Raw genomic sequence first — 115,343 nt, forward strand, 5'->3', positions numbered from 1 at the left:
ATGATTTTCTTATGTATTCTATGGTTATTTATTAGTGTGTTAAAAACTTAAGGAATTGGAAGTGTCGATTTTATTTTTAAGTAATGTAAATTATTTCTAATATAAATCATAAAATTAGTTGAATAAATGACTTGATAAAATAATAAAAAGATTATATAATAAAAGAAAACGATTACTATATTTTTGTAATTGGTTTCTTTTATTTTTATATTAACTAGCGTATGACATATATTTATATGTAATATAATGGAACAAAGTATATACAAAAGATGTATATTCTTATATTTTTTATATTTATAGTAAACGATTACTATAGTTGTTCCATATTAATATCAATTTGGTATACTACCCTTTTATACAAGGGGTTAAGGTTAATAAATTTTAAGGAGGAATATTTAATGACAGGTACAAATAGGTTACAAGGCAGAATGCCAAAGGTAGGAATTAGACCAACAATTGATGGTAGACGTAATGGGGTTAGAGAATCCCTTGAAGATCAAACAATGGATATGGCAAAAAGCGTTAAAGAGTTTTTAGAAACAAATCTTCGCCATCCTAACGGTTTACCAGTAGAGTGTGTTATCGCTGATACGACTATAGGTGGGGTAGCTGAGTCAGCAAAATGTGCTGATAAATTTGCAGCAGAAGGAGTTGGAGTATCTATCACTGTAACTCGTTGCTGGTGTTATGGAACTGAGACACTTGATATGGACCCATCAACACCAAAAGCTGTTTGGGGATTTAACGGAACTGAACGTCCAGGAGCAGTATATCTTGCAGCAGCATTAGCAGGATATGACCAAATCGGTATTCCAGCATTTGGAATCTATGGAAAAGACGTTCAAGATGCAGAAGATACAACAATACCAGAAGATGTAAAAGAAAAATTATTACAATTTACAAAAGCAGGATTAGCTGTTGCTAACATGAAAGGTAAATCATATTTATCTCTTGGAAGTGTTTCAATGGGAATCGCAGGTTCTGTAGTTAATCCAGCATTTTTCAAAGATTTTCTTGGTATGAGAAACGAATATGTTGATATGTCTGAATTCATTAGACGTATGGATAATAAGATATATGATCCAGTTGAATACGAAAAAGCTATCAAATGGGTAAAAGAAAATTGTGTTGAAGGTGAAGACCGCAACGACAAAGAATTGATACATACTAGAGAGCAAAAAGACGAAGAATGGGAAACTGTTGTTAAGATGACTCTTATCGCAAAAGACTTAATGGTTGGTAATCCTCGTCTAGCAGAGTTAGGTTATATAGAAGAATCATGTGGACATAATGCCATAGCTGGCGGATTCCAAGGTCAGAGACAATGGACAGATTTCATGCCTAATGGTGACTTCATGGAAACAATCCTTAATTCATCCTTTGATTGGAACGGTATCAGAGAAGCATTTGTATTCGCTACAGAAAATGACTGCTTGAACGCAGTACCAATGTTATTTGGACATCTCCTTACTGGAACAGCACAGATATTCTCAGATGTAAGAACTTATTGGAGTCCTGATTCTGTGAAACGTGTTACTGGAAAAGAATTATCAGGAAAAGGTGCTAATGGAATTATCCACTTAATCAATTCAGGTTCTACTACTCTTGATGCAACAGGACAACAATCAAGAGATGGAAAACCAGCAATGAAACCATTCTGGGAAATTACTGAAGAAGAAAATAAAAAATGCTTGGATGTTACTACTTGGGGACCAGCAAGCTTAGGATACTTCAGAGGCGGCGGATATTCTTCTACATTCAAAACAGATGGTGAAATGCCTGTAACAATGGCAAGAGTTAATATTATTAAAGGTCTTGGACCAGTTCTTCAAATAGCAGAAGGTTATACTGTTGACCTTGATAAAGATATCCACGATGTACTTAACATGAGAACTGACCCAACTTGGCCAACAACTTGGTTTGCACCAAACTTAACAGGCAAAGGTGCTTTCAAAGATGTATATTCTGTAATGAACAACTGGGGAGCTAACCACGGTGCTATAAGTTACGGACATATCGGTGGTGACCTTATCACACTGGCATCTATGTTGAGAATACCTGTAGCTATGCACAACGTACCAGAAGAAAGGATCTTCAGACCTAAAACTTGGGGTGCATTCGGACTTGACGATCTACAAGGTGCAGACTACAGAGCATGTAATAACTTTGGACCAGTTTATGGTAAATAATCAAGACCATATCTGTCTATATTTTAGAGGGGTTATCCCCTCTATTTTTTATGAAATACTTTATTATGAAATGGCTTAGTACATCTAATCGTAGGTAAAGTCTGTGATTTTTTTTGAAGGAGATATAACAATCAAATTCATCTTACTAGTAAAAATTGTATAGAATAATGTCTGCAATCAGTAAAATATATTAGTATTTCAGTAATCTATAGATTTACTAATTGTATTTTATAAAATATAATTGTGATTAAAGATATATGAATAAGATATGAAAAAGAGTGTTTAGTTTAGAATACGCAGAAGGGAGAATGAACTTGTCAGATATATTGCATATTGAGTCGGTTTCACAGATTAATGAGATGATAGGTAATGAAAAGCTAAAACATCCATTGATAGCATTACTTGAACCATCAAAAGTGAAAACTCTTCCAGAAATAAAACAAAAAATCGTTTTAGACTTATACAGCCTTAGCTTGAAAAGCGGTAGCGAATGTAAGATAAAGTACGGGAGACAGAATTATGATTTTCAAGAAGGAACGTTAGTTTTCTTAGCGCCAGGTCAAACAATTGAACCTATAAGTAAGTCAGAAGTGACCGATACAGAAGGTTGGACATTAGTGTTTCATCCCGATCTAATACGTAAAACTACACTTGGTAATAAGATCAATGAATATGCATTCTTTTATTATGACTCTAATGAAGCACTGCATGTGTCGAATCAAGAAAGAGTAATAATTACGGATATAGCAAAAGCAATTAAAAATGAATATAGTCAAAATATTGATGAATATAGCAAAGAACTCATTGTGTCTAATATTGAATTGCTACTTAACTATTGTAAAAGATTTTATAGTCGTCAAATGATTACAAGAACAAATGTTACTAAGGATATCGTAAACCAATTTGAAAAGTTATTAAAATCTTATTTTGACTCCCAACAACCTAAAAGTTATGGTTTGCCAAGTGTGAAGTTTTGCTCTCAAGAAATGGGATATTCTACAAACTATCTTAGTGATTTACTGAAAAAGGAAACGGGTAAGAATACTAAAGAACATATCCAATTTTACTTGATTGAGAAGGCAAAAGTCATGCTACTTGGAACTAGTACCCCGATCAATCAAATTGCTTATTCCCTAGGGTTTAAATACCCTCAGCATTTTTCTACATTATTTAAGAAGAAAACTGGAATGTCACCTGTTGAGTATAGGATATGAAAATTGTAATGAAAAGGAGAATTGAAAATGATGACAAATAAAAAAATAGCAAGAAGGGCTGGATTTTGGTACTTGCTAATGGCAATATTTTACTCTTTTAGTATGATATATGTTGATTCAGCTATTTATGTACAGGGAGATACATCTGCAACAATCGAAAATATGCTATCTTCTGAGATAATAGTTATTATGGGATTAGTATGTTGTCTTGCTGGTCATGTAAGTTTTCTGTTTTTAGCAAATGTGCTTTACAAGCTTTTTAAACCTGTGAAAGTTGAATTAGCGAGAATAATGGTTATTTTTATTGTAGCAGGAGTTTCTATAGCATTTCTCAATAGAGTACATCAAATGGCGGGTGTTTTGTTATTGAATAGTCCAGTTTATAGTATGGCTTTTGATACCGGTCAATTACATGGATTAGTCATGCTATTTCTTGATATTTTTAAACATGGTGAAATTTTGGCTACAGTATTTTGGGGGTTATGGCTTCTTCCACTTGGATTACTAATATTAAAATCTGATTTCATACCTAAGGTACTGGGAATGTTGTTGATGGGAGCAGGCATTAGTTATATTGTGAAATTCTCTTTGTTTTTCATTATTCACGACTATGCGAGTTCTATTGATATAGGATTATCAATTATTGAGACAGTTGCTGAAGTATCCTTTATCTTTTGGTTGCTTATTAAAGGTGTTAAGAATCAAAAAACTGTTTTGTCTGTTTAAAGGATTCAGTTGATTTTAGTTGTTTGTAATCAAGACCATATTTGTCTATATTTTAGAGGGGTTATCCCCTCTATTTTTTTGAAGTACTTTATGAAATGGCTAACACTCTCAAAACCTACTGATAAACTTATCTCGTGAATTCTCTTATCTGAATGAATCAATAAAACCTTTGCTTCAGATAATTTTTGAAGTAATATATACTCGTAAGGACTATAGTCTGTTACATTCTTGAATTTTCTTATCAAGTAAGATTTACTTACTCCAACATACTTGCATAAATCCTCCAACTGAATATTTTTACTAAGGTTCATCTTGATATAAGATATCACTTCATCAATAATATCCTCTTTGACAGTATCATATCCTTCTCGTATACCTGTCATTATAATACTACTCATTATATCAACTATATGTTTAGAAAACAGCATATCCATATTTCTATCTTGACTATCGAGGAGACCAAGAACAGCAAAAATCATATCTCTTATATTATGGTTTCTATCTTCAAAAACAGGTCCCATTCTATGCAATATCTCTTGCACATAAGATTTGCTTTGACACCCATTAAAATGAATCCAAACCATATTCCGGAGATTCTGTTCATCTGAATAATATATCTGATGTTCTGAACAATCTATTATAAATCCTGTATTCTCAGTCAACTTATAATGCTTGTTTCTATAATCCAGATATCCAATCCCTTTTATTGTCAACAATAATAACATTGTATTATGATTATTACGGTCTGTTCTATAATCCGGAGAACAATTGAACTGTCCACCAGATTGAAGTTCATAAAATATAGAAGAAGCTCTCCGACTAATATAATGATGCTTTGACCAAGAATTGTTTTTTAGACCATACAAACTTTCCATTCTTATGATTCACCTTCTATCTCATTCAGTATCTTATACATATATTATTATCTATCAGCTATCAACAGGTTCAACATTATTATATTTTTATACCATTTAATATCATGAAATACCCTTTGATATATATTATAATGCATATTATAGATGATTGTAAACTAGTTATTGTAGGAGGGAATATTATGCAATTAAAGACTATAAAGGATAAATGGAAAGGAACAATGACCGACAGGGAAAGATTCAATAATCAAATGCACTACAAACCAGTTGACAGATGTTTCAACATGGAATTCGGTTATTGGGATGAAAACTTTGAACAATGGGAATTATTTAGAGATAATGATATTAACAGTAATGAACAAGCCGATATTTTCTTCAACTTTGATAAATTAGCTTGTATTAATGGAAACACATGGATGAGCCCTACCTTTGAAAGTAAAATTATCGAAGAAAGGGAAGATACTAATATATTAATCAACGAAGATGGATTACTTGCAGAAACACCAAAAGATGCTCACGATACTATACCTCATTACATAAAAGCCACTATTATTACACCAGAAGACTGGAAGAAATGTAAAGCAGAAAGATTTCGTAGGGATGATCCGAATAGAATCATTGATGTAGAATCACTAAAAAAACAACACCCCAATGATAGAGACTATCCTCTAGGAGTTAATTGTGGTTCTATGATAGGTAAAATCAGAGATATGTTGACTTTTGAAGGATTAGCTTATGCCTGCTATGATTATCCAGAAATGGTTGAAGATATGGTTGAGACATGCTGCCTAATGGTCGAAGATTTCTTAGACCAAGTATTACCTCACTTCGATTTTGACTTCGCATCTGGATGGGAAGACATCTGTTTCAAAAACGGACCAATAGTATCAGTACCATTCTTTAGAGATATAGTAATGCCAAAATATAAGAGAATAAAGAAAAAATTAATGAAATATGGAATAGACCTCTGGTATACTGACTGCGACGGTGACGTTAGACCTATCCTCCCATATTTACTAGAAGGAGGCATTAATTGTTTATTCCCCTTTGAAGTCAACGGTTGTTCACACCCTGGAGAATTATTGGACCAATACGAAGGACAATTACGAATAATGGGCGGATTCGATAAAATGCAACTAGGTGCAGGAAAAGAAGCTATCAAAGCATATATGGAAACACTAGTTCCATATGTTGAAAAAGGTGGTTACATACCATTTTGCGACCACAGATGTCCACCCAACGTTAAAGAAGAAGATTACTTATATTATCTAGAACTAAAAGAGAAAATGTTCGGCTTATAAAACTCTATTAATAAAATCTAATTCACTTCAAAATAGCAGTAGATAGATGAATACCCATCTATCTACTGCTATTTAATATACTGATACCCTGAGAAAAATATAATGAACATAAAAATAATTTTTCACTATAATTACTAAAAACATATTTATACTAGCCTAGTTTTGCGTAGAGAAATGTTGAAAATGGGAAGGGAGTATGATAGCCTAAAATCAAGATAAATCATTTTAACAGAATAAATTTAAAAAAATATAAAATTCTTTCACACATTTTGATAGTCTGTTCCGTTATAAAGAGTAGGAGGTGATTATGTGCCCCAAAAAAAGCTGATGAAATTAGCCAAAGAGCAAGATGCAAATGCACTAACTCAAATTATTGAAGAACATTATGATATGATATATCGCTATTGCTATAAAAAAGTTGGAGATAGTTTCATTGCTCAGGATATTACTCAAGATACTTTTTTGCGATTTGTAAGTAATATTGATACCTATTTAAATTGTGGTAAGTTGAAAGCGTACTTATATACAATAGCTAGAAATTTATGTAATGACTGGTATAGGCAAAAAAAACCAGTTTTTTTTGATGAAAAAACTGAGATCTTAGACTTTTCAACTATGAATACTCTAAATACAGTGATAGACAACATCAGCTTAAAACAAATGATTAGTAAATTACCTTCGGCACAACAAGAGGTGATAATTCTGCGATATGGGGAGGATTTGAAGCTGCGTGAGATAGCAGAAATAACAGGAACCACAATTTTTGCTATTCAATATAGATTAAAAGCAGCATTATCAAAATTAAAAGAATTAGAAAAGGAGGGCTATTCGCTTGAAAAATAATATTGAAACCCGATTGAGGGAAATTTATAAAAATGTGCCATCGGCTCCAAGAGCTGATGGAATGGCAAATACAATAATTCAAGGGAATAAAATACTTCAAGCAACAGAAAGTCAAGTATCATTTAAGCAATTTTTCTTTAGACAATTTGGCTTTATAAGAAAAAAAGTATGGTTTTATCAAATTGGTATTTTATTAATATGTAGTATAGGTTTATTTTTCCTATATGACAGTATAGAAACTATTGCTATGTTATCTGCTGCTTCGCCTTTGATTGTATTATCTAGCATATCGGAAATATCCCGTTCATATGTATATGAAACAATGGAAATTGAGATATCCACTCGATTTTCTTTTAAGCAGTTGATGATTACAAGAATTTGCATAATAGGGCTAATGGATATATTATTCCTGACAATTCTTATGGTAGTGTCAGGATTGCAATTATCCATAGGAATATTCTCGGTGATAATTTATATTTGTGTACCGTTTTTATTAACATGTTTTGGCTGTTTATGGGTATTGAATCATTTTAAACAAAAGGATTGCAATTATTATTGCGTGGCACTTGGTTTATTTATTTCATTTGCCTTAGGAATGATCTCATATAGGTATCCGTCAATATATGAAGTATCTGCAATTTGGTGCTGGGTAATTTTGTTTATTATTGCTTTCATAGGTGTAATGTTAGAAGTTTATAAAATGATAAAAAACTGCAAAAATAAAATGAATGAGCATTATTTATGCGACATATAGGAGGAAATTCAATGGAATTAACACTTGATCGACTTACCAAACAATTTGGTAACAAGATAGCTATAGAACGATTATCTACAACATTAAAACCGGGTATATATGGACTTTTAGGAGCCAATGGCGCTGGGAAAACAACGCTAATGCGTATGATATGCGGTGTTTTAACTCCCACATCAGGTGAAGTTTTACTTGATGGCAACAGCATAGATGACATGGGTGAAAGCTATAGAAATTTGCTTGGGTATCTTCCCCAGGATTTTGGGTATTACCCAGATTTTACTGGGAAAGAATTTATGCATTATATTGCTGCATTAAAAGGAATTAATAAACGAAAAGCAATAATACGAACAAAAGAGTTATTAGAATTTGTTGGATTGACTGATGTGGCTAGTAAAAAAATACGTACCTTTTCTGGGGGGATGAAACAACGTTTAGGGATTGCTCAAGCAGTTCTGAATAATCCTAAAATATTGATATTGGATGAACCTACAGCCGGTCTTGATCCAAAAGAGCGTGTGCGTTTTCGTAACTTGATCTCTAATTTTTCCAAAGATAAGATTATTATTTTATCGACTCATATTGTATCTGATGTTGAGTACATAGCTGATAAAATATTAATGATAAAAAAAGGTACATTGCTTATGACTGGAGCCGTTGATGAGCTGATAGCCATTGCAAATGGAAATGTATGGAGTTGTATTGTTCCACAAAATCAAGTAGAACAATATGAAAGTCAATATTGTGTTGGTAATTTACATCATAATGGTGAAAATGTAGAGTTGCGCATCATTGCTGAAAATAAGCCCGTAAGTGGAGCAAAACCAGTAGAAGCAACGTTAGAAGATTTATACCTTTATTATTTTCAAGACCAACAAAGTGGTAAGAGCCCAGAAAAGAAAGTAGGTGGAAAATAATGATAATGCTGTTTAAGTTTGAACTGAAGAAAATATTTCGACGCAAATCATCTTTCGGTGCTTTAATCGGTGTGCTCCTATATGTTTTTCTATTAGCGATTGTGTTTGTATCTGAAAACTCTTATGTTGATCAAAATGGTAATGAGGTAAGTGGATTATCTGCTATTAACTTAAAAAAAGAGCAAATGCTAGTTTGGGAAGGCAGCTTGACAACGGATAAATTGGATTCAGTTCTTACTAACTATCAAACAATATGTAATAATAAAGAGAACTATGTTTCAGATGGTAATGGTGGCTCTTGCATCAGCGATGAAGCTTATGGGAAGTATCTTCAAAAGGACCAAGAAGTTGCTGATCTTATTCGAAGAGTATTTTCCGGTGCTAATAACTATGATTACTATATTTTATCCAGTCTATCCAGTGAGGATATGAGTAGATTTTATGAGCAAAGATATGACTTAGTCAATGATATCTTGAACATGAATTATTCCTATGGAAGATATTCAGATGCAGAAAAAGAATATTTTTTGCAATTGAACAAAAAAATAGATACTCCTTATCATTTTGCCTATACGGATGGTTGGTTTGACATACTTTCCAAAGGTCTAGGAATATTATTGTTGGTAATTGCTTTTGCAGTATGTGTATGTATTTCTCCGATATTTGCTTCCGAATATAAGAGCGGTGCTGCTTCTATTATTCTATCTTCACGATACGGAAAAGGAAAAGTTATTACATCAAAAATACTTGCATGCACCTTTTTTACCACAATTGTATATTTTGGTGGAACATTGATTTTTACATTGTTGATGCTATGTTGCTATGGAAGTACAGGATGGAATGCTAACCTGCAGATCATTTCACTGATTGCCCCTTATCCACTGACAATATTTCAAGTCTATCTATATGGATTAATTATTGGTTATGTGATAAACCTAGCTGTAATTGCATTAGTAATGTTACTGTCTTCACGTATGAAAACATCTTATGCTGTTATCATTGTTAGTGCATTGTGTCTTTTTGTTCCTCTATTCATACCAAACAGCAAGACCAACTTGTTAATAAGGCAAATCACATCCCTATTACCAGCAAATGCCATGAACACCTTCCTTGTTTTTAGCGTATATGATGTTTACAATTTTTTTGGAAAACTTGTTTCACTTCCTGTGGTTATTGTGATTACATCAATTCTCACGATAATAATTACCTTACCATTTACTTATAGAGGATTCAAGAAATATCAAGTTGCAAAATAAAGTTCCCTTATCAATCTTATTGACGGAATAATAATTAACCGATACAATAATAATAATAGTGATGAACGTATTAAAAGTTAGTTATATACTCAATTATTTTATAATAACTTGTATAGTAATTATTATTTTCAAGAAAGGATAATATTATGAGAACAGTTGTGCTTGCAGGTGGTTGTTTCTGGGGAGTTGAAGCGTATTTTAATCTACTGGATGGTGTGACATTTACAAAAGTAGGTTATGCCAATGGTAATGTAGTAAGTCCAACTTATGAACAAGTCTGTACTTCTACAACAGGACACTATGAAGTTGTATATGTTGAATACGATGATACGATAATAAGTCTTGATAAGTTGTTGGATGCGTACTGGCAAGTGGTTGAACCTACTGTTATGGATAGGCAAGGACCAGATATAGGTACACAATATAGTACTGGTATTTTTTATAATAATGAAGATGATAAAAAGATTATCGAAGTTTCCAGAAACAGAGAGCAGCAAAAATATGATTCACCTATAATGACTGTAATAGAACCATTAAAAAACTTCTTCAATGCAGAAGAATATCATCAAAAATATCTTGATAAAAATCCTAATGGATATTGTCACATACCTTTAAAAAAATATAAAGATTAATCCATAATAACAAAAGAGTATTAACTTTTATTCATTAAATTCTAATGTAACATAAAGAATAAAATTAAAATAAATAGGATAATATTTTTAAAGTTTATAATGAACCCTAAATGTCAATTATTTAGGGTTTTATTTTGTTTATCCTAATTCTATAATTTAGTTAATTAGTAAATACTAAAATAACATAATTAGAAACGAACTAATCAGAGGTGATTAAAAATGGTTGAAAATAGTAATATACAGGTAGGTTCTCTTGGTAATTGGATAAAATCTTGGGTACAAGAAAGTGGAGCGATTTATGGTTTTCATAATCATTCAGTATGGGGAAGTAATCCATACAGATTACAAGACTTTACATCAGGGCATAGTACCTTTGCATCTCCTTTCTTAGCAGGTTTATCTTACGCACTTTCAAAAAAGATGAATGATGAGGGAAAAGCTTTATTAGACAGACTTATCCAATATCAAGCTACATCGTTCCAAGAAAATAATCAATACAAACACGTTGGATTCCAAGTAGGAGAAACTCTACAAAGTGGATTAATACATAATGCTGTAGCCAATATATCCTTGGGCTTAACTGCTTTTAATGGAAAATCCTATCTAAGCGAAGAAAAATTAGAATTAATTAAAAAAGCAATCTTAAAAAATCTTCTTGGAACATACGGATGGGGAGGAGGAAGACCTTCACAAGATAGTTGTTGCAATCAAGATTATGCAAGGATTTGGAGTAAATTGATATTCCAAAAAACTTTTAATGACAAACGTTATGAAAAAGAGATACCAGAAGATATTGATTTTATGATAAAGAACTTTCATAGATCAGGATTCCCTGATGAAGAAAGTGTAGCTACATATAGAAATATTTGTTTTGAACAAAATGATGTTGTTGAACCAGCAGAATATTATGGATTAATGATATGTCCTCTAATAGAAGCGTATGAACAATATGGGGAAAAGAGATTTCTAGACCAAGCTATAGCCATATGTAATCAAATTACTAGATCATCTTGGGTAGATGATAATGGAATGAGAAGATTCCATAAAATGTGGTTCAAGGTAAATGGTGAGTGGGAAAAATTAGATGACCCGATGTTAATTGCTGGAATGGGTATGAACCTGTTAGGAATGAAAAAATGTCTACAGTATCATGACAGCAAGGATTTAAGAGATTTCATTAATGAATGTAAAGAGACTTATTCCTTCTATCAAACCAAGAGAGGGTATTTTGTATCAGCTACTGGATGGAAAGCAGAAGCAGATATTGCACCTTGTACAGCTTGGCACGCTCATGATTTCATGTATCTAGTAGAAGATTCAGATTCTATTGATGACGACTTCTGGGTGGAATTCAATCAAACATATAATAAAACCTCTGCACTATTAGGTGATAATTGTTTATGGATTGAAGATAACACTCATTGGGCAATTAAAGATTACTATTCTAACGGATTATATACGGTTTTAGGAAGAAAGGATAGCAATAAATTTGGAGTTGACATGGGGTGGATTCCGGGAAATAGAAGTTTAGATAATAAATATACATTTACAGATGTACCAGTGTTTGTAAAAACCAGTAAAGAAATATTAGTTATTAATGATTCTGACAGAGAATTAGATATAGATTCCATAATCAATTTACCCATAAGGGGAAAATAAGAAAAAGGAGTAGAGCCATGACACAAGAGAAATTAATCCAATTAAAAAAATTATGTATAGACAAAACAACAAACAATATGGACGTGATTAAAAATAATCTCAGAGAATATTCAGCAAGTGAAGACGGAAATTACTTTAAAGAGATGTCTCTGAATAATAAATCTTTAGATTTATCCCATATATTTGTATGGACACCTTCGTTTTATACTGGAATGGCTAGTTTAGCTTATCAAGTTACCAATAGCCCAGAGTATCTAAAATGGCTGAATAGTTTTTATGATGAATATCATGATAAAGTATTTAATACACCTATGGATACAATGCATGACCTTGGTTTTTTATATACTCCATATTCTGTTGCATTATATAAATTAACAGGGGATGTCAACCACAAAAAAGTAGCCATCAAAGCAGCTGAAGAACTAGCTAAGAGGTTCATGGTAAAAGGTAATTATATCAGAGCATGGGGAAGGGTTGATGATAAGATACCTGAATACGTATCAGAAGAGCTATCAAAGAACCATTTCTTCACAGAAAGTAAAGGATTATCCATAATTGATAGTATGATGAATATACCATTATTATATTGGGCTACAGAGGTAACAGGTAATATGTATTTTGCTAATATTGCTAATGCTCATGCTGATATGACACTTAAATATTTTATTAGAGATGATTATTCAGTGTATCATGCATTCAGGTTTGATGAAAAAACAGGAGAACCTATTGGTGGTACTAACTATTGCGGTTATTCAGATGAATCATATTGGGCAAGAGGTGCAACATGGGCAATATATGGTTTTGTCATAGCTTATGGTTATACACATGACAAAAAATATCTTGAAGTGTCTAAGAAATTAGCCTATAAATACATAGAAAACATAAAAGAAACAATTGTGCCTGTATGGGACTTTAGATTACCAGAAGGGGAAAAACAAGCGAAAGATACTTCAGCAGCGGCAGTTGCAGCTTGTGCTTTTATAGAATTAGCAAAATATGATGATAATAAAGAATTATTAGATTGGGCAGATAAAATAATTGATAAGCTCTCAGATGAAGAATACATGAACCAAGATACTGACTGCAGCGGTATCTTAAAACAATCAAACGGTAGAGAATTATATTGGATCTGTGGAGATTATTATTTCATGGAAGCAGTATGCAAAAGACTGAATAATGTAGAAATGTTTTGGTAAAAAGAGTTGGTAGTAGAGTATGATTATATAAAGATGTTTAGAGCTGTTTCATAAATAATTTATGAGACAGCCTAATTTTTATTCAAAAACAAAGGATTGGTTAGGTGATAATAGAATGATAACTAAAATTACATTAGCTAGAGAGATTCTTTCCAAGTTAGTTGTTGAGGTAATCCATGCAGAATATTATCATTGTACAAGTACTTGGGGATATACTAATCAAATTAATAATTGCGATAAATTATATTTAATTATGGATGGAGAAGGATATGGCAAAATTGATAATATTGAATTTCGTGTTTGTCCTGGTCAATTAATTTTAATACCAGCCAATAGTTTTCATTCGTTTCATAGTTCTCATGGTAACCATATAACAAAATATTTTTGCCACTTTAAAGCTAAAACCGGTGATCTAGAGCTATTTGAATTCTTGAAAAGTCCATATATAATAACAGTAGATGACAATAAAAGCCTTATTGAATTGTTTGAGCAGTTAATATCAAGTTTCACAAGCAGTGATTATATGGGAGTATTAAGAGAAAACTCAGTATTATTACAAATAATTTTATTCTATCTTGAACATATTCCAAATGATGAAATTAAAATTGTAGAGACAAAATCAACAGAAATATTATCCAATGTAATTAATTATATAACCAATAACCTATCCAAAAACATTAATATAAATGATTTAGCCGAATTAGTTTATTTACATCCCAATTATTTTATAAGGTACTTTAAAAAACATATGGGAAGTTCTCCGAAAAATTATATTAATAAGCTGAAATTGGAGAAAGCAAAAGAATTGCTATTAACTACAAAATTAAGTATTGTAGATATATCCAAAGAAATTGGATATTCTGATTCGTGTTATTTCTCTAAGTATTTTAAGAAGATTACAGGTTTTACACCAACTGAATTTCGGGATATCAAGAATAACTAAAGATATAAAAGAATTATAAAGATCATTATAATTCTTTTATATCTTTAGTTTGTGGAGCCTAATTTTACAGTAGTTGAAATAATATTTTATTTGTGAAAAATACTAAAAAACGGTAATGTACTTGCAAAAGTGACAACTTATGTGTATAATAAGAAATGTCAGTAGAAACAACTTGTAAAGGAAAACAAATTGTCACATAGGAGGATTATATGAAAAAGAAATTAATTATGATTATAATGAGTGTTTTATTAATCATATCACTTACAGCATGTGCAACAAAAGAGAAAAAAATAGTGATTGGAGAAGGAGATTGGGATAGTAATACATTTCATGATCAAATAGTGAAAATTATTATAGAAGAAGGTTATGGTGTTGAAGTTGATATCGTAACTGCAGATACATCGGTGATGGTGTCAGGATTAAAAACAAAAGATATTGATGCAGTTCTAGAATTATGGTCAGATAATGTGCTCACATATAAAGACGATATTGCAAATAAAGAGTATGTTGAGCTAGCAGTCAATTATGATGATAACATGCAAGGCTTATATGTACCAACATATTTGGTTGAAGGCGAAGACGCTTTAGCTCCTGATTTGAAATCAGTAAAAGATCTTAATAAATACGCTGATTTATTCCCGGATCCAGAAGAATCAGGAAAAGGTATTATCTACGGTGGACCAGAAGGATGGTCAGCAACGTTAATGCTTCATAATAAAATGGAAGTTTACGGATTAAGCGATAACTTTAATTTTAAAACAATTGATTCAAATGCTACCCTATCAGCGACCCTAGCTGGTGCATATGAAAAAGGGGAACCATGGGTAGGATATAATTGGGAACCAACTTGGATAATGGGTTTATATGATATGACTTTACTAGCAGATAGCAGCTATAACGCTGATGACTTTGAAAAAGGTATTGGAGCATTTCCAGCTGTTCGTGTAACGGTATGTGCTAATAATGAATTCCAAGAAAAATATCCAGAATTAGCTAAGTTCTTAAGTAAATATACAACATCATCTGAATTGACAAGTCAAGGTCTTGGATATATGCAAACCGAGGGTGTTGAAGCAGATGTTGCGGCTAAATGGTTTCTAAAAGAGAACGAAGAATTGTGGAAAAATATGATAAGTGAAGAAGCTTATAATAAAGTAAAAAAAGCGATAGAAGATTAAAAACAGATATCAATATATAAAAAATAAGATGAATATATAATGAATAAGACATAGAGTGTGGTACCATTTTCTATGTCTTATTATCTATAGTAGATAAGGAGTGGAAAAAATTGTGGAATTTTCCGGAAAATTTAAGCTTTGAAATCAGTAAACCAATTGATGCTGTGGTAAAATGGTTACTAGTCAATTGGGATGGTTTTTTTGATGGAATAAGTGCGTTTGTTTTAGGTGTATTTAATATCGTTGAAGGTGCTCTAGGAATAGTACCTTGGTGGCTCATGCTGATTGGATTATTTTATGCAGGATTTAAATTGTATAATGTTAAAACAGCAGTTGTATTAACTGGTATGTTGTTTACAATTGGTTTATTTGGGTTATGGGAATTGATGATTTATACTTTGGTCATTGTTATTATAGCGGTTCTAGTATCGGTAGTTATAGGATTACCTATGGGAATATTAATGGCTAAATCTGAGGCATTTAAAAGGATAATGATGCCTGTTTTGGATGCTATGCAAACCATGCCAAGTTTTGTATATTTATTACCAGCAGTTATGTTCTTTGGTCTTGGTAAAGTACCAGCTGTTATTGCAACAACAACATACGCGGTACCTCCTCTTATTAGATTAACATATTTAGGAATATCAACAGTGGATAAAGAGGTTATAGAAGCTGGTAAGTCTTTTGGATCAACTACAAAGCAGATGTTATTGAAGATTGAATTCCCACAAGCATTATCATCAATTATGACAGGCATTAATCAAACAACAATGATGGCAATGGCTATGGTTGTAATAGCTTCTATGATTGGAGCAGAAGGTATTGGAGCCCAAGTATTGATTTCTATTCGAAGAATGGAAGTTGGTAAAGGTTTTCAAGCTGGGTTAGCCATTGTATTTCTAGCGATAATTCTAGACAGAGTATTGCAAGGGGCTGCCAATAGACTTAAGGAAGCGGAGTGATAAAATTGGGAAAGAATAAAGTAGAAATTAAAAACTTAACTCTTGTTTTTGGGAATAAAAAAGAACGTGCATTGAAGATGTTGGATGAAGGAAAATCAATACAAGAGATACGTGAAAAGACAGGCTTAGCAGTTGGTGTTAATAATATAAGTCTTGATATAGAAGATGGAGAAATGTTTGTTATCGTAGGCTTATCAGGTAGTGGTAAGTCATCACTTATTCGTTGCATGAACATGCTGAATATACCTACGAAAGGTGAATTGTTAATTGATGGTGAGAATATATGTAACTATAACAAGGGTCAATTACAAAAATTAAGAAGGAATAAAGTAGCTATGGTATTTCAACATTTTGGTTTGCTAAGCCATAGAAGCGTTTTGAAAAATGTTGAATATGGACTAGAGGTACAAGATGTTCCGAAAGAAGAGAGAGCTAAAAAAGCAAAAGAAGCAATAAAACTTGTAGGTCTAGAAGGATGGGAAAATTATTTTCCTAGACAATTAAGTGGAGGTATGAAACAGAGAGTTGGTTTAGCTAGAGCATTAACCAATGAACCAGAAATTCTATTGATGGATGAACCATTCAGTGCTCTTGATCCGTTGATTAGAAGAGACATGCAAACTGAACTTCTAAGTATTGAAGATTATATGGATAAGACAATCATTTTTATCACTCATGATATGAACGAAGCCTTTCGGTTGGGTGATAGAGTTGCTTTATTAAAAGATGGTGAATTAGTACAGGTTGGAAAGCCTAGGGATTTTTTTGAAAATCCTGCTAATGATTATGTAAGTAGTTTTATTGAAGATGTTGATAAATCAAGAATTCTAAGAGTTAAGACGGTTATGAGAGAACCTATCGTCTTGGCGAAACTAGGGGATAAAACAGACAAAATAATGGAAGAGCTTAAAAATAAAGATAGAGATTTTTGTTATGTTATCGGAGACAAGCAAGAGCTGTTAGGTTATGTTGAAATCGATACTATCAGCAAGCATCTAGGTCATGAGATTGATTCTTTTGTCGTTGAAGAAGTGGAGAGCATTAATCGTAATGCATTTGTTTTTGAAACGTTTTCTAAATTAGATGAAAGTGATATTGATGTTGCAGTAACTGATAAAAGGAACCGTTTACGTGGTGTTATTGATCACCAAGATATTGTTTCAGCCTTGACTCACTAATTATTATTGAAAAAATAGAAATAATAGAGTATAATTAGTTGATAAAATTGTGAGGAGGTGTATATATGCCAAGGAAAAATTCAATACCAGTTTATATGAAAGTTGCTGTAGATGTTGCATCTAGAATTTCTAGAGAAGAAATCACTAAAGACAAGAAAATTAGTGGTAGATCTACGTTGGCAGGAGAGTATAATGTGTCTCCTGAAACCATTAGAAAAGCAATGCGTTTATTATCAGATATGAACATTGTTGAAGTAAAACATGGTAATGGTATATATGTATCATCTGTTTCTCGTGCTGAAGAATTCATTGAAAGATATAGAATTAGAGCTAGCGTCAACGAATTAAAAGAAGAACTTGTCGAGCTGATGAAAAAACGAGATGATATTGAAGATAAAATAAATAAAACGGTGAACGCAATTGTTGATTATACAAGTAGATTTAAAAATACTGAGCATGTAACAGTTTATGAGCATTATTTAAATTATGACTCAAGTATATTTGATATGACACTTGATGAACTGGATATGAGGAATAATACAGGGATTACTGTAGTTGGAATAAAAAGAGAGGGTAGAATTATTCTCTCACCGTCACCAGAAGAAAAGCTACGTGTTAACGATAAGCTATTATTCGTTGGTGATCCAAGTTCGACCATGCGTTTATCAGAATATATTATATCATTATAAGGATGATGTAATTTTATGATAGTTTAAAAAGGATTTAAAGTATTAGATGAAGTAATGACATGAGTATCTGATTTATGAGCTTCTCTACGCAGACTAATAGTAAGTGGAGGGAAGTAAGTTTATCGAACAGAGAGAAAATGATCATGAAAAATCATTTAAAGAACTGGGGTTTGGTTAGGACTTATTAGTCATGGCCTACACTACATATAGTGGTGTAATACGAGCATTAGCGAAGTTTAAACACTCTAACTCTTATTAATATAGGAGTTTAGAGTGTTTTTTTATAGAAAAAATTATATTTTAAATCTTATGTGACACAGTTACTGTAGTTTTTAGAAAAAAAGGAGATCAAAATATGTATTTAGAAAATGATAAAAGTTGGACAGATTGGAAATGGCAACTGAAAAACAGAATTACAACAATTGAAGAAGTTGAAAAGGTACTGGATTTCAATTTTGATGAAGATAAAAAAAAAGTATTAAAAAAGACAATACAAAAATTTCCACTATCAATTACCCCATACTATCTATCTCTAGTTGATGCATCAGATTATGATAATGATCCGGTATTTAAGCAAGCTTTCCCACAGGTGAAAGAATTGGAAGTTTGCCGTGCAGATATTGAAGATCCATTGGGAGAAGAAGATGATAGTCCAATAAAAGGGATAACTCATCGATATCCGGACCGTGTCTTATTTCACGTTAGCAATGTATGTGCTATGTATTGTAGACACTGTACGAGAAAAAGAAAAGTTGGTGACAAAGAGTATAATCCAATGAAGGAAGATTATGAAGCAGGTTTTGAATATATTGAAAACCATCATGAAGTTAGAGACGTATTATTATCCGGTGGAGATCCTTTCTTATTGTCAAATGATTTAATAGACTATTTGCTAGAACGATTAAGCAAAATTCCTCATGTGGAATTAATTAGAATAGGAACAAGAACACCGGTAGTATTACCTTATAGAATAACTGAAGAATTAGTAGACGTATTATCGAAATACAAAAACCTATGGATCAATACACATTTTAATCATCCTAAAGAGATAACAGAGGAAGCCATTGAAGCATTGGATAAGCTAGCTAGCTGTGGTATACCTCTTGGAAATCAATCGGTTTTATTGGCTAATGTGAATGATTGTCCTAGGATTATGAAAAAGCTCGTACATAAATTGACGGCAAATAGAGTGAGACCTTATTACCTATATCAATGTGATTTATCAGAAGGGTTAGAACATTTCAGAACAAGTATTGGTAGAGGAATAGAGATAATGGAAAGTCTTCGAGGGCATACAAGTGGATTGGCAGTACCTACTTATGTTATTGATGCCCCTGGAGGAGGGGGAAAGATTCCAGTTATGCCTAATTACCTTATGTCATGGTCCACCAATAAAGCTATACTAAGAAACTATGAAGGTGTTATAACCACTTATGAAGAACCCAATGATTATGCGCAAATTGCCTGTGACCTTGAATGTAGAACTTGCCACTTGCAACTTAAATTAGATAAAAAAGATAATATTAAATCAATTGGAATTGAAAAGCTATTATCAGATAATAGTGAAATTATTACACTAACACCAATAGAGGAGTGACTAAATGTTAATAAAAAAAGATAAGGAAGTATTGTTAGGGTATAGTAAGATTCAACATGGTTCATTCAATGATAGAATATATGTGATGGATTATAAGCATGCACTTGATCCTTATTTAATTAGTAAATTAGATGTGATGGTTAAAAACTATAGTTACGGAAAAATTATTGCTAAGGTACCAAAAGAAGCTAGATTGAATTTTTTACGCAATGGTTTTGATGAAGAAGCTATCATACCAGAATTTTATAATGGAAGAAAACCATGCTATTTTATGGCAAGATATCACAATAAAGAACGAAAAATAATTGTAAAAAAGAATTCAATAGATACAATCATTCATAAGGCTAAGAATAATAAAAAAAGCGACTTGATTTCTATGGACGACAAGTACTACTTAACACTATTAAATGAAGAAGATAGTGTAAGGATATCCAATATTTATAAGCAAGTGTTTAAGACATATCCATTTCCAATACATGATGAAAAGTATATAAAAAAAACGATGGATGAGGATGTATTATATTTTGGTGCGATGGATAATGAAAAGCTTATAGGTGTAAGTTCATGTGATATGAATGTCCATGAAGAGAATGTTGAAATGACTGATTTTGCCATACTACCAGAGTATAGAGGAAATAAGTTAGCTAGACATTTACTTAAAATGATGGAAGATACTATGGGAAAATCTGGTTTAAAAATAGCATATACAATAGCAAGAAGTGCTTCATACCCAATGAATGCTACTTTCTCAGCTGCAGGATACAAATATGGAGGAACCCTTTGGAATAATACTCAAATTGCAGGAAGTATTGAATCTATGAATATATGGTATAAGCCATTAAACAATAAAAAAGGTATTGAGAATGATGAAGAATCTAGTTACAGTGTAGTTGTTAGTGAGAAGTAAAGTCATTCTGTAATGTTGTGACTCTATTATCTATATAAGCCTACAAGTATATGGTTTATTATAGAATAATAGAGTCTATTTTATTGTAATACATTATGATAATCTATTTTGGTTTATAGGTTTCTTCAACTACTTTTCCGAATTGAGAATGAAGTTTAAAATGGACAAACTCATCTTTTGGCCAAGCAGGCAATATATCTAATTTATCTGTATAGTCTTGTATAAGCATCTCGTTAACAGCAGTAGTCATGACTCCAATAGTATCAAAGTAACCACATTCAGGTATATCAGGTCTATTAGGAACTATATTACCAGGTGAAAACATCATACCACTAGGGAATACAGAGGAACATTGAAATTGCTTCAATAATAATTCAGAAGCTTCATCAGCTAATCCTAGTCGTGCAGCCCAAACCGCAGTCTGTGACCATCCGTTAGAGGGTTCTTTATGTATACGATTATTGAATGTATTAAGGGCAGAAGAATAATCTGGTAAATTTTTACCAAAAAGACCAAAAGGCCAAACCGCATATAATTCAGGATCCTCATAGTTTTTCTTTTCAATCAAATGAACATTATCAGCAGGCATAAGAGCATTTCCTTTTTGGGGTTTTTGCCATGTGCCTTGATATCCTTGATAATTATGCTCTTTAGTATTTTTCTTAAACCAATTTGTTCCTCTAGGTAGTTCAGGTAATAATACAAGATAACTTTTCCATCTAGTTATTGAGGATTTATCATATCCGTGCTTCATCGCTATATTAATAAGTGGGGGAATAACTGCTTTTAATCCTGCTATCTGATCGCTTGGGTTATCTGCTTCCCACCATGTTTCTAATGAAGCACCTTTCTCTAAAAATAACTTGCCATTCTTGATAGGGAAATGAGTAAAGAAAAAAAGAATGACTTCATCGGCTATTGGTAAGATTTTTTCACGTGCAAAAATACTATCATTTGTATAGCGATAATATTCAAGCATCATCATTAATAACTCTAGGGAACCTGTAAAATAATTTTTTATATAATTATTTACAACTCCTTCACCAGATCTACTATCTCCAATTCGGCTTCCACCCCAAGAATGCATTGTTTCCAGATAAATTGCTCCATCATGTCCATAGACTGACTGTGTTCTTTCCTTGGCATACACTAAAGCATTTATATACATGTCAAAGAACGGCATAATATAATCTAAGTCACCACATTTGAATAAAGACCAGTATTGAAGCCTTGTATTTTGAAACCAATAAGCCCCTCCCCAGTGTCTGCGGTCATAATCAAATAGAAAAATTGAACCATTGAACTTAGGAGGCAACGTGCCTGCCATAGATGAAGCAGTAAAATATCTATTTAAGTACCAAACTGCTCTAATGGATTGAAGTCTTGAATTTGATTTTACATCAAACTCACTTTTTGACCAAAAATTTTTCCACCATTTAATATGTGAAATCCTAAAATCCTCTAATAAAATCTTTGAAGCTTTTTCAATTTTGCATTTTAACTTCTTTACAAGTGTATCTTTAGTGTATTTGCCTGAATCTGCGGCAATTAACATCCTAACTTTTCTAGACCTAACTTTTTTAATAGGAATATTAGTCTCTTCTGCATTATCTACCCATACGGCTGTACCATAAGATAGATTCTTTAATGGGTCAGAAAAATTGTTATTGGTTACACAAGATTGAAAATTAATTTCATTAAAAGCTGAACATGTATTGGTTTCTGTGAAAAACATCATTTCATCTAAAAGTGTTTGTGAAACTCCTTGGCGCCAATATAGAGGACATATATTAACTTGACCTATACTATTCCTCATATCTTCTATATAGATAGATATAACATCTAATTCTTGATGTGCTACGAATTCAACCTTGACTTTTCCGTTTGGTGTATCTGCACATATAGTTACAATACCTTTATCTAAGGATAATTCTTGTTCATAATTATTTGCATTAACGAATGGTTTTCCTTCTATCTCGATATTAACTCTTAATAGAGAAGGAAGATTACCATCACTATCAAAACTTCCACCGTGGTTTATCTGTAAACATATACCTTCATCTGGCACGAAAACAACTGCTCCTGTTTTACCTGTACCAATAGGCATACATTGCCAGCTTTCCTTTGGACGTTTATTATAGATAATTCTCTTATCTTCATGCCAATAACCTTTAAAATCCTCTGTTCCAAAATAATTTTTAGTTTCCAAAATATCACCTCATTAATTATTATTTACTTAAGTTTATTTTAGCAAAAATAAAAAAATAATAAATGTATATAAAAGCCTTTATCATGTAGATAATTAACTTTCTGCTTTCTATTTTCCATGAATCTTAATTTTAGACTAATAGAAGTTAGTTTAGTACATTTAGATAGTTTTATTCAAGTGTTAATATTAGATTATAAAATAATAAGGAGATGAGATGTGTGGTAAGAAAAACAAGATTTGTATCTATATGTTTGGGGATAATTTGTACAGTTTGTTTATTGGTTGGAACGGGATTTGATTCCAATGTGGTATATGCATCAAGTAACATCTATTATGTTTCTGAAACAGGTGATGATGCTGATTTTGGAACTTTAGCTTCACCTTTTAGGACTATACAAAAAGCAGCTGATATAATGACTTCAGGAGATAGATGTTATATCAGAGAAGGGGTGTATAGAGAAACAGTAATTCCTGCAAATTCTGGTTCGCCAGATAATCCAATTACTTTTGAGGCTTATAATAACGAAAAGGTTGTTGTCAGTGGCGGTGATATTATTACCAATTGGACAAGGCATTCAGGTTCCATCTATAAAGGTGATATGGACTGGAATCTTGGAGGAGAAAATATCGTAGCGGTAGATGGTAATCTATCTAATGAAGCTAGATGGCCTAATGCAGGAGCGGATTTACATACAAAATCAGTATTAGCTACTGTTGATTCTGCAACAAATGATCCATTAAATGAGTACACTATTACAGATTATGATCTTTCATCATTTCCAGCAGATTATTGGAATGGGGGATTAATCTGGTGTTTGAATGGTCCAGAATACTATGCCTCAGCTAGTACAATAACTGATTTCGGTTCTTCAACATTACGTTTCGAACCATGGGCAAGGACTAATTCTTGGTATAACAGCAAAAGAGGTAATAAATATTATATAACCAGGCATCTGAATGCTCTTGATACAGCTGATGAGTGGTATGTAGATGGACAAAATCAAAAATTGTACATATGGGTACCAGGTGGTGATAATCCAGCTAATCATGTAGTGGAAGCTAAGAAAAGAACCTATACATTTGACCTTAGAAATCGTTCATACATAAATGTCAAAGGAATAGATACAATACTAGGTTCCATTACAACTGTTGATGCTAATCATTGTACTATATCCAATGGAGTTTTTAAGTACATTGACCAGAATCTAGATACAGGAAAAGATGCAGATACTTTGACAAAAGGTTTAGAACTAGGTGGAAACAATAATGTTATTAGAGACTCTGAGATAGCTTATACTTTTGGTAGAGGAATAAAGGTTTCTGGAACAGATAATCAAGTAGTCAATTGTTATATACATGATGTTTCTTCAGAGGCTAGTAATGCTGGTGGTATTGATGTATATGGTAGAAGACATCTAATAAGCCATAATACTGTATATAGACTTGGTAGAGGTAGTATGAGAGGAAGTATTCAAGATAGTATCATAGAATACAATGATTTTTCTTATGCTAACATGCTTACTGAAGATTCAGGTGTTTTAGCACTCGGTAGTATGGATTATCAGAACACAGAGATTCATCATAATTATGTTCATGATAATGCAGCTAATTTTTCTGATGGGGGACTATATGCAGATTGTGATACTAGAAACTTAATTATGTATCGTAATGTGGTATGGAACAATTCAGCTGTAGGATTACTACTGAATACACCTAATAATTTTGTCTTGGCGTATAACAATTCATTCTATAACAGTGGAAGTGAATCTTCATGGGGACAAAGTACATTATATGGAAATGATATGTATGGGGATAAGTTATTTAACAATATTTTCAGAAATGGAATATCTCCAAGAAATGGCTGTATTGTAAAAAATAATATAGTTAATAGGGATCCTGATTTTATAAATCCATCAAATGGTAATCTTAAAATTGCTTCGGATTCAATTGCAATTGATGCTGGTATGGTACTTCCCAATATCACTGACAATTATATTGGCAGTGCTCCTGACGCAGGTGCATATGAGTATGGAGATAATTGGACAGCTGGTCATGATTTTGACAATCCACCATATCCAGTATACCAAAAAGTAGATGTTCCATATATGAACAAGGTACTCAATGGAGGATTTGAATATTATGATTTATCATCATGGACTAAGACAGGTTATCACGGTGCAAGATTAACTACAAGTTGTAATTGGGATTATCATTCATCTAATTCTATGTCAAGAGGTCAGATAACTTCTGCTGTGCTTGGAGGAGGAGATGGTATTGAACAAGTTGTAACAGGACTTAAGCCATCAACAACATATGTTTTTTCAGCATGGGCTAAGATAAATGGGTATCATAGAAAAGTAACAGATTTTGATAATTCTTCTAATTCAAATCATTGGAATTATGTAGACGGAGAACATGCATATTACAGGGATGTACAATATGTAGGACCTGTAAGAGATGGGGATTGGGTTGCATTTGATAATATTGATTTTGGTTCTAGCAAATATGATACATTTGCAATTGGCAGAAATAAGACAGTTGATACAGGTTCCATAGAAGTGAGACTTGATAGCTTAACAGGTACAGTAATAGGAACCCTTGATTTAGATACATTCAGTGCATCTTGGGCATTTAAAAGTACATCTATCAATTCAGTTACAGGTGTTCATGATCTTTATCTTGTATTCAAGAACAGTGGAACTGGTGATATAGGATTAATTGATAGCTTTAAGCTCTATAATTCTAATATGACAGATGATGTACAATTAGGTGTTAAAGATTATGGTGGCAGTGAGCTTAGTACAACAATAAATTCAACTACTTGGGGTACTGCTGAAAATAAATTCCAGTTTACTACAGGAGCTGAAAATACAACTGCTACAATCTATGCCTATAAACCAGATGGTGATTATTATGCATATGTAGACGATTTCGGAGTTATTGAGGAATTACCTGAAAATGTATATGATTCAGAACTCATATCCAATCTTAATGTTAATGATACAGACAATGCTATACATTGGTCAGAAAAAGGAAATCTGCAACCAGGTTCAACACAATTTGGTGATAGAGGATATACAGTCTCCACTGTACCTGACTGTGTACTAGATTCCGATAGGATAATGACAGCCATAGAATCCTCCACATACACAGGAGATACACTAGTAACATTTACAGTAGATTCAGATGTAGAAGTATACGTAGGATATCCTGATGAAGCACCAACACCTTCGTGGTTATCTACATGGACAGATACAGGAGAAGATATTACCAATGATTACTCAAAAGTATTTAGCTTGTATAAAAAAGTATACTCATCAGGTTCAACTGTAACATTAGGTGCTCATGAAAGTAACCTCTGGATGTATATGATTATGGTAAAAGACATAGCCGTACCAATACCTAAAATATCAAATCTAAGTGTGAACGATACTGAAAATGCAGCTGATTGGTCAATTATGTCTAACCTACAATCAGGAGATGAACAATTCGGTGATAGAACATATATAATCTCATCACTACCATCCACTATTGAAGGAAGTGATTGGATTAAAACAGCCATAGAATCCTACGCATACACAGGCAATCCACTAGTAACATTTACAGTAAATTCAGATGTAGAAGTATATATAGGGTATCCCGACGAAGCACCAACACCCACATGGCTATCTACATGGACAGATACCCAAGAAGACATAATCAATGATCATTCAAAAACATTTAGTTTACATAAAAAAACATATACATCAGGTTCAACAGTATCACTAAGCGCCCACGAGAGTAATCTCTGGATGTATATGATAATTATAAAGTAATCTAAGATTTCAAAAGGTAAATGCATTTTACATAAAATTAATCAGAAAAGATGATTTCTAACTATTGAAGTCATCTTTCTTGACGTATAAGAAACCCCTATGAAATACATACATAAGGTATATAATAGGAAAGGTTGATTAAAATACCGAGCTTAGATAGTATTGGGGAATATGGAGCAGTGAGCCATGGACGGCGAACTCAGCAATTTAAACACGGATGTTTAATTAGCTGACGTAATATTCCCCAATACTATATAAGCGACTGTTAGCTACATAATTTTAATAAATATAAAAAGCTATAAAGTTAAGATAATGAGTTCATGTTAATATTAGATACCTTAATAACAAAATAAAGTTAATTTATTGAACTTTATAAAAGATATTATCCTTGTGGGAATATTTTAATCCCTATAAAATTATTAGTATAAGTAAAATATGTAACCGTATTTATAAAAATCATTGTAAAAGGAGAAAATGTCAATGTATAAGAAAAGTACTGTTATGTTGAAAATTAGTATATTTGTCAATGTTGTTTTGGTAAATTCACTAATATATTACAAGTATCACTTTACTTAATACATTAGTAAAATTAGTACTGTTGAGTTTTGGTATTGTATTATTAAGCCTAAAAGTAATTTTACATTAAAATAATAAGATGATATAATAAAAAATCAGTAAACATAAATTACATATGGGATAAACTAAAGGAGTTGGTAAAGTGTACGATCTTATTATTGTCGATGATGAGGAAATAATAAGGAACGGGTTAAAAAGATTTATTGATTGGGATAGTTTGAACATAAAGGTAGTGGAGTTATTTGAAGATGGAAAAGAAGCCATAGATTATTTAATTAATAATGATGTTGATATTGTTTTAACTGATATTAAGATGGCCGATAAGACCGGACTAGATATTGCAAAATATTTATATGATTGTAAACCATATATCAAAACAGTATTAATTAGTGGATATAAAGAATTTGAATATGCTAAGAAAGCTATAGAATTAAATGTGGAAAATTATGTATTGAAACCAACTAATTTTCAACAAGTGAATGATGTATTTAAAGAGGTTGTACAGAAATTAGATAAAGAAAGAAAATTCGAGAAACAATTACCGTTGTTAAAAACACAATTCATAAATGATTTAATATACGGTGCTGTTAAGAAGAAACAAGATATTATTAATAGAGCGAAACTGGTGGATTTTGCAGACAAAATATATCATGAATGTGCATATCTTGAATTTAATATTATTAATAATCAAGCTTTTCTAGATAACAATTGGAATTATGGTAAAGAAAGATTAAATACTGCAATAAACAATTTTTTTGTATCAAAAAAAAATAAAATAAAATATTGTTCACTTTTTTCTGAAGATGATAATTTTATTATTTTTGCTTATTCTAAAAATCAAGATGAATCTAAATTCTTAGAAACACTTAATATTGAAGTAGAAAATATTTGTAAATCAATTAAAGGCTTTATGGATTTAAATCTTGAATTAAGCCATATTGACAGTTTTAAAAGTTTCTTTGAGCTGGCAAAATTCAATGAAAAGGTGCATATTAATGAAGAATTAGGTGATGGAAGCAATAACTTGAATATTAATGTAGTTGAGTATAAAAAGATAATTCAGAAATATAAATTGTTCTTTAGTAAAATAAATGAAGGCAATATTATTGAATTGGAGAGTCTGAATCAGACTCTGTTTGAACAACTATCTAATCAATCTACACAATTTTCTCAAAAAGTCATAATTGATTTATTTGCTAATCTTTCAAATAAATTTAGTCAATTAGATCTAGATATTATAACTATTACTAAGGGTAAAGTAAATTATAACTATATCTTAAAAATAAGCAATTTACAGGAGTTACAACAATATTGTCTAGAAATATTTGCTGACTTAGTTAGTTTTATTGCTAAAAATAAAGATCAATCGGCTGAAAAAGTAATTGAGAAAGCTATTGCTTATATCGATGAGAAATTCTACTTGGATATATCTTTGGAAGATGTTGCCAATCATGTATTTCTCAATTCGGTTTATTTTTGCAGATATTTCAAACAAAAAACTGGAGAAACGTTTACGGACTATCTAACTAAAGTGAGGATGGAAGAAGCAATAAAACTAATAAATAAAGGGAAATACAAGACCTATGAGATAAGTCATATGATAGGTTATAAAAGTAGTAAATATTTTTCAAGAGTGTTTAAGCAATATACAGGATTGTCACCAAGCGAATATGGGAAAATGTAGAAAGTAATGGTGGTATGATGAGAAAGAAAAATATGTGGAAATATATAAAATCCTATAAATTTCAATCGATACTTATTAAAAATTTTCTTTTGATTTTCTTGATTGTATTTATTCCAGTTATTGTAATTACCATAAATGTTCAATCTAAATATAATCATGCAGTAGAAGATGAAATTAAAACAGCAAATTATAATGCTGCTTTAAAAACACAAGAAACAATTGATCGAGCTATGAAAGATACAACTAGATTAGCTACTCATCTATCTATTTCTTCTGTTTATGATTTGTTCTTCATTTCTAATAAAACGTTTGCAGATTATTATAACATAATAGACATCATATATGATAGAACGAAAGAGTATGTTAGCTTAGATGATTATATTAGTAGTGTATACTTACAATCTGATAGTCTAGGCATATTATATGATTCCATTGATGGTGCAATTAATGATGTGGGAATCAATAATACAACTTTACAAGATAAAGATTGGTATAGAAAAGATAAAGATGATATAGATACTATTAACAGGTATTTTGCATGGAGAGAAATCAGAGAGGGTAAAGTTACTGGTAATTATGTTTCTGCTATACATTATGTTAGAAAAAGACGAACTAGAATATTAGGATCGGTTGCAATAAATTTGAAAGTTAGTTATTTAGCCAAAATGGCAGACATGCATTATTCTAATAATGATATAAAAACAATAGTAGTAGATAATGAGAGTGATAAAGTTATTATTAGTAAAAATTCTGATGATTTTCTAAAAGATGTTAGTGAGATTTATATATTTGATTCCATTGATTATTCTAGCATAGGAAAATCAGAAATACTTTCAGTGAATAATGAAAAATACATAATTACTAAAGTTAATTCACAATATGCTGATTGGACATATTTATCAGTTCTTCCATTAACAAGCTATAGTAACGATGTAGACAAAATATATAAATACGTTAAAAATATATTAATGGCATACATGATTATAAGTCTTATATTAAGTTATTTACTAACAATAAAAACATACGAACCTGTTAGCACTGTCATGAGAATAATTGATAATCCACAGATGTGGGATAGAGAGAAACATAAAAATAAAAATGAAGTCAAATATATTTCGGATAATATATTTAAAATTATTTTATCCAATACATCATTAGAAGACGAACTAAGGAACAAAATCATACTATTGGATAAAGCACAAAACAAAGCATTGCAATCACAGATGAATCCCCACTTTTTATTTAATACATTAGAAGCTATTAATTGGACGGCAATAGAACTCTTAGATGGGTATAATGAAGCTTCTGATATGATTTCTAGTTTATCTGAAGTATTAAGATATTCACTGGATGGAGAACAATTCAGTACGGTAAAAGATGAAGTGAAATACTGTAAGATATATATTAATATCATGAAAAAAAGATATAAAAACAAACTAGAAGTCAAATGGCACATACAAGAAGATGTATATGATAATAGGATAATGAAACTGACTTTACAACCAATTATTGAAAATGCAATATATCATGGAATTAAACCAAAGCGTGACAAAGGTATAATAGAGATCAGTTGTGAGAGCAAAAAAGATAATCTGGAAATAGTTGTATTTGATGATGGTGTAGGAATGAGTAAAGAAGAAGAAATAGAATTAAACATGAAAATCAATGATAAGTACCTATTAAGGAATCAAGGAATAGGTATGTATAATGTAAATCAACGAATAAAAATTCTATATGGAGAGGAATACGGTCTTAGGGTTATCAGTGACAAAGGTATTGGTACAAGCATAATAATAGTTCTTCCCCATGAAAAATAATTTATGAAACCTCTATATGATGATAATGATAAATCTATGATATAGAGGTTTTGCTTTATTTATTAAGATATTCTAATATTGTATACCCTAGTAAAAATAGTGAACCACAACTTTTTCCTATTGGTAAAAATGTATACCGCTTAATTAATTATTTAGAATTTAAAACACCTTTAGAAGATGATATTATTAATACATCGAAGCGACACAATTAATAATAGACAGAAAAGAAGGTGAGATTAATGAAGAAAACGAAGAAAACATCAAAGAATGCAAACAAGAAAAATCTAGAGTTATTAATATTAACATTACCTGCTGTCATAGCTTATTTTATCTTTTCATATATTCCAATGTTTGGAGTAATAATTGCTTTTAAGGATTATAAAGCACCAAAAGGTATTTTAGGGAGTGCGTGGAATGGAATAGAAAACTTTAAGTTCTTTTTTACTTCACAAGATGCGTGGAGAATTACAAGAAATACTGTTGGATATGCAATGATATTTATTGTAGTTAATCTTGTGGCAGGAGTTTTTGTAGCATTACTACTATACGAAGTAAGAAGCAGAAAAGCTCTCAAATTTTATCAAACTTCAATGATGTTACCAAGATTTTTGTCTTGGGTAATTGTAGGATATATAACATATACACTTCTAAGTCCTACTATGGGTATCTTAAATCAAGTAATTGAAATGTTCGGCGGAGAACCCGTTAACTGGTATTCAAAAGTGTCAGCTTGGCCATGGATATTAATATTAACTAATATGTGGAAAGTTATAGGTCTAAATAGTATTATGTATTATGCGGCCTTAATGGGTGTTGATAAAGCATACTTTGAAGCTGCAGAAATTGATGGAGCTAATAGATTGCAACAGATTATTCACATTTCATTACCAAGTATTAAACCACTTATGATAGTTCTTACATTATTAGCTTTTGGGAATATATTCAGAGGAGATTTTGGTCTGTTCTATGTTATACCAAGAGATGTAGGGGTGTTATATCCTGCAACAGATATAATTGATACATATGTTTATCGTGGTCTAAGAACTGGTAATTTAGGGACTACTGCTGCTGTAGGACTTTTCCAATCCTTAGTAGGGTTTGTAATGATTGTTACCATGAATGGAATAGTAAGAAAGGTAGAACCGGATTCATCACTATTCTAATTATCATAAGGGAAATGGAGTGAATAATATGTCAGTAGTAAAGAAGAAAAGGATTACTTATAGAACATGGATAAATCTATATTTTATAATAATGTCCATTACGTTTATTTTACCTTTCTTATTAATAGTTTCAGCATCTTTGACTAATGAAGATATATTAGCTAAAGAAGGGTTTAAGATAATCCCTCCGTTCATAGATTGGACAGGATATAAATTTGTATTTAGTAATGCTGGAGAAATTTTACGAGCATATGCAGTAACAACTTTTCAAGCTTTTTTTGGAACTTTTTTATCTGTTTTAGTTATGACTTTGTGTGCATATCCATTGTCAAGGAAAGATTTCAAATTCAGAAAACCTATTACATTTTTTGTATTCTTCACTATGTTATTCAATGGAGGATTAATTCCAACATATTTATTGAATTATAAATATCTACATCTTGGAAATACTATATGGATCTATATATTACCAACACTATGTTCAGCATTTTATATTATTATTTTTAGGACATTCTTTCAGGGGTTACCCATTTCATTAGTTGAATCAGCTAAGCTTGACGGTGCTAGTGAAATAAGGATATTCTTCCAAATAATATTACCATTGTCAAAACCAGTATTAGCAACAGTAGCGTTATTGACACTACTAGCAAAATGGAATGATTGGTATACAAGTTTGATCTATATAACCGATTCACACTTATATACACTACAATTTCTATTAAAGAGAATACTGCAGGAAGTTGAATTCTTACGATTCATGGCGAATAATACGCCGCCAGGTATAGATTTGAATTATCTGGAAGATATGCCAGTTGAGACTTTGAAATTTGCAATGTGTATCATTGCAGCTGGACCTATGCTATTAGTATTCCCATTCTTCCAAAAATATTTTGCTAAAGGGCTAACAGTAGGTTCGGTAAAAGGTTAATGAGTTAGTTGTAGGTATATTCCTATAATTATAGATTAGTTATAATTTTTAAATCAGATTCATAAATAGAAAGGGGAATTTATATGTTTAAAAATTTTAGAAAAAGTATTAGCGTTTTATTGGCAGTTGTATTTATACTTAGTATTACATTAATTGGTTGTAAAAGTAATGATACAAGTAAAAAAGTAGATAAAGATAATGATTCAACAGTTGAAAAAGATGTAAAAGTGTTAAAGATGTTTTTAGGTGGAGACGAAAAAGAAAAACAAGAAGAAGTCTTTGCAGTAGCAAATGAAATGTTAAAGACAAAATTACCAGGTGTACAAATGGACATTGAAGTAATTCCTTATGGTAACTGGACTGAGAGATGGAAACTCTTAACAGCAGCAGGAGATCAAATGGATATTGCATGGATTGGTTGGATGTTAAACTTTGATACTATATCAAGAGAAGAAATGTTAACACCATTAGAAGATCTAATTGAGAAGAATTGTCCTGAAATTAAAGAGGTCATACCACAATTTGTTTTTGATAAAGCAACAGTTGATGGACATGTATATGCTGTTCCTAACTATCAACAAATGGTTGAAATGAGAAGAGGAGTCAGAATGTATAAACATTTAGCTGACGAATATGTTGATGTTGATGCATTAGAAAAACAATTCACTAAAGACTTAACATTCGACCAAGATGATTGGGATGCATTAGAAGTATATTTCAAAAAAGCTAAAGAAAACGGTACTTTACAAAAAGGACCATCTACATCTATAAGTTGGTTATGTAGAAATGGATATGAAGCAATAGCAAATCAAGAGACACCTGTATATGTTAAAATCGGTGATGAATCATGTACTGTTATTAATAAATTCAAAACTCCTCAATATAAAGATATGATACATACTATGGCTGATTGGTATGAAAAAGGATATATTAGAGAAGATGTACTTGCAGTAGAATCTTTTGATAAACCTCGTGCAGATGAATTTGTAAAAGATGGTAATATTTCATGGGTACATGAAACATTAAAAGATCAAGATAAAAAAGATACTAAGAGAGCAAACGAAGCAGGTAATGATGTAGAGATTGTAGTAGTTCCTACTGTTGATTATCAATATTTAGCACCTTACGGAACAGCTACTAACCTTGCAATTCCATTTACAGCTAAATATCCTGATGAAGCAATACAATTAATTAATTTACTTAACACTGATAAAGAATTCTATAATCTAATGGTTTATGGAATCGAAGGAAAGAACTACGAAAAGCTTGATGAAAATACAATAAAAATTACAGATAAAGATTCTTATAGTTTAGCTAACTGGGCAACAGGAAATACATTACTCGGTTATGAAATCGAAGGTGGAGTTAAAGGTTGGTCAGAATACCTTGATACAATGCATAGAGATGCTAAACAGTCACAATTAATGGGCTTTAAAGTAGATACTGAAGATTATTCAACTACTTTACAACAATTAGATACAATAATCAAAGAGTATAAGAATGCTTTAGAATTTGGTGCTCTAGGTTCTAATGTAGATGAGAAATACGAAGAATTCTTAGACAAGTTAGATAAAGCTGGAATCGATAAAGTTATTGAAGGATTCCAACAACAAATTGATGAATTCTTAGCATCAAAATAATAATATTACTTCTAAATTAATAAAATAAATCAAGATGCATGAAAATGGGCTTTAGAATATACCTTTCGGTTTTCTAAAGCCATTTTCAAAATCATATGAAAATAACTCAGGAGATAAGTACTTATCATGGAGGTATCAAAGATGAAACCTGTTCAAGTCAATATTGCAGAAGCTGTAATTGAAGCATTTTGGGACCCGGAGCTTAGAAATTTTCAAGAGTGGAAGATAGAAGATACAACAGCAAAAGGTCTTGAATTTGGGGAAACATGGGCTGCTGAAACTTTTAGCTGGGTACAAAAACCGGTAAGTGGACCAGCACTGAAAATATCTAAGAACTATGATAATTTGGACTGTACTAAATACGATAAATTGATTCTAGCGATTAACTCACCATCAAAATCAAAAGTTAAGATTATAGTTAATACAGATAACAATATTATTGATATAACATCAGATAAGTTCACAGATTTCTCTGATGAAGTCCAATTAGATTTAAATGATAGCAAGAAAATAAATAAAATCACCATTGAGATTTATACTGATGAAGATGGTTATCAAGGGGGACACCTCAGATGGATAATGCTCCAGAACTCTAATTTATTAAATGAATATTTAGATCAATATAAACAGTATGATAGCAAGTGGACAGGATATCTGAAGGATGAGGATTACAAGCCTGATTTTAAGCCAACATATAATTTGATAGTTGATGAAGAAGAACTGATTGAATTAAGGAAGTATCATTTGGCATATGAAAAACAGACTGGCAAATCAATGTACGCTGAATATGTAAAAGATTTGAAGAATGAGATTCCAGAAGATATGATACATGATTTTGTAATCTTTTGGACTGACCAAAGATTTGCAAGAAAAAGAGATTACATGAAAAGATTAACATTAAAAGGACCTCTATTGGCTTCTGCTGGAGTAATATTAGAGGATAAATCATTATTACGATTAGCCGCTAGATATGCTATGTCATTAGCAATGTGTACTAATTGGAATGATTCTTTTATTACTGAATTCGGAGCAGGGAATTGGGAACATAGAGCTTTCGTAAAAGCAGTAATCTGTTACGAGATATGTATGGTACTTGATTTAGCTGGTGAAATGTTTACTGATCTTGGTAGAAACTTAATACTTAGAAGATTAGGTGAGGAAGCTATCGGCGGAATCAATTATATAACATGGAAACATGATTATATATTTGATAATAACCAATTAGTATGGTTTACATATGGCAGAATGTTAGCATATGCAGTACTAGAGCAGCATTTCAATCATGTAAAACCATATACTGATATAGCTTATAAAGAGCTTGTGGAAAATATAAACAGTATAATATTTGAGGATGGAGCATATGGCGAAGGACCTAATTATTATAACTGCATAGGGGATAACGCTAATTTTGCCATATATATTTACGCTAAACTTCGAGGGTTGAAATTTGAAGATATCGTTCCAGACAAGATCAAGAAAACTGCTGATTTTGTAGAATGCTTACAATCAACTGTTCCTTCACAAGATGTAATTCCTGTTTGTGATGGTGAACCAAGATTCAAGATTCCAACATTAGCATATATGGCTCATTTACTTCCCAATAGCCATTGGGCAACGATTCTTGATAAATCGCTTGATAGAAATGGGAAAATACCAAGTGATATACTTGCATTCAAATTCATTATAGAATTCCATAACAAAAATGTAGGATATAGGAATTTTATAGCTTTACCAGAAATGGGAAGTGTATCATCACTTAGAAAATTGGATAACCAATGGTTAAAGATATTTATCTTTGGTAATAAGGCTAATATAGATCATGCCCATGAAGATAAAGGAAGCTTTGTAATCGAGTTCTGTAATCAAACATTTGCTATGGATCCTGGTAGCGGTAACTATTCTAGTGAAGTTTCCAACCTGGTTAAACAGGCTTATAGACACAATACTTCAGTACCATATGGTGATTTAGAAAAGAGACCTCAATCAGAAAGACCAAATACAAAAGATATTAAAGTCATAGCAAATGGTGATGAGGAAAGTTTCCATGGTAAAGTTGACCTGAGTTATACATGGAAAGAATATTTTAATGAATATACTCGTGAATTTTTATCACCAACACCAGATAAATTAATAATCAAAGAAAAGTATGATTTAAAAAAAGGGGACGGTATTGACTTTGGATGGAGTACCCAACTAGATGTAAAAGTAGAAGAAAAGAAAGTAGTAATTAGTGGGGATAAAGGTGAGGCAGTAATAACAGTACCAAAGGATGTAAGTGTAGAAGTAAAGGAATTAAGACTATTTGACGAAAAAACTATTCAAAAAAGGATATCATTCAAAAAGCTTTGTAAAAAAGGAGAAATGAAAATAGGTGTTCTTTTTAGAGTGTACTAACACATAATAATTGATAGATACATAGGAGGCATTTGCTATGGCAAAAGTTGATGGATTTGCAAGGATTGCATTAAATGGTATAGATAATAATAAAGAAGAACTAGAAGAAATAAAACCAGTAGAATTTGATAAAAGTTATTTTGAGACTAGTAAGAATACGGTAAGTCCCATTATAGAAAAAAGTTACCAAGAAAAAATCGTTGAATTTGATAAAGGAATCGAGAATCTAAAACAAAAATATTTACCATTCTTAAAAGATTATACGCCAAAACTTCAAATGGAAAGAGAACAATTTGAACTTAACAATTTTCAATTTCGCTACGAGGATGATGAGGATAAAAAAGATTTTGCTAGAGTTCTAAATGGTGAAGGAGAATTCACTCAGGTAACTATACCTGATTACAAAGGTCCTATTGGTAAATGGACTGGCTATTATAGAAAAGAATTTGAATGTGATTATGACATTAATACTGACGAAAGAATATACATCAGATTCTTGGGAGTAGATTATATTGCCAATGTATATATAAATGGGAAATTCATTGGAAATCACGAAGGATTCTTTGCTCCTTTTGAATTTGATGTTACAGATTATATCTATACGGATAAAAAGAATATTCTAGTAGTTGAAGTTCTTAATGATGCACCAACACTTGGAATAGATCTTGGTGAAGGCAAAATAGATGGAGACAAAATATATGCCGCAACTGGTTATGGTTGGGATGATAGTGAAAAAGGATGGCATCACTGCCCACCTGGTGCTGGAATATGTCATAAGATTATTGTAGAAAAAAGAAATAAATATTTTATCAGTGATATTTTTGTTAGACCAGATATTGATAATAGTAAAGCAGAGGTATGGGTAGAAATATATAATTCAGATTTTGCTAACGTAGAATTGAATTTGAATATGTCCGTTTATTCTAAGAACTTTAAAGGTTATCAGGACGAAAATATAGAGTTTGAAATTGAGAAATGTGGACCTTATGTAAATTATTATAGAATTATTGTGGATATCAAAGATATGAAGATATGGGAATCAGATAATCCTTATCTATACAAAGTAAGAATGAACTTGTTGAAAGATAATATATTAGTGGACCAAAAAGATAGACATTTTGGAATGAGAAAATTCCATATGGATGAGACAGAAGCTGTTAAAGGTACACTATACCTTAATAATGAGAAGGTAATTCTAAGAGGTGCCAACACTATGGGACATATGCAGCAATGTGTCTATAAAGGGGATTTCGACTTATTGATCAAGGATATATTGATAGCCAAATATTGTAATATGAATTACTATAGATTAACTCAACGTCCTGTACAAGAAGAAATATACGACTATTGTGATTGCCTAGGTATGATGTTACAGACAGACCTACCATTCTTTGGTTGGATAAGAAGAAACAAATTCTGTGAAGCCATTAAACAATCAGAAGAAATGGAACGATTAATCAGAAGTCATCCTTCTAATATAATGGTAACATATATTAATGAACCTTTCCCAGCATCATGGGGATTCAAAGGACACAGAAGCTTGCTAAGAAATGAGATGGAAGAATTCTTTGAAGCAGCAAGTAAGGCTATACGCTTAAATAATCCTGATAGAGTAATAAAAAATGTTGAAGGAGACTATGACCCTCCTACAAGGACAGGTTTATCTGATTTCCATTGTTATAACATGTGGTACACTAACCATGCACTACCTATCGGAAAATTGCATAAAGGATATTTGCCAGCAATTAAAAAAGGTTGGAAAACAGGGTGTGGCGAATATGGTACAGAAGGTTTGGATCCTTTGGAAATCATGCTAGAAGATTATCCAAAAGACTGGGTTCCTAATAATATAGAAGATAAGTGGACTCCACAAGATATTGTCAATTCACAATCATATACAATGCACGGGGATTGGTTTGAAGAACAAGACAATATAGTTGATTGGATAAAAGAAAGTCAGAAACACCAAGCATATGCGACAAAACTCATGAATGATGCTTTTAGAAGAAGAAGTGATGTTCTTATATCAACAGCAGTACACTTATTAATAGATGCGTGGCCATCAGGATGGATGAAAACACTTGTAGATTATAGAAGAAAGCCAAAACCATCCTATTTCACGTTCAAAGAAACGCTAGAACCCGTTAGAATCAATCTGAGAAGTGATAAATTCACAGTTTATACAGGGCAAGAAATAGAAATAGAATGCTTTACATTAAATGATACTCCAAAGAAAATGGATGGCAAAATAATGATAACAGTTAGAACGGATGAAGGTGATATATGTTCTTTTGAAAAAGAATTGACTATATTAGATTCTACTTCTGCATATTGTGGAAGCATTAAGTTTGTGATACCTGTTATAAGCGGCGATAAAGAGATTGTTCATTTGGATTCTATTTTGGTAAACAACAAAAATGAAGTTATAAATGAAGAAAGACTCGATGTAGTTGCAATGAACAGAGATGATGCAAGTTCTAAAGTCACTATTATTGGATGTAAAGAATCAGTTGGTGAAGGGCTTCAAAAAGTGAAAATTGAAACCAAAAACGTATCTAATGACAAATTTGTTGTGATTGATAAAGAGGAGTTCAAAGAGCAGTATGATCATATAATGAACAATGTAAAAAATGGTGGAAAAGCTTTAATTTCGCTGAATGATATGAAAAGATGTACCATTGAAGGGCAAAAATATGGTATCAAGACTTTAGGTGAAAAAGGAGCTGATTCCCAGACAGGAAAAGGATTATTCTTTGTTGCAAGAAATAAGGATAATAGTTTTACAAAAGATAATGATGCTGATGATTATTCCTTCATGTATGATAAGAAAAGTGATAGCTTTGGATTTATTACTGAAGATGGAATAGTTGGGGAAATAGATGAGCATATATTATTTACTTATAAGACACCGGACTTTGGAGTTAATCTAAAAGGACCAAAAGAAAAAGTAGGTATACTTAGCGAGAAAAAAATAGGAAAGGGAACACTTTATTTTACTACTATAAAAATAGATAGACTATTAGGCGAAAATCCTTTCTTAGATAAATTGATTAAAAATATTATGAAGTAAGTGTTGAAAAGAGAGTAACCTGATAGATGAAATTATATGAATTATGATTATATATTCATAATATTAAGTTACTAATATGTTGTTTTAGTAATTTCACAAGGGGCTGTTGGAAAATGAGTAATTTCTAACAGTCTCTTCTTTTGTTTTCTGTCGATAAGATTCTTTTTAAACTAGCCTGTAGAGAATTAAATAATTTTAATTTTTAAGTCTAGATTAATATATTATTTGTTAATTTTAATTATTTTTATAATTGTTGACATTTATTTGCATAAGCTCTATCATAATGTATATATAATAGATTACATATTATTAAGCTATACAATAGATGGGAATGTATTAAAAATGATAAAAAATATTTTGGCGTTTGTAATTGCTTTAACATTACTGATTGGAACTACAACAAATAGGTGTGATTCAAGTGATACCGTAACAACTGAAACATTAGAAACGAAAGAATATCATTACAAATATGACGATTCAGCTACTAAGAGAACTGTTAACGATTGGACAACAGTTACCCAGACCGAAACTATTACGCATTACAAAGGGATGGTAGGGAGCAATAACAATAAAAGGATATGGATAGTGAAAATAAGCGGAACTTTTACTTATGATAGTCAATATCGAATAATATCTGCAAATAAACCAAGAGTGACGATAGATGTAGATGACTTTAATACATCTGTATCATCAGCTATACTTAGTGATGTAGAACTTGACTATGATAGATTGAAAAATTCAGTCATATTTAAAGTTAAGTATTCATTAAAGCGTGAAGTAGGAGGCATTGTTATAGTTGATGATATATATGATTATGGAACACATACTGATTCCTTTACTGCAATACCCAAAATAAAGTAATACGGTAACTATATTTTTCGCCTAAAAATAAGATGGGGTAAATTTAATGAAAAAATATATAGTATTTTATATTTTATCTATGACAATATTATGTTTGGCATTTTTATGTTTAGAAATACATTTAGATTATATATCTAATATTTTTGTGTCGGATAAAAAATATTTTTATTTAATAAGCCATATAAAATTTTGGAGAAAAATATCTAATTATATTTTAATAGGTTTGACGTTAACTCCAATAATTTTTATGATTATAGCTATAAAAAAAACAAGCAAAGAAAAGGATAAAAGTCTTATTAGAAGTTTTTTTATTACCACTTTTATCTATTCAGTAGTTATTTATTTAATCCATATAGCATTGGTGAATATATTTGATATTGATTGCTTTACAGAATTGAAACCAGTTTTTATGCAAAGTTATATGTATATTATAATTATTTATTTATGTATAAAATTAAGAATGAATAGGTTATTCTTATATGGACAAAAATAAAGGAATAGTGGTCTTTTAATGAGATTTTACTATAAGGAATGTTAGAGCTTTAATAATATAATACTTGATGTAAAGCAAAAAATTTTATATAATATAGTAAACGATTACTATAGACAAAATAAAGTAATGAAAATGATGGGATGATAGTATGGTTACTATAAAACATGTAGCAGAGAAAGCAAACGTATCAACAGCAACAGTTTCTAGAGTTATTAATGGAAATTATCCAGTTAGTGAGAAGGTTAGGAATAAGGTTATGGAAACTATAAAAGAATTAGGATATAGACCTAATTCAATTGCAAGAAGTCTGAAATGCAACAAAACCTATATGGTAGGAATGGTTGTACCTGATATTTCTAATAATTATTTTATGGATATAGCTAGGGGAGTGGAGAGTGTTATCAGCCCTCTTGGATACAGTCTTATTTTTTGTAGTACTGATGAGAATACAGACAAAGAGTTAAGACTCTTGAATGCATTAAATGATAAGAGAGTAGATTATGTTCTGTTGGCATCTAGTACACAAGAAGACCATAAGTTGAAAAAATTCATAGATCAGGGTATGGACATTATCATGATTGATACAAGTCTAGAGAATCTGCAAACGGATAGTGTTGTAGAAGACAATTATAATGCAACATATAAGCTAATATCATATCTTATAGATCAAGGACATAGGAGGATTGGTGCTGTAAACGGGCTACTTAGTGTTAGTACTGCAAAAGAGCGTTATAATGGCTTCATTCAAGCATTAGAAGAGCATAATATTCCTTTAGAACAATCATATATAGTGAACGGTGCTTATAATAGAAAGAAATCCTATGAAGAAGTAAAATTCATGATTCAAAGGAATATAAATAAGCTGCCAACTGTACTATTTGCCGCTAATAATGATATGGCAGAAGGTACAATGATAGCATTAAAAGAAATGAATCTGAAAATACCTGATGATATATCTTTAGTCTCATTTGGAGATATTAATCTTGCTGAATTAATTGATCCTAGATTGACTATTATTTCTCAGAATGCTGTATTGATTGGTCAAAAAGCTGGGGAATTAATGTTGAAAAAGGTTTCGGGGAATAGTCAAAATGATATTACTAAAGTTACAATACCATCAGAAATAATTATAAGAAATTCTGTAAAATCAATATAAAATTATTTTTAGGTTTAATGTTAAGTAAGTCAGAAAAGTGTTTTGTTCGGACTTGGCTTTTGCAAAATAGTATATGTATATGTTACGCCAGCAAGTTACTCGTCCTGAGTAAATTGCTGGGTTCGGGGTCCATGCCTCACTACTCCACATATACATATACTATTTTGCTTTTAAGTTATTCAGCATATATCACAAAACACCTTTCTTCTATCTTAGCAAAAATATTGGCTATGGTAGAATTTACTATAAGGAGTTATAAACAAAAAAATTATAAAATATTTTATTACAAGGAGGTTGCTAGATGGAAAAAAAATATTGTTTGGGAATTGATTATGGGACACAATCATGTAGAGCATTGTTGGTTGAGGTAGATACAGGCATTGAGGTTGGGGATTACGAACAGGCTTATCCTCATGCAGTTATGGAAGAGGTATTACCTGATAATGTAACAAAATTACCACCTGATTGGGCGCTTCAACATCCAGAGGATTATTTACATTGTCTATCAACAGTTACTAAAGGGGTTTTAAAAAAGTATGATGTAGATACAGATGATGTAGTTGGTGTAGGTGTTGATTTTACAGCTTGTACAATATTACCTGTTGACAAAGATATGAAGCCTGTATGTTTTGATGAAAAATATAGGAGTAATCCACATGCTTATGTCAAGTTATGGAAACATCATGCTGCTCAGAAATATGCTGATAAAATTAACGAAGAAGCTAAGAAAAGAGGAGAAACTTTTCCAAAGTTATATGGTGGTAAAATTTCATCTGAATGGCTTATACCAAAAGTTATGCAGATTATCAATGAAGCTCCAGAAATCTATGAAGCTGCTGACCAATTTATCGAGGCAGGAGATTGGATTGTATATAAGCTGACTGGAGAAGTTAAGAGAAGTAGTTGTTTTGCAGGATATAAGGGGTTATGGCATAAGCGTAATGGTTATCCATCAAAAGAATTTCTTGGGGCATTAGATGAACGATACAAAAATATTGTTGGAGATAAGCTAAGTACAGATATTTACCCTCTTGGGGATAAAGCAGGTGAAATCAATGAAGTAGGTTCTGATCTTACTGGATTAAAACAAGGAACAGCGGTTGCGGTAGCTATAATAGATGCACATGCGGCAGTACCTGCATCTGGTATATGCGAAGAAGGTAAAATGCTAATGATTATGGGAACTTCCACTTGTCATATGGTACTTAATAAAGATGAAATCATTGTACCTGGTATTGCAGGACTTGTTGAAGATGGAATATTACCTGATTTTATTGGATATGAAGCTGGACAAGCATGCGTAGGTGACCATTTTGGTTGGTTTGTCAAGAATTGTATTTCTGAAAAGTACATCACTGAATGTAAGGAGAAAGATATTAACATCCACATATTATTAACTGAAAAAGCATCGAAATTAAGAGTTGGAGAAAGTGGATTGATTGCATTGGATTGGTGGAATGGTAACCGTTCCGTATTAGTAGATGCTGATTTAACAGGTCTAATTATGGGATGTACATTAACTACAAAACCTGAAGAAATATATAGAGCACTTATTGAAGCAACGGCTTTTGGAACTAAGATGATAATTGATACATTCAAGGAAAATGGTGTAGAAATAAAAGAATTGTATGCAGCAGGGGGAATAGCACAGAAAAACTCTATGATGATGCAGATATATTCTGATGTAACCAACATGGATATTCATATATGTGATTCCAACCAAGCTGTAGCCCTTGGGTCAGCAATGTTTGGTGCAGTTGCAGCAGGAAGAGATAAAGGTGGTTACGATACAATAATTGAAGCTGTAGATAAGATGTCAAAAGTAAAAGAAGAATATTATAAGCCTATAAAAGAAAATAATGAAATCTATGAAAAATTATTTAATGAATATAAATTACTTCATGACTACTTTGGCAGAGGTGGAAATGACGTAATGAAGAGATTGAAAGATATTAAATTATCCTATAAATAAAAGCTTGGTTAGCCTTGGATAAGTTTACATAATTTTGTTGCGCTGTTTGAGTTATATATCCAGCAATATACAGTATTTCTAAATACTTATAGTGGATTATTATACTTGTAACATGTATAATTATTATATTATGTTAACTTAGGGGTGAATGAATTGAAAAATAAGAAGTTGGTTATTATAGTGATTAGCGTTCTTATATTGATAGCATCTGTTACTACGTATTTATTAACTAAAAAAGAATATGAAGATATGGCATATAATGAATTTGTTAACTATGTTGAACAAAGCTCAGTTGGGGAAGTAACAATAATTGATGACAACATATTAAATGTTAAGATGAAAGACAATGATAAAACAGTATATAGAGTACCAAATCCATTAAAAGAAGGTTTTAAAGAATATCTATTATTGCAGGATATAAAAGTAGGAACTGGAAGTAGTTCAGGACTGCAAAAAACTTTTCAGACTGTTGGGATTGGTTTACTTTTAATTGGAGTATTTTGGTATATTAGAAAAGGTTCCAATAACAATAAGCAAGTGATTGTCGATGCCAATAAAAATAAAATTAACAATAATAATGTTGTGAATTTCAGTAATGTAGCTGGAAATGAAGAAGCAAAAGATTTAGTAAAAGATATTATTGATTTTATAAAAACTCCTGAAAAATATTCTTCCATGGGAGCAAGAATGCCTAGAGGTGTACTGTTATATGGTCCTCCAGGAACAGGGAAAACCCTTATGGCAAAAGCAGTTGCTGGGGAGGCAGATGTACCTTATTATGCAGTTAGTGGATCAGACTTTATCCAGATGTATGTAGGGGTTGGAGCAAGTAGGATAAGACAACTATTCAAAAAAGCCAAAAAAAGTGAAAAAGCAGTTATTTTTATAGACGAGATTGATGCAATAGGTAAAACAAGAGCAGGTAAAGCTTCAGCAAGTAATGACGAAAGAGACCAAACACTTAATGCTCTTCTTACAGAGATGTCAGGTTTTAATGATAATGAAGGAATTGTTGTAATTGCTGCAACTAACCGTATCGATACACTTGACCCTGCATTACTTAGACCTGGTAGATTTGATAGACAGATTGAAATAGGTTTACCAGATTATAATGCTAGACGAGCTATAATTTCCCTACATGTTAAGAATAAGCCTATTCATGATACGGTAGATATTGATTATATAGCTAAAGATACTGTTTATTTTAGTGGTGCAATGTTAGAAAATCTTATGAATGAAGCAGCTATAATTACAGCAAATAGTAATGAGAAAGCTATTAGGAAAGAACATATAGATAAAGCTTTTTATACAGTTATTGCTGGAGCAGAGAAAAAAGATAGAAGTAATATCACTGATAAAGACAGACAGATAACTGCATATCATGAAGCAGGACATGCACTTATGACCAAATTATTATTACCAGATAACCTTATATCCAAGGTTACTATTATACCAAGTACCAGAGGTGCTGGTGGATTCAGTATGAGTATACCAAAAGATAAAATGTATCAGAGTAAAAAAGAAATCTCCAGTAATATAAAAGTATTACTTGCTGGTAGAGTAGCGGAAGAAATCATCTTCGGAGAAGATGGTATAACAACAGGTGCTAGTAATGATATTGAAAAGGCATCTAATCTGATAAAAGACTTTATTGTAAAATATGGTATGGATGATAGTTTTGGATTATTTAATTTTGAATCAGCCAATATTAATGATTCTACCATAATAGATCAGTGTAGAAAAGAGATCAAGAAAGCATATGTGAGTGCAAAGAATATATTAGAGAATAATAAAGAATATCTTAATAAAATTGCAAGTATGCTTATTGAAAAAGAAACCATTGATAATAATGATATAGAAGAGATTTGTGCTTGATTTATTTATTAGAAATTAATAATTACAATGATTAATAGTATAGTTTATTAGCCGTATGAATTTCATATGGCTTTTTTATGTTATAAAGTAATATTAAAAGATTAAGTGGACAACATAGATGTGTTGAAACCATATATAATGATAATCACTCTCGTTACATTTGTTGCTTTTATCTGATTTGGAAGGAATGGCAACAAGCTGTAAAAATCGTTCTTATCATTATATATGGTTTATCTTATGGTTTGGCGCTCTGGAGTTTGGTTGAAGATATCTGACATTGATTAGTGGTTGGGTATTTTTTTTATACCTAATATTCTTGTAAATAGTACTTTTTATAATAAATTGTTGACATATACAGTCACACTGTATATAATTACTTTATAAAGTTGAACTGTATAGTTGGACTATATAGATTTGCTGTATAATAAGTTATGGGAGAATGATGATGGATGAAAAAGAATAAGGAGCTTCCTCTTACGGAGACGGTTTATTATATCCTTTTGGCATTGATTGAGCCGGCACATGGATATCTGATTATGCAGAAGGTGGAAGAGTTAAGTGATGGGCAAGTTAGATTAGCTGCGGGGACTTTGTATGGAGCGATTGAGAATTTATTGAAGTTAGGATTTATTATACCTGTAAAGAGTGAGGACAAGAGACGAAAGGTCTATTTAATCACTGATAAGGGTAGAGAGATATTGATTCTTGATTATAGAAGGATGCAGCATATTATAAAGACAACGGAAAGAAGTTTAGGGATGGGAGGTAGTGATACCGATGAAGAAATTTAAAGTATTCGTTAATTTTGATAAGGAAGAGAAATGGTTGATATAAATGCACTTCTACATCCAAAGTTATTGTATTATACACCAGGGTTATGGGAGAGGTCAGGAACAGCTTTTTGGAAAGGATTTCTTATTGAGACACCTATGGTACTATTAAGAGGTTTTGTGTGGTTAATGCCTGTTTTTTTTATAGCATTTGTTATTTTTGCACTATTATCGGAGCAAGAGTATAGAAAAATAAAAAAAGTGAGATATAATGATTGACATATTAATTTATTATTGGAAAAAATGGAAAGGTTGATTTATCAGCCTTTTTTATATTGATCTATAACTATGATTTAATGTATATAAATTTATCGATAATAGAACTAATGGTAATTGTATAAAAATATTTTAAAAAAATATTATAATATAGTGGAACTTTTTGCCAAGTATCTTCGTCTAAGTATAGATGGTAAAATTTACGTATTTTAATAATTAATTTTAAGATATTAGAGGAGGATAATGTATGAAAAAGATATTAAAAAGAGTCATGGCAACAGTACTATGTATTTTGACGTTGTCACAAGGTATTTATGCTAACGAATTAGTTGCTGTGAAAGAGAAAGAAGCGGATAGTAGCATATTGAAAGTAGATGAAGTGACAGGAATAGTAAAGAAAGAATTGAAAATAGGTAAAGAGTATGAGTTAGAAGATTCAAGCCTGTCTACTGATGATTATTATTTAAAAAAAGTTTGGAATTTGGTATTTGAATCAGATGACAAGAATATTCAGGTTAGAGTTGATGCTGAAACAGGAAAAGTTATTGAATTTGAACACTGGGGTAGAAATAATGGTGAAGTATTAAAATATACTAAGGACCAAGTTAGAAAAACAGCTGAAAAATATATTGATGATAATTATGCTGATCTAAAAAATGAGCTAGTTGAAATAGAAGAAACAAAATTCAATAGATATATTTCTTACTATGGTAGAGAAAATTATTTATTTATTTATGCTAGAAAATTAAATAATGAAATGTTTAAAGATAATTATATCTCTATCTCTGTGTCAGGAATAACTGGTGAAATAACTGGTTTCAAGATTATTTGGGATGATAGTAAATATACTAAGAAAGATAGCGAGATATCTGAAAAAGAAGCAAGAGCTATTTTTGAAAAAGAAGATGCCCTAAAATTAAAATATATAAAAGTGAACAAAGAAGAGGATAAAAACACTATTTTAACTCTAAAACCTGTTTATTATTATGAGATGATAAATTCAGGTTTACTTGATTCAGTAACGAAAAAATTCTATGATATGGAAGATATATATTCATATAATAGAGATGAAATAGTATATAATGGTGCTGCAAAAAATGAAGAAAAACAAGCTGATGGCTTTGATATGGGTCAAGAAATGATACCTGAAAAAGGTTCAATATCTAGAGAACAAGCTCAAAAGACTATTTTAGAAAAATTATCAAAACTAATAGATACTAAAAATCTCAATATTAAACGCAGTAGTTATCAAGGTTGGTACAATGGAATAGACGGTAAATATTGGAATATGACTTTAGAGAATGATGAAGATAACATATATGTAAATACAACATTAGATGCAGTCTCAGGAAAAGTATTAAGAATAGATTATAATAAATATTCTTATAGAAATAATGATTCAATCAATAGATTAAAATTAGAGCTAGCTTCTGGCAAATTAACAAAAGAAGATTTTGAAATGAGAGCAAAACTAATGCTAGCCGCAGGTGAAATCACAAAAGAGCAATATGATAACAGATCAAAAGATATTGAAGAAAATGCTAAAATAGATGCTGATATCTTCAAAAAAGATGCAGGAAGTATAATGAGTAATATGTTCCCTGATATAGATAAAAAGGATTATACTACTGACATAACACTAGCACAAGATGAAAGTGTTAGGACTAATGTAAAAGGTACAAGAGTAATTAATGATATTGAATATGATAGAAATGGTTTTTCTATAGAATTTGATACAGAAACTAAGGAAGTTGTAAGATTTTCATTTGACTGGTTTTATAATATAGAAGTTGAAGAACCAAAAGCAATGATTACCACTGAGAAAGCAAGTAAGATATTTTATGATAAAGTTGGTTTTGAAAAAGAGTTGATTCAGTTAAAAGACAAAGATAAAGAAGAAAAAGAAAATGTTTTATTACCATTAAAAGATTTGGCACTTGTTTATAAGTTGAACCCATACAAATTCTCATATATTGATGTTGAGAATGGTAAACTACTAGATTATAGTGGAGAAGAATATAAAGACAATGATGAGGCGGAGTATTTTACAGATATAAAAGGAAGTAAATATGAACAATCAATAAAACTTATGAATAAGATGGGATTCATAAAAGAAACTGATGATAAATTTTCACCAAATGATACTCTAACTAAAAAAGATGCTATCAAATGGATTGTTCTAACATTATCAAGACAATATGAATATATACCAAGTGCTAAACGAAGTCACTATAATAGTCAAGAAATCAGTTTTAAAGATATAGATGAAGATGATGAATATTATAGATACGTTGAAGATGCTGTAAGAATGAATATTATTGAAGATGGTAAATACTTCAACAAGAATCATAAAGTAACACTAATGGAAATGATAAAATGGATTATTAATGGTATGGGACAAAAAGAGTTAGCAGAGTATACAGAGATATTTACTAAAGATGAAGTCGTTGCAGATAATGATAGAGGATATATGGGATTGGCTAGATACTATAAACTAATTGAAGATACAACTAAGATTAAAGAAACGAAATCAAGAGCAGAAATGATTAATGTTCTATATGATTTTATTGCTAATCTAGAAGATAGTAACAGATAAATATTTGTAGAATTTATAGGATTATGTAAAAACCATTCCACGATATCATGGAATGGTTTTTATGTATAAGAATCATAAATTCTTTATTCTATTATATTATTCTTACGAAAACTTATGGGGGAATACCCTGTAAGTTTTTTCATTTGTTTACTGAAATAATATTGGTCATTATATCCAATAACTTCTGATATTTCTTTAATAGTCAGATTGCTATATTTTAGAAGTTGTTTTGCTTTTTTAATACGATATATATTAAGATATGTGATTATGCTATTACCAGTATTGTACTTGAATATTTTGCTGATGTAATCTTTGCTTAGACCAATATAATTAGAAATCTCTTCGAGACTTAATTTTTCATAATAATGGTTTTTGATATATTCAAGAATTAAATTAGTGATATCTTTTTGTGTATTAATAGGTGGTTCTACAGTTGGACATATTTGTTTCATGATACATTTGAAAATTTGAAGCAAATAGATCTTACAATCAAACTGCCAGTAAAAATGTTTTGACTTGTAAGAGTTAATTATTGACATGCATAAATGCCCCACTTCTTCTGGGTTCTTGACAATTATGTAATCAGGAAATTCCAGACCGTTTGATAACATGATATTAGGTCTTATCAGATAATCATCTGGTAGATGGTCACTAAATAATAAATGACTTTTTTCAGTAAGGTATTTATTGATGTGATGATCACCATCAAAATAGATAAAATCAAAATGAATCCAGTATATTTCAGGAGACTGTTTTTTATCAAACCATAATTTTGTAGGAGTATTTGGTTTAATCAATACAAGAGTGCCTTTTTTTAAGTGTTTATAATCTCCGTTGATAGTCATATGGGCTTGACCTTTATTGCAGTAAAATAACTCATAGTCGTAGATTTTACGCTCATGATCAGGCCAATTATCTTTTTGAAAACCAGCTTGTCGTACAAATGGATTAATGTCATTTAAATCAACAATTATAGTCTTATCCATGTCTATCACCTTTCATCTATGTGATACTTTTTATTATTATAGCATATTCATCTTAGTTGGTTAAGAAGATTTGGTATTTAGGTTAATAAAGGGAGAGTTAGTTAAAATTATTTACTCACAAACAATATCTGAATAGTACAAAAAATAATTATATAGTCTATTTCATAATTCTATCAAGATATTATAATGAGTATATCAATAGCTTATTAATAAGAAGGAGTGGTTGGATGGCTATATTTGAATTAAAAAACAAGGAATTTCACTATAATGGTGAACCTATAAGAATTATATCGGGTGCGATTCATTATTTTAGAACAGTGCCTGAATACTGGGAAGATCGTTTGAAGAAATTAAAGGCATGTGGATTCAATACAGTTGAAACATACGTAGCTTGGAATATTCACGAACCCAAGGAAGGGAAATTCGATTTTGAAGGAATAGCAGATATTACAAAATTCGTTGAAATTGCTGAAAAGATAGGGCTGATGGTTATAATCCGTCCAGGACCTTATATCTGTGCTGAGTGGGAATTGGGTGGTTTACCTAGCTGGTTACTAGGTTATAATGATATAAAATTAAGATGTTATAACAAAATATTTATTGATAAAGTAGATTTATTTTATAATCAACTTTTACCATTATTAAAACCTTTATTATGTACTAATGGAGGTCCTATAATAGCTTTTCAGGTAGAGAATGAATATGGAAGCTATGGAAATGATAAAAAATATTTGAACCATTTAAAACAAAGTTTGATAGAAAGAGGTATTGATGTGATGTTGTTCACCTCAGATGGACCTTCTGATATAATGCTTCAAGGAGGTACATTACCGGAAATCTATAAAACAGCTAATTTTGGTTCTCGTCCAGAAGAAGCTTTTGATAAGCTAGGAGAATATGAGAAAAAAGGTCCAATGATGTGCATGGAGTTTTGGAATGGCTGGTTCGATCATTGGGGGACTAAGCATCATACCAGAGAGCCACAAGATGTAGTTAAAGATCTTGATTCAATGTTAGCAATGGGTGGGAATGTTAATTTCTATATGTTCCATGGAGGAACTAATTTTGGATTTTATAATGGTGCTAATTACGATAATGAAAAACTATTAGCAACTACAACAAGTTATGATTATGATGCATTATTGACAGAAGCAGGAGATATGACAGAAAAATACTATGCCGTTAAAAATAGCATAGCTGCCTATTTCAATATTCCAGATGATATAGAAGTCAAAAACACTAAGAAGATAGCTTATGGTGCAGTAAAGATGAATGAACAAGCAGAGCTTTTTAATCAACTGAATGTTTTATCTAAACCTGTTGAAAATGCTACTCCTTTACCAATGGAAAAATTAGATCAAAATTACGGATTTACATTATATAGAACAAAAGTAACTGGTCCAAAAGGTAAGGTTAAGTTAACAATTAATGAATGTAATGATAGAGGAATCATTTATTTAGATGGTAAGTTCCAAGGAATCATTGATCGAACTGAGCAAGCTGATAAAAAATTAGACATTATCGTTGATAAAGAAGAAATGGTACTAGATATACTTGTTGAAAATCTCGGAAGAATCAATTATGGTACTCATTTAGGTGAAATCAATGGGATAACAGATAATGTACTTCTAGATTACCAGCAACAATTTGGTTGGGTCATGTATCCAATAGAGTTAAAAGATATAGATGATATCCGATATAGTGATATTAAAGAGCAAACAACGCCTTGTTTCTATAGAGGTACATTTATTATTGATGAAATAGCTGATACGTTTATATTAATGGATGGATGGAAAAAAGGAGTTGTATATATTAATGGATTTAATTTAGGTAGGTATTGGAAAAAAGGACCACAGAGAACATTATATGTACCTGCACCTATTTTAAGAATGGGTAAAAATGAAGTGGTTATATTTGAATTACATGGACATGGAAGTAATTATGTTACATTAATGGATAAGCCAAATTTTGAATGATTTACTTGATTTTTAAGAAGAAAGTAACCTTTTATGTAGAACATATCTATTGTGGATAATCTTAAAAATTGGTATAATACATTTATTGTTGTATAATAAAAAAGTAATAAGTGCTAAATTAATCATATAAAATAGGTATAATGTACTAAAAGATTTTATTGTAGTCTTGTATGAGGAAAAAATTTTATATAGTTTAAGTATTAAAAATATAAAATAATTATTAGTTTCATAGAAAAAGTTTGAATAATATTTTAAGTGGAAAAGGATATGTAGATAAAGACAGTACTTGACAAATCATGGTAACTAATGAGAAAATAACTATACATAGTCTTTAATTGATAGGATAACGTAATATTTACTACAAGGGAGTGGCACTATGTACAAGATGGATAACTATAACGATGATTTGTATCAATACTTGTTTGATAAATATTATAGACTTGTTTATACAACTGCATATAGAATCGTAAAGAATAAGGAAGACTGTGAGGAAATAGCTCAAGATGCTTTTAGCATTGGCTTTAAGAATATGAGTAAGATTAAGAATTTTGACCATTTTAAGAATTATATATTAAAAGCTGCCTATAATTTAGCAATTAATAAGGCTAAGAAAAATAGCGTTCGTAATAACTTATTTCCAACAACTATTAATGAAGAAATAAGTAGCGATAAAGATACCATAGGTGAAGCTTTCGAAGATATTTATGTATCACAAATAATGGATAAGTTGCCTCATATTGATAGAGAGATTATGTTGTTAAGTATTCAGGGGTATAAAGTTAGAGAAATTGCTCAACTATTAAGCATATCTGTACCAAATGCAAAAGTAAAATTGCATAGGACTAGAAAATTACTATTGCAGAATATGGAGGGGGAGTTAATTTATGAGAAAAGACAAAAGCAAAGTGTATAGTGAACTAGATGAAAAGTTAAAAATACATCTAGAAAATAGTATGAATGGTGTACATATTGATGAGGATGCAAAAAACAAAATATGGAATAATCTCAGTAAGGAAGTACATGAAGAACAATTAAAAAAGAAATTTAGGGTTAGAAGAACTTACAAAGCTGTAGTTACAGTATGTATCGTTATAGTAGCATTGGTTTCAATTGATTTATCTAGTAGCGCAAGTTTATTCAAAAGATTACTAACTAATGTAACTGGTAATACAATCCAGTTACATTCAAGGGATTCTAAACCTTATGAAGAGAACAGAGATCCAGAGTTAGATGCTAAGGTAGAGGAAATTAATGAGAAAAATGGTAGGAGTTTTATATCGCCTGTAATACCAGATAATTATAGTATTGAAAATATAAATGATAATGGACACTTGTTAGCAATATCATTAGTAGACAATAATAATAATCATTTAGAAATTACGCAAAAAGATGTAAGCATTGGTTCAACAGGTACAGCTGCTATCTATAATCAGATGCAATTTAATAAAAAAACATTAAATAATAATGGTATTGAATATATTATGCTGAACAATGATAATCTAAATGTAGGAATTTTTATAAAAGGAGATACTGAATTTGAAGTAGTTGGAAGTGATTATTCTATTGTATTAGAAACAACATTGTCTTTACAAAATTAAAGAGGTTGAATTAAATTCAACCTCTTTCTATATAACATATTATAAATAAATACTCCTAATGTTTTATAATATGTTAAGAATTAAGTTTCTGTTTACTTAGCAGTAATTTCAGGTGAAGTATTAATTTTTAATGATGTTTCACCATCAACAGTAGCATAATGATATGTTTTGATTCTATAGTTAGCTCCTGTAGTTTGGGCGGAGTATGAAGGATATTTGCTAAGGCTACTTGTATTAGATGATGTATATGTATATGTTTTGATTGTTGACCAATAGCCATTCTTTTTTTCTTGTAAATTGATTTCTAATTTTAATTCATCACATGTAATAATAGAATGTGTACTACTTGCCATTGCAATATAACCATCTGAATCACTTATAGTATCAGTACAATAAGATAATGGGTCATCTACTGAATCTAATGTAGCTCTAAGTAGTGTATTACCAATTCTGGATTCTTCAATAATCATATGGTCTCCTTGAGCATTAACTCCGATTGATAATACTGATGTTAATAAAACTGTTAATAATAATAATTTGATTTTTCTCATTTGTAATCATTCCTTTTCTTATTTTATTTTTTATATATTTTGTCCTAAATACCTCTTCTATTATATAAGGGCTAAAAACCTAAAAAGGTTACAAAAATATATAAAAAAATACTTTTTTTATTAAGAAAGTTAATTGTAGTGGGCGTATAAAATGTAAATTAATGTTGAATTTATGCCTGTTATCAAGTAATTTAGAAATGATTAAAAAAATTAAGTTTAATAATTAATAATTTTTTGTATAAATCTTTCTATATATGCATATTAGCTACATTATATACTAGCTAATACTAATAATCAACAATCGTTAAAAAATAAACTAAATTATTTAATAATATTGTATTGTTGTAATATTAAAAAACATACATTGGATTAATACAATAAAGGATTAATACATATGTATTTAAAGATATATATTAGAAACAGGTAATAATACCTATCTCCAATATATTTGTCTATTACGATATTTTTTTATCTAGTGAATCTAATACAGATTTATTATCAAAATGACTTGGATCTTTTTTTCTTAACTCTAGTTCGTCTAATATCATTGAATAGATCTCTTCAGTAATAAAATATTTTTTCCTAATAATATAATAAACAATGATTGCCATTATTAATGGTACTATTGCAATACCTATACGTAGAATCAATAACATACTATCAGTGGCAGTATCAATTATAGCATTAGCTTGTTGACTTCTCATACTTTCTGATATTCCTGTAGATGATTCAAGCTTAGAGATTTTTTGTGAAAGACCATAAATACCACTTGAAACTAATACAATAGTTACAATGGCTTGTTGAAGAGCACCAGAGATTTTTGCGGTCAAAGGTCTCAATGAAAAGGAGATTGATTCATTTCTTTCACCTGTAAGATATTCATCGTATTCAATAGTGTTAGAAAATTGAACTAAAATAACTAGATAAATTAATCCGTATCCTGCAAATATGAATACCCCTCCAATACAGAAAGTTATAATATTATGAGGAAGAATAGGAATGTAACCAACTAAGAAAAATACTATATAACCAATAATACTTAACCCAAAAGCATATTTTACTATCTGCATTCGATTGAATTTTTTAGTTAATATGGGGTAAATAGCTGTAGAAATCAGGGAAATGAGTGCATATACTGCAATGAAAATTGTCATGTTCTTTCCATCATATCCAAATTCAAAGTAAAACATGTTTATTCCAAGAGCATTAATGATTGATTGTAATAAATAATGAAAAAATAAAGCAATTGTTATCCATAGTAATTGATCATTACTTTTTATCATCTTGAACATCTTAGAAAAAGATACTTTCGGTTTATCATTTTTAATCCGTTCTGGTTTTTCTTTCACAAACAACACACATATTATTTGACATGAAATGAATAGTAGACCAACAAAAATAGCAATATTTCTATATGCTGTTACCATATTTCCGGTGGTTAATATAGGCACCAATCCACCAACAAAAAAAGCACCGACGTTAGCGAATAATGCAACTAATGTTGTAAGCTGATCTCTGGTTCGTGGTTGACTTGATAAGGAAGGTAACATTGACCAATAGGCAATATCATTCATGGTGAATGTCATGCCCCAGAGTAGATAAGCAATTCCGAAGAAGCATACAAAACCCCAACCTTCAGGTCTAATCATAAATAGGGACATTATAATAAATCCATTAATAATAGCACCTATGAATATCCAAGGCTTGAATTTTCCCCATTTGGTATGGGTATTTTCGATTATCATACCCATTAGTGGGTCATTGACACCATCCCAAATTCTGCATAATACAATTATTACTGTCAATGAACTAAATTGAGCAATAGTCAGCCCCATAGTAAATTGTATGTAAGTTAATAAAAATAACGAGACTAAATTAAAAGCTGCATCTCGACCGATACCAGTTGAAGAAAAGACCCATTTTGAAACACTATCAACATCTTTAACGTAATTTGTTTTGCCTAGATTTTCCATAGTATTCCCCCAAATTCAATTTTTACATAAGATTCATTCATAGAAGAAGTTTAGTAGGACATTTTATACAAAACATTGCATATATTTTTAGATATTTTACTATACGTGAATAAATTTACGTATATAAAAAGTATATCAGATAACAATAATTTGTCAAATTATGGCTATAACTTATTTAAGTAAAACAATTTGGTGAAATTACTAATATTTAATAAAATAATATTACATATGTATCTTATTATAAAAAAATAAATATATATTAATATTACAAAGATTAGATAATAAGTAGCTGTATACTATTCATTCTTTGTATTTATATTAATATATATTTATAATTGGCATATACCAGTATTGTGTTATTATTCTTCTATATCTAATGATTTGATTCCATATTCTAGACCATTACTTAATTCTATTAATTTATCTCTAATACGTAATCCTTCATCGGCTTCTTGAACAATAGGTTGATAATTATTATATTTTTCATCACCAGATAGTCTAAAAGGTACTATGGTTAGTTTGATATTTATTATTTCTTTATCTTCCAAGTCCAGTTGTTGTCTTAATAATATAGTATCTACATCTTTATGCTTTTCGTCGTATAATATTTCATTTCCACCAAAAACAAAATTTCCAAGACTATAGGCTATATATTTATCATTATACAATTCAATTCCTTGTATAATATGTGGGTGATGTCCTATGACCATATCTGCCCCTTGGTCAATAGCAAAACGTCCTAATCTTTTTTGATATTCTGTTGGCATATTATTGTATTCAATTCCCCAATGAAATGAACATACAACTACATCAGCACCATCTTTATAAACTTGAATTATTTCTTCTTTTAGCTTATCAAATATATTTTGGGGTTCATCTTTAACCATATGTCCTATAAAACCAATTTTGATACCGTCAATATCTTTTACATATATATACTCATTTCCTGATACTCCGATACCTGCATTATTCATGTTTTCTACTGTATCAAGATATCCTTTTTCCAAATAATCATAACTATGGTTATTAGCTAGATTTACAACCTCTATGCTAGAAGATGTAAGAAAATTAGTATATTCTTTTGGCCCTTTGAATCTCCATTTTTTATTAGCTAGCTTTGTTGCATCAGTCAATGTACCTTCAAAATTTATTAGAGTTATATCATCTGATTTAATCCATTTGAAAGCATTTTTAAAAGGATATTCATAATCGTTATTATTAGCTGATAGGACATCTTCAAATGATTTTCCTTCTGTAACTTCTGGAAAACTACCTATAGTACAATCGCCTATGGCAGTAATAGTTATGGATTTGTTATGTTGAATTGTTTTAGTTATATTTGTATCCTCTGTATTAGTAGTATTAATCTTGTCATTGGTTTCAATTTCATTAGTAGGGTTTGTATCCTTATCACTTATGGAATTGTTTTCTTCTATTTCAGTACTACATCCGCTTAACATGAATATTAAACAGATTACTAAAATAGTAAAAATGTTTTTTGATTTTATCATATGTGCACCACCTAAATGTTTTATTGTTGTTTTTAAAAGTTGAATTAAGGAAAATATATTAACTTATTGAAATTATTAGTTTAAATAATATTATAAGCTTTTAACTTAATAAATTCAATCGGTCTTTATTTTATAATTTTAGTCTAGGTATGTGAATTTATTACTATTAGTAATGACACAACTTTCCTGGTATAAATTTGTAAACGAAGCTTGATATACAGGCTTGTGAAGAGGCAGGTTAGTTGAAAGCTAAACGCGGTATATATATGAAAAAAATATGAGAAATGATAAGATTTATTAATTATATGACATGATATTATTATCCTATTTATTTTATTATGTAGTTAAGTGTATAATAATACTCTAAATTATGAAAATGGAGGAAAAAGAATGAATTATGTCAATAAAAAGGTAGCTATATTATTTTTAGCAATATTTGTTTTAATATATCCAATGCAGGGTGCATATGCATCAAATAACGAAAATACAGCAACAAAAGAAATTAAAAATGATGATAAGTATTATATGTCATATTTAAAAACATTAAGCCATAAAGAACTCATCGAGGTGTTGGTAACAATTGAATGGAGCGATATACCTGAATTATTTGAGTTCAATGAAGATGTCCATGAATTCTATAAAGATAAAGAACGAGTACAAGCTGTTATTGATGCACTTAAAGAAAAAGGGACCTCTTATACAGCTTCAGATATGAAGGGGATCAGAACATTAGTAGAGGTATTAAGATCAGGAACATATGTTGCATTTTATAATGTTAAAGATGACTTGAAGTATCTAAATGAAGATGACTTTGACAATGAATGTATATCTGCTATGCTCGCAATACAAGGAAATGAAAATTTTGGGTTAGGTACTAGTGTACAGAATGAGATTATAGTAGCATTAGGAAAGCTGATATCAAATACATCATGTAACCCAGAGCTTGTCAACAATTCAGTTAAGGTAATAAATCAGTACAACAACAATGTAAAAGATTACATAAATGACCGTTCAAAAACTACGGCATTACATGAGCTTATGAACGGTATTTTGAAAGCAATTAAGAGAGATGTTCGATTAGAGCGAGATATCAAAAATACTAAATGGTATGGTAATATTGATGAATACATTAATTCCTTTAAGAAAATTGCTTTACTGGAGAATATAGATGAAAATAATACTTGGTTAGTTAATAACTGTATTTACCAAATAGCTGAATACGGTAGATTTCATACTGATACAAGGGTAAATTTAAAGATTCTGACTGATGCAATGAATATTTACCCGGATTTAAGTGAACCGTATTTAGACGCAGCGAAAGGTATATCAGATAATTATGGAAGTAAAGATTACAACGATAAAACTGTAGATTATAATAAGGTCAAAAAAGATGGTATAGATTATTATCTGCCAAATACTTATACATTTGATAATGGTAAGATGATTATAAAAGCAGGTGATAAAGTAACTCAGGAAAAAATAAAAAGACTTTATTGGGCTTCAAAGGAAGTTAAGGCTCAATTCTTTAGAGTATTAGGAAGTGATAAAGCTCTTGAGCCGGGCAATGCTGATGATATTTTAACAATAGTAATATATAATAGTCCTAGTGAGTATAAGGTAAATTCAAAACTATATGGATATAGTACTGATAATGGTGGTATCTATATTGAAAATATAGGAACATTTTTTACATATGAAAGAACACCTCAAGAGAGCATTTATAGCTTAGAGGAACTTTTCCGTCATGAATTCACACATTATCTACAAGCACGTTATATTGTACCTGGTTTATTCAACCAGACTGAAATGCATAAAAAAGACAGATTAACTTGGTTTAGTGAAGGTGGAGCAGAATTTTTTGCTGGTTCAACTCGTACTTCCAGTGTACTTCCAAGAAAGTCAATGATAAGGGGATTACCTCAAGAGCCATCTGGAAGATATTCAGTATCCAAAACTCTCCATTCAAGATATGGATCATTTGAATTTTACAGCTATGCATTTGTGTTTGATAGTTATATATACGGTAATAGCTTTGAAACCTTTGCCAATTTGAATGAATATATTAAAAATAGTGACGTAGAGGGATATGATAAGTATATTGAGTTATTGAGCAATAATGATGAATTAAATAATAATTATCAAGAATACATGCAGGATTTAACTGACAGCTACGATGAATTAACTACACCATTAGTATCTGATGATTATTTGAATGAATATGAATATAAAGATATTGAAAGTATACAAAAGGATATCAAGGAGTCAACGGGTTTAATTGATATCAAAGTTGAAGAAAATTCCTCACAGTTTTTTGATACAGTTACTGTAAAAGGTTCATTTATAGGGGATGAATCAATTGATGAATATAATGATTGGCAAGCAATGGATAAAAAAGCTAATGATATGTTAAATCAAATAGTTGAAAATAATGATTGGGAAGGATACAAGACACTTACATGTTATTTTACAAACTATAGAGTTGATTCATCTAATAATGTTGCATATGATATAGTATTTTATGGCAAACAAGGAGATAAGGATTTTAATCCTAATATTATACCAACAGCTGCATTTGAATGTCCTGACAAAGTTGTAGAAGATACAATAATTGATTTTGACAGTACTGCTTCCATAGATGAAGATGGTAGAATAGTAACTTATGAATGGGATTTTGGAGATGGAGAAACAAGCGAAGAAGTTAATCCATCACATAAATATAAAATACCTGGACAATATACTGTAACCTTAAAGATAATGGATGATAGAAGAGGTAAAGATTCTATAATTAAAAAAATTGAAGTTAAGGAATTGAATAATGGGGAAATAGAAGAAACTGAATATAATAACATTCCTGAGAATGCTACTGAGATTTCAGCTTCATATGTAAAGATGAATGGAAAATTAGGTGGTAGAGATTTAGTAGACGTATATTATTTCGATGTAACAGAAAGTGGAGAAATAGATATTGCATTCAATAATTTAAATAAGGATAATCTGTTTTGGGTGTTATCTCATGAATCAGATAAAGATGCAAGAATAGGTAGTGGCATAGTTTATGAGTCAGCTTTAGAGAATGTTATCCTAGAGAAATCAGGACGCTACAACTTAACAATCTATAAGTCTACAAGAGATGAATCGCTATATAACTTTAAGATTAAAGGAAGTATTCTAGCTGATAAGGAAGATAAAAAAGACAGCTTTATGGAAATTGAAGAAAATAACTCTTATGATACTGCAAATGAGATAGGTAATCTAGATACAACAATAGAAGCCACAATGGGTGGAAGCGATAATCAGGATATATTCTCTATTGAAGTTAAAAACCCTACTACTATATCATTTGATGTAGTAAATAAAGGAGACAAGGCTATTAATTGGGTGTTATTCAAAGAGGGAAATTTTGAAGAATATATATGTGGTGAGAAAATATTTGATAAAGGATCAAAAACTATCTATATTGATACGCCAGATAAATATTATATACACGTGTATAAAGTGACTGATGATATTGGTGAATATACAATGAAAATAAAAACTGATGATGCTTCTGAATCTATAGATAGGGATATTGATTGATGAGAATACTTTTGTTTTCATATCTCATATAATTAATTGGAGAAAATAGTTTTCTTGAATATTATAAAAAGGTTAATGAAATAATAAAAATGAGGTATGTAAGAGATTATCATCCATATCATATCAATAAAATAGATGAAGGAGACATTAAAAATGGAACATAAACAAGATGACAGAAGAGATAATGTAGATAGAATTCAATACAATATTGATAAAACTGTGCAGAACATTCATTTGGGTAATGAAATGATTGAAGAGACTGATGACGAGAAAATGAAGAAAACATTAGAGGGAAAAAACAAAAGAAGAGAAGAATCATTGAACAGTATGAGAAATGAAATAAAAGATGAAGCAAGTGATAAGAAAGACGGATATAGATAAGAGTTAGCTGACCCCTCATGGGGTCTTTTTTAAAATTTGTTCTTGCTATTATTATCAATAATGTTATAATAAAAAAGAAAAAACAACAATAAAAAAGGGTGGGAACAGGTGGTTTTATGTTAGCAATAGATAGAAGAAAAACAATATTAGAGATAATTAATAAAGAAGAAAGCGTCAAAGTACTAGATTTAAGTAAACAATTTAATGTTACACTTGAGACAATTAGAAGAGACCTTGAGAAACTAGAAAATGAAGGCTACGTAACGAGAAGTTATGGTGGAGCCGTGCTCAATAAAAGTACTAATGAAGACATATCCATTAACATAAGAGAAGCAACTAATAAGGAGGATAAAAATTTAATCGGAAAAGCAGTGGCGGATTTAATCCAAGATGGGGATACTATTATGATGGATTCCAGTACAACTGCCTTATATGTTGCAAAATATCTAAAAGGTAAAAAGGTTACTATAATAACTAATGCACTAAAAATACCTATGGTATTAGCAGGTCATTCCAATATTCAAGTCATATCTACAGGCGGAACCCTAAAAAGTACTTCCTTATCATTTGTTGGACACCATGCTGAATTAGCTATTGAAAAATATTATGTCAATAAAACAATAATTAGTTGTAAAGCTATTAATTTTGAACATGGTATTATGGAACCTCATCAATTAGAAACAGAAGTGAAGAAAAAGATGATAAAGACTTCTGAACAGGTCATATTAGCAGTTGATAGTAGTAAATTTGATAAGAAATCATTTATAAAAGCTTATAATCTAGACAAAGTAGATATTATTGTCACAGATAAAGAATTATCCAGTAAGTGGATTGAAACTTTACACGATAATAATGTGGAGTTAATAAATGTGGGTACGGGTATATTGTAATAATCACTTGCCTTACCCTGAGAAGCGGTCGGTCTTCGTGATTATTACAATATACCCTTCAGCTATTACAATATGGCAAATATAGAAAAACAAATAGAAACAAATAAAAACAACAAAAAAGCAGTGCGAATATACAAAATTTGTGCTGTTTTTTTGTTGCAAAGATACTTGACTAATGTTGGTTGCTCTGCTATTATTATATTAAACAAAGATAATAAAAGAAAAACAAACAATAACAAAGAAGTTTTGAATATATTATTAGGAGGAATAATAATGATAGGTGAATACGAAGTAAAGAAACAAATATGTGAAATTGGTAGAAGAATTTATGATAGAGGTATGGTTGCAGCTAATGACGGTAATATTAGTGTGAAAATATCAGATAATGAATTTTTATGTACACCTACTGGTGTAAGTAAAGGATTCATGACTCCAGATATGATTTGTAAAGTAGATGTTAATGGAAATATTTTGCAGGCAAATAAAGGATTAAAACCATCATCAGAGATAAAAATGCACTTAAGAGTATATAAGCAAAGATCAGATGTAAAATCAGTTGTTCATGCTCATCCAATCTATGCAACAAGTTTTGCTATAGCTGGTATACCACTAACTCAACCAATTATGCCAGAAGCAGTTATATCACTAGGTTGTGTACCAATTGCTGAATACGGAACTCCTTCTACAGATGAAATTCCTGATGCTGTTGAAAAATTCCTAGAAAATTATGATGCAGTACTATTAGAGAATCATGGTGCGTTAAGTTATGGAGATAGTCTAATGACTGCTTACTTCAAAATGGAATCATTAGAATTTTACGCTCAATTACTATATACATCAAAACAACTTGGTGGACCACAAGAATTATCAGATTCACAAGTTCAAACATTATATGACCTAAGAAGTAAGTTCAATCTATCAGGAAGACATCCTGCTAATCTTTGCAAAGCAGATGGAAGCAGCTGTAGTGCTGTTAAAGAAGAAAAACCACAAGTAAGTGATAATGATTTAAGTACAATTGTTGCAGAGGTAACTAAAAGAGTTATAGAGCAATTAAAATAGTATTTCTCTTAAGGAGAGATTAAGTATGAAGCGTTCAAAAAGATTTGAAATACTTGATAAAAGACCTGTTAACCAAGATGGATATATCAATGAATGGCCAGAAAAAGGATTCATTGCAATGAATAGTCCTCTTGATCCAAAGCCATCAGTAAAGGTGACAAATAATATAATAACCAAGATGGATGGTAAATCAAGAGAAGAATTTGACTTCATTGATCAGTTTATTGCAGATTATGCTATCGATATAGAACTCACAGAAGAAATGATGGTAATGGATTCCTTGGATATAGCCAGGAAATTAGTTGATATACATATAAAAAGAGAAGAGATCATCAAAATCATATCTGGATTGACACCTGCAAAGATTTGTGAAGTAGTAGGACATCTTAATGTAGTAGAGATGATGATGGCAATGCAGAAGATGAGAGCAAGAAAATTACCTGCGAATCAAGCACATATAACCAATCTCAAAGATAATCCTGTACAGATAGCGGCTGATGCGGCAGAAGGAGCACTTAGAGGATTTGCAGAAGAAGAAACAACAGTGGCAGTAGCCAGATATGCACCTTTTAATGCTATAGCATTGTTGATTGGTGCCCAAGTAGGTAGAAAAGGTGTACTGACTCAATGTGCTGTTGAAGAGGCTATTGAACTTGACCTTGGAATTAGAGGTTTAACTACTTATGCTGAAACTATATCAGTATATGGAACAGAATCTGTGTTTATTGATGGTGATGATACTCCTTACTCAAAAGCATTCTTAGCATCTGCTTATGCATCTAGAGGATTAAAGATGAGATTTACCTCAGGTACTGGTTCAGAAGTGCTTATGGGTAACGCTGAAAGCAAATCAATGCTGTATCTTGAAACAAGATGTATTCTAGTTACAAAAGGCGCTGGTGTTCAAGGATTACAAAACGGTTCAGTTAGTTGTATTGGAATTCCGGCATCTGTACCTTCAGGAATTAGAGCTGTACTTGCTGAGAATTTGATTGCTGCAATGCTGGATTTGGAAGTAGCATCTTCTAACGATCAAAGTTTCACTCACTCTGACCAAAGGAGAACAGCAAGAACAATGATGCAATTCTTACCTGGAACTGATTTTATATTCTCTGGTTACAGTGGAACACCTAATTACGATAATATGTTTGCTGGATCTAATTTCGATGCAGAAGATTTTGATGATTATAATGTACTCCAACGAGACCTGAAAATTGATGGTGGACTTAGACCAGTAAAAGAAGAAGATGTCATTGCTACTAGAAGAAAAGCTGCAAAAGCTTTACAAGGAGTATTCAGAGAGTTGGAACTTCCTAAGATCAGTGATGAAGAAGTAGAGGCGGCAGCTTATGCTCATGGTAGTAAAGATATGCCTGAGAGAGACATATTAGCTGATCTTGCCGCTATTGATGATATGATGAACAAAGGTGTAACAGGATTAGATATAGTGAAAGCACTTCATAATGCTTCATATATAGATGTAGCTGAAAGCTTGTTGAACATGTTAAAGCAAAGAATAACAGGTGATTACTTACATACTTCCGCAATATTAGATGAAGAATTTAATGTTATAAGTGCCGTTAATAAACAAAATGATTATATGGGTCCTGGTACTGGATATAGAGTATCAGGTAAAAGATGGCAAGAAATAAAAGAAATTCCACATATTATTGATCTTGATGATTTATAAAGGTGGTGAAACAGTGGAATTAACTAATGAGCTTATTGAACAGATCACCAAATTAGTTGTTAAAGAGCTTAGTAAAAAGACTACCATAACAAGTAGTGAGAATATAGATAGTAAGCAATACAATTCTATTTTCAGGGACATACAAAAATCTCAGCGTGGAATTAATAGAAAAGAAGTTGTAATAGGCATTGGTCCTGCTTTTGGAAGTGTAATAAAAAAGACTATCAATGATTTAGAACATGAAAAAGTTATTAAGGAAATTATGGCAGGAATTGAAGAAGAAGGAATGTTACCTAGAGTAATCAGAGTTAATAAGACTTCAGATGTAGCGTTTATAGGTAAAGAAGCAGCTAATAAGTCTGGTTCAGGAGTATCAATAGGCATTCAGTCAAAAGGAACAGCTATAATACATCAAAAAGACCTATATCCTCTAACTAATTTAGAATTATTCCCACAAGCACCACTTTTAACTCTAGAGATATATAGGCAGATAGGTAAAAATGCTGCTAGATATGCAAAAGGAGTACAGGTCAAGCCAATTGAAAGCAAAAATGATTTTACTGTACGGGCAAAGTATCAGGTGAAAGCGGCATTAATGCATACTAGAGAAACTGAATATGTAGTAACTACTAAAAACTCAGTTGACATCAGGTTAATCTAATACTTTTTGTAAGCGAAAGGAATGAAAGTTATGGTAAGATACCCCTTGCCTAAGGATGTGGTAAGAAGCCATACTGGTAAAAAACTTGATAGTATCAAAATGGAAAGTGTTCTAGATGGCACTGTTACTCCAGAAGATATAAAAATATCTAAAGAAACCTTAAAAATGCAAGGTGAGATAGCTTATGGTTCTGGGAAAAAACAGTTACAACAAAACTTCAATAGGGCTAGTGAGCTAACTAAGGTTGAAGATGAATTAATACTTGAGATATATGATAAGTTGAGACCAAATAGAGCTACTAAAGATGAATTGTTAGACTATGCAGGTACTCTCGAAAGTAAATATTCTGCTGTTATGTGTGCTGATTTCATTAGGGATGCTGTTAAAGTATATGAGCGTAGAGGAATATTGAAAAAAAACAATAAGGTAGATTAATGTGGATTTATTAAGAGTCAGGGTAAAGTGTTACAATCACTTGCCTTACTCTGGGAAGCGATCGGTCTGCGTGATTGTAACACTTTACCCTTCGGTATTGTAAGAAATAGCTGTATAGAAATATATTATTATTTATGAATAGGTGATTTTGATGAAGTATATTGCGGGGGTTGATATTGGTAATTCAACAACTGAAGTATGTATTGGTTTGATAAATGATAAAGGGATGCTTAAGTTCTTAGCTAGTGCTAATGTAGAGACTACGGGTACTAAGGGGACTCCTAGTAATGTAGAGGGGATTAAGAATGCTTTGATCATAGCTATGGATAGGGTGCATAAGAAGATAGATGACCTGTCTGTTATAAGAATTAATGAAGCGGCTCCAGTTATCGGCGATACTGCTATGGAAACAATTACAGAAACAATTATCACAGAGTCAACTATGATAGGTCATAATCCTGATACACCAGCAGGTGCAGGGATAGGGACAGGGTATATTTATCCTATTGAAGAAATAGGTAAGTTGCCGATTAATCAGCCGTATATATGCTTGATATCGAAAGATACAGGTTATGAGCAGGCTGCTTGGAAGATTAATGGATTGATGGAAACACATGAGATAAATGCAGTTGTAGTTCAGGAAGATGAAGCAGTACTTATATATAATAGATTGAATAAGAAGATTCCAATAGTTGATGAAGTAAAGTACATTGATAAGATTGAGATAGGTATGAAAGCCGCTGTGGAGGTGGCACCTGAGGGACATACCATTACTAGATTATCCAATCCTTATGGTATAGCTTCGATATTTCAGTTAAGTGCAGAAGAAACGAAGCATGTGGTACCAATTGCCAAGAGTTTTGTTGGAAGTAGGTCAGCTATATTCATTAGAACACCAAAAGGGTCTGTAAAAGAGCAATCAATAAAAGCTGGTGAATTAACTATTCATGGTGAAAAATCAGAAGAAAAGGTAAAAGTGGACTTAGGTGCGAAAGAGATTATGAAATCTTGTAATAAGGCAGCACCAATTGTTGATATAGATGGAGAATCAGGTACTAACATAGGAATCATGATAGATGGAATCAAAAGAAATATGCATGAATTAACAGGTCAAGAAGGTACTGTCAAGATACAGGATATTCTAGCTGTTGATACTTTGATTCCAGTAGATGTAAAAGGTGCTTTAGCCGGTGAAGTTTCCATGGAAAATGCGGTAGGAATTGCGGCTATGGTTAAAACTGAACATCTACCTATGGAAAAGATAGCTCATAAGTTACAAGATGAAACTGGTGTATATGTTAAGATAGCTGGTGTTGAAGCGGTTATGGCATCTTTAGGTGCATGGACTACACCGGGTACTGAGCTTCCGTTAGCTATTCTAGATCTTGGTGGAGGTTCTACAGATGCAGCTGTGTTAGATGAAAATGGTTTAGTTAAATCTGTTCATCTTGCAGGAGCAGGACAACTGATAACTCTTTTGATAAATACTGAATTAGGAATTGATGATTTAACTTTATGTGAAAAGATTAAAAGGAATCCCCTTGCAAAAGTAGAGAGTCTGTTTCATATAAGAATGGAAAATAAGGATATCAAATTTTTTGATGAACCTATGTCTCCAAAATTATTTGGTAAAGTTGTGGTTATGGAAAATGAAAAGATGATTCCTATCAATAGTAGTATATCAATGGAAAGTATCATGGATATAAGAAAATCAATCAAGAAGAAAGTATTTGTACAAAATGCAATACGTGCATTAACTCAGATAGCACCTGATAATCAACTCAGAAATATACCTAATATAGTATTAGTTGGAGGAAGTGCATTGGATTTTGAAATCCCTGATTTAATACTGAATGAATTAGCTAAGTATAAGATCGTTTCAGGAAGAGGAAATATCAGAAATTGTGAAGGACCAAGAAATGCAGTTGCTACAGGATTGTTAATGTCTTATAAGGGTCAGGGTAAAGTGTGATTGTGGATATTATTTTGATTATAAGGTGATTAGATGGAGCATAGAAGACCAGAGATACATGTGTGTTATTCTAGACAAAATAAAGAGTATGTAAAAGATATATTGGCTGGTATAGAAGAAGAAGGACTGTTTAGTTATTCCTATGAAACAAAAGACTATGATCCTATAACAAGTGCTTATAAGGCTTCGGAAAGTTCCTTGTTGGGTGTTGGAATAAGTGTTGTACACAGTCATGTAGTTTTACATGTTAGTAATCTCAAGGTGGATGAACCACTTCTCAAGATTAATGTAGCTGATACCTCTCACCTTAGAAAATTCGGTAGTAATGCAGCTAGATATGTAAAAGGCATACCATTTAAATTATAGATTTTGGCACTTTTTATTCTGTGATGAAAGGAAAATCAATATGGAAAACAACAATCATGTGTTTACAAAAAACGGAGATGGTGGATATAGCAGATTATATGATGGTACATCTGTGGATAAAGATAATATATTCATAGAAACCAATGGTAATTTTGATGAACTAACATCCAATATTGGTCTTATAAAAGCAGAGTTAGAAGATATAACACTTATAAAGCAGATGGAAAAAATACAGAATAGATTGATTACCTTGATGGGTGTTCTAGCAGGACTTAGGAATAAAGATGATGGATTAATAGAAGAGTTAAATCTATTAGAAGAATGGATTATTGATTACGAAGGGAAATATCCTAAGCAAAAGAAGTTTATTCTTCCAGGAAAAACTAGAATATCTGCTCAGATTGATGTTACAAGAACAGTTTGCAGACGTGCTGAGAGAGGATTAGTAAAATCTTATAGAGAAAAACAATTTGATGATGATTATCTAAAATATGTTAACAGGTTATCCGACTATCTATATGTAGTAGCAAGATATCAGGAGTTTAATCAAGTGATTATGGATAAAGTTAAAGATGTATTAGATAACATTACAAGTAGAGTCAAAGTATCAGAAAAAGGTATTAATCTAGAACAAGCTAAAAAACTTATAGAAAAAATACAATTAAAGGCAAATGAATTAGGTCTGAATGTTGTAATAGCTGTAGTTAATAAAGAAGGTAATCCAATTGCAGTAAATGTAATGGATGATGCATATATTGCAAGTTATGATATCGCTCTTAATAAAGCATTTACTTCTGTCAGTTTGAAAATGAGTACTCAGGAATTAAGTAAATTAGCACAACCCAATGGTTCTTTATATGGTATACAATTCACTAATAACGGAAGAATCGTAATATTCGGTGGAGGAATTCCTTTATTAGATAATGGAGAGATTATTGGTGGGCTTGGTGTTAGTGGAGGAAGTGCTGAAGAAGATACTATGCTTGCTGATTACGGAGCTTCAATATTATAAGTTAAGATAGTAGGTTAGGTGTGCAGGAAAAAAAGACATGAGAAGATACATTAGAATAAGGAAGGAGCGTGGATTAAGTGGTAAACAATGTTGATATTGAGTCTATTGTCAAAAGTGTTATCGCAAGTATGAATAATACGGATACTAAGCAGGAAAGCAGCAATTCTTCATATGGAATTTATGAGAATATGGAAGAAGCCATTAATGCGAGTATTAAGATTCAAAGGAAAGTGAGACTATTACCTCTTGAATTTAGAGAAAAGATTATAGCTAACATAAGAAAAAAAACCATAGAAAATGCTGAAACATTTGCAAAAATGGGTGTAAAAGAGACTGGGATGGGTCGTGTCGGTGACAAAATATTAAAACATAAATTAGTTGCTGAGAAAACACCTGGAACAGAGGATATTAAAACTGTTGCTTGGTCAGGTGATAGAGGGCTTACTCTAATTGAACAAGGACCATTTGGTGTTATAGGAGCCGTTACTCCATCTACTAATTCAAGTGAAACTGTTATTTGTAATACCATAGGGATGTTTGCAGGTGGTAATACAGTAGTATTTAATCCACATCCGGGAGCCATAGAGGTTTCTAATTATGCAGTAGAGTTAATTAATAAGGCTTCTGTAGAAATAGGGGGACCTAACAATATAGCTTGTTCTGTCAAGAAACCAACTCTTCAAAGTGCAGATATAATGTTCAAACATAAAAGTATCGGACTTCTAGTTGCAACAGGTGGACCTGGAGTAGTTACAGCAGTTTTATCATCTGGAAAAAGAGCTATTGGAGCTGGAGCAGGTAATCCACCAGTAGTTGTTGATGAAACAGCTGATATTAAAAAAGCGGCATATGACATATATAATGGAGCCACTTTTGATAATAATCTACCATGTATCGCTGAAAAAGAAGTTGTAGTAGTAGAAGAGGTTGCAGATGAATTAATCTATTATATGGAAGAAGCTGGAAGCTATAAAATTGAAGGCGATGAAATAGATAGATTGACCAGTACTGTATTACTAAATAAGAATGGCAAGACTGTTCTTAATAGAGAATATGTAGGAAAAGATGCTAGTTATATACTTGATGCTATTGGAATTACAGTGGATGATAATATTAAATGTATTATATTTGATGCAGGTGGAAATCACCCATTAGTTACAGAAGAATTAATGATGCCAATACTTGGAATTGTAAGAGTAAGTGATGTAGATAAGGCCATTGATTTAGCCATTGACCTAGAACATGGTAATAGACATTCAGCTCATATGCATTCTAAGAACATTGATAATCTAACTAAATATGGAAAATTAATTGATACAGCAATATTTGTTAAAAACGCTCCATCATATGCAGCATTGGGATTCGGTGGAGAAGGATATTGTACTTTCACAATTGCTAGTAGAACAGGTGAAGGACTTACTTCGGCAAGCTCGTTCACTAAGAATAGAAGATGCGTCATGGCAGAGAGTTTATGTATTAGATAAAAATATTAAGAGAGGAGTTTAGACATGGAAATAAATAATATTGATATTGAATCCATCGTTAAACAGGTAATAAGTGAAGTTGCTACAAATAACAACAATGAAACAAAAGTAAATACAGCTAGAACAAGTGCAAGTGTACCAAAAAAAGCAAAAGTCGCTATGTTGACAAGTAAGAAAAATATTGAAGTCAAAGAATTTGAAATACCTGATATAAGTGATGATGAAATGCTTATAAAAGTTGAAGGTTGTGGTATTTGCGGTACAGATGTACATGAATACAAGAATGATCCATTCACATTGATTCCTGTTGTTTTAGGACATGAGGGAACTGGTGAAATAGTTAAGATTGGTAAGAACATTATGAGAGATACTGTAGGTAATCCTATTGAAATTGGGGATAAGATTGTTACATGTACCATTCCTTGTGGAGAATGTGATAACTGTCTTACAATGCCAGATAGAGATAATCTATGTGAGAATTCAGGTATTTATGGACTTATTCCTGATGATGATAAGAAATTCAATGGATGGTTCAGTGAATACTTGATTATTAGAAGTGGTTCAACATATTTTAAAGTGAATGATATGGATCTTAAGACAAGAATGCTTATTGAACCAGCGGCAGTTGCAGTTCATGCAGTGGAAAGAGCTAAAACAACAGGATTATTATCTTTTAACAGTAAGGTACTTATTCAAGGTTGTGGACCTATAGGTTTAATGGTTATGGCTGTCATTCGTACTATGGGCGTTGAAAATATAATAGCTGTTGATGGAGATACTAAACGACTTGATATGGCAAAAAGATTAGGTGCAAAACATACAGTTAATTTTAGACATTACAAAGATAATGAACAACTAAGACTTAGAATAAAAGAGATCACTGGAATTGGTGCAGATTTTGCTTTCCAATGTACAGGTGTACCACAAGCGGCAGCTAACATATGGAACTTTGTGAAACGTGGTGGAGGTTTATGTGAAGTTGGTTTCTTCGTAGACAACGGTAATTGTTCAATAAATCCCCACTTTGATATATGCAACAAAGAAATAACAGCAGTAGGTTCATGGGTATATAAAGTATCTGATTATCCTATTACCCTAGATTTCTTAAGAAGAGCAAAAGGCATTGGACTACCAATCAATGATTTGATTACACATGAATATCCATTAGATGAACTTAACGAGGCAATGGATATCAATATGAAACAAGCAGGAATTAAGATAGCATATGTTAATAAGTAAAATGACTTTTAGTAAATGAAAGGAATGTTTCTATGAATCAAGCAGTAGGACTTATAGAAGTTTTTGGATTAGTTGCAGGTTTTGTAGCAGCTGATGCAGCATGCAAAGCTGGTAATGTTACTATACAGTCATTTGATAAGAATAAACCTCTAAATGCTGATAAATTACCTGTTCCATTATTAGTATGTTTGAAAATCCGTGGTGGAATTGATGATGTAAAGGCAGCATTGGAAGCTGCTGAAGAAGCGGCAGATAATCTTACTGGTGTATATTCAAAACATTTGATAGCTAGGCCAACAGAAGAAACAGAAAAAATGTTAGGACTTAATTGTTTAAAAGCTTAGTTATATTAATAAGTAGACTACAAATATATGATAATAGTAAAAAAAAAACAAAAAACAAGGAGGAATTTATTATGCAAGAAGCATTAGGTATGGTAGAAACAAGAGGATTGGTAGCAGCGATTGAAGCGGCTGACGCAATGGTAAAAGCAGCGGATGTTGTTTTAATAGGAACTGAAAAGATTGGATCAGGACTTGTAAGTGTTATGGTAAGAGGAGATGTAGGAGCAGTTAAGGCAGCTACAGAAGTTGGTTCAGATGCAGCATCAAGATTAGGAGAATTAGTAGCAGTTCATGTAATTCCAAGACCACATACAGATATTGAAAAAATACTACCAAGTATTAATTAGACTCGATTTAACTAGTTAAATATATTGAAAGGAAGTAAAATAGTGAAGGCTTTAGGCTTAGTTGAAATATCAGGATTAGTGCCAGCAATAAATGCATTAGATGGTATGTTAAAAACTGCTGATGTAGAATTTGTGACATGGGAAAAGAAATTAGGTGGAAGGCTTGTAACTATTATTGTGACAGGAACAGTTTCATCTGTCCAAGAAGCTGTTGACTATGTGACAAATATGAAAGACATTAAGTTAGCAGCTCATGCAGTTATTCCCAGACCTCATGAAGAATTAGATAAACTAATTGAAATGAGTACTGAGAAATATAAAAACTTGAATGGTGGTGAATAAGCCAGAAGTTATGGAAAATGAAGAGAAAGTATTAGACAAACCACAAGTTATGGAAAAAGACGAAAAAGTAGTAAATAAAGCCGAAGAAAAGAAAACAAAGAGTAGAGGTAAAGGTAAAAATAGTAAGAAGAAACCAGTAACAAAAGAAGTTGAAATAGAAGAAAAAAAATCTGATGACATTAAAACTTTTAAGGAGGAAATTAGAATGGAAGCTTTAGGAATGATAGAAACAAGAGGGTTAGTAGCGGCAATTGAGGCAGCAGATGCAATGGTAAAAGCAGCGAATGTTACATTAATAGGAACAGAGAAAATTGGATCAGGACTTGTAAGTGTTATGGTAAGAGGAGATGTAGGAGCAGTAAAAGCTGCAACTGAAACAGGATCTCAAGCAGCATCAAGATTAGGAGAATTAGTAGCAGTTCACGTAATTCCAAGACCTCATGGTGATGTAAGTAAAATTTTACCAAGTATTAAATAGCTTTAGATAATAAAAGAAGAATTAGACTTGAAGGATAGACTTAAGTATACAGTAAAACTTTCATAGGTTTTTAAGAAAGTGAAAGGAATTGATGTGGTGTGGAGCAATCAGCATTAGTTGATTTAATCTCAAAAAAAGTATTAGAACAAATTAACCAAACAAAAGGTGGTATTCCAGTAGGTGTGTCTGCAAGACATTTACATCTAAGTAGAGAAGATGTTGATAAATTATTTGGTAAAGGTTATGAACTAACACCTATTAAAGAGTTAATGGGTGGTCAATATGCAGCAAAGGAAACAGTAACTATTGTAGGAACTAAACTTAGACCTATTGAGAATGTAAGAGTACTTGGACCTATTCGTCCAAAGACTCAGGTTGAAGTATCTAAAACTGATGCTGTGAGACTTGGATTAAACCCGCCTATAAAACCTTCTGGTGACCTTGATGAAGCGGCACCTATTACAATAGTAGGACCGAAAGGTGCTATATCATTGGATAATGCTTGTATTATTGCCATGAGGCATATACATATGTCACCTGAAGATGCTGTAAGTTATGGTGTAAAAGATAAACAAATTGTGAAAGTGAGAGTATCTAGTGACAGAGGTGGTATGTTGACTAATGTATTGATTCGTGTTCATGATACGTACACATTGCAAATGCATATTGATACTGATGAGGCTAATGCTCTTAGTATCAAGTGTAATGATAGTGTAGAAATTGTATAAATAAATAATTTTTTAAGGAAATAACAGTGTACAATGTTATTTCCTTAGAAAAATGGGTTAGGGGTATAGTGTTATAATCACTTGCCTTACGCTGAGAAGCGATCGGTCTGCGTGATTATAACACTATACCCCTTCTTTGTTGGAAGACGGTAGGGCGAATTCATGATATATATGAGTTAGAGTATGATAAATAGTCATAAGTAGGTGAATATAAAATGATAGTTGGTAAGGTAATAGGTACATTGGTTTCAACGAGAAAGTTGAATAATTTGGTCGGAAGTAAATTCTTGATTATTGAGAGTGCATCTAATATGGGGACAGATAAGAGAGTTGTTGCGGTAGATCAAGTTGGTGCAGGTATCGGCGATTATGTTCTAGTGGCTTTGGGAAGTGCTGCAAGGATAGGGGCATTAAGAGAGGCTTCTATTGATGCTGCAGTTGTTGGAATAATTGATGATGAAAATAATATAATAGATATTCTTTAAGTGCTGAGGTGGTAATAATGGATTATGCTCTAGGTATGGTTGAATTTAAAAATATCGCTATGGGTATAACTGTAACGGATTTAATGATAAAAGCTTCAAATGTGAGTATTGTGAAATCGTTAATAACATGTCCAGGTAAATATATGGTCATTATACGTGGTAAGCTAAGTTCACTGAATGCGGCTATTGATAAGAGTAAAGAGTATAAAGAACTTGTGACAGATTATTTTATATTGGGAAATCCCCATGAGAGTATTTATGATGCATTTGCTGGAAAATACGAAATTAATAAAGATGAAGCAATGGGTATTATAGAAACTTCTAATGTGCCATGCCTTATTGAAGCTGCTGATATGATAGCTAAGACAGCTAGATGTTATATATTGAAGATAAAGATGGCAAGAGAACTTGGTGGAAAAGCATTAGTATTTTTTGCTGGTGAAGTTGCTGCTGTTGAAGCATCTTCAAAAGTTGCAATAAGATATATAACCGAAAAAGATAAATTGATTAGTCATTCGATAATAGCAAGTCCTGATCCAATGATATGGGATGCTATTATTAAATAATATATTAGTATGTAGGTCACTGGATTACTTCAGTGGCTTTTGCTTTTTTATAGGAAAGTATTGCTTATTAGCATATGAAATATAATTCCCTGCAATATGTTAATAATATATAAATTCTTGCTCATTAAAGATATTCTAATATTCAAGTGTTTTATATAGAATAATGAATAACAAATATTATATGAAAGTAGGGATATATATGTTGAAATGCAAGGCGGATTATGAAGCTGACATAGCTAAAAGCAGAGATGATAGGATGAAATGGTGGAGAGATGCAAGATTCGGTATGTTCATCCATTATGGTCTTTATTCACAATTAGGAAGAAATGAATGGGCTATGGCATTAGAGAATTATGATATAAAAGAGTATGAAAAGTTGGCTGAGGCTTTTAAACCAGAAGAAGGTACTATTAGAAAATGGGCTGAGCTTGCTAAAAAGGCAGGCATGAAATACATGGTATTGACAACAAGACATCATGAAGGTTTCAGTTTATGGGATTCTAAGGTGAATCCGTATAATTCGGTAAATTATGGACCAAAAAGAGATTTGGTAAAAGAATTCGTAGATGCTTGTAGAGAATTTGACTTGAAAATAGGTTTTTATTCTTCACTTATGGATTGGCATCACGAAGATAGCTGGAAATGTGCCTTTGATAGAGAAGCACGTATTCGTTTTACTAATTATATAAAAGAGCTTAATAGAGAGCTTATGACCAATTATGGGAAGATAGATATTTTATGGTATGATGTACCACGTCCTATGGAATCCCCAGAAGGCTGGAATTCTCTGGAACTTAACCAAATGGTACGTGAATTACAACCACATATCATCATAAATGACAGAAGCTTATTACCTGAAGACTTTGGTACACCAGAAGAACATCTAACACCTGGTGAAAAAGATTGGGAAGCCTGTATGACTTTTAATGGTATAAGCTGGGGATATATAGATTCTGAACAAGCAAAACCTTATAGTTATACACCTCAACAAATCCTAAGAATGATTCAAAAAGTAACTGCTTTTGGAGGTAATCTTTTATTGAATGTCGGACCAAAACCAGATGGAACTATTCCAGAAGAAGTTATTGAACCATTAACAAAGGTTGGTGATTGGCTACAGGAGAACGGTGAAGCTGTATATGGACAAAAAGATAAAATAGGTAATACTAATGTTTGTGGGATATGTAACGTGACTAGTGAAGATAAATTCTTATATGTATGGGATATAATATGGCCTTCCAATAATAATCTAGTGATTGCTGGTATATGCAATGTCAAGTTAAAAGAAGTTAGATTATTGAAAGATGATACACCAGTTGATTTCATACAAGACGGTCATAGAATCATTCTTAAGAACTTACCTGATATTAATCCAGACCAATCAGTTGGAATACCTGTTTTCCAACTAGAATTCGATAAAAAGCCTAAGTGTAATAGAGCTAGCTATTATCCACAATTAAATAGGGGGCAGACTTTCCTATAAAGTATAAAATAATAATAAGGGCTATATCTCATAATATTATATTTCAATTATGAGATAGCCCTTATTTTAGTATGCAAAATCATAAATTAGTGTTCAAATAATGATCACTACTGATATGTAATCTTCTATACATCAGAATTAAGTAAATCAGTATTATTGAAATGCTGACGATACTCCGATGGTGAATAACCTACATATTGTTTGAATGCCTTAGAAAAATGATAAACATTAGCATATCCAACACGCTCACCAATCTCTGATATACTCAAATAAGAAGATAAAAGCAAGAATTCAGCTTGCTTCATCCTAAGTCTTAAAATATATTTCATAGGAGATATACCCAAAGAAGCCTTGAAAAATCTTATGAAATGACTAGGATGGAAATTAAGTTTTTCAGCCAGTATTTGATTGCTAAGAGGTCTTGATATATTTTTTTCAATATAATGAAGTATAAAAGATATTTTTTCATTAAAAAATAAAGTAGGGACATCACAGTCACTATCCTTATTAGCTTCTCTAATATATAATGCAATCAATTCAATCAATAACGACTTTATCATAAGTAAAGCAGGTAAATCCTCATGGTCGTAATAACCCAATAGTTTCTTATATAATTTGATAACATGATGATAATCTTGAACAGTAACTACATAAGGTAATTGAACATAATCAAACAAATTGCTATCACCTATTTTTGCATCAAAATGACACCAATATTTTAAATATGTATTTTCACTTATTGTACCAAACGAAACCTTTTTACCCGCCGGTAATAATATTAAATCCCCACCTGTTGGAAAATACTTCTTACCATCTATCTCAACAAATCCTTTACCATCACATATAAAATAAAAACGATTAAATTCCTGCTTGGAAATCACCTCTCCCCAAGTGGGTGACACCTTAGTATAACTCATTATACGCAAATTGACTTTTACATCAGCAAGTAAAGACTCGTTCATTATAACTCCACCTTTAATTAGATTAACCTTATTCTAATCTTTTTTAATTATAACATACAAATAAAATAATAAGTTGACTGAGTTTTCTTAATAAACTCTGAACTAGCCATCAATAACGCTAATAAAGAAGAAAAAGTATTTTGTGAATCATAACCAAGGTGATTAGTAGCAAAATAGTATATGTATATGTGGAGTAGTGAGGCAGGACGCCGAATCCAGCTTTTTGCTCAGGACGAGCAAGTAGATGGCGTAACATATACATATACTATTTTGCAAAAACCACGTCAGAACAAAACATTTTTTCTGACTGACTGGTAATTAGATAATATATTATAATTTAAAATAAACCATACAAATACAATCACTAAGTTGCATTATAATAAAGTTTTCCCATCAAAAAATTAATTTAATTAGGAATATTTAAATTAATAATTATATAAACTATTTAATGTTGTAATAACAGATAATATGATTTAAAATGCAGTTACCAAAACTTATTGATTTAGGGGGATGCTATATGTTTAAAGATTTAAATGGACTTAAAAATTATTGCAGAGAAAATGATATTAAAGTCATTGATTTTAAAGTTATTGATTTAGCCGGAAGATGGCATCATCTAACCATTCCAACAACTAGATTTACCGAAAAAACACTAGAAGATGGTATTGGTTTTGATGGCTCAAGCTATGGTTTTCTAACAGTTGAAAAATCGGATATGGTATTTATTCCAGATTTAAGTAGCGCATTTGTAGATCCTTTTAATGAAGTACCTGCATTAACCATGATAGGTAACATCTATTCTATAGGGGATAAGATAGAAAGGTTTGAAGGAGACCCAAGATATGTTGCCGAAAAAGCAGAAAAATATATGACAGAAACTGGTATTGCAGATAAGACTTTGTATGGACCTGAATTTGAATTTTATATTCTAGACCATATATCATATAAAACAACTCCCAACCATATGGAAGTTTATCTAGATTCTGAACAAGCAGATTGGAATATGGGGAACAGAGAAACTAAGAATCTTGGATTTAAAGTTAGTCATCATGATGGTTATCATGTGGATATTCCTAATGACGTTAATTACAATCTTAGAAATAAGATGGTGTTAATGCTTGAAGAACTAGGAGTACCTGTCAAATATCATCATACAGAAGTAGGGGGACCTGGTCAATTAGAAATAGAATTGAGCTTTAGTGGTTTGCTAGAAATGGCTGACCGAACTATGTTAACTAAATATGTTTTGAAAAACGAAGCAGTAAGGAATGGTAAGACAGTCACTTTTATGCCTAAGCCAATATTTGGTGAAGCCGGGAATGGTATGCATGTACATTTCCAATTGTTCAAAGATTCTAAACCTATATTCTATGATGAAAATGGATACTCTGGTTTGAGTGATTCCGCATTATATGCAATAGGTGGAATCCTAAAACATTCACCAGCACTGATGGCATTCACTAATCCAAGTACTAACTCATACAAACGACTTGTACCTGGATATGAAGCGCCTGTTAGCATTTGTTTTGCTACGGCTAATAGAAGTTCAGTTATTAGAATACCAGGGTATGCTAAAAAACCTGACGCCAAGCGTTTCGAATTCAGACCATCTGATGCAACATGTAATCCATACATAGCTTATTCGGCTCTAATGATGGCAATGCTGGATGGAATAATAAATAAGATTGATCCTACTGAAGAAGGTTATGGACCATATGATGTTAATATTTTTAATCTTCCAGAAGAAGAAAAAGCTAAGATTAAAGGGTTACCAAAATCTCTTTATGAAGCAGCTGATGAACTAGAAAAAGATTATGAATTCTTATTAAAAGGTGGAGTATTCACTGAGGGTATAATTAGAGACCAGTTGAAACGTATTAGAAGGGATGCCGCAAAAGTAAGTATTATGCCTAATCCACTAGAATTTGAAATGTATTTTGATTTATAATAATATAAAAAGATTAGTGATAAATAATTTATTGCTAATCTTTTATTTAATTGATAGAATAGTAACAGGGTATTTATAAGATAAATAGCCTATAATAATATTATGGAGATAATCCAGTATTAGCCAAGTTAGAGATTATAGTATTGACTTTTTTCGCAAAGTATATGATACTAAATTAATAAATACTGTCTTGGAGGTGTGGACTTATACTATGAAAAAGAAACACAGATTAGGAAGAGAGTATTACTTAGCAATAATATCCGTTGTTTTTGTATTATTAATATCCTCCATCAATCCTAACTTCATTAAAATCAGTGAATTGATAGATTTATTTAAAAGTAATGCAGTTTATTTTATAGGTGCTTTTGGTGTATTGTTAGTTATGATTCTGGGTGGTATTGATTTATCTATAGGTTCTATGATAGCTTCTATTGCTATTATAGTGGCACAATGTCTTAAGATGTATAATATTAATGTATGGCAAGCTTTTATTTTAGCTTGTATTCTAGGTATGATTTTTGGCTGGATTAATGGAATCTTAGTCTCTAAATTAAATGTTTCGTCTGTAATAATTACAATAGCGACAATGAGTATATATAGGGGTATGGTAAAATATTTTATCCAAACAAGATATATCCTTCAATTACCTGAAGGTATTTCCAGATTTGGAAGAATAACAATTGCTGGGATTCCTATTCAAATATTATTTATTATTATCTTAGGGGGTATAACTTATTTTATATTGAAATATACCACTATGGGAAGAGGTATATACGCTATCGGAGGTAATGAGAAGCAAGCAATAAGAAGAGGATATAATAAACATAGGATAACCATTTTTACGTATGCATATTGTGGCTTGATGGCTGGTATTAGTGCATTTATCCATCTAACCTTAATAGGTGAGGCATATATTGAAGGATATGCTGGTTATGAAATAACTTTTATTATTATGTTGGTTCTAGGTGGGGTTAGCATTGTAGGCGGTTATGGATCGGTAAAAGGAGCTATATTTGGAGTGATATTCATCATTCTATTGAAAAATGGATTTACCTATATTCATATTTCTGTATTTTTGCATAAAATTCTTATAGGAATAGTGTTTACTGTTCTTGTTAGTTATAATGTTATATATAATAAAAAAAATGAAAAGAAATATTCTGTAGAATATGATTAAGGATGTGAAACTGTGGGCAAAAATAAGGAAATAGTAATTCAAGGATCATTATTGATGATAACCATAATCTTAATGGCATTATTAAGTTCAGAGCAGTTTCTATCCAGATATAATTTGTTGATAATGTTGCATCAAATACCAGAATTCGGGATAATAGCACTAGCTGTCATGGTTGTAATGTTATTAGGGGATATCAATCTTTCCGTTATTGCAATGACAAAACTTGCTGGAATTATAGGTGGATTATTTATGGTCAGCCTACAATTACAAAATAGTTTTTTAGCCATATTTGGTATAATTATAATGATTGTTATTGGACTGATTTGCGGTCTGCTGAATGGAGCTTTGGTTTCATTTATAGGAGTACCATCAATAATAGCTACATTAGCTATGATGCTTTTGTTTGAAGGTATAGCCTTAGATGTGACACATGGTGGTGCTGTATCTAATTTTCCAAGAGAATTCTTGTGGATTGGAAATGATAGTATTGCTTTTGTTCCGGTACCATTAATCATATTTGTAATATTTGGTTGGATTACTTGGTACATATTAAAGAAAACACATGTAGGCAATCTTATATATAAAGTCGGGGAGGACAAGTTGGCTGCAAAATACTCAGGTATAGATGTCAGGAAAGTGATATTTCTAGCATATTGTTATGCGGGAGTATTGACAGGTGTTGCAGCAATCATTATGACTTCCAGATATAATTCCATTAGAGCTGATTATGGAACTTCCTATCTACTTAAAAGTATTGTAGCAGTTATATTAGGTGGAGTAAATGTGAATGGCGGCAAAGGCAGTGTAATAGGAGTTATGATATCTGTCTGTACATTAAGTGTCTTGTCAAGAGGGTTGGATATATTAGAATTGAGCCCATATTTGATTGACTTTTTAATGGGGCTTATATTGTTGGTTGTTTTATTTGTTAATTATTATTTAAAAAGAGATAAAAGGGTTACAGGTGAATAGTATGTTTGGTATGGAAAGACTACAAGCGATAAGAGAAACTTTATATGAGAATGGGTCTGTGGAAGTAGTTACCTTGAGTAAGATGTTATCTGTCTCTGAAATGACTATCAGAAGAGATTTGGATAAATTAGAAAAAGAGGGACTAGTTGTTAAGACTTATGGTGGAGCCATTCTAAAAAAAGAAAAAGATGAAGAAAGTTATATTATTGAAAAAAATGATAAGAATGAGTTGCACTCAAAAATAGCGAAGATTGCTAGTGAATTAATAGAAGACCATGAAGTGATTTTTATAGGGGGCAGTTCAATACTCTTTGAATTATCAGATTATCTAAAATCAAAAAAGGGGTTAGTTGTTGTAACAAATAACATAAATGTGGCTATGAACATCATAAGTTACAATACTGTAAAAGTAATTATTACAGCGGGAGAGATTGATCCTGCAACTGGTGATATATTTGGTTATGAAACCATTCATTCTTTAGATAATATTTTAATTGAAAAAGCATTTATAAGTGTTGATGGTATTGATAGTGAATTAGGATATACAACCAATAATAAAGAGTATTTAGATCTATACCGAGTACTTAGAAAAATCTCAAATAGAGTTATATTAGTTGCAGAACATAAACAGTATGGTAAAAGAGGGTTAAAGCGTATTGCACAATTAGATGACATAAAAGAAATTGTTGCAGATAAAAATATACCTGCTATGTTTAAAGAATATTATTTTAATAATGATATTAGATTATATGCTTCTTTAGTGGATATGGATCAATTTTAACAACGCAAAATTATATAAGACTTAATAGCGGGTAGGGTGAAAATTATGGGAAGATTACTTGCAAAGATGGAAAAAGTCACAAAAAAATATGGTAATATTGTTGCAGTTAATATTGAATCTTTTCGAGTATATGAAGGTGAGATATATGCTTTAATTGGTTCAAATGGTTCAGGAAAAACTACTATGATGAAGATTCTTTCGGGATTAGAAAGCTTTGACTCAGGAGTGGTTGAACTTTTGTGCGAAGATAAGATATTTATGATACATCATGAAACAAGTTTATTTCAAGAATTAAAAGTATATGAAAATATGTTTATGAATGATGAACCTAAAATCGGTATATCTAAGTTGAAAATAGTAGATTGGAAGAAAATAAGAGAGAGAACAATTAAGATATTAGATGAATATGGTCTGAAAATTGATATAGATACCAAGGTTAAATATCTATCTGTAGCAACTCAAAAGGTTCTGGAGATTGTAGTAGCTTTGGCTATGGAAAGTAAAATCATTATAATTGATGAACCTTTGGCACTATTAGATAAGAATGAAAGCGAGCAATTAAATAAACTTATAAAGAAGATAAAAGAAAAGGGAATGACAGTAATATATATATCCCACAGGATGGATGAAATACTTGAGATTGCAGATCATATCACAGTTCTGAATAAAGGGATTATTATTCAAGATGACATAAAAGAAAAATATGATAAGAGTCAACTGATAAGATATATGGTTGGTATTAAAAAAAGAGAACGGTATCCTAAAAGAAATTTTAAGATTGGTAGAGAATTGTTAAGGGTAGAGAATCTCTCCACAAAAGTAATTTCAGATATCAATTTTTCCGTTAATGAAGGAGAAATATTAGGAATTACTGGACTGAGAGGTTCACACAAATCAAGTATTGGATTAGCTCTATTCGGGGCTATGGATTTCAACGGAAATATATATATTGAAGATAGGAAAGCAAAGATCAGTTCTACACATCAAGCTGTTAACAATGGTATATGTTATATTGGAGATAAAAATGAAGGTGTTTTCTACGATAACAGTATATATGAAAATATGACTTCTGCAAATGTAAAGAAAATACGTGCTTTGAGTCGTTCTGCAAAAAAACTTATAACTAGTCATTATGTAGAAATGATGAACATAACACCTAATGACATAAGAGTAAGGTTAAGAAATCTTAGTGCGGGTAATAAAAAGAAAGTAATGTTGTCAAAATGGCTGTTCAGTAATTCTAAGATTTTTATATTCAATAAACCCACAGCTAACATAGATGTAGCTTCTAAAATTGATATTTATAATATATTTATGGATCTAGCAAGTTCTGGAGCTGCTATCATAATGATTTCAAATGATTTTGATGAATTAATTGGTATGAGTGATAGAATAGTAATAATGGATCAAGGAAAGATGGTAGCTGAATTAGATGGTTATGAGGCAAGTGAAGAAAAAATAATGAGACATATTACAATAAATAATAATAAATAAGCAAGTGATGAATTAATAGTTTTTTAAAAACAGGTAGATTATTCTTTTAATGAATAACCTACCTGTTTTGTTATATTTAGAAATAAGATTAACATACAATGATAGGAAAAAACAAAATAAAACACAAAACAACATTTTTCTATTGACTCGGAGTGGCATGTTTAGTATAATATAAACAAATAGAAAAGGCTTTTGGTTGAAAAAATATTAAAAACACTGAAAGTAGATACATAAAGATGGTTGGTAATGATAAAATAAAACAACTATTAACAAATATTTTTGTTTGGTTTTGTGATTATATCTAATGGTATTAAAATAAGTTTTATTTGTTTTATTATTGGATACCACAATGATAAATGAAAGGAGATTAGTCAAGTGTCAGATTTTGTACTTGAATTAAAAGGAATTACGAAGATCTTTCCAGGGGTTAAAGCTTTAGATAATGTGGAGTTTAGGCTAAGAGAAGGTCAGATTCATGCAATAATGGGAGAAAATGGTGCTGGTAAATCTACATTTATTAAAATTATAACAGGTGTCTTAATACCAGAAGAAGGCGAAATATTTCTAGAAGGTAAAAAGATAAATATGAAAAATCCAAAAGATGCTCAGAAACTTGGAATTGCTGCAATATACCAACATGTAACATGTTATCCTGATCTAAGTGTTGCTGGAAATATTTTTATGGGTCATGAAAAAATTCATAGCGTCACTAAAAGGATTTTATGGAAACAGATGTATGAAGAAGCTAATGAAATTTTAAAGGAATTAGGTGCTGAGTTCAATTCGAAAATGCAAATGGGTTTACTCAGTGTTGCTCAACAGCAGATTGTTGAAATTGCAAAGGCATTATCAACAAATGCAAAAATAATTATCATGGATGAACCTACAGCTGCTTTAACTAAAAAAGAAAGCGAAGAATTATATAGAATAGCAGAAAAGTTAAGAGATAATGGAGTATCTATTATATTCATTTCTCACAGATTTGAAGATATGTATAGACTTGCCACTGAAGTAACTGTTTTTAGAGATTCAAAATATATAGGCACATGGAAAGTTGATGAAATCTCTAATGAAGATTTAATAGTCGCAATGGTTGGACGAGAGATTACTCAACTATTCCCTAAAAATGAAGTGGAAATAGGGGAAGAGTTATTAAGAGTAGAAAAGCTTTCAAAAAATGGATTATTCAGAGATATATCATTCAATTTACATAAAGGTGAGATATTAGGATTAACTGGCCTTGTAGGTGCATCCAGAACTGAGGTTTGCCAAACCATTTTTGGTATTATGGAATCAGATGAAGGTAAGATATTTTTTGATGGAGAAGAAGTTAATATTCATGAGCCAAAAGATGCTATGAAATTAGGTATTGGATATCTACCAGAAGATAGACAAAAGCAAGGATTAGTACTTGAATGGGGATTGGATAAAAATATTACATTACCAACTCTTGATGAATACTCAAAAAATGGATGGTTAATTAATAAAAAGGAATCGGAAATTGCAAAAGAATTATGTGAGAAAGTTGATGTAAAGGCTACAAGTATTTTTGATTTAGCTAGTTCCTTATCTGGTGGTAACCAGCAAAAAATAGTTGTAGCTAAATTATTAGCTGCGGATTTAAAAGTAATTATATTGGATGAACCTACAAAAGGTGTTGATGTAGGTGCGAAATCAGCAATATATGAAATCATGAGTGATTTAGCTTGTAAGGGATATGGCATTATTATGATTTCTTCTGAAATGCCAGAGATACTAGGTATGAGTGATAAAATTATTGTTATGCGTGAAGGCCGAATTACAGCTGCTTTAGATAGAGAAGATGCTTCTCAGGAAGTTATCCTAGAGCATGCAATGGCTAAGTAAATACTCAATCAAGTATATTAAGAAAGGATAAGATCATGGCGGAGAAAAGTATAATCAGAAACATAAAGAACATGGATGTTTCAAAGATTAAGGAATTAGGTTTAATAATGTTTATTGTACTATTATCTGTAGTAGTTCAGATTCGAAATTCTAGTTTTCTAACCTTTGAAAATCTTAATGATATGATTACGAATACAGCAATACTCAGTATATTGGCAGTTGGTATGATGCTTGTAATAATTACTAGAGGAATTGATCTATCAGTAGGAGCAACATTAGCACTATCTGGTATGATATCTGCTTTAACTGTTAGCAAGTATCCAGAGTTAAATCCTTTAATAGTAATTTTGTTAGGAACATTGGTTGGTTTAATATGCGGAAGTGTAATAGGGTTATTAGTTGCGAAAGCTAAGATATTTCCTATCATTGCTACTTTGGGTATGATGAATGTTTATAGAGGACTTACATTCATGGCAAGTGGAGGTAAATGGGTAAGTGCTCATCAAATGAGCAAAGGATTCAAGAATATTGCTACCAGCTCTATATTAGGTATCAATACATTGATATTCATAGCAATCATTATATATATTGTTTTCTATTATTTCATTAATCACACTAGAACAGGTAGACAGATATATGCAGTAGGTAGCAATCCTGATTCAGCAAGAATAAGCGGAATAAATACAGATAAGATATTATGGTTAGTATATTCCATAATGGGTGGACTTGCGGGTCTCTCAGGAGTGTTATGGGTTTCCAAATTCGCTTCAGCTCAAGGTAATACTGCTGCTGGATATGAACTGAATGTTATTGCTGCATGTGTATTAGGTGGTGTCAGTATAGCTGGAGGGTCAGGAAAGATCTCAGGAATTCTATTGGGTTCCTTGTTATTAGGTATTCTCAATAATGCATTACCATTGTTGTTGGTTTCACCTTTTTGGCAGCAAGCGATACAAGGATTCATTATCCTATTTGCTGTGTTAGTTAATGCTATTGTCAAAGAAAATATTAAGAAAAAAAATCTTACTAGGAGGAAGATATAAATCATGGAGAAACGAATAATCAGAAACAAAAAAGATATTACTCTAAAAAGTTTTTTCTTCCAGTGGGAATGGCTACTGATTTTAATATTTATCATCATTAATGTTGTAAATGCTAATTTATCATCTTATTATTTGAATTTCAATACTATAATTGATGCTACAATGACCTTTTTAGATAAAGCATTCATTGTTTTACCAATGGCATTCATTTTAGTTCTTGGTGATATTGATATATCCGTTGGGTCAACCGTTGCGTTGTCTTCTGTAATTATGGCTGTGCTATATAATATGGGAATTCCAATGCCGATAGCTATGGTTATATGTTTGCTTGCTGGTACTGTATGTGGATTTATAAATGGTTTCTTATTAGTAAAATTCAAAGAATTATCCGCAGTTATTGTTACATTATCCACAATGATAATATATCGTGGTATTGCCTACATCATTTTGGAAGATCAAGCTGCTGGTAAATTTCCTAAATGGTATACATTTCTAGGATGGGGATACGTTGGAAAAATTCCATTTATATTGATTGTATTTGTTGTTTTTGCAATATTATTTGGATTGTTATTACATAAAACTACTTTCGGTAGACGAGTTTTTGCAATGGGAAATAATATAACTTCCAGTAAATTTTCAGGAGTCAAAGTGGATAAGATAAAAATAATTATTTTTACACTTACTGGTTTGATGGCGGGGGTTACAGCGCTATTCCTTACTTCTCGAATGGGGAGTACAAGACCTAATGTTGCAACAGGTTATGAATTAGATGTAATCGCTATGGCTGTTCTTGGAGGTATTAGTTCAGCTGGAGGTAAAGGAAGGATGATAGGTGCAGTTATTTCTATCTTCCTAATAGGTTTTCTAAGATATGGTTTAGGGTTAATTAATATACCAGCTCAAATATTACTTATAATAATTGGTTTATTACTTATATTTGCAGTAATGGTACCAAATCTGAAACAGACTTTCGGCAAATTTTTTAGAAAAAATGGTACTAGATAAGTTGAATCAAGGAAAATATATTGAACTTATTAAGATGATTGTATATATGGTATGTTCAATATATGAATAATTAATCGATATAAAGTGGTTATACTATTTTATATAAAAAAATAAAAGAGGAGAATGCAAAATGAAAAAAATACTTTCTATGCTTTTAGTACTAACATTAATTTTTGCTATAACTGGATGTGGGGGGAAAGAGGATACATCAGATAGCTCAAACACATCAAATAAAAAAGAAACTGCTGATAAAGAGAAAAAAGCTAAATACGCTATTATAGTTAAAAACACAGGAAATCCATATAATGAAAAAGAAATGGAAGGATTTAAAAAAGCTATTGATGAAATTGGTGCAGAAGCTATTTTGAAAGCGCCTGATCAACCAACTGCAGAAGCTCAAATTCAAATGATCGAAGAATTGATAGCTCAAAAAGTAGATTGTATTGCTATTGCAGGTAATGACCCTGATGCACTTCAGCCAGCATTACAAAAAGCTATGAATGCAGGTATTAAGGTGCTTTCATTAGACTCAGCAGTAAATAGTGACAGTCGTATGATTCATGTTAACCAAGCAGATCCTGAAAGAATAGGTCGTGTTCAAATAGAAGCTATATCTGAAATGATTAATGGGGAAGGTCAGATTGCTGTACTTAGTGCAACTTCTCAAGCTACAAATCAAAATACATGGATTGAATGGATGAAAAAAGAATTAGAAAAAAGTGATTACTCGAACATAGAATTAGTTAAAGTTGCTTATGGAGATGACTTAAGAGATAAAAGTGTATCTGAAATGGAAGCATTGTTAAAGTCATATCCTCAACTTAATGGTATCATTGCTCCAACAACAGTAGGTATTGCAGCAGCAGGTAAAGTTATTACAGACAAAGGTTTGTCGGATAGAATTCAATTAACTGGTCTAGGATTACCAAGTGAGATGGCTGAATATATTGAAAGTGGAGTATGTCAATGGATGTATTTATGGAATCCAATTGATGTAGGATACTTAGCAGGATATACAGCGGAAGCACTAGTGACTGGAAAAATTACAGGGGCTGAAGGAGATAAGTTCACAGCTGGAGATCTAGGTGAAAAATCAGTTATTAGCGTTGGAGATGGAACTGAAGTCATGTTAGGAGATCCTTACAAATTTGATGCTGGCAATATAGCAGAGTGGAAAGAAATTTATTAATAAATTACTTAAGGTCAACATAATTTAACAATGGGGTTGTCTCATTATACATGTACGAGACAGCCCTATCATATTAAGTAGGAGGTGTCAAAGTGAAGAAAAGTAATAAATTAGCTTGGACATGGATTATTAAAGAAGAATATTTAGATGAATATGTCAAAATGCATTTGGACCCTTGGAATGAAATTTTAGAGGAACACAGTAAAGCGGGAATTGAGAATTATTCAATTTTTCAAAATGGTAATCAATTTTTTTATTGTTTTGAATGCAATGACATAGACTCAGCTTTTGAATATATTGATAACAGTGAAATCTGTAACAAATGGAATAGTATTACTTCCAAAATGGTTGAGGGTTCTTTTGATTTTAGTGATACTGATCCAATTAAACCAATGAGAGAAGTATTTTATTTGAAATGATATTATGTTAATGATTTTATGACGGAAAATTAATTGACTAGTAGGAGGTTACTAATATGATAGAACGTTGTATCGAACCAATAAAAGGAATTAAAAAGGCTAGAATAGGAATTTATATTATTGGACACCCAACTTATTGGGAACAGTTTGAAGGGCTGTATGATAGACTTTTAGGGTATGGAGAGTTTGTTGAAGGCAAGCTGAATAAGTGGGGAGAAGTATATAACTATGGCATGGTAGACAGTAGAGACAAAAGTGAAAAGGCAGCTGAATGGTTTAATGAAAAAAATATTGATCTTCTAATATGTTATGCCGGTACATATGCAATGAGTGCAGACCATATAGCTATTCCTCAAATCTGTAAAAAACCTGTTATTGTGTTAAACCTACAACCAGCAGCTAGTATTAATTATGATCATACTAGTACTGGAGAATGGTTAGCTCATTGTGGTGCATGTTGTGTACCAGAAATATCCAATGCCTTTGAACGTACAGGTATTGATTTTCATGTTGTTTCTGGATTATTAGGTTTAGAGAAAACCCCTAAAATATCTATTGCTGATGAAGTTACTTATAATCACCCTGATGCAGTAGCTGCGTGGGAGGAGATTGAAGAGTGGGTAAGAGCCGTATCTGTTGTTAGAACACTTCAATATAGCAAAATGGGTTTCCTGGGACATACATATCCTGGTATGCTTGATATGTATAGTGACTTTACAATGATACAAGGACAAACAGGTATGCATGTAGAGGTAATGGAAATGTGTGATTTGGCAGAATTAGTTCATAGTGTTACAGATGAAGAGAAAAAATCTAAAATGGATCAAGTCAAAGATATGTTTATCATTAGTGAAGATTCACCTGCTGATCCTTTAGCTAAGAAACCGACAAAAGAACAATTAGATTGGTCTTGTACAGTTGCTGTAGCCCAAGAGAAAATGGTCAAAAAGTTTGATTTGGATGCGCTTACCTATTATTATCGAAGTTTAGAGGGTAATGAATATATGCATATACAAGAAGGTTTTATTTTAGGACATTCCCTATTAACGGCTAGGGGAATACCTTGTTCTGGTGAAGGGGATATGAAGACGGCAATAGCAATGAAAATATGTGATATCCTTAATGTAGGAGGAAGTTTCTGTGAAATTGTAGTAGGAGATTTTAATGATCAAACTATATTATTAGGTCATGATGGACCGTTTCATGTTAGTATTTCTGATAGAAAACCTATGCTGCGTGGTCTAGGATTATATCATGGTAAAAAAGGTTCCGGTATTTCTGTAGAAGCTACTGTCAAAAAAGGTGACATCACTACATTGGGTTTAACACAGACAAAAGATGGGAAATTAAAAATGATAGTAAGTGAAGGTGTAGCAACTAATGGACCTACAATGAAAATTGGTAATACTATGACTCCAATTAAATTTGAATTAGGACCTAGGGAGTTCATGAATAAATGGTTTTCACAGGCACCGACTCATCATTGTGCCATGTCTATTGGTAAAAATGCAAATATATTTGAAAAGGTAGCAAGATTGATGAATATAGAATTTGAAATTATATGTTAATAATCTTTGATGATAAATATATTAGGAGCTGATTAATTGGGAGAAATATGTTTAGCAGTAGATATTGGTGCTTCAAGTGGTAGAGTAATTAAAAGTACTCTTATAAAGAATAGATTGAATATAGAAGAAATTCATAGATTCAGTAATAAAATCGATAGAAAACAAAATAGATGTTTTTGGAATGTGGAACAGTTGTTTTCTGAAATAATCATTGGTCTAAAAAAATTCAGTAATAATAATTTGGAGGCTGAAAGTATTGGTATTGATACTTGGGCTGTAGATTATGTTTTATTAGATAATGATATGAATAGAATATATCCTGTATATGCCTATAGAGACAGTAGAACGGATAATACAATGGATAAAATTTTTAATCATATATCTAAAGAGAAAATTTACAAAAAAACAGGGATACAGTTCTTGCAGTTTAATACTTTATATCAATTATTCGAACATGTAAAATCTAATCCTGAGATAGAGAATAATGTTAATATGGTACTTATGATTCCAGATTACCTAAATTATCTATTATGTAGCGAAGCTGCAATTGAGTATACTAATGCAACTACGACGCAAATGTATAATATAGGAGATATGAAATGGGATAATCAGTTACTTGATATTATTGGTATAGATAAAAATAAATTTCCAAAAGTAGTACAACCAGGAACTGTTATTGGTTCGTTATCAAAAGAAGTTAAAGAAAAAGTAAATCTTGATGAGGTCAAAGTTATTGCCCCAGCTACTCATGATACTGGTTCAGCAGTAGTATCAGTTCCAGCAATGGATGAAGATTTTGCTTATATAAGTTCTGGTACTTGGTCATTGATGGGGATAGAAAATGATAATCCAATCTGTACTGATAAAGCTCTTTCTTATAATTTTACTAATGAAGGGGGAGCATATAATAAAATCAGAGTTCTAAAGAATATAATGGGATTATGGTTGATTCAAGAGGTAAAAAGATTATTGAATGATAAGTATAACTTTGGCGAACTTGTTGTTTTAGCTAAAGAATCCAAAAGTACAGCGCTTATTAATCCAAATAACAGTAGATTCTTGAATCCAGTTAACATGATAGCGGAAATAAAAGCTTATTGTCTGGAAACAGGACAAACAGTTCCAAGTACTCCTGGTGATATTGCCAGATGTATTTTTGAAAGTTTAGCACTACAATATAAACAAGTGCTTATTGAATTAAGAGAGATTAGTGATAAAACAATTAATAAGATACATATCGTTGGTGGAGGGTCACAAAATAAGTATCTTAACCAGCTATGTGCAGATTATACAGAGTGTGAAGTGTATTCAGGTCCAATTGAGGCAACAGCAATTGGTAACCTAATGGTTCAATATATAACATTAGGTAAAATCCAGTCGTTAGCTAAAGCTAGAGAAATAATAAATGCTTCTTTTAATATTGAAAAGTTTGTTCCTGCAAAACTGAAATCAGCTGAAGATAAATGGAACAGATTTTTGGAATTACCCTAAATACAATCAGAATAAATTATGAAAGCTCAAGTATTACAAGGAGGTAACAATGGTAAATAAAGATAATATAAAGAAATCATATGAATTAGCTAAGGAATTTTATAAGAATTATAATATTGATACTGAAGAAATAATGGATAAACTTAATAATATACCAATATCAATGCATTGTTGGCAAGGAGATGATGTAAGCGGCTTCGAAAATCCCAATGGGGAATTAAGCGGTGGTATCCAATCAACAGGAAATTACTTTGGAAAAGCAAGAACACCAGATGAACTTAGAGCAGACATTGAAAAAGCATTTGAATTAATTCCAGGAAAAAAACGTCTTAATCTACATGCCATTTATCTAGAAACAAATGGAGAGAAAGTAGATCGTAATGAGATTGAGCCAAAACATTTTAAAAATTGGGTAAAATGGGCTAAAAAAAATAATATTGGACTTGATTTTAATCCAACCTTATTCTCTCATAAATATGCAGCTGATGGTATGACATTATCTCATCCCAATAAGGAAATTAGAGAATTCTGGATTGAACATGTAAAGAGATCCAGAAAAATCAGCGAGTATTTTGGTAAAGAATTAGGAACACCATCAGTTATGAATATATGGATACCTGACGGATTCAAAGATATTCCAGTTGATAGATTAGGACCTAGAAAAAGACTTAAAGATTCATTGGATAAGATATTAGAAGAAAAGATTGACACTAAGTATCATCTGGATGCTGTAGAGAGCAAACTTTTTGGAATAGGTTCTGAAAGTTATGTAGTAGGTTCTCATGAGTTCTATATGGGATATGCCATAAAAAATGATACAATGGTATGTTTGGATGCAGGACATTTTCATCCCACTGAAACAATCTCTAACAAGATATCAGCATTATCATTATTTACTAATGAGATACTTCTACATGTCAGTCGCCCAGTACGTTGGGATAGTGACCATGTTATATTATTAGATGAAGAATTACAAGCAATAGCATCTGAAGTTATTAGAAATGACCTTCTAGATAGAGTACATATTGGACTTGATTTCTTTGATGCCAGTATTAATCGAATCGCTGCATGGACAATAGGTACAAGAAACATGATGAAAGCTTTACTTATCGCTTTGTTGGAGCCAACAGGAATTCTAACTGAGGCAGAGAAGAATTTTGATTTTACAAAACGTCTCGCTGTGCTGGAAGAATTGAAATCATTTCCTTGGCATGCTATTTGGGATTATTACTGTTATGTCAATAAATATCCAATCGGATTAAACTGGTTAGATGAAGTAATGAGATATGAAGAAAGAGTGCTGAGTGAACGTTAATATAGTGTTACTAGGATGTTATAAAATATAGAGAAGAATATAGAAAATCGGTAAGCAGGTATAAGCCACTTACCGATTTTATTAATTTCTATCTTTTGTTAGAATAAGAAATCCAACACCAATAATAGCTATTGGCCATACTAGGTCGAAACTGAACCAATTAAATATTTTTTCCAATATTGATGCAGCACCAATAATAACCAATATGATTCCAACAATTGTTCTGCCATTACTATTAGAGAAACCATGCCTTTCATGTCTCTCTTCTTCGATATTATAATCATAAATGTCGTGGTCAAGTTTTATAGGTTCAATTGGTATGACAATAGAACAGATTATGTATATTGCTACACCAGTTCCCCATGTGAAAAGTGTTATAAGAAATAGAATTCTAACAATGGTTGGGTCTATATTAAAGTATTTTCCGATACCTGAGCAAACACCACAAATCATTTGATTATCTCTTGAGCGATAAATTCTTTTATCCATAGTCATAAATTCCCTCCACCTATTTTAATATTTTAAGTATAAATAATATTATTAATATGAAACAGACGATTTGTACATATTAATATATATAATTTATATTATGTTGTTTTTTATTATATTACATTTTATAATATAACACAATAAGATTAATCTAAGATTAAGTTTAAATTAAGTATTAATTATTTCTATATACTGAACATATATAATAAGGGATAAATTGGAGGACTAAAATGGATATAGATCTGTATGTAGTAGCTATTACACCAGGTATAGCATTAGCTTTAGGTATATATTTAACAGATAGATATGATAAAGAACCATTACATCTACTAATTAAGATATTTCTTCTAGGTGGGGTAAGTATCTTGCCTATTATATTAATAGAAAGGATATTAGCATATTTTAATATATTTACTGGAGTGTTACAAGTTGTATATGTGGCTTTTATAGTTGCTGGTTTCACTGAAGAATATGTCAAAAGAATAATTGTCAAGACATTTGCTTATCATCATAAGGCCTTCAATGAAAAACTCGATGGCATTGTCTATGCGGTTTTTGTATCACTTGGATTTGCAACAGTAGAAAATGTTCTATATGTGGTTTTTAGATACTCTAATGTAACAACGGTTGGTTTGCAGAGAGCTATTTTTTCTGTTCCTGCTCATATGCTGTTTGCCATAACTATGGGATATTATTTATCATTGGCAAAATTTGCTGAGAATGAAAGACAAAGAAAATATTATCTAAGATTATCTTTATGGATTCCAGTATTATTACATGGATTATATGACTATATTTTAATGTCAAAAAGCAGCAATCTATTTATTATATTTATTCCATTCGTTATATTTTTATGGAGTTATAATCTTAGAAAGTTAAATAGATACTATAAAGAATCAAAAGCGATGCATACAAAAGATAATGATGACTTTAATTAAGAATCTATCTTATGATTTGCCATTATAAGATAGATTCTATACAGCATAACTGTTGATTATTTGATTTTAAAACTATATTTAGTATAAGCCTTGTATGTATCTTCAGGGCTTAAGATATTTGAGTCAAAACATTCTTGATTAATAGCATCTGGATAATATTGAGTTTCCAGACATAAAGCTATATGTTTTTTTGTAACCATGTTAGAAGCTAATTTCATACCTGATTCCATTTGATTACATGCATAGAAGACAACAGATTTCTGATCAGTGACAACTTCCATATAACGTCCGCTTTCTTTATCATACATAGCTGCGGATATATTATCATCTTCATTTAGCATAAAAGGATGATCGTATCCGCCTGCATTCTTTAATTGAATTTCATCATTTCTGATATCTTTACCAACTAATTTCATTTCTCTAAAATCAAATGCAGTACCAGCAACGTCAGCAACACCAGTAGGAATGATTTCAGTATCAACAAGTCCATATTTATCTGCATTAATATGTAGATATTGTTCTAATACATCTCTTTTTCCATTACCAGATAAGTTGAAGTAGGAATGATTAGTCATGTTAACAATTGTTTTTTTATCTGTCTTACCACTATAATAGAGTTCTAATTCATTATTATTATTAAAAGTATAAGTAACATTTACATCAAGATTACCAGGAAAACCTTCTTCTCCATCTTTACTTATGTAATTAAGATAAAGAGATACACTATCTTTTTTTACAATTCCTGTTACGTTCCATATAACTTTATCAAAACCTTTTAAACCACCATGTAGAGTGTTGCCGTTATTATTTGCAGCTAGATCAAAAGTAGTCCCATCAATTTCAAATGATGCGTTAGAGATTCTTCCGGCTATTCTACCTACAAGGCTACCAAAAAAAGGTGACTTTTCTTCATATTCTTTGAATGTATCAAAACCAAGAACAACATTTTCAATATTACCATTTTTGTCAGGTACCATAATATTATTAATGATTCCACCATAATTAAGAATACTTACACTACAATTATTATCATTGTACAATGTATATTTGGTTACTTCTTCTCCAGATGTCGTAAAACCAAAACTAGTAGATTTAATTTCCATATTCATTCACTCCTTTAGTGTAGATTATACAATAAGTTGCTTAGTCTTTCAATCAGATAAGTTTATAAAATCAAGGAAGATATATTGTACTTATTGAAATGGGTGTATAGATGTTTTGGTTCAATATATATGTATGTATTTATAATTGTTATTGCAAATTGTGTGTATATATAATATTATTATATAGACATGAATTTTTATGGAAATATAGCATTTTCAAATAAAATATATAGAGGAGATTACTATGGATAATAATGTATTAGCTAAAGTGGAAGGTATAGAAATTACTAAAGAACATTTAATGAATATTATGCGTTCTTTACCACAACAACAAATGATGGAAGTAAGTACAGTAGAGGGAAGAAAAAGATTACTTGATGAGCTTGTTGCTGCTGAGCTTTTTTATTTAGAAGCTACTGCTAACAAATTAGACGACGAAGAAGAATTCAAAAAAATCTTAGAAGAAGCGACTCATAGTTTATTACAGAGATTTGCTATCCAAAAATTACTAGAAAAAGTTACTGTAAGCGAAGAAGACATGAAAGCTTATTATGATAATAATAGAAAATCTTTTGTTGCTTCAGAAGAAGTGAGAGCTAAACACATTCTTGTAAAAGAAGAAGAAGAAGCTAATAGAATAAGAAAAGAAATTGAAGAAGGAAAATCTTTTGACGAAGCAGCCAAAGAATATTCAACTTGTCCATCAAAAGAAAAAGGTGGAGATTTAGGATTCTTTGGTAAAGGAAGAATGGTTCCAGAATTTGATGAAGCAGCATTTGAATTAAAAGTTGGTGAATTAAGTGAAGTGGTTAAAACACAATTTGGATATCATTTAATTATTGTTGAAGAGAAGAAAGAAGCAACAATAAAAACTTATGAGCAAGTAAAAGAACAAATCAGTCAAAATCTAATAAGAAATGAACAAACAAAAGTTTATACAGATAAGTTTAATTCATTAAAAGAACAATATAGTGTAGAAATAAATGAAGATGAATTAAAATAAATTGATGTTTAAGAGCTGTCTTAATTAAAATTATAGCATAATACTATAATAACGCGGTAAAATCGCTTTTGTTGAGACGGCTCTTTTTTAAGGATGTGAACATATGGAATTTTATAAGTATGTTGAAAGTCTAAAAGAAGATAATAAAAAAGTTTTTAGTATTATTTATCGATTTGGACCTCTTACTAAAAAAAAGATTATAAAATATACCAATATGAAACTTACTACTCTTAATAGATCTATGGCCACATTAATGGAATCCAAATTCATTGTTGAAATAGGGGAGCAAGAGTCAACTGGAGGAAGAAAGCCAACATTATTTGATGTTAATCCATTTGAATATTATTTCATTGGAATTGATATATCAAGAACTTATTCAAAAGTTATTATTACTAATCTAAAAAGAGAAATCTTATATGATGAACAATTTCAAATGAAGCAGGATATGACACCTGATAGAACGGTTAGAAGTATAAAAGATGTGTTTAATAAAGGCTTGAATCATTTGGGGATTGTAAAAGAAAAAATAGTTGGCGGTGGTCTTGGTACTATAGGTCCATTAGACTCTAAACAAGGTATCATATTCAAGCCTAATAACTTTTATGCAAAAGGTTGGAATAATGTACCCATCAAGGACATGCTAGAAGCTGAGTTAGACATTGAGATAATTATTGATAATGGTGCTAATACTGCTGTATACGCTGAATATTTATCTGGTTCATTGTTGGAATATTCTAACATTGTTTATGTAAACTGTGGTATAGGTATAAGAATGGGTGTTATCGCAAATGGTAGAATAATTCCTACCATCAATAACGCAAACGATGCGTTTGGACATATGGTGGTCAATTATGATGGAGAAACTTGTTATTGTGGTAAAACGGGATGCGTAGAATGTTATGCATCGATTCTTTCTATTGTAAGAAAATATGTTAGTCTTATCAAATTAGGAAGAGCAACAACTATTAAAAAAAATATAAATACTATCACATTTAATGATATCATTAAAGCTGCTGAATCAGGTGAGTATCTCGCTAATGAGGTATTTGAATTTGCAGCTAACATATTAGGGATTGGTTTAGCTAATTATGTGACCATTGTTAATCCTAGTAAGGTTATACTTAGTGGACCCATCATTAATTTATCTGATATATTTTATAATTTTTTAATTAAGTATATAGAAAAACATATCTCAGGAAATCAAAGTAATATAATATTTATTAAGGGTGGAGATTATAAAGATAATGCAATAGCTTTAGGGGCTGCGCAATTATTTATTAAGAATAAATTAGTCTGACCTTTATTATAATTAAACATAAAAAAACGAGCTTTGTAATTCAAGCTCGTTATGTACAATAATACTTAATTTATATCATAACCCGCTATGCGTTTTATTTTCTTCAGATCCCTATTTGTCTTTAAAAACTTAATTAATCCGACTATCCCAATTAGAGTCCCAAATGGTACCAATATCATTCCAATAATTTCTATTGTGAGATTATCTGTAAATTTGATAAATGAAGCCCCAGCTACAATTAGACTCAGAGCAGTTCTTATATATGCTAGTAAGGTCCTTTCATTAGCTAGAAAGGTTCTGTCAGTAGCTAGTAAATCTCTTAGAATCAAAGATTCTTTCTTAAAAGAATAAATTTCGTTTTCTTGAACTTTATTTTGCATTTTACTATTCACCTCTTGATATTTTATTTCTATATGAAAATATAACTTTATACCAAAATGGTTAAAATTATAAATATAAATTGCTACTATCATTACAATAGCCAGCTATATTTTTTGGTATGGTCCTTTATAATATTGAATAGAGCGGTATTCCTTTGTTTTTAAGGGAAAGTTTTAATACTAATTATACCAGAATAGAATAGTTACTATAAGAACTATTCTTTTTATATTATAGATATATTATAACACTTTTAACCAAAATAGCAAGAAGTTTTATTTGCCTTTTTGATAACTATTATATAAATAGAGTAATAAATATATAGAATAAATCTATAATAAACAAGAAATATAAAATTATTTGTAAAAAAATAGCAGAAAAAGACACATAAAAGACAAATTAAATACATACTAACAACACTTGCTTTATATATAATTTTAATTGACGACATAATAATAGACATAATGTGACATTAAGAATCGACATAATATTATACAGAAGCGCAGAGGCGCACAAAAATATAATAGAGAATCCCCTCTCATTATAACCCAGAGTAAAGAGAATCATTTTATGATTCTCTTTCTTGTTGTATAGAAAAACTTTATCTATAAAAACACTATTCAACTCATTATAAATACTTCTATCCGTTTTAGTTAAATGTCTCGTTTTATTGACCTTACTGTACATTTATGGAATAATTATTACTATTAATAATTAAGGAAGGTGATACACTTGAAGTTATTGTTTATATCAGATATACATGGTTCTTCTTATTATGCTGCAAAAGCAATTCAAAAATTTAAAGAAGAAAGTGCTGATTATATAATTTTACTTGGGGACATCTTATATCATGGACCAAGAAATTCCCTACCAAAGGAATATGAACCTAAAAAAGTTATACAGGTACTTAATGAATTAAAAGAAAAGATTATTTGTGTAAGAGGAAATTGTGATGCTGAAGTTGACCAAATGGTTCTAGAATTTCCTATCATGAGTGATTATAATATTATATTTCATAATAACAAAAGAATATTTGCTACTCATGGACATTTATTTAATGAAGCCAACATGCCACCTATAGACGATGGGGATATATTAATTCATGGACATACTCATATACCTGTCGCTAAGAAAGTGGACAATAAATATATACTCAATCCAGGTTCCATTTCTTTACCGAAGGAGGATAATCCTAATAGCTATGGAATTATGGAAGAGAATAAATTTATCATTAAAGATTTTGATGGGGATATAATTAAATCAATTATATTAGAATAATCCTATCATGAACTCATTAATAAGCCCAATATCATATTATGAATGATATTGGGCTTACAATTTTTTGGTTGAAATTAATAATTGATATTATCTTTTTCAATAAGTGTTTCGTTGTTATCATCTATTGATATATTCTTTAATGCCATAACAATAATGATTGTTGAAATACCATAATATATTAATATTTTAAATCCAAATGCTAAAGTGAATCCAAGACTATTAATCAATAGCATTATAAGTGATGGTAATGTCAAAGCATAAATACCAATTTTATATAATTCAGTATAGTTTAGATTGGTTTTTAGTATAGAATTTGAAATAATACCAATGATACTTAGAATCAAACTGTCAAATAATTTTAACAAGATAGTACCTAGGATTATTATAAATATAATAAATCCAATTGCAAGTCCTTTAAAACTATTTAGTATTTCAATCACTGAATGTTTATCAATATTGAAATCTCTCAGATCTTTGAATTCCAAAGGCATTGGAGGACTTCCTGCTTGGTTAATAATTATTCGTTCTGGAGTTATTAAATATCCTATTGAATAACCAGCTAAATCATTCAAAGTATATCTATCAGTCATATCAACAATAAATATAAAATCATGATTATCATTTAAAACTAGAGGTTCATCCATATCAATATTAAGAATACCGTTACGAACAGTTATTTCAGGTATATCATCGGATTGTAAAAATTCAACAGTACTATCAATGGAATGACTAGTTTTAACAGATACAACTAATCCGAAAGTAATTCCAATAATCAATGCAAAAAGTATAAGGTAACCAAATGATTTACCTAATTTTTCATGCCTTATTTTATTGTAAACACGAAAATCAGTAAAACTTTTTATGAATTTTATAAATATATTAGGACTTTTCATATTTTCCATATTTTATCCCCCTTCATCATAAATTTTTAATTACATATTTTTGGGAATGGAATTAATTACCTAATTCTCTTGTATGTTAACATAAAATTTTTTCAAGTTCAAGATTCTATGGGCATTAGATGTAATATTTTTTCGGAAAGTTGAGTAAGTTAAAGATATGTAACAAAGATTTAATGTGTAAGATTATTGTAGAATAGATTTATTTAAAGTATAATGAAAGAGTAATGCTGAAGAGATAACTATGAATATATACTAATTGATAAAGGAGCAAAATGATGTCATATATTGAATTAACAACACCTTGTATTTTTGGGGTCGAATCTATTTTGAAAAAAGAAATTATAAACCTAGGTTATGAAATTAAGAGAGTTGAAGATGGAAGAATAACCTATATAGCAGATGAACTGGGTGTTTGTAGATCAAATATTTGGCTAAGGACAGCAGAAAGAGTTTTAATTAATGTAGGGGAATTTACTGCTACTAGTTTTGAAGAGTTATTTGATAAGACAAAGGATTTACCATGGGAAAAATGGATACCACAAGACGGTAAATTCTGGGTAAAAAAAGCTTCTTCAATAAAATCAAAGCTTTTTAGTCCATCAGATATTCAATCAATAATTAAAAAAGCGATCGTTGAAAGACTAAAACAAACCTACCATGTCAATTGGTTTAATGAAGAGGGTGAACATTATCCTTTAAGGGTATTTATAAAAAAAGATAGAGTATCTATATGCTTAGATACAAGTGGTGAAGCTCTACACAAAAGAGGGTATAGAACATTCACTAGTAAAGCGCCTATCAGTGAAACTTTGGCAGCTGCGATGATTCAATTATCACCATGGAACAAAGATAGAATATTGGTTGACCCTTTCTGTGGTAGTGGAACTATTCCTATTGAAGCAGCTATGATCGCTATGAATATGGCTCCAGGACTTAATAGAGAGTTTACAGCAGAAAAGTGGAAAAATATTATTCCTGTGAAATCATGGTTTAAGGCAGTAGATGAAGCTAATGATGTTATTGATACAACTTGTAAATTAAACATTGCTGGTTATGATATAGATTATAATGTTCTAAAGCTTGCAAGAGAAAATGTTAAAAATGCTGGTGTTGAAGGCAAAATTCACTTTCAAGAAAGAGACATGAGAAAGACTAGCCATAATAAGAAGTATGGATTTATTATTACTAATCCACCTTATGGTGAAAGACTAGAGGATAAAGAAAGTGTAAAAGGACTATATAAAGATATGAAGATTACTTTTGACAATAATCTAGATGATTGGTCTTATTTTGTAATTACATCATTTGAAGAATTTGAAAGATATTTTGGAAAGAATGCGGATAAAAAAAGAAAATTATATACTGGAATGATGAAGGCTAATCTTTATCAATATTTTGGAAGTAAACCACCTAAAAAAGTACATCTTACCAATTAAAACATATATTGAACTTATTGAAATAGGTATATAGATGATTAAGTTCAATGTATATAGAAAAGAGGTTAAATATTGAAGATGAAAAAAAATATAAAAATGCTTTTTGTATATGTATTTACAATTGTCTTTATTGTACCTACCTCTATTTGTGCTATAGATACTCCACAGGTTTCTGTTATTCTAGATAACGAATATATAGTATATGATGAATATTATGGAATACCGTATATTGATGAAAATAACAGAACAATGGTTCCTCTTAGACTTACATTAGAGTCTTTTGGTGCCAAAGTAGAGTGGGTGGGAGAATTAAGTCTAGTAGTTATCACACATGGGGACATAGTAGTAAATGTTTCAATAGGTGAAAAATTTATATACAAGAATGAAGAAAAAATTGAAAATGATACATATGCAATAAATAATAACAGTAGAATTTATTTACCAATAAGAATTGTTATGGAAGCTTTTGGATGTGAGGTATTATGGGATGGTGATAATAGAGTGGTTATTATCAATTCTGATAATGGTCCATATAAAGATAAAGCTAATGCTAGATATGATCTAAGAGAAGAAGGAAATGTTACTTCTGTTAAAAATCAAAAAAACCTTGGTACATGTTGGGCATTTGCGGCTCTTGGTTCCATTGAATCTAGTTTATTAAAACAATCTGGTGAAATATATGATTTTTCTGAAGATAATGTTTCTCTAAAACATGGGTATAATTTGACACAAGATGAAGGCGGAGACTTTATGCTTGCATTAGCATATTTCGCTAGATGGTCTGGACCTATATTGGAAAGTGATGATATCTATGGAGATGGAATTTCAACAAAAGATGTGAAAAGTGTCAAGCATCTACAAGAAGCATATTTTATACCTGCTGATAATTTTGAGACGATTAAAAATACTGTTAAGAACTATGGTGGCGTTCATACATCAATTTATTGGGAATATAGAGATACAGAAAATGAGAAATACTATAATAGAAATACTTATTCAATGAATTATGATGGAGAAGAAAAATCTAACCATGATGTTGTTATTGTAGGATGGGATGATAATTATCCCAAGGAGAATTTTATTATCCGTCCAGAAGGTGATGGTGCATTTATCTGCAAAAACAGTTTCGGTACTGATTTTGGTGAAGAAGGGTATTTTTACATTTCCTATTATGATACTTATGTAGGCAAACAAAATATGGTTTATAGTAAAATAGAAGATAATGATAATTACGATAAAATATATCAAGCGGATTGGCTTGGACTAGTGGGTAAGTTAGGATTCAATACAGATACAGCATATTTTTCTAATGTATATGAAACAGGTAATCAACAAGAACAATTGAATGCTATCAGTTTTTATACAACAGGGATTAATTCTAAATATGAGGTTTATATAGTTGAAGACTTTACAAGCAAAGATGATCTGAAAAATATGATATTCCTAGAAAGTGGATTTAGAGAATATAGTGGATATTATACAATTAAACTTAAACAACCGATAACACTTGATAAGAATAAGAAATTTGCGGTTATTATTAAAATGACTACTCCTGGAACAAAATTTCCTATAGCTGCTGAATTCGATAGAGATGTTAAATGGTTAGGGAAAGTTGACCTAAGTGATGGTGAGGGCTATATAAGTTATGATGGAGAAGTATGGGAAGATACAGAGGAAGTACTGCAAAGTAATGTGTGTCTAAAAGCTTTTACTGATATGGTAGTTGATTATGTAAACCAACCAGCTGAAGATACTACTAAATCATTAGAAAATCAGCCAGATGAAACTGTAGATTCAATAAATGAGTCAGATCAAGATGAATCTGCAGACAAAATAGAACCAACAGAATCAAATAGTGCTAGTAGAGGTAAATAATTAATGAAATTATAGTGCTTGTATGGAGGCAACAATGAAAGATAAATTAAAAGAATTGTTAAAACAACTTAAAAATGCTGGAAAGGTATATATACAACCTCACAATATACCTGATCCAGATGCTATAGCAAGTAGTCTAGGCATTAAGTATTTACTAGAGAAGCACGGGATTAGTTCAAAGATTATTCATGTACAAACAATAGAAAAAGCCAATTCAAAAAAAATGGTTGAACTATTTGATATAAAAATGACAGTGAAAAATGAAATGAAGTATAATGAAAATGATTTTGTCATATTGGTTGATACACAACTAGGTAACTCTAATATCACCAATCTAATTAAGCAAAACGTAATGGTAATTGACCATCATGAAATAGTAAATGAGACTGATACTTATATTTTTAGAGATATCCGATCAGATATTGGTGCTTGTTCATCAATAGTAGCAGAATATTTTTATTCTAATAATATTTCTTTAACTGTTAATGTTGCAACAGCTTTACTATATGGAATAATGATGGATACTGATAATTTATCTCGAAGAGTTAATGCTCTTGATATAGAAATGTTTTATTTCTTATATAATCAAGCGGATATAAGTATGATAAAATCACTGAAATTAAATCAGATTGTAAAATCTGATTTAATTGCATATGCAAGAGCATTGAATAATGTAGAGATATATGGTTATTTAGGGTTTGTACATATAGAAGATTGTAATGATTCACTTCTTGGTACCATTAGTGATATGGTTAATACTATAGAAGGTGTATCGGTTGTGGTTGCATATGCAAAAAGAGCAAATGGAGTAAAATTTTCCATTCGAAGTGAAAGTACGAAAATTAAGGCTAATAAATTAATGCGATTCATTATGGCTCACAGAGGTGTCGGTGGAGGACATAATGAGATGGCTGGAGGATTTATGCCTGCTGATAATATGGATTTTCTAAATAATAAACGTCTAGATACATTTATTAGACATAGAGCTATCAGCTATGTAGAGAAAGAAGATAATGATTTATAAAAAATAATACATTTGCTAGCTATTGTATGATATTATATTACTATGTTATAGTTTTAATATTATAATCTTATTGAGGTGATCTTATGATTGAAAAAACATTTAAAATTGACGGATTAGATGGGCATAAGATTTTTGTAGCTAGTTGGATGCCAGAAAACAGTGAAAAATTAAAAGGTGTTGTTCAGATAAATCATGGAATGGCAGAACACTGTTTGAGGTATAGAGAATTTGCCAAGTTTTTAACAGATAATGGCTATGGAGTATATGCGCATGACCATAGGGGACATGGGCAGAGTTTGGATTCCGATGAAGACATTGGTTTTTTTAAGGATAAAGAAGGTTGGAACAACGTTATTGATGAAGTATACAAGGTGACAGAACATATAAAAAAGGAAAATAAGGATATTGATATTTTTGTGTTAGGTCACAGCATGGGGTCACTGATAACAAGAGGTTACATACAAAAGTATGGGGACCAAGTTAAAGGTACTATTATAAGTGGAACAAGTGCAACAAAAGGTTTTTTGGGAGTGGCTGGAATTGCAGTAGCAAGATTAATCTGCGTAACTAAAGGCAATAGACATAAGAGTAAATTACTTACAGACCTTAGTTTTGGTAACTTCAATAAACAATTTGCACCTAACAAAACAGAATATGACTGGTTGAGTAGGGATGAACAACAAGTCAAGAAATATGTAGAAGATGAAAAATGCGGGTTTATGTGTAGCTCTAGATTTTATGTGGATCTGTTAAAGGGATTATCAAATATCTCTAAGAAAAATAATATTCTAAAAACACCTAAGAAGCTACCTATATTATTTATCTCTGGCAATAATGATCCAGTTGGTGAAATGGGTAAAGGAATAAAAAAAGTTACGGATACATATAAGTCACTTGGATATAATATAAAGGTTATATTATATGAAGGTGCTAGACATGAGATAATCAATGAAATAAATAATGATAAAGTCTATAATGATATATTGGATTTTATTAGAAATTAGATACATGAATTTATGAAATGTGGAATAAATATATGGACTTTGTTTAGCTGAAGTTAATAGCTGAACAGAGTCTAAATTTCTATTATACATATTATGATTATAAGCTGAAAGGAATATTATTAATGAAAAAGAACGATATAAAAATTATTGTTGGAGTATTGATGATTGCAGGGTTATTCTATCTTTTTAATCAATATAGAATTAGTAAAATGGATATTAACGACTTATATGTAGAAATTAATGTTGATGGAGAATTATATGAAAAAGTTAAGTTGAATGATGAGAAAGAAGTTAAAATTGAAAGAGAAGATGGTTATAATATAATAAAAGTACATGATAATGGAGTTGAGATGATTGAAGCTAATTGTCCTGATCAGATCTGCGTTAAATCAGGTTTTATTAGTAAAGTTGGCAGTACCATTGTTTGCCTTCCACATAAGATTTATGTAGAAATTGTTGGTGATATGGAGGATGGATTAGATGCTATTTCCGAATAAAATTACGAATCTTAATAAAGTACAGAAAATGGTATTTATATCTATGTTAATAGCATTTGCGTTGGTACTTGGTTATTTTGAAAAAACATTTATTCCTGTACTACCTTTTCCAGGAGTAAAATTAGGGTTAGCTAATATTATTACTCTAACAAGTCTATATTTTTTGTGCTTTAGAGAAGCGTTGTTATTAGTAGTTCTTAGGGTGACTCTAAATAGTTTTTTTACAGGTTCATTTATAACCATATGGTATAGTTTATCAGGAGGTATACTTAGTTTGATAGCTATGTATTTACTTATTCATTTTAGTAAAGATAAGATAAGTACTACTGGTGTAAGCATAGTAGGAGCTGTATCCCATAATGTAGGACAACTAATAGTTGTAGCTATAATGACCGAAAGCATTAATGTAGCAGCAGCTTATTTTCCAATTCTAGCTGTTTCAGGCATTGCTACTGGTATACTTATCGGTTTGACGGTTGATTATTTATTGCCATACATAAATAGAATATTTAGGTAATGGTAAATTATCATAAACTCAGATTAATCTACAAAAGGTAATTTAGTATGACTTTCTATATAAGATTGTGACGTTTTATGAAATAACTTAGAAGATATTTCCCGGGAAATTAGTTAATTGGTCGATATAAGTAAATTAAACATATCAATTTATATACTCATAATAATGTTGGACACCTCTTTGTAAAAACATATCTTTTATATTCTAGTAAGCATAAAGAACAAATACCATTTTTCTGTGATTATAGATAGCATTTGAGCCAATTTGCTGGCTCGGTACTAGTATATATCCAATTATAGTAAAAATCTCTTAAAAACACATCCTGCAGAGCTTATTCGCTATATTAAAAAGGAATACGTAGAAGGTTGTGTTTCAAAATATTAAATCTAATATAAATATATACAAAAATAGGGATATTACGAAAATATTACATAAAAACCCAAATATTACGATTGTATTACATAATGCAATAGTATCTTTTTTAATATAGTTTTTTTTGTTATAATTTTGTAGAACTTAGTTATTTACTAAATGATGGGAAGTTAATTCAGCAAACATAAGGGGGAGAGTCATGATACGTAAAGTCGTCACAATTGCATTAACATTTATGATTGTATTAAATCTATTTTCAGTTAATGCAAGTGCAGCAATCACTAATGATGGGAAATTTTTTATTCAATATGATGGTCAAATTTATAAATATAAAAATAAATTTGTAAAACTAGTAGTGGATGGAAAAGTTATTGAAACAGGAGACATGCCTGCTATCATAATAACTGAAGATGTAAATGGTGAAAAGGTAGGAAGAACATTAGTGCCAGTAAGGGAAGTTTGTGAATCAGAACAAATAGGAGCTAAGGTGGATTGGAACGGACCAAAACAAGAAGCTTATATATCCTATGAAGATAAGTTTATTGTACTTAAGATCAATGATAAAAAAGCAATAGTGAATAATGAAGAGGTTATGTTAGATGTACCTGCTAAGTTAGTGCAGAATGTTGGGACTAAGAAATGGAAGACTATGGTACCTATTAGGTTTATCGTAGAAACTTTTGGATATGAAGTTAATTGGAATGGAAAAGAGTATAGCGCTGAAATGTCTAAGAAAAATAATCAACAGGATAATTCGGAAAAAGATGATCAATCTGAAGAAGAGGACCAGTCAGAAAAAGACGACCAGACTAATGTAGAGGATACGAATAATGATACTGAAACTAGTGAAGATGGTCAATCAGGTAATGATCAAAATACAGATAACGAAAATGATGATAACAATAATAATGATAGCAACAATAACGGTGAATTATTAGATAGCTTGGAATCTAGTGGAGCTAAGAATGAATTGCCAACTGAATTAAAGAACAACCCAGTAGTATGGATGGTTGATGATGACGTGCTATCAAAGATAAATGATAAATATACAGAAACAACTATTGTAAGAAAATTATGCCCAACTACGAAAATCAAATCAGTAGAATACGAGAATGATGGAGTCAATAAAAAATTTGTAATTGAAGCATCAAGCCCAATTACCGATGTGAAAAAATCCTATTGGAAAAATAGGTTGATTATTGACTTAGATAATTCAAAATGGAACATGGATAAATATGAAAAGATATTTGATGATAATCCAATAATAACAGGGGTACGTTCCAGTCAATTTGCAGATCAGATAACGAGACTTGTATTTGACTTAAAAGGCGAAGGATATAAATTCAATATTTATCTATCAGAAGATAGAAAAAAATTAAATATAGAAGTACAAAGTAATTCAATTTATGGTATGCACCTTGGACAAAATGATAAAGGTGATTATATTAAAGTTCTAGGTGTTAGAGCACCAGATGTTAAGCCATTCAGATTAAGTAAACCTGATAGAATTGTTTTTGATTTACCCAATACAGAATCTTTACTAAGTACTATGACTTCAATAGCAAAAGGACAATATGTAAAAGCAATAAGAACTGCCCAATTTGATGAAACAACAACAAGAATTGTAGTTGAAACAGATGGACAAGCAGATTATACAATATCAGAAGAAAGTGGTTCTGCCACTATTATCCAGTTCATTGAGCCATCTTATAATAATATAAAATATATTAATTATGATAATCCTACAATAGTACTTCAAAAGAATGATAATAAAATCAACTTATCAAGTATTAAATGTACAGATGATTATACTAACAAAAAATACATAATTCAATTACCAGGTGATTATAAAGAACTATTTGGTAATGGTACAATTAGAATCAATGACGGTATTATTAATTCGGTTGATATTAAAAATAATAATGGTAATACAGTATTAACTATTGATGAAAATAGCGTTTATGATTATAGAATAACTGAGGATAAGGATAATATATATATTAAGGCATTTAAGCCGAAAGAATTATATTCTAAGGTAATAGTAATAGACCCAGGACATGGAGGAAAAGACCCTGGTGCAATAGACAATGGGTTAAGAGAAAAAGATGTCAATTTTGATATTGTAATATATTTAAAAGAATTTTTGGATAAAGAAAAAGATATTAAAGTATATTATACTAGACTTGATGACTCATACCCTACATTAGGGGATAGGTCTGACTTAGCTAATGACGTTGAAGCTGACTTCTTTGTGAGTATACATAATAACTGGTATACATCAAGTGCTAATGGAACTGAAGTATATTATTTAGCACCATCAAGTAAACCAGGAATGACTTCAATAAAACTTGCAGAAATATTCCAAAAGTCAATTGTTAGTGCAGTAGGAACAAAGGATAGAGGTACAAAATCAGGAAATCTATTTGTACTTAGAAATACAGATATGCCTGCAATATTGATAGAAGTAGCTTTCTTATCCAATCCGTCAGATGTTGCTAAATTGAAAAATAATACTTTTAAAAAGAATACTGCTAATGCAATATATAAAGCAATACTAGAATCATTTAAGAAATATCCAACTGGAAGATAAACATATCTATAGGGGACAATTATATGATTGTTCCCTATAAATATATATTATTTACAATAAAATGCACAATATTACAAAAAAACACTGTTGTAGCTTTCGCTAATTAGGTATAAAATATAATTACCAAATATTTACAAATGAGAGGGGAAAGATTATGTATAGTGTCATAAATGCATTTATTGTATCTTGTATAACTATAGGTTTGGTTATTAATTCAGGTTCGATTGATAGTAATATTTTTTATTATGAATTTGAGAAAGAAGAGGAAGGAATATTAATTAACAAAGAAATTGTATTTGAAGATAATAAAAATACTGAAGAAAACATAAGATATACATTACAATGTTTGTTTGATAATAATGAAGTCTATTATTCATTTATTCCGAATGAAGTTACAATTACAAATATTCTGTTTATTAATGGTTCCCTAGAACTTGAGGTATCAGAAAATATACTTAATTATGGTGGGACAGCAAGAGAGATTTCAATGGTGGACCAAATACTAGCGACAGTATTCAATAATGAAGAAATAGATGAATTTTCGCTTTTTATAGAAGGTGGTAGGGATTTTCTTAATGAAGGAACAAGCATTAATAAATATACAAGAGATGAATGGGAAGAAAGGATGAAATTAATTGAGTAGAATTGATGGAAGACAAAATGATGAACTTAGGAAGGTTAAGATTACAAAGGATTTTATTAAATATCCAGAGGGTTCAATTTTAATAGAAATGGGTGAAACAAAAGTTATTTGTAATGCTTCTGTAGAAGATAGAGTACCATCTTTTAAAAAGGATTCAGGAGAAGGTTGGGTGACAGCTGAATATTCTATGTTGCCTGGAGCTACTGTTGATAGGAATACTAGAGATATCAGCAGATTAAAGAAAAATAATCGATCAGTGGAAATTCAGAGATTGATTGGTAGAGCGATTAGATCGGTAGTAGATTATAAGGCACTTGGAGAAAGAACAATAACTTTGGATTGTGATGTTATACAAGCTGATGGAGGTACAAGGACAGCTTCTATTACAGGTGCATTCATGGCGTTGGTAATTGCTTGTAAAAAGCTTTTGAATGATGGTTTAATAGATAAGATGCCTATTTCTACTTATATGGCTGCTATTAGTGTAGGAATAGTTGGTGATGAGGAATTATTAGATTTGTGTTATGCAGAGGATAGTCATGCGAAAGTTGACATGAATGTTGTTATTACTGATAAGGGAGAATTTATTGAAGTGCAGGGTACAGGGGAAGAATCTCCTTTTACTAGACAGCAGTTGGATAAGTTGTTGGATTTAGGTGAAAAAGGAGTAGAGGAGCTTATTAAGTTGCAAAAAGAGGTATTGGAGGTATAAAAGCTAATTATTACACAGCTCTAGTGGCTACGTTTGATAGCGGGATAAAAAAGTGTTGGACAAGTTTAATGTTGGTGATTTAACTTTATGTTAAATGGATTTCACTAATGATTGAGCTTACTAGCTTTTTACTGAAGATAAAAGGAGACATGTTGATGAAGGAAAAGATTATTTTTGCTACTAAAAATAGAGGAAAGATAAAAGAGATAAATATGATTATGAAGGATACTGATTATGAGGTTATTTCTATGGAGGATGCAGGGATTGACATAGATATAGTTGAGGATGGGTCTACTTTTTTGGAGAATGCAATTATTAAAGCGAAAGAAGTTAAGAAGTTTACTGAGTGTATTGTTATGGCTGATGATTCAGGACTTGAAGTAGATTATCTTGATAAGGCTCCAGGTATATATTCTGCTAGATTTGGTGGAGAAAATACTTCCTATAAAGTTAAGAATGAAATGATCATGGATAAGTTAGAAGGGGTGGAAGAAAAAGATAGGACGGCGAGGTTTGTATGTGCTATCGCTACAGTATTTCCTGATGGTGAAATTTTAACAACTAGAGGGACTATTGAAGGAATTATCACCCATGAAGAGAGAGGGAATAATGGATTTGGTTACGATCCTATTTTTTATGTGCCAGAATATTCATGTACTACTGCTGAAATGGATAATGAATCAAAGAATAGGATAAGTCATAGAGGTAAAGCATTAAGAAGTATGAAGTCAAAGATGGAAAGCTATAGAAACGGCAGTAATAAGTAGCATTGAATGTTAAAGAAATAGTTAAAGCAATAAAACGGAGAGAATATATGAAAATACTTGTGACTAGTGATACTCATGGAAATATAAGAAATATAATAAAAGTAATGAAAGATACAAAAGATATTAATAGAATAATTCATTTAGGAGATTGTGAGAGAGATGTAGAAGAGCTAGAAGTATTATCAGGCGTACCTATTGATTTTGTTCCTGGTAATTGTGATTTTAATTCTTATGCACCTAGAGAAAAGATATTAAATTTTTATGGTCTGAAGATATTAATTACTCATGGACATTATTATGATGTGAAATGGGAGTATGATACAATATTAAAGGTTGCTAAAGAAAAAAAGGTGAATATGGTACTGTTTGGACATACACATGTATCATTAGTTAAGAATATAGATGATATTACACTAATTAACCCTGGAAGTATCTCATTACCTAGGGATGGCAAAGGCTGTAGCTTCGGTATATTAGAGGTTGAAGAAAACGGTAAATATCATATCACTATAAAAAAAATGGAAAAAAAACGAAAAACCTATTGACATTTGTTTGAAGCGTGTGTATAATAACTCTTGCGTTCAAAAAAGAACAGCAGAATATCATAAGCAACGGGGTGTGGCTCAGCTTGGCTAGAGCGCTTGATTTGGGTTCAAGAGGCCGCAGGTTCGAATCCTGTCACCCCGATACCTTATGCGGGTGTAGTTCAATGGTAGAACACCAGCCTTCCAAGCTGGATACGTGGGTTCGATTCCCATCACCCGCTTTGTAATTTGTAATAATTACAAACAAGGCGTAGAACTTGTACGTGCCTGTAGCTCAGTAGGATAGAGCAGTGGCCTTCTAA

At 31.0% G+C, this 115,343-nt stretch carries 95 protein-coding genes and 3 tRNA genes (1 of these 98 cut by a window edge); 87 read left to right on the forward strand and 11 right to left on the reverse strand.

The window, feature by feature from the left end:
* Positions 1-398: 398 nt before the first annotated feature.
* The 3 genes from ACX6CF_RS18890 to ACX6CF_RS18900 all read left to right on the forward strand — a co-directional run bounded on the left by ACX6CF_RS18890 (position 399) and on the right by ACX6CF_RS18900 (position 4,129).
* A complete protein-coding gene (locus tag ACX6CF_RS18890) occupies positions 399-2,189 on the forward strand; it encodes an L-fucose isomerase (RefSeq protein WP_458786927.1) in 1,791 nt (596 codons plus the stop codon).
* 314 nt (positions 2,190-2,503) lie between these two features.
* Positions 2,504-3,403, forward strand: a complete 900-nt coding sequence (locus ACX6CF_RS18895) for a helix-turn-helix domain-containing protein (protein WP_458786928.1) — start codon at positions 2,504-2,506, stop codon at positions 3,401-3,403.
* Between the two features lie 27 nt (positions 3,404-3,430).
* A complete protein-coding gene (locus ACX6CF_RS18900) occupies positions 3,431-4,129 on the forward strand; it encodes a DUF4386 domain-containing protein (protein WP_458786929.1) in 699 nt (232 codons plus the stop codon).
* Positions 4,130-4,158: 29 nt separating this feature from the next.
* Here the strand turns inward: ACX6CF_RS18900 and ACX6CF_RS18905 are convergent, their stop codons facing one another.
* Positions 4,159-5,004 carry a helix-turn-helix transcriptional regulator gene (locus tag ACX6CF_RS18905; RefSeq protein WP_458786930.1) on the reverse strand — a complete coding sequence of 282 codons (846 nt, stop codon included), beginning with the start codon at positions 5,002-5,004 and terminating at the stop codon, positions 4,159-4,161.
* Between the two features lie 179 nt (positions 5,005-5,183).
* Between ACX6CF_RS18905 and ACX6CF_RS18910 the strand changes: the two genes are divergently transcribed.
* The 15 genes from ACX6CF_RS18910 (at position 5,184) to ablB (ending at position 21,010) form a co-directional block, all read left to right on the forward strand.
* Positions 5,184-6,302: a uroporphyrinogen decarboxylase family protein gene (locus tag ACX6CF_RS18910; RefSeq protein WP_458786931.1), complete on the forward strand. Its 1,119-nt coding sequence runs from the start codon at positions 5,184-5,186 to the stop codon at positions 6,300-6,302.
* Positions 6,303-6,611: 309 nt separating this feature from the next.
* Positions 6,612-7,145, forward strand: a complete 534-nt coding sequence (locus ACX6CF_RS18915) for an RNA polymerase sigma factor (protein WP_458786932.1) — start codon at positions 6,612-6,614, stop codon at positions 7,143-7,145.
* A complete protein-coding gene (locus ACX6CF_RS18920) occupies positions 7,135-7,899 on the forward strand; it encodes a hypothetical protein (protein ID WP_458786933.1) in 765 nt (254 codons plus the stop codon). Before ACX6CF_RS18915 ends, ACX6CF_RS18920 begins: the two co-directional genes overlap by 11 nt.
* Before the next feature lie 11 nt (positions 7,900-7,910).
* Positions 7,911-8,813 carry an ABC transporter ATP-binding protein gene (locus ACX6CF_RS18925; protein ID WP_458787030.1) on the forward strand — a complete coding sequence of 301 codons (903 nt, stop codon included), beginning with the start codon at positions 7,911-7,913 and terminating at the stop codon, positions 8,811-8,813.
* Complete coding sequence (locus ACX6CF_RS18930) at positions 8,813-10,069, forward strand: ABC transporter permease (RefSeq protein ID WP_458786934.1); 1,257 nt, start codon at positions 8,813-8,815, stop codon at positions 10,067-10,069. The genes ACX6CF_RS18925 and ACX6CF_RS18930 overlap by 1 nt, the downstream gene beginning before the upstream one ends.
* A 146-nt stretch (positions 10,070-10,215) precedes the next feature.
* Complete coding sequence (msrA, locus tag ACX6CF_RS18935; RefSeq protein ID WP_458786935.1) at positions 10,216-10,701, forward strand: peptide-methionine (S)-S-oxide reductase MsrA; 486 nt, start codon at positions 10,216-10,218, stop codon at positions 10,699-10,701.
* Between the two features lie 219 nt (positions 10,702-10,920).
* The gene (locus tag ACX6CF_RS18940) at positions 10,921-12,360 is read left to right on the forward strand and encodes a hypothetical protein (RefSeq protein WP_458786936.1); all 1,440 of its coding nucleotides are present in this window, start codon (positions 10,921-10,923) and stop codon (positions 12,358-12,360) included.
* Positions 12,361-12,377: 17 nt separating this feature from the next.
* Positions 12,378-13,556, forward strand: a complete 1,179-nt coding sequence (locus tag ACX6CF_RS18945) for a glycoside hydrolase family 88 protein (protein ID WP_458786937.1) — start codon at positions 12,378-12,380, stop codon at positions 13,554-13,556.
* 115 nt (positions 13,557-13,671) lie between these two features.
* Positions 13,672-14,499: an AraC family transcriptional regulator gene (locus ACX6CF_RS18950; RefSeq protein ID WP_458786938.1), complete on the forward strand. Its 828-nt coding sequence runs from the start codon at positions 13,672-13,674 to the stop codon at positions 14,497-14,499.
* A gap of 209 nt (positions 14,500-14,708) precedes the next feature.
* The gene (locus ACX6CF_RS18955; RefSeq protein ID WP_458786939.1) at positions 14,709-15,677 is read left to right on the forward strand and encodes an ABC transporter substrate-binding protein; all 969 of its coding nucleotides are present in this window, start codon (positions 14,709-14,711) and stop codon (positions 15,675-15,677) included.
* A gap of 110 nt (positions 15,678-15,787) precedes the next feature.
* Positions 15,788-16,639 (forward strand): ABC transporter permease, encoded by an 852-nt coding sequence (locus ACX6CF_RS18960; RefSeq protein ID WP_458786940.1) that lies wholly within the window; start codon positions 15,788-15,790, stop codon positions 16,637-16,639.
* 5 nt (positions 16,640-16,644) lie between these two features.
* Positions 16,645-17,817, forward strand: coding sequence for a quaternary amine ABC transporter ATP-binding protein (locus ACX6CF_RS18965; RefSeq protein ID WP_458786941.1), 1,173 nt, complete (start codon positions 16,645-16,647; stop codon positions 17,815-17,817).
* Positions 17,818-17,882: 65 nt separating this feature from the next.
* Positions 17,883-18,506, forward strand: coding sequence for a TrkA C-terminal domain-containing protein (locus ACX6CF_RS18970; RefSeq protein WP_458786942.1), 624 nt, complete (start codon positions 17,883-17,885; stop codon positions 18,504-18,506).
* 355 nt (positions 18,507-18,861) lie between these two features.
* The gene (kamA, locus tag ACX6CF_RS18975) at positions 18,862-20,103 is read left to right on the forward strand and encodes a lysine 2,3-aminomutase (RefSeq protein WP_458786943.1); all 1,242 of its coding nucleotides are present in this window, start codon (positions 18,862-18,864) and stop codon (positions 20,101-20,103) included.
* 4 nt (positions 20,104-20,107) lie between these two features.
* Positions 20,108-21,010 (forward strand): putative beta-lysine N-acetyltransferase, encoded by a 903-nt coding sequence (ablB, locus tag ACX6CF_RS18980; RefSeq protein ID WP_458786944.1) that lies wholly within the window; start codon positions 20,108-20,110, stop codon positions 21,008-21,010.
* A 103-nt stretch (positions 21,011-21,113) separates the two neighbouring features.
* On the opposite strand, the gene ACX6CF_RS18985 is transcribed toward ablB, so the two are convergent.
* Positions 21,114-23,219 carry a DUF5703 domain-containing protein gene (locus ACX6CF_RS18985; protein WP_458786945.1) on the reverse strand — a complete coding sequence of 702 codons (2,106 nt, stop codon included), beginning with the start codon at positions 23,217-23,219 and terminating at the stop codon, positions 21,114-21,116.
* A gap of 218 nt (positions 23,220-23,437) precedes the next feature.
* Between ACX6CF_RS18985 and ACX6CF_RS18990 the strand changes: the two genes are divergently transcribed.
* The 15 genes from ACX6CF_RS18990 (at position 23,438) to ACX6CF_RS19060 (ending at position 50,305) form a co-directional block, all read left to right on the forward strand.
* The gene (locus ACX6CF_RS18990) at positions 23,438-27,034 is read left to right on the forward strand and encodes a carbohydrate-binding protein (protein WP_458786946.1); all 3,597 of its coding nucleotides are present in this window, start codon (positions 23,438-23,440) and stop codon (positions 27,032-27,034) included.
* Positions 27,035-27,752: 718 nt separating this feature from the next.
* A complete protein-coding gene (locus ACX6CF_RS18995; protein WP_458786947.1) occupies positions 27,753-29,294 on the forward strand; it encodes a response regulator transcription factor in 1,542 nt (513 codons plus the stop codon).
* Between the two features lie 17 nt (positions 29,295-29,311).
* Entirely contained in the window at positions 29,312-31,111 is a 1,800-nt protein-coding gene (locus tag ACX6CF_RS19000) for a sensor histidine kinase (RefSeq protein ID WP_458786948.1), read from the forward strand.
* 239 nt (positions 31,112-31,350) lie between these two features.
* Positions 31,351-32,274: an ABC transporter permease gene (locus tag ACX6CF_RS19005; RefSeq protein ID WP_458786949.1), complete on the forward strand. Its 924-nt coding sequence runs from the start codon at positions 31,351-31,353 to the stop codon at positions 32,272-32,274.
* 28 nt (positions 32,275-32,302) lie between these two features.
* Positions 32,303-33,202 carry a carbohydrate ABC transporter permease gene (locus tag ACX6CF_RS19010; protein WP_458786950.1) on the forward strand — a complete coding sequence of 300 codons (900 nt, stop codon included), beginning with the start codon at positions 32,303-32,305 and terminating at the stop codon, positions 33,200-33,202.
* Positions 33,203-33,285: 83 nt separating this feature from the next.
* The gene (locus ACX6CF_RS19015) at positions 33,286-34,842 is read left to right on the forward strand and encodes an ABC transporter substrate-binding protein (protein ID WP_458786951.1); all 1,557 of its coding nucleotides are present in this window, start codon (positions 33,286-33,288) and stop codon (positions 34,840-34,842) included.
* 141 nt (positions 34,843-34,983) lie between these two features.
* Complete coding sequence (locus ACX6CF_RS19020; RefSeq protein ID WP_458786952.1) at positions 34,984-37,236, forward strand: heparinase II/III domain-containing protein; 2,253 nt, start codon at positions 34,984-34,986, stop codon at positions 37,234-37,236.
* Between the two features lie 37 nt (positions 37,237-37,273).
* Positions 37,274-40,306, forward strand: a complete 3,033-nt coding sequence (locus tag ACX6CF_RS19025) for a sugar-binding domain-containing protein (RefSeq protein ID WP_458786953.1) — start codon at positions 37,274-37,276, stop codon at positions 40,304-40,306.
* A 342-nt stretch (positions 40,307-40,648) separates the two neighbouring features.
* Positions 40,649-41,167, forward strand: coding sequence for a hypothetical protein (locus ACX6CF_RS19030; RefSeq protein WP_458786954.1), 519 nt, complete (start codon positions 40,649-40,651; stop codon positions 41,165-41,167).
* 641 nt (positions 41,168-41,808) lie between these two features.
* Positions 41,809-42,816, forward strand: coding sequence for a LacI family DNA-binding transcriptional regulator (locus tag ACX6CF_RS19035; RefSeq protein WP_458786955.1), 1,008 nt, complete (start codon positions 41,809-41,811; stop codon positions 42,814-42,816).
* Between the two features lie 301 nt (positions 42,817-43,117).
* On the forward strand, positions 43,118-44,788 hold the full coding sequence (locus ACX6CF_RS19040) for a ribulokinase (protein ID WP_458786956.1): 1,671 nt from the start codon (positions 43,118-43,120) through the stop codon (positions 44,786-44,788).
* A gap of 144 nt (positions 44,789-44,932) precedes the next feature.
* The gene (locus ACX6CF_RS19045; RefSeq protein WP_458786957.1) at positions 44,933-46,663 is read left to right on the forward strand and encodes an ATP-dependent metallopeptidase FtsH/Yme1/Tma family protein; all 1,731 of its coding nucleotides are present in this window, start codon (positions 44,933-44,935) and stop codon (positions 46,661-46,663) included.
* Between the two features lie 449 nt (positions 46,664-47,112).
* Positions 47,113-47,454 carry a PadR family transcriptional regulator gene (locus ACX6CF_RS19050; protein WP_458786958.1) on the forward strand — a complete coding sequence of 114 codons (342 nt, stop codon included), beginning with the start codon at positions 47,113-47,115 and terminating at the stop codon, positions 47,452-47,454.
* Positions 47,455-47,484: 30 nt separating this feature from the next.
* A complete protein-coding gene (locus tag ACX6CF_RS19055; RefSeq protein ID WP_458786959.1) occupies positions 47,485-47,712 on the forward strand; it encodes a hypothetical protein in 228 nt (75 codons plus the stop codon).
* Positions 47,713-47,956: 244 nt separating this feature from the next.
* A complete protein-coding gene (locus tag ACX6CF_RS19060; RefSeq protein WP_458786960.1) occupies positions 47,957-50,305 on the forward strand; it encodes an S-layer homology domain-containing protein in 2,349 nt (782 codons plus the stop codon).
* A gap of 83 nt (positions 50,306-50,388) precedes the next feature.
* Here the strand turns inward: ACX6CF_RS19060 and ACX6CF_RS19065 are convergent, their stop codons facing one another.
* On the reverse strand, positions 50,389-51,291 hold the full coding sequence (locus ACX6CF_RS19065; RefSeq protein ID WP_458786961.1) for an AraC family transcriptional regulator: 903 nt from the start codon (positions 51,289-51,291) through the stop codon (positions 50,389-50,391).
* Positions 51,292-51,518: 227 nt separating this feature from the next.
* Here ACX6CF_RS19065 and ACX6CF_RS19070 point away from each other — a divergent pair, with 227 nt between their 5' ends.
* The 3 genes from ACX6CF_RS19070 to ACX6CF_RS19080 all read left to right on the forward strand — a co-directional run bounded on the left by ACX6CF_RS19070 (position 51,519) and on the right by ACX6CF_RS19080 (position 54,865).
* Positions 51,519-53,267 (forward strand): glycoside hydrolase family 35 protein, encoded by a 1,749-nt coding sequence (locus tag ACX6CF_RS19070; protein ID WP_458786962.1) that lies wholly within the window; start codon positions 51,519-51,521, stop codon positions 53,265-53,267.
* Between the two features lie 376 nt (positions 53,268-53,643).
* Positions 53,644-54,180 (forward strand): RNA polymerase sigma factor, encoded by a 537-nt coding sequence (locus ACX6CF_RS19075; protein ID WP_458786963.1) that lies wholly within the window; start codon positions 53,644-53,646, stop codon positions 54,178-54,180.
* On the forward strand, positions 54,152-54,865 hold the full coding sequence (locus tag ACX6CF_RS19080) for a hypothetical protein (RefSeq protein ID WP_458786964.1): 714 nt from the start codon (positions 54,152-54,154) through the stop codon (positions 54,863-54,865). The genes ACX6CF_RS19075 and ACX6CF_RS19080 overlap by 29 nt, the downstream gene beginning before the upstream one ends.
* A gap of 92 nt (positions 54,866-54,957) precedes the next feature.
* On the opposite strand, the gene ACX6CF_RS19085 is transcribed toward ACX6CF_RS19080, so the two are convergent.
* The 3 genes from ACX6CF_RS19085 to ACX6CF_RS19095 form a co-directional block, all read right to left on the reverse strand.
* Complete coding sequence (locus tag ACX6CF_RS19085; protein ID WP_458786965.1) at positions 54,958-55,416, reverse strand: hypothetical protein; 459 nt, start codon at positions 55,414-55,416, stop codon at positions 54,958-54,960.
* 455 nt (positions 55,417-55,871) lie between these two features.
* Positions 55,872-57,389 (reverse strand): glycoside-pentoside-hexuronide (GPH):cation symporter, encoded by a 1,518-nt coding sequence (locus ACX6CF_RS19090; RefSeq protein ID WP_458786966.1) that lies wholly within the window; start codon positions 57,387-57,389, stop codon positions 55,872-55,874.
* 359 nt (positions 57,390-57,748) lie between these two features.
* Positions 57,749-58,900, reverse strand: coding sequence for a CapA family protein (locus ACX6CF_RS19095; protein WP_458786967.1), 1,152 nt, complete (start codon positions 58,898-58,900; stop codon positions 57,749-57,751).
* Between the two features lie 390 nt (positions 58,901-59,290).
* Here ACX6CF_RS19095 and ACX6CF_RS19100 point away from each other — a divergent pair, with 390 nt between their 5' ends.
* From ACX6CF_RS19100 to ACX6CF_RS19195, 20 genes are all read left to right on the forward strand, one after another.
* Positions 59,291-62,476: a collagenase gene (locus ACX6CF_RS19100; protein WP_458786968.1), complete on the forward strand. Its 3,186-nt coding sequence runs from the start codon at positions 59,291-59,293 to the stop codon at positions 62,474-62,476.
* A 153-nt stretch (positions 62,477-62,629) separates the two neighbouring features.
* The gene (gene tlp, locus ACX6CF_RS19105) at positions 62,630-62,857 is read left to right on the forward strand and encodes a small acid-soluble spore protein Tlp (protein ID WP_458786969.1); all 228 of its coding nucleotides are present in this window, start codon (positions 62,630-62,632) and stop codon (positions 62,855-62,857) included.
* Positions 62,858-62,973: 116 nt separating this feature from the next.
* A complete protein-coding gene (locus ACX6CF_RS19110) occupies positions 62,974-63,747 on the forward strand; it encodes a DeoR/GlpR family DNA-binding transcription regulator (RefSeq protein WP_458786970.1) in 774 nt (257 codons plus the stop codon).
* Between the two features lie 273 nt (positions 63,748-64,020).
* Complete coding sequence (locus ACX6CF_RS19115) at positions 64,021-64,809, forward strand: class II aldolase/adducin family protein (RefSeq protein ID WP_458786971.1); 789 nt, start codon at positions 64,021-64,023, stop codon at positions 64,807-64,809.
* Positions 64,810-64,834: 25 nt separating this feature from the next.
* The gene (locus tag ACX6CF_RS19120; RefSeq protein ID WP_458786972.1) at positions 64,835-66,499 is read left to right on the forward strand and encodes a propanediol/glycerol family dehydratase large subunit; all 1,665 of its coding nucleotides are present in this window, start codon (positions 64,835-64,837) and stop codon (positions 66,497-66,499) included.
* A 13-nt stretch (positions 66,500-66,512) separates the two neighbouring features.
* Complete coding sequence (locus tag ACX6CF_RS19125) at positions 66,513-67,160, forward strand: propanediol/glycerol family dehydratase medium subunit (RefSeq protein ID WP_458786973.1); 648 nt, start codon at positions 66,513-66,515, stop codon at positions 67,158-67,160.
* A 30-nt stretch (positions 67,161-67,190) separates the two neighbouring features.
* Positions 67,191-67,595, forward strand: a complete 405-nt coding sequence (locus ACX6CF_RS19130; protein WP_458786974.1) for a diol dehydratase small subunit — start codon at positions 67,191-67,193, stop codon at positions 67,593-67,595.
* Between the two features lie 151 nt (positions 67,596-67,746).
* Entirely contained in the window at positions 67,747-69,567 is a 1,821-nt protein-coding gene (locus ACX6CF_RS19135) for a diol dehydratase reactivase subunit alpha (RefSeq protein ID WP_458786975.1), read from the forward strand.
* 33 nt (positions 69,568-69,600) lie between these two features.
* A complete protein-coding gene (locus ACX6CF_RS19140; RefSeq protein WP_458786976.1) occupies positions 69,601-69,933 on the forward strand; it encodes a glycerol dehydratase reactivase beta/small subunit family protein in 333 nt (110 codons plus the stop codon).
* Between the two features lie 40 nt (positions 69,934-69,973).
* Positions 69,974-70,945, forward strand: a complete 972-nt coding sequence (locus tag ACX6CF_RS19145) for a cob(I)yrinic acid a,c-diamide adenosyltransferase (protein WP_458786977.1) — start codon at positions 69,974-69,976, stop codon at positions 70,943-70,945.
* 77 nt (positions 70,946-71,022) lie between these two features.
* A complete protein-coding gene (locus ACX6CF_RS19150) occupies positions 71,023-72,429 on the forward strand; it encodes an aldehyde dehydrogenase family protein (RefSeq protein WP_458786978.1) in 1,407 nt (468 codons plus the stop codon).
* A gap of 24 nt (positions 72,430-72,453) precedes the next feature.
* A complete protein-coding gene (locus ACX6CF_RS19155; RefSeq protein ID WP_458786979.1) occupies positions 72,454-73,668 on the forward strand; it encodes a zinc-dependent alcohol dehydrogenase in 1,215 nt (404 codons plus the stop codon).
* A 32-nt stretch (positions 73,669-73,700) separates the two neighbouring features.
* Positions 73,701-74,012 carry a BMC domain-containing protein gene (locus ACX6CF_RS19160; protein WP_458786980.1) on the forward strand — a complete coding sequence of 104 codons (312 nt, stop codon included), beginning with the start codon at positions 73,701-73,703 and terminating at the stop codon, positions 74,010-74,012.
* Positions 74,013-74,080: 68 nt separating this feature from the next.
* Positions 74,081-74,359 carry a BMC domain-containing protein gene (locus ACX6CF_RS19165; protein WP_458787031.1) on the forward strand — a complete coding sequence of 93 codons (279 nt, stop codon included), beginning with the start codon at positions 74,081-74,083 and terminating at the stop codon, positions 74,357-74,359.
* A 42-nt stretch (positions 74,360-74,401) separates the two neighbouring features.
* Positions 74,402-74,701 carry a BMC domain-containing protein gene (locus ACX6CF_RS19170; RefSeq protein ID WP_458786981.1) on the forward strand — a complete coding sequence of 100 codons (300 nt, stop codon included), beginning with the start codon at positions 74,402-74,404 and terminating at the stop codon, positions 74,699-74,701.
* A 199-nt stretch (positions 74,702-74,900) separates the two neighbouring features.
* Entirely contained in the window at positions 74,901-75,179 is a 279-nt protein-coding gene (locus tag ACX6CF_RS19175) for a BMC domain-containing protein (protein ID WP_339363030.1), read from the forward strand.
* A 98-nt stretch (positions 75,180-75,277) separates the two neighbouring features.
* Positions 75,278-75,907, forward strand: a complete 630-nt coding sequence (gene pduL / locus ACX6CF_RS19180; RefSeq protein ID WP_458786982.1) for a phosphate propanoyltransferase — start codon at positions 75,278-75,280, stop codon at positions 75,905-75,907.
* A gap of 215 nt (positions 75,908-76,122) precedes the next feature.
* Entirely contained in the window at positions 76,123-76,392 is a 270-nt protein-coding gene (locus ACX6CF_RS19185; protein ID WP_458786983.1) for a EutN/CcmL family microcompartment protein, read from the forward strand.
* Positions 76,393-76,409: 17 nt separating this feature from the next.
* Positions 76,410-76,958, forward strand: coding sequence for a BMC domain-containing protein (locus tag ACX6CF_RS19190; protein ID WP_458786984.1), 549 nt, complete (start codon positions 76,410-76,412; stop codon positions 76,956-76,958).
* Positions 76,959-77,157: 199 nt separating this feature from the next.
* Positions 77,158-78,441: an alpha-L-fucosidase gene (locus ACX6CF_RS19195; protein ID WP_458786985.1), complete on the forward strand. Its 1,284-nt coding sequence runs from the start codon at positions 77,158-77,160 to the stop codon at positions 78,439-78,441.
* Between the two features lie 125 nt (positions 78,442-78,566).
* On the opposite strand, the gene ACX6CF_RS19200 is transcribed toward ACX6CF_RS19195, so the two are convergent.
* Positions 78,567-79,403 carry a helix-turn-helix domain-containing protein gene (locus ACX6CF_RS19200; protein ID WP_458786986.1) on the reverse strand — a complete coding sequence of 279 codons (837 nt, stop codon included), beginning with the start codon at positions 79,401-79,403 and terminating at the stop codon, positions 78,567-78,569.
* 517 nt (positions 79,404-79,920) lie between these two features.
* On the opposite strand from ACX6CF_RS19200, the gene glnA reads away from it, so the two are divergent.
* From glnA to rhaA, 13 genes are all read left to right on the forward strand, one after another.
* Positions 79,921-81,351, forward strand: coding sequence for a type I glutamate--ammonia ligase (gene glnA / locus ACX6CF_RS19205; RefSeq protein ID WP_458786987.1), 1,431 nt, complete (start codon positions 79,921-79,923; stop codon positions 81,349-81,351).
* Positions 81,352-81,562: 211 nt separating this feature from the next.
* Positions 81,563-82,528, forward strand: a complete 966-nt coding sequence (locus ACX6CF_RS19210) for an ABC transporter permease (RefSeq protein ID WP_458786988.1) — start codon at positions 81,563-81,565, stop codon at positions 82,526-82,528.
* 12 nt (positions 82,529-82,540) lie between these two features.
* Positions 82,541-83,500 carry an ABC transporter permease gene (locus tag ACX6CF_RS19215; protein ID WP_458786989.1) on the forward strand — a complete coding sequence of 320 codons (960 nt, stop codon included), beginning with the start codon at positions 82,541-82,543 and terminating at the stop codon, positions 83,498-83,500.
* A gap of 1 nt (position 83,501) precedes the next feature.
* Entirely contained in the window at positions 83,502-84,281 is a 780-nt protein-coding gene (locus ACX6CF_RS19220; protein ID WP_458787032.1) for a DeoR/GlpR family DNA-binding transcription regulator, read from the forward strand.
* A 45-nt stretch (positions 84,282-84,326) separates the two neighbouring features.
* On the forward strand, positions 84,327-85,775 hold the full coding sequence (locus ACX6CF_RS19225; RefSeq protein ID WP_458786990.1) for a sugar ABC transporter ATP-binding protein: 1,449 nt from the start codon (positions 84,327-84,329) through the stop codon (positions 85,773-85,775).
* A 375-nt stretch (positions 85,776-86,150) separates the two neighbouring features.
* Positions 86,151-87,641, forward strand: coding sequence for a sugar ABC transporter ATP-binding protein (locus tag ACX6CF_RS19230; RefSeq protein ID WP_458786991.1), 1,491 nt, complete (start codon positions 86,151-86,153; stop codon positions 87,639-87,641).
* 35 nt (positions 87,642-87,676) lie between these two features.
* Positions 87,677-88,684: an ABC transporter permease gene (locus ACX6CF_RS19235; RefSeq protein WP_458786992.1), complete on the forward strand. Its 1,008-nt coding sequence runs from the start codon at positions 87,677-87,679 to the stop codon at positions 88,682-88,684.
* Between the two features lie 3 nt (positions 88,685-88,687).
* Entirely contained in the window at positions 88,688-89,689 is a 1,002-nt protein-coding gene (locus ACX6CF_RS19240) for an ABC transporter permease (protein WP_458786993.1), read from the forward strand.
* A gap of 130 nt (positions 89,690-89,819) precedes the next feature.
* Entirely contained in the window at positions 89,820-90,878 is a 1,059-nt protein-coding gene (gene rhaS / locus ACX6CF_RS19245; RefSeq protein ID WP_458786994.1) for a rhamnose ABC transporter substrate-binding protein, read from the forward strand.
* Positions 90,879-90,970: 92 nt separating this feature from the next.
* Entirely contained in the window at positions 90,971-91,297 is a 327-nt protein-coding gene (locus tag ACX6CF_RS19250) for an L-rhamnose mutarotase (protein WP_458786995.1), read from the forward strand.
* Positions 91,298-91,353: 56 nt separating this feature from the next.
* The gene (locus ACX6CF_RS19255) at positions 91,354-92,865 is read left to right on the forward strand and encodes an L-arabinose isomerase family protein (RefSeq protein WP_458786996.1); all 1,512 of its coding nucleotides are present in this window, start codon (positions 91,354-91,356) and stop codon (positions 92,863-92,865) included.
* 36 nt (positions 92,866-92,901) lie between these two features.
* Complete coding sequence (gene rhaB, locus ACX6CF_RS19260) at positions 92,902-94,356, forward strand: rhamnulokinase (RefSeq protein WP_458786997.1); 1,455 nt, start codon at positions 92,902-92,904, stop codon at positions 94,354-94,356.
* Positions 94,357-94,405: 49 nt separating this feature from the next.
* Positions 94,406-95,671 carry an L-rhamnose isomerase gene (rhaA, locus tag ACX6CF_RS19265; protein ID WP_458786998.1) on the forward strand — a complete coding sequence of 422 codons (1,266 nt, stop codon included), beginning with the start codon at positions 94,406-94,408 and terminating at the stop codon, positions 95,669-95,671.
* Positions 95,672-95,752: 81 nt separating this feature from the next.
* Here rhaA and ACX6CF_RS19270 read toward each other — a convergent pair whose 3' ends face one another.
* Positions 95,753-96,166 (reverse strand): PspC domain-containing protein, encoded by a 414-nt coding sequence (locus ACX6CF_RS19270; RefSeq protein WP_458786999.1) that lies wholly within the window; start codon positions 96,164-96,166, stop codon positions 95,753-95,755.
* Between the two features lie 224 nt (positions 96,167-96,390).
* Between ACX6CF_RS19270 and ACX6CF_RS19275 the strand changes: the two genes are divergently transcribed.
* Positions 96,391-97,098 (forward strand): PrsW family glutamic-type intramembrane protease, encoded by a 708-nt coding sequence (locus tag ACX6CF_RS19275; protein ID WP_458787000.1) that lies wholly within the window; start codon positions 96,391-96,393, stop codon positions 97,096-97,098.
* A gap of 56 nt (positions 97,099-97,154) precedes the next feature.
* Here the strand turns inward: ACX6CF_RS19275 and ACX6CF_RS19280 are convergent, their stop codons facing one another.
* Positions 97,155-98,201 carry an aldose epimerase family protein gene (locus tag ACX6CF_RS19280; protein WP_458787001.1) on the reverse strand — a complete coding sequence of 349 codons (1,047 nt, stop codon included), beginning with the start codon at positions 98,199-98,201 and terminating at the stop codon, positions 97,155-97,157.
* A 244-nt stretch (positions 98,202-98,445) separates the two neighbouring features.
* Here ACX6CF_RS19280 and ACX6CF_RS19285 point away from each other — a divergent pair, with 244 nt between their 5' ends.
* Both ACX6CF_RS19285 and ACX6CF_RS19290 read left to right on the forward strand, forming a co-directional pair.
* Positions 98,446-99,204, forward strand: coding sequence for a peptidylprolyl isomerase (locus tag ACX6CF_RS19285; RefSeq protein WP_458787002.1), 759 nt, complete (start codon positions 98,446-98,448; stop codon positions 99,202-99,204).
* Between the two features lie 103 nt (positions 99,205-99,307).
* On the forward strand, positions 99,308-100,501 hold the full coding sequence (locus tag ACX6CF_RS19290) for an ROK family protein (RefSeq protein WP_458787003.1): 1,194 nt from the start codon (positions 99,308-99,310) through the stop codon (positions 100,499-100,501).
* 65 nt (positions 100,502-100,566) lie between these two features.
* Here ACX6CF_RS19290 and ACX6CF_RS19295 read toward each other — a convergent pair whose 3' ends face one another.
* Complete coding sequence (locus ACX6CF_RS19295; protein WP_458787004.1) at positions 100,567-100,974, reverse strand: YidH family protein; 408 nt, start codon at positions 100,972-100,974, stop codon at positions 100,567-100,569.
* A 637-nt stretch (positions 100,975-101,611) separates the two neighbouring features.
* Here ACX6CF_RS19295 and yfcE point away from each other — a divergent pair.
* Positions 101,612-102,157: a phosphodiesterase gene (gene yfcE / locus ACX6CF_RS19300; RefSeq protein WP_458787005.1), complete on the forward strand. Its 546-nt coding sequence runs from the start codon at positions 101,612-101,614 to the stop codon at positions 102,155-102,157.
* A 74-nt stretch (positions 102,158-102,231) separates the two neighbouring features.
* Here the strand turns inward: yfcE and ACX6CF_RS19305 are convergent, their stop codons facing one another.
* Positions 102,232-103,059, reverse strand: coding sequence for a DUF1189 domain-containing protein (locus tag ACX6CF_RS19305; RefSeq protein ID WP_458787006.1), 828 nt, complete (start codon positions 103,057-103,059; stop codon positions 102,232-102,234).
* Positions 103,060-103,334: 275 nt separating this feature from the next.
* Between ACX6CF_RS19305 and ACX6CF_RS19310 the strand changes: the two genes are divergently transcribed.
* From ACX6CF_RS19310 to ACX6CF_RS19375, 14 genes are all read left to right on the forward strand, one after another.
* On the forward strand, positions 103,335-104,495 hold the full coding sequence (locus tag ACX6CF_RS19310) for a THUMP domain-containing class I SAM-dependent RNA methyltransferase (protein ID WP_458787007.1): 1,161 nt from the start codon (positions 103,335-103,337) through the stop codon (positions 104,493-104,495).
* A gap of 78 nt (positions 104,496-104,573) precedes the next feature.
* The gene (locus ACX6CF_RS19315; RefSeq protein ID WP_458787033.1) at positions 104,574-106,370 is read left to right on the forward strand and encodes a lectin like domain-containing protein; all 1,797 of its coding nucleotides are present in this window, start codon (positions 104,574-104,576) and stop codon (positions 106,368-106,370) included.
* A 34-nt stretch (positions 106,371-106,404) separates the two neighbouring features.
* Positions 106,405-107,394, forward strand: a complete 990-nt coding sequence (locus tag ACX6CF_RS19320; RefSeq protein WP_458787008.1) for a DHH family phosphoesterase — start codon at positions 106,405-106,407, stop codon at positions 107,392-107,394.
* Between the two features lie 83 nt (positions 107,395-107,477).
* The gene (locus ACX6CF_RS19325) at positions 107,478-108,398 is read left to right on the forward strand and encodes an alpha/beta fold hydrolase (RefSeq protein WP_458787009.1); all 921 of its coding nucleotides are present in this window, start codon (positions 107,478-107,480) and stop codon (positions 108,396-108,398) included.
* Positions 108,399-108,520: 122 nt separating this feature from the next.
* Positions 108,521-108,895: a NusG domain II-containing protein gene (locus ACX6CF_RS19330; RefSeq protein WP_458787010.1), complete on the forward strand. Its 375-nt coding sequence runs from the start codon at positions 108,521-108,523 to the stop codon at positions 108,893-108,895.
* Entirely contained in the window at positions 108,879-109,412 is a 534-nt protein-coding gene (locus tag ACX6CF_RS19335) for a Gx transporter family protein (protein ID WP_458787011.1), read from the forward strand. Before ACX6CF_RS19330 ends, ACX6CF_RS19335 begins: the two co-directional genes overlap by 17 nt.
* 571 nt (positions 109,413-109,983) lie before the next feature.
* On the forward strand, positions 109,984-112,374 hold the full coding sequence (locus ACX6CF_RS19340) for an N-acetylmuramoyl-L-alanine amidase (protein ID WP_458787012.1): 2,391 nt from the start codon (positions 109,984-109,986) through the stop codon (positions 112,372-112,374).
* Between the two features lie 154 nt (positions 112,375-112,528).
* Complete coding sequence (locus ACX6CF_RS19345; RefSeq protein WP_458787013.1) at positions 112,529-113,017, forward strand: GerMN domain-containing protein; 489 nt, start codon at positions 112,529-112,531, stop codon at positions 113,015-113,017.
* The gene (gene rph, locus ACX6CF_RS19350; protein WP_458787014.1) at positions 113,010-113,729 is read left to right on the forward strand and encodes a ribonuclease PH; all 720 of its coding nucleotides are present in this window, start codon (positions 113,010-113,012) and stop codon (positions 113,727-113,729) included. Before ACX6CF_RS19345 ends, rph begins: the two co-directional genes overlap by 8 nt.
* Positions 113,730-113,884: 155 nt before the next feature.
* Positions 113,885-114,496 (forward strand): XTP/dITP diphosphatase, encoded by a 612-nt coding sequence (locus tag ACX6CF_RS19355; RefSeq protein ID WP_458787015.1) that lies wholly within the window; start codon positions 113,885-113,887, stop codon positions 114,494-114,496.
* A gap of 47 nt (positions 114,497-114,543) precedes the next feature.
* The gene (locus tag ACX6CF_RS19360; RefSeq protein ID WP_458787016.1) at positions 114,544-115,041 is read left to right on the forward strand and encodes a metallophosphoesterase family protein; all 498 of its coding nucleotides are present in this window, start codon (positions 114,544-114,546) and stop codon (positions 115,039-115,041) included.
* 67 nt (positions 115,042-115,108) lie between these two features.
* Positions 115,109-115,183 (forward strand) — tRNA-Pro (locus tag ACX6CF_RS19365).
* Between the two features lie 8 nt (positions 115,184-115,191).
* Positions 115,192-115,262, forward strand: a tRNA-Gly gene (locus ACX6CF_RS19370).
* A gap of 42 nt (positions 115,263-115,304) precedes the next feature.
* A tRNA-Arg gene (locus tag ACX6CF_RS19375) sits at positions 115,305-115,343 on the forward strand; it runs 35 nt beyond the window's last position.

Source organism: Vallitalea sediminicola (assembly GCF_054408565.1).

Bases quoted from the DNA above. Each gene is read 5' to 3' on its own strand.
- ACX6CF_RS19275 (WP_458787000.1), top strand. From the start codon at position 96,391: ATGGATATAGATCTGTATGTAGTAGCTATTACACCAGGTATAGCATTA.
- ACX6CF_RS18890 (WP_458786927.1), top strand. From the start codon at position 399: ATGACAGGTACAAATAGGTTACAAGGCAGAATGCCAAAGGTAGGAATT.
- glnA (WP_458786987.1), top strand. From the start codon at position 79,921: ATGTTTAAAGATTTAAATGGACTTAAAAATTATTGCAGAGAAAATGAT.
- ACX6CF_RS19015 (WP_458786951.1), top strand. From the start codon at position 33,286: ATGTTTAAAAATTTTAGAAAAAGTATTAGCGTTTTATTGGCAGTTGTA.
- ACX6CF_RS19255 (WP_458786996.1), top strand. From the start codon at position 91,354: ATGATAGAACGTTGTATCGAACCAATAAAAGGAATTAAAAAGGCTAGA.
- ACX6CF_RS19360 (WP_458787016.1), top strand. From the start codon at position 114,544: ATGAAAATACTTGTGACTAGTGATACTCATGGAAATATAAGAAATATA.
- ACX6CF_RS19225 (WP_458786990.1), top strand. From the start codon at position 84,327: ATGGGAAGATTACTTGCAAAGATGGAAAAAGTCACAAAAAAATATGGT.
- ACX6CF_RS19200 (WP_458786986.1), bottom strand. From the start codon at position 79,403: ATGAACGAGTCTTTACTTGCTGATGTAAAAGTCAATTTGCGTATAATG.
- ACX6CF_RS19240 (WP_458786993.1), top strand. From the start codon at position 88,688: ATGGAGAAACGAATAATCAGAAACAAAAAAGATATTACTCTAAAAAGT.
- ACX6CF_RS19235 (WP_458786992.1), top strand. From the start codon at position 87,677: ATGGCGGAGAAAAGTATAATCAGAAACATAAAGAACATGGATGTTTCA.
- ACX6CF_RS19120 (WP_458786972.1), top strand. From the start codon at position 64,835: ATGAAGCGTTCAAAAAGATTTGAAATACTTGATAAAAGACCTGTTAAC.
- ACX6CF_RS19095 (WP_458786967.1), bottom strand. From the start codon at position 58,900: ATGATAAAATCAAAAAACATTTTTACTATTTTAGTAATCTGTTTAATA.
- ACX6CF_RS19075 (WP_458786963.1), top strand. From the start codon at position 53,644: ATGTACAAGATGGATAACTATAACGATGATTTGTATCAATACTTGTTT.
- ACX6CF_RS19110 (WP_458786970.1), top strand. From the start codon at position 62,974: ATGTTAGCAATAGATAGAAGAAAAACAATATTAGAGATAATTAATAAA.
- ACX6CF_RS19305 (WP_458787006.1), bottom strand. From the start codon at position 103,059: ATGGAAAATATGAAAAGTCCTAATATATTTATAAAATTCATAAAAAGT.
- ACX6CF_RS18910 (WP_458786931.1), top strand. From the start codon at position 5,184: ATGCAATTAAAGACTATAAAGGATAAATGGAAAGGAACAATGACCGAC.
- ACX6CF_RS18905 (WP_458786930.1), bottom strand. From the start codon at position 5,004: ATGGAAAGTTTGTATGGTCTAAAAAACAATTCTTGGTCAAAGCATCAT.
- ACX6CF_RS19065 (WP_458786961.1), bottom strand. From the start codon at position 51,291: ATGGATAAGACTATAATTGTTGATTTAAATGACATTAATCCATTTGTA.
- ACX6CF_RS19310 (WP_458787007.1), top strand. From the start codon at position 103,335: ATGTCATATATTGAATTAACAACACCTTGTATTTTTGGGGTCGAATCT.
- ACX6CF_RS19080 (WP_458786964.1), top strand. From the start codon at position 54,152: ATGAGAAAAGACAAAAGCAAAGTGTATAGTGAACTAGATGAAAAGTTA.
- ACX6CF_RS19130 (WP_458786974.1), top strand. From the start codon at position 67,191: ATGGTAAGATACCCCTTGCCTAAGGATGTGGTAAGAAGCCATACTGGT.
- msrA (WP_458786935.1), top strand. From the start codon at position 10,216: ATGAGAACAGTTGTGCTTGCAGGTGGTTGTTTCTGGGGAGTTGAAGCG.
- ACX6CF_RS19050 (WP_458786958.1), top strand. From the start codon at position 47,113: ATGAAAAAGAATAAGGAGCTTCCTCTTACGGAGACGGTTTATTATATC.
- ACX6CF_RS19320 (WP_458787008.1), top strand. From the start codon at position 106,405: ATGAAAGATAAATTAAAAGAATTGTTAAAACAACTTAAAAATGCTGGA.
- ACX6CF_RS18925 (WP_458787030.1), top strand. From the start codon at position 7,911: ATGGAATTAACACTTGATCGACTTACCAAACAATTTGGTAACAAGATA.
- ACX6CF_RS19005 (WP_458786949.1), top strand. From the start codon at position 31,351: ATGAAGAAAACGAAGAAAACATCAAAGAATGCAAACAAGAAAAATCTA.
- ACX6CF_RS19085 (WP_458786965.1), bottom strand. From the start codon at position 55,416: ATGAGAAAAATCAAATTATTATTATTAACAGTTTTATTAACATCAGTA.
- ACX6CF_RS19155 (WP_458786979.1), top strand. From the start codon at position 72,454: ATGGAAATAAATAATATTGATATTGAATCCATCGTTAAACAGGTAATA.
- ACX6CF_RS19280 (WP_458787001.1), bottom strand. From the start codon at position 98,201: ATGGAAATTAAATCTACTAGTTTTGGTTTTACGACATCTGGAGAAGAA.
- ACX6CF_RS19070 (WP_458786962.1), top strand. From the start codon at position 51,519: ATGGCTATATTTGAATTAAAAAACAAGGAATTTCACTATAATGGTGAA.
- ACX6CF_RS19190 (WP_458786984.1), top strand. From the start codon at position 76,410: ATGGATTATGCTCTAGGTATGGTTGAATTTAAAAATATCGCTATGGGT.
- ACX6CF_RS19140 (WP_458786976.1), top strand. From the start codon at position 69,601: ATGGAGCATAGAAGACCAGAGATACATGTGTGTTATTCTAGACAAAAT.
- ACX6CF_RS19210 (WP_458786988.1), top strand. From the start codon at position 81,563: ATGAAAAAGAAACACAGATTAGGAAGAGAGTATTACTTAGCAATAATA.
- rhaS (WP_458786994.1), top strand. From the start codon at position 89,820: ATGAAAAAAATACTTTCTATGCTTTTAGTACTAACATTAATTTTTGCT.
- ACX6CF_RS19355 (WP_458787015.1), top strand. From the start codon at position 113,885: ATGAAGGAAAAGATTATTTTTGCTACTAAAAATAGAGGAAAGATAAAA.
- ACX6CF_RS18930 (WP_458786934.1), top strand. From the start codon at position 8,813: ATGATAATGCTGTTTAAGTTTGAACTGAAGAAAATATTTCGACGCAAA.
- ACX6CF_RS19335 (WP_458787011.1), top strand. From the start codon at position 108,879: ATGCTATTTCCGAATAAAATTACGAATCTTAATAAAGTACAGAAAATG.
- ACX6CF_RS19035 (WP_458786955.1), top strand. From the start codon at position 41,809: ATGGTTACTATAAAACATGTAGCAGAGAAAGCAAACGTATCAACAGCA.
- ACX6CF_RS19020 (WP_458786952.1), top strand. From the start codon at position 34,984: ATGAAACCTGTTCAAGTCAATATTGCAGAAGCTGTAATTGAAGCATTT.
- ACX6CF_RS19040 (WP_458786956.1), top strand. From the start codon at position 43,118: ATGGAAAAAAAATATTGTTTGGGAATTGATTATGGGACACAATCATGT.
- ACX6CF_RS19295 (WP_458787004.1), bottom strand. From the start codon at position 100,974: ATGATAGTAGCAATTTATATTTATAATTTTAACCATTTTGGTATAAAG.
- ACX6CF_RS19025 (WP_458786953.1), top strand. From the start codon at position 37,274: ATGGCAAAAGTTGATGGATTTGCAAGGATTGCATTAAATGGTATAGAT.
- ACX6CF_RS19055 (WP_458786959.1), top strand. From the start codon at position 47,485: ATGGTTGATATAAATGCACTTCTACATCCAAAGTTATTGTATTATACA.
- ACX6CF_RS19290 (WP_458787003.1), top strand. From the start codon at position 99,308: ATGGAATTTTATAAGTATGTTGAAAGTCTAAAAGAAGATAATAAAAAA.
- ACX6CF_RS18945 (WP_458786937.1), top strand. From the start codon at position 12,378: ATGACACAAGAGAAATTAATCCAATTAAAAAAATTATGTATAGACAAA.
- ACX6CF_RS19340 (WP_458787012.1), top strand. From the start codon at position 109,984: ATGATACGTAAAGTCGTCACAATTGCATTAACATTTATGATTGTATTA.
- tlp (WP_458786969.1), top strand. From the start codon at position 62,630: ATGGAACATAAACAAGATGACAGAAGAGATAATGTAGATAGAATTCAA.
- ACX6CF_RS18950 (WP_458786938.1), top strand. From the start codon at position 13,672: ATGATAACTAAAATTACATTAGCTAGAGAGATTCTTTCCAAGTTAGTT.
- ACX6CF_RS18970 (WP_458786942.1), top strand. From the start codon at position 17,883: ATGCCAAGGAAAAATTCAATACCAGTTTATATGAAAGTTGCTGTAGAT.
- ACX6CF_RS19185 (WP_458786983.1), top strand. From the start codon at position 76,123: ATGATAGTTGGTAAGGTAATAGGTACATTGGTTTCAACGAGAAAGTTG.
- ACX6CF_RS19285 (WP_458787002.1), top strand. From the start codon at position 98,446: ATGGATAATAATGTATTAGCTAAAGTGGAAGGTATAGAAATTACTAAA.
- ablB (WP_458786944.1), top strand. From the start codon at position 20,108: ATGTTAATAAAAAAAGATAAGGAAGTATTGTTAGGGTATAGTAAGATT.
- ACX6CF_RS19030 (WP_458786954.1), top strand. From the start codon at position 40,649: ATGATAAAAAATATTTTGGCGTTTGTAATTGCTTTAACATTACTGATT.
- ACX6CF_RS19345 (WP_458787013.1), top strand. From the start codon at position 112,529: ATGTATAGTGTCATAAATGCATTTATTGTATCTTGTATAACTATAGGT.
- ACX6CF_RS18955 (WP_458786939.1), top strand. From the start codon at position 14,709: ATGAAAAAGAAATTAATTATGATTATAATGAGTGTTTTATTAATCATA.
- ACX6CF_RS19315 (WP_458787033.1), top strand. From the start codon at position 104,574: ATGAAAAAAAATATAAAAATGCTTTTTGTATATGTATTTACAATTGTC.
- ACX6CF_RS19160 (WP_458786980.1), top strand. From the start codon at position 73,701: ATGAATCAAGCAGTAGGACTTATAGAAGTTTTTGGATTAGTTGCAGGT.
- ACX6CF_RS19115 (WP_458786971.1), top strand. From the start codon at position 64,021: ATGATAGGTGAATACGAAGTAAAGAAACAAATATGTGAAATTGGTAGA.
- ACX6CF_RS19325 (WP_458787009.1), top strand. From the start codon at position 107,478: ATGATTGAAAAAACATTTAAAATTGACGGATTAGATGGGCATAAGATT.
- ACX6CF_RS19100 (WP_458786968.1), top strand. From the start codon at position 59,291: ATGAATTATGTCAATAAAAAGGTAGCTATATTATTTTTAGCAATATTT.
- ACX6CF_RS19010 (WP_458786950.1), top strand. From the start codon at position 32,303: ATGTCAGTAGTAAAGAAGAAAAGGATTACTTATAGAACATGGATAAAT.
- ACX6CF_RS19135 (WP_458786975.1), top strand. From the start codon at position 67,747: ATGAAGTATATTGCGGGGGTTGATATTGGTAATTCAACAACTGAAGTA.
- rhaA (WP_458786998.1), top strand. From the start codon at position 94,406: ATGGTAAATAAAGATAATATAAAGAAATCATATGAATTAGCTAAGGAA.
- ACX6CF_RS19145 (WP_458786977.1), top strand. From the start codon at position 69,974: ATGGAAAACAACAATCATGTGTTTACAAAAAACGGAGATGGTGGATAT.
- ACX6CF_RS19330 (WP_458787010.1), top strand. From the start codon at position 108,521: ATGAAAAAGAACGATATAAAAATTATTGTTGGAGTATTGATGATTGCA.
- kamA (WP_458786943.1), top strand. From the start codon at position 18,862: ATGTATTTAGAAAATGATAAAAGTTGGACAGATTGGAAATGGCAACTG.
- ACX6CF_RS19000 (WP_458786948.1), top strand. From the start codon at position 29,312: ATGAGAAAGAAAAATATGTGGAAATATATAAAATCCTATAAATTTCAA.
- ACX6CF_RS19090 (WP_458786966.1), bottom strand. From the start codon at position 57,389: ATGGAAAATCTAGGCAAAACAAATTACGTTAAAGATGTTGATAGTGTT.
- ACX6CF_RS19270 (WP_458786999.1), bottom strand. From the start codon at position 96,166: ATGACTATGGATAAAAGAATTTATCGCTCAAGAGATAATCAAATGATT.
- ACX6CF_RS18900 (WP_458786929.1), top strand. From the start codon at position 3,431: ATGATGACAAATAAAAAAATAGCAAGAAGGGCTGGATTTTGGTACTTG.
- ACX6CF_RS19195 (WP_458786985.1), top strand. From the start codon at position 77,158: ATGTTGAAATGCAAGGCGGATTATGAAGCTGACATAGCTAAAAGCAGA.
- ACX6CF_RS19060 (WP_458786960.1), top strand. From the start codon at position 47,957: ATGAAAAAGATATTAAAAAGAGTCATGGCAACAGTACTATGTATTTTG.
- ACX6CF_RS19220 (WP_458787032.1), top strand. From the start codon at position 83,502: ATGTTTGGTATGGAAAGACTACAAGCGATAAGAGAAACTTTATATGAG.
- ACX6CF_RS18940 (WP_458786936.1), top strand. From the start codon at position 10,921: ATGGTTGAAAATAGTAATATACAGGTAGGTTCTCTTGGTAATTGGATA.